This is a genomic window from Nocardioides sp. J54 (genome assembly GCF_000519005.1).
In the GTDB taxonomy this organism is placed as follows: Bacteria; Actinomycetota; Actinomycetes; order Propionibacteriales; family Nocardioidaceae; genus Nocardioides.
Map to the genome: position 1 here is coordinate 55,926 of NZ_JAER01000007.1, position 109,800 is coordinate 165,725.

Annotated in this window: 106 protein-coding genes, 1 tRNA gene, 1 rRNA gene, 2 pseudogenes and 1 riboswitch (1 of these 111 cut by a window edge); of the genes and pseudogenes, 39 read left to right on the forward strand and 71 right to left on the reverse strand. The window is 73.0% G+C overall.

The annotated features are described in order from the left end of the window. Positions 1-1,500, reverse strand: the 5' portion of a protein-coding gene (locus tag NOCJ54_RS0107015) for a helix-turn-helix domain-containing protein (RefSeq protein ID WP_028654933.1). The gene continues 42 nt to the left of window position 1, outside the view; the window shows 1,500 of its 1,542 coding nt (coding positions 1-1,500); it begins with the start codon at positions 1,498-1,500; its stop codon lies off the left edge, out of view. An 87-nt stretch (positions 1,501-1,587) separates the two neighbouring features. On the opposite strand from NOCJ54_RS0107015, the gene NOCJ54_RS0107020 reads away from it, so the two are divergent. Continuing rightward, the gene (locus tag NOCJ54_RS0107020; RefSeq protein WP_028654934.1) at positions 1,588-2,604 is read left to right on the forward strand and encodes a zinc-dependent alcohol dehydrogenase family protein; all 1,017 of its coding nucleotides are present in this window, start codon (positions 1,588-1,590) and stop codon (positions 2,602-2,604) included. 57 nt (positions 2,605-2,661) lie between these two features. After that, positions 2,662-3,465 (forward strand): maleylpyruvate isomerase family mycothiol-dependent enzyme, encoded by an 804-nt coding sequence (locus NOCJ54_RS28105; RefSeq protein ID WP_028654935.1) that lies wholly within the window; start codon positions 2,662-2,664, stop codon positions 3,463-3,465. A gap of 30 nt (positions 3,466-3,495) precedes the next feature. Here the strand turns inward: NOCJ54_RS28105 and NOCJ54_RS0107030 are convergent, their stop codons facing one another. Next, on the reverse strand, positions 3,496-4,866 hold the full coding sequence (locus tag NOCJ54_RS0107030) for an L-serine ammonia-lyase (protein ID WP_028654936.1): 1,371 nt from the start codon (positions 4,864-4,866) through the stop codon (positions 3,496-3,498). Between the two features lie 72 nt (positions 4,867-4,938). Here NOCJ54_RS0107030 and NOCJ54_RS0107035 point away from each other — a divergent pair, with 72 nt between their 5' ends. Genes NOCJ54_RS0107035 through NOCJ54_RS0107045 form a run of 3 tightly spaced genes read left to right on the forward strand, consistent with a single transcriptional unit; the run spans position 4,939 to position 8,252 of the window. Then, on the forward strand, positions 4,939-5,439 hold the full coding sequence (locus NOCJ54_RS0107035; protein ID WP_028654937.1) for a helix-turn-helix transcriptional regulator: 501 nt from the start codon (positions 4,939-4,941) through the stop codon (positions 5,437-5,439). A gap of 5 nt (positions 5,440-5,444) precedes the next feature. Then, entirely contained in the window at positions 5,445-5,852 is a 408-nt protein-coding gene (locus NOCJ54_RS0107040) for a VOC family protein (RefSeq protein WP_186449675.1), read from the forward strand. Positions 5,853-5,888: 36 nt separating this feature from the next. Then, positions 5,889-8,252, forward strand: a complete 2,364-nt coding sequence (locus NOCJ54_RS0107045; RefSeq protein WP_028654939.1) for an ATP-binding cassette domain-containing protein — start codon at positions 5,889-5,891, stop codon at positions 8,250-8,252. Between the two features lie 9 nt (positions 8,253-8,261). Here NOCJ54_RS0107045 and NOCJ54_RS0107050 read toward each other — a convergent pair whose 3' ends face one another. Then, positions 8,262-9,503 (reverse strand): NADH:flavin oxidoreductase/NADH oxidase family protein, encoded by a 1,242-nt coding sequence (locus tag NOCJ54_RS0107050; RefSeq protein WP_028654940.1) that lies wholly within the window; start codon positions 9,501-9,503, stop codon positions 8,262-8,264. Positions 9,504-9,549: 46 nt separating this feature from the next. Between NOCJ54_RS0107050 and NOCJ54_RS0107055 the strand changes: the two genes are divergently transcribed. Next, the gene (locus NOCJ54_RS0107055; RefSeq protein WP_028654941.1) at positions 9,550-10,011 is read left to right on the forward strand and encodes a VOC family protein; all 462 of its coding nucleotides are present in this window, start codon (positions 9,550-9,552) and stop codon (positions 10,009-10,011) included. Positions 10,012-10,027: 16 nt separating this feature from the next. Here the strand turns inward: NOCJ54_RS0107055 and NOCJ54_RS0107060 are convergent, their stop codons facing one another. The 3 genes from NOCJ54_RS0107060 to NOCJ54_RS0107070 all read right to left on the reverse strand — a co-directional run bounded on the left by NOCJ54_RS0107060 (position 10,028) and on the right by NOCJ54_RS0107070 (position 14,688). Further along, positions 10,028-11,704 carry an AMP-dependent synthetase/ligase gene (locus NOCJ54_RS0107060; RefSeq protein WP_028654942.1) on the reverse strand — a complete coding sequence of 559 codons (1,677 nt, stop codon included), beginning with the start codon at positions 11,702-11,704 and terminating at the stop codon, positions 10,028-10,030. A gap of 27 nt (positions 11,705-11,731) precedes the next feature. Continuing rightward, positions 11,732-13,891, reverse strand: coding sequence for an RNA polymerase recycling motor ATPase HelR (helR, locus tag NOCJ54_RS0107065; RefSeq protein WP_028654943.1), 2,160 nt, complete (start codon positions 13,889-13,891; stop codon positions 11,732-11,734). Positions 13,892-14,004: 113 nt separating this feature from the next. Further along, positions 14,005-14,688 (reverse strand): HD domain-containing protein, encoded by a 684-nt coding sequence (locus NOCJ54_RS0107070; RefSeq protein WP_051485559.1) that lies wholly within the window; start codon positions 14,686-14,688, stop codon positions 14,005-14,007. Positions 14,689-14,920: 232 nt separating this feature from the next. On the opposite strand from NOCJ54_RS0107070, the gene NOCJ54_RS0107075 reads away from it, so the two are divergent. From NOCJ54_RS0107075 to NOCJ54_RS0107085, 4 genes are all read left to right on the forward strand, one after another. Further along, complete coding sequence (locus NOCJ54_RS0107075; protein WP_028654945.1) at positions 14,921-15,625, forward strand: GNAT family N-acetyltransferase; 705 nt, start codon at positions 14,921-14,923, stop codon at positions 15,623-15,625. An 11-nt stretch (positions 15,626-15,636) separates the two neighbouring features. Then, a complete protein-coding gene (locus tag NOCJ54_RS0107080; protein ID WP_028654946.1) occupies positions 15,637-16,692 on the forward strand; it encodes a hypothetical protein in 1,056 nt (351 codons plus the stop codon). 718 nt (positions 16,693-17,410) lie between these two features. Then, positions 17,411-18,301 (forward strand): hypothetical protein, encoded by an 891-nt coding sequence (locus NOCJ54_RS29370; RefSeq protein ID WP_157514816.1) that lies wholly within the window; start codon positions 17,411-17,413, stop codon positions 18,299-18,301. A gap of 40 nt (positions 18,302-18,341) precedes the next feature. Further along, positions 18,342-18,800 (forward strand): hypothetical protein, encoded by a 459-nt coding sequence (locus NOCJ54_RS0107085; RefSeq protein ID WP_145723911.1) that lies wholly within the window; start codon positions 18,342-18,344, stop codon positions 18,798-18,800. A 695-nt stretch (positions 18,801-19,495) separates the two neighbouring features. Here NOCJ54_RS0107085 and NOCJ54_RS0107095 read toward each other — a convergent pair. Next, complete coding sequence (locus NOCJ54_RS0107095; protein WP_028654949.1) at positions 19,496-19,990, reverse strand: hypothetical protein; 495 nt, start codon at positions 19,988-19,990, stop codon at positions 19,496-19,498. Positions 19,991-20,006: 16 nt separating this feature from the next. Here NOCJ54_RS0107095 and NOCJ54_RS0107100 point away from each other — a divergent pair, with 16 nt between their 5' ends. Further along, a complete protein-coding gene (locus NOCJ54_RS0107100) occupies positions 20,007-20,441 on the forward strand; it encodes a hypothetical protein (RefSeq protein WP_145723907.1) in 435 nt (144 codons plus the stop codon). Between the two features lie 39 nt (positions 20,442-20,480). On the opposite strand, the gene NOCJ54_RS0107105 is transcribed toward NOCJ54_RS0107100, so the two are convergent. The 3 genes from NOCJ54_RS0107105 to NOCJ54_RS0107115 are packed head-to-tail and all read right to left on the reverse strand — an operon-like array spanning position 20,481 to position 21,612. Beyond that, positions 20,481-20,765, reverse strand: a complete 285-nt coding sequence (locus NOCJ54_RS0107105; protein ID WP_036517161.1) for a type II toxin-antitoxin system RelE family toxin — start codon at positions 20,763-20,765, stop codon at positions 20,481-20,483. Beyond that, complete coding sequence (locus NOCJ54_RS0107110; protein ID WP_028654952.1) at positions 20,762-21,322, reverse strand: hypothetical protein; 561 nt, start codon at positions 21,320-21,322, stop codon at positions 20,762-20,764. Before NOCJ54_RS0107110 ends, NOCJ54_RS0107105 begins: the two co-directional genes overlap by 4 nt. Continuing rightward, positions 21,319-21,612: a type II toxin-antitoxin system Phd/YefM family antitoxin gene (locus tag NOCJ54_RS0107115; protein WP_028654953.1), complete on the reverse strand. Its 294-nt coding sequence runs from the start codon at positions 21,610-21,612 to the stop codon at positions 21,319-21,321. The genes NOCJ54_RS0107110 and NOCJ54_RS0107115 overlap by 4 nt, the downstream gene beginning before the upstream one ends. 251 nt (positions 21,613-21,863) lie before the next feature. Here NOCJ54_RS0107115 and NOCJ54_RS0107120 point away from each other — a divergent pair, with 251 nt between their 5' ends. After that, a complete protein-coding gene (locus NOCJ54_RS0107120) occupies positions 21,864-22,073 on the forward strand; it encodes a hypothetical protein (protein WP_028654954.1) in 210 nt (69 codons plus the stop codon). A gap of 339 nt (positions 22,074-22,412) precedes the next feature. Continuing rightward, positions 22,413-23,198, forward strand: a complete 786-nt coding sequence (locus tag NOCJ54_RS0107130; protein ID WP_028654956.1) for an SDR family oxidoreductase — start codon at positions 22,413-22,415, stop codon at positions 23,196-23,198. Positions 23,199-23,202: 4 nt separating this feature from the next. Here NOCJ54_RS0107130 and NOCJ54_RS0107135 read toward each other — a convergent pair whose 3' ends face one another. Then, positions 23,203-23,592, reverse strand: a complete 390-nt coding sequence (locus NOCJ54_RS0107135) for a hypothetical protein (protein ID WP_028654957.1) — start codon at positions 23,590-23,592, stop codon at positions 23,203-23,205. Positions 23,593-23,636: 44 nt separating this feature from the next. Between NOCJ54_RS0107135 and NOCJ54_RS0107140 the strand changes: the two genes are divergently transcribed. Then, positions 23,637-24,197 (forward strand): GAD-like domain-containing protein, encoded by a 561-nt coding sequence (locus NOCJ54_RS0107140; protein ID WP_028654958.1) that lies wholly within the window; start codon positions 23,637-23,639, stop codon positions 24,195-24,197. Positions 24,198-24,267: 70 nt separating this feature from the next. Then, complete coding sequence (locus NOCJ54_RS0107145) at positions 24,268-24,651, forward strand: VOC family protein (protein WP_028654959.1); 384 nt, start codon at positions 24,268-24,270, stop codon at positions 24,649-24,651. A gap of 16 nt (positions 24,652-24,667) precedes the next feature. Here the strand turns inward: NOCJ54_RS0107145 and NOCJ54_RS0107150 are convergent, their stop codons facing one another. Then, on the reverse strand, positions 24,668-25,537 hold the full coding sequence (locus tag NOCJ54_RS0107150; protein ID WP_028654960.1) for an LLM class F420-dependent oxidoreductase: 870 nt from the start codon (positions 25,535-25,537) through the stop codon (positions 24,668-24,670). 52 nt (positions 25,538-25,589) lie between these two features. Here NOCJ54_RS0107150 and NOCJ54_RS0107155 point away from each other — a divergent pair, with 52 nt between their 5' ends. Further along, positions 25,590-26,297 (forward strand): peptidylprolyl isomerase, encoded by a 708-nt coding sequence (locus NOCJ54_RS0107155; RefSeq protein ID WP_084254976.1) that lies wholly within the window; start codon positions 25,590-25,592, stop codon positions 26,295-26,297. 18 nt (positions 26,298-26,315) lie between these two features. Here the strand turns inward: NOCJ54_RS0107155 and NOCJ54_RS0107160 are convergent, their stop codons facing one another. Next, the gene (locus tag NOCJ54_RS0107160; protein WP_028654962.1) at positions 26,316-27,221 is read right to left on the reverse strand and encodes an oxidoreductase; all 906 of its coding nucleotides are present in this window, start codon (positions 27,219-27,221) and stop codon (positions 26,316-26,318) included. Positions 27,222-27,243: 22 nt separating this feature from the next. Between NOCJ54_RS0107160 and pepN the strand changes: the two genes are divergently transcribed. Further along, positions 27,244-29,694: an aminopeptidase N gene (pepN, locus tag NOCJ54_RS0107165; RefSeq protein ID WP_028654963.1), complete on the forward strand. Its 2,451-nt coding sequence runs from the start codon at positions 27,244-27,246 to the stop codon at positions 29,692-29,694. 101 nt (positions 29,695-29,795) lie between these two features. Then, a complete protein-coding gene (rmuC, locus tag NOCJ54_RS24330) occupies positions 29,796-31,265 on the forward strand; it encodes a DNA recombination protein RmuC (protein ID WP_051485561.1) in 1,470 nt (489 codons plus the stop codon). Positions 31,266-31,285: 20 nt separating this feature from the next. On the opposite strand, the gene NOCJ54_RS24335 is transcribed toward rmuC, so the two are convergent. From NOCJ54_RS24335 to NOCJ54_RS30495, 16 genes are all read right to left on the reverse strand, one after another. Continuing rightward, entirely contained in the window at positions 31,286-32,125 is an 840-nt protein-coding gene (locus tag NOCJ54_RS24335; protein ID WP_036517163.1) for an acyl-CoA thioesterase domain-containing protein, read from the reverse strand. Between the two features lie 7 nt (positions 32,126-32,132). Beyond that, on the reverse strand, positions 32,133-33,437 hold the full coding sequence (locus NOCJ54_RS0107180; protein WP_232221700.1) for a serine hydrolase domain-containing protein: 1,305 nt from the start codon (positions 33,435-33,437) through the stop codon (positions 32,133-32,135). Positions 33,438-33,439: 2 nt separating this feature from the next. Next, positions 33,440-36,298, reverse strand: a complete 2,859-nt coding sequence (gene gcvP, locus NOCJ54_RS0107185; protein WP_036517164.1) for an aminomethyl-transferring glycine dehydrogenase — start codon at positions 36,296-36,298, stop codon at positions 33,440-33,442. 80 nt (positions 36,299-36,378) lie between these two features. After that, positions 36,379-36,480, reverse strand: a riboswitch (glycine riboswitch). Positions 36,481-36,522: 42 nt separating this feature from the next. Continuing rightward, entirely contained in the window at positions 36,523-37,155 is a 633-nt protein-coding gene (locus NOCJ54_RS0107190; protein ID WP_084254971.1) for a MerR family transcriptional regulator, read from the reverse strand. Between the two features lie 139 nt (positions 37,156-37,294). After that, complete coding sequence (locus NOCJ54_RS0107195) at positions 37,295-37,765, reverse strand: bifunctional nuclease family protein (RefSeq protein ID WP_028654967.1); 471 nt, start codon at positions 37,763-37,765, stop codon at positions 37,295-37,297. Positions 37,766-37,807: 42 nt separating this feature from the next. Beyond that, positions 37,808-38,539 (reverse strand): transcriptional regulator FtsR, encoded by a 732-nt coding sequence (gene ftsR, locus NOCJ54_RS0107200; RefSeq protein WP_051485562.1) that lies wholly within the window; start codon positions 38,537-38,539, stop codon positions 37,808-37,810. A gap of 2 nt (positions 38,540-38,541) precedes the next feature. After that, positions 38,542-39,057, reverse strand: coding sequence for an FHA domain-containing protein (locus NOCJ54_RS0107205; RefSeq protein ID WP_028654969.1), 516 nt, complete (start codon positions 39,055-39,057; stop codon positions 38,542-38,544). Positions 39,058-39,102: 45 nt separating this feature from the next. Further along, positions 39,103-39,492, reverse strand: a complete 390-nt coding sequence (gcvH, locus tag NOCJ54_RS0107210; RefSeq protein WP_028654970.1) for a glycine cleavage system protein GcvH — start codon at positions 39,490-39,492, stop codon at positions 39,103-39,105. Positions 39,493-39,502: 10 nt separating this feature from the next. Continuing rightward, positions 39,503-40,228 (reverse strand): DUF881 domain-containing protein, encoded by a 726-nt coding sequence (locus tag NOCJ54_RS0107215; protein ID WP_028654971.1) that lies wholly within the window; start codon positions 40,226-40,228, stop codon positions 39,503-39,505. Continuing rightward, positions 40,221-40,553, reverse strand: coding sequence for a small basic family protein (locus NOCJ54_RS0107220; RefSeq protein ID WP_028654972.1), 333 nt, complete (start codon positions 40,551-40,553; stop codon positions 40,221-40,223). The genes NOCJ54_RS0107215 and NOCJ54_RS0107220 overlap by 8 nt, the downstream gene beginning before the upstream one ends. Next, positions 40,550-41,395 carry a DUF881 domain-containing protein gene (locus tag NOCJ54_RS0107225; RefSeq protein ID WP_028654973.1) on the reverse strand — a complete coding sequence of 282 codons (846 nt, stop codon included), beginning with the start codon at positions 41,393-41,395 and terminating at the stop codon, positions 40,550-40,552. Before NOCJ54_RS0107225 ends, NOCJ54_RS0107220 begins: the two co-directional genes overlap by 4 nt. Then, entirely contained in the window at positions 41,392-42,033 is a 642-nt protein-coding gene (locus NOCJ54_RS0107230) for a CDP-alcohol phosphatidyltransferase family protein (protein ID WP_396954775.1), read from the reverse strand. Before NOCJ54_RS0107230 ends, NOCJ54_RS0107225 begins: the two co-directional genes overlap by 4 nt. A 22-nt stretch (positions 42,034-42,055) precedes the next feature. Continuing rightward, entirely contained in the window at positions 42,056-43,123 is a 1,068-nt protein-coding gene (locus tag NOCJ54_RS0107235; protein WP_028654975.1) for a hemolysin family protein, read from the reverse strand. Next, positions 43,116-44,474, reverse strand: a complete 1,359-nt coding sequence (locus NOCJ54_RS24340) for a hemolysin family protein (protein ID WP_036517166.1) — start codon at positions 44,472-44,474, stop codon at positions 43,116-43,118. Before NOCJ54_RS24340 ends, NOCJ54_RS0107235 begins: the two co-directional genes overlap by 8 nt. Next, positions 44,471-46,360 carry an acetoacetate--CoA ligase gene (locus NOCJ54_RS24345; RefSeq protein WP_051485563.1) on the reverse strand — a complete coding sequence of 630 codons (1,890 nt, stop codon included), beginning with the start codon at positions 46,358-46,360 and terminating at the stop codon, positions 44,471-44,473. The genes NOCJ54_RS24340 and NOCJ54_RS24345 overlap by 4 nt, the downstream gene beginning before the upstream one ends. 6 nt (positions 46,361-46,366) lie before the next feature. Continuing rightward, a complete protein-coding gene (locus NOCJ54_RS30495) occupies positions 46,367-47,035 on the reverse strand; it encodes an acyltransferase (protein ID WP_028654976.1) in 669 nt (222 codons plus the stop codon). Between the two features lie 80 nt (positions 47,036-47,115). On the opposite strand from NOCJ54_RS30495, the gene NOCJ54_RS24350 reads away from it, so the two are divergent. Then, positions 47,116-48,267, forward strand: coding sequence for a CDP-glycerol glycerophosphotransferase family protein (locus NOCJ54_RS24350; protein ID WP_051485565.1), 1,152 nt, complete (start codon positions 47,116-47,118; stop codon positions 48,265-48,267). Between the two features lie 19 nt (positions 48,268-48,286). Here the strand turns inward: NOCJ54_RS24350 and NOCJ54_RS0107260 are convergent, their stop codons facing one another. Next, positions 48,287-48,985: a hypothetical protein gene (locus NOCJ54_RS0107260; protein ID WP_157514817.1), complete on the reverse strand. Its 699-nt coding sequence runs from the start codon at positions 48,983-48,985 to the stop codon at positions 48,287-48,289. Positions 48,986-49,124: 139 nt separating this feature from the next. On the opposite strand from NOCJ54_RS0107260, the gene NOCJ54_RS28110 reads away from it, so the two are divergent. The 3 genes from NOCJ54_RS28110 (at position 49,125) to NOCJ54_RS24360 (ending at position 51,893) form a co-directional block, all read left to right on the forward strand. Then, positions 49,125-50,462: a TIGR04338 family metallohydrolase gene (locus tag NOCJ54_RS28110; RefSeq protein WP_051485566.1), complete on the forward strand. Its 1,338-nt coding sequence runs from the start codon at positions 49,125-49,127 to the stop codon at positions 50,460-50,462. A gap of 101 nt (positions 50,463-50,563) precedes the next feature. Then, positions 50,564-50,968 (forward strand): pyridoxamine 5'-phosphate oxidase family protein, encoded by a 405-nt coding sequence (locus tag NOCJ54_RS29810; RefSeq protein ID WP_051485567.1) that lies wholly within the window; start codon positions 50,564-50,566, stop codon positions 50,966-50,968. A gap of 88 nt (positions 50,969-51,056) precedes the next feature. Continuing rightward, complete coding sequence (locus tag NOCJ54_RS24360; protein ID WP_198020139.1) at positions 51,057-51,893, forward strand: bifunctional metallophosphatase/5'-nucleotidase; 837 nt, start codon at positions 51,057-51,059, stop codon at positions 51,891-51,893. Positions 51,894-51,915: 22 nt separating this feature from the next. Here the strand turns inward: NOCJ54_RS24360 and NOCJ54_RS0107280 are convergent, their stop codons facing one another. Both NOCJ54_RS0107280 and NOCJ54_RS0107285 read right to left on the reverse strand, forming a co-directional pair. Then, a complete protein-coding gene (locus NOCJ54_RS0107280) occupies positions 51,916-52,572 on the reverse strand; it encodes a response regulator (protein WP_028654979.1) in 657 nt (218 codons plus the stop codon). Next, the gene (locus NOCJ54_RS0107285; protein WP_028654980.1) at positions 52,569-53,699 is read right to left on the reverse strand and encodes a sensor histidine kinase; all 1,131 of its coding nucleotides are present in this window, start codon (positions 53,697-53,699) and stop codon (positions 52,569-52,571) included. The genes NOCJ54_RS0107280 and NOCJ54_RS0107285 overlap by 4 nt, the downstream gene beginning before the upstream one ends. Before the next feature lie 132 nt (positions 53,700-53,831). Between NOCJ54_RS0107285 and NOCJ54_RS0107290 the strand changes: the two genes are divergently transcribed. From NOCJ54_RS0107290 to NOCJ54_RS0107305, 4 genes are all read left to right on the forward strand, one after another. After that, positions 53,832-55,967: an MMPL family transporter gene (locus NOCJ54_RS0107290; protein ID WP_028654981.1), complete on the forward strand. Its 2,136-nt coding sequence runs from the start codon at positions 53,832-53,834 to the stop codon at positions 55,965-55,967. A gap of 20 nt (positions 55,968-55,987) precedes the next feature. Beyond that, positions 55,988-56,497, forward strand: coding sequence for a metallophosphoesterase family protein (locus NOCJ54_RS0107295; RefSeq protein WP_028654982.1), 510 nt, complete (start codon positions 55,988-55,990; stop codon positions 56,495-56,497). 362 nt (positions 56,498-56,859) lie between these two features. Beyond that, complete coding sequence (locus tag NOCJ54_RS0107300; protein WP_028654983.1) at positions 56,860-57,495, forward strand: GNAT family N-acetyltransferase; 636 nt, start codon at positions 56,860-56,862, stop codon at positions 57,493-57,495. A gap of 357 nt (positions 57,496-57,852) precedes the next feature. Next, positions 57,853-59,127, forward strand: a complete 1,275-nt coding sequence (locus tag NOCJ54_RS0107305; protein WP_084254973.1) for an HNH endonuclease signature motif containing protein — start codon at positions 57,853-57,855, stop codon at positions 59,125-59,127. A gap of 30 nt (positions 59,128-59,157) precedes the next feature. Here the strand turns inward: NOCJ54_RS0107305 and NOCJ54_RS0107310 are convergent, their stop codons facing one another. From NOCJ54_RS0107310 to NOCJ54_RS0107320, 3 genes are all read right to left on the reverse strand, one after another. Continuing rightward, positions 59,158-59,964, reverse strand: a complete 807-nt coding sequence (locus NOCJ54_RS0107310) for a siderophore-interacting protein (protein WP_028654985.1) — start codon at positions 59,962-59,964, stop codon at positions 59,158-59,160. 69 nt (positions 59,965-60,033) lie between these two features. Then, positions 60,034-60,606, reverse strand: a complete 573-nt coding sequence (locus tag NOCJ54_RS0107315; RefSeq protein ID WP_028654986.1) for a dihydrofolate reductase family protein — start codon at positions 60,604-60,606, stop codon at positions 60,034-60,036. 21 nt (positions 60,607-60,627) lie between these two features. Further along, positions 60,628-61,566 (reverse strand): aldo/keto reductase, encoded by a 939-nt coding sequence (locus NOCJ54_RS0107320; protein WP_232221701.1) that lies wholly within the window; start codon positions 61,564-61,566, stop codon positions 60,628-60,630. A 96-nt stretch (positions 61,567-61,662) separates the two neighbouring features. Between NOCJ54_RS0107320 and NOCJ54_RS0107325 the strand changes: the two genes are divergently transcribed. The 3 genes from NOCJ54_RS0107325 to NOCJ54_RS24365 all read left to right on the forward strand — a co-directional run bounded on the left by NOCJ54_RS0107325 (position 61,663) and on the right by NOCJ54_RS24365 (position 63,954). After that, the gene (locus NOCJ54_RS0107325; protein ID WP_028654988.1) at positions 61,663-62,328 is read left to right on the forward strand and encodes a response regulator transcription factor; all 666 of its coding nucleotides are present in this window, start codon (positions 61,663-61,665) and stop codon (positions 62,326-62,328) included. Between the two features lie 13 nt (positions 62,329-62,341). After that, positions 62,342-63,052, forward strand: a complete 711-nt coding sequence (locus tag NOCJ54_RS0107330; protein ID WP_051485569.1) for a sortase domain-containing protein — start codon at positions 62,342-62,344, stop codon at positions 63,050-63,052. 71 nt (positions 63,053-63,123) lie between these two features. After that, on the forward strand, positions 63,124-63,954 hold the full coding sequence (locus NOCJ54_RS24365) for a universal stress protein (protein ID WP_051485570.1): 831 nt from the start codon (positions 63,124-63,126) through the stop codon (positions 63,952-63,954). A gap of 17 nt (positions 63,955-63,971) precedes the next feature. On the opposite strand, the gene NOCJ54_RS24370 is transcribed toward NOCJ54_RS24365, so the two are convergent. The 3 genes from NOCJ54_RS24370 to NOCJ54_RS0107350 form a co-directional block, all read right to left on the reverse strand. Continuing rightward, positions 63,972-64,424: a pyridoxamine 5'-phosphate oxidase family protein gene (locus NOCJ54_RS24370; RefSeq protein WP_051485571.1), complete on the reverse strand. Its 453-nt coding sequence runs from the start codon at positions 64,422-64,424 to the stop codon at positions 63,972-63,974. Continuing rightward, the gene (locus NOCJ54_RS24375; RefSeq protein ID WP_051485572.1) at positions 64,421-64,846 is read right to left on the reverse strand and encodes a CBS domain-containing protein; all 426 of its coding nucleotides are present in this window, start codon (positions 64,844-64,846) and stop codon (positions 64,421-64,423) included. The genes NOCJ54_RS24370 and NOCJ54_RS24375 overlap by 4 nt, the downstream gene beginning before the upstream one ends. A gap of 95 nt (positions 64,847-64,941) precedes the next feature. Next, entirely contained in the window at positions 64,942-66,123 is a 1,182-nt protein-coding gene (locus NOCJ54_RS0107350; protein WP_028654990.1) for a zinc-dependent alcohol dehydrogenase, read from the reverse strand. 156 nt (positions 66,124-66,279) lie between these two features. Between NOCJ54_RS0107350 and NOCJ54_RS0107355 the strand changes: the two genes are divergently transcribed. Both NOCJ54_RS0107355 and NOCJ54_RS0107360 read left to right on the forward strand, forming a co-directional pair. Continuing rightward, positions 66,280-69,621: a hypothetical protein gene (locus NOCJ54_RS0107355; RefSeq protein ID WP_028654991.1), complete on the forward strand. Its 3,342-nt coding sequence runs from the start codon at positions 66,280-66,282 to the stop codon at positions 69,619-69,621. Positions 69,622-70,083: 462 nt separating this feature from the next. After that, positions 70,084-70,296, forward strand: coding sequence for a hypothetical protein (locus tag NOCJ54_RS0107360; protein ID WP_028654992.1), 213 nt, complete (start codon positions 70,084-70,086; stop codon positions 70,294-70,296). A 168-nt stretch (positions 70,297-70,464) separates the two neighbouring features. On the opposite strand, the gene NOCJ54_RS0107365 is transcribed toward NOCJ54_RS0107360, so the two are convergent. Both NOCJ54_RS0107365 and NOCJ54_RS0107370 read right to left on the reverse strand, forming a co-directional pair. Then, a tRNA-Pro gene (locus tag NOCJ54_RS0107365) sits at positions 70,465-70,538 on the reverse strand. An 81-nt stretch (positions 70,539-70,619) separates the two neighbouring features. Then, positions 70,620-73,925 carry an error-prone DNA polymerase gene (locus NOCJ54_RS0107370; protein ID WP_028654993.1) on the reverse strand — a complete coding sequence of 1,102 codons (3,306 nt, stop codon included), beginning with the start codon at positions 73,923-73,925 and terminating at the stop codon, positions 70,620-70,622. A gap of 122 nt (positions 73,926-74,047) precedes the next feature. On the opposite strand from NOCJ54_RS0107370, the gene serA reads away from it, so the two are divergent. After that, positions 74,048-75,241 carry a phosphoglycerate dehydrogenase gene (serA, locus tag NOCJ54_RS0107375; protein ID WP_028654994.1) on the forward strand — a complete coding sequence of 398 codons (1,194 nt, stop codon included), beginning with the start codon at positions 74,048-74,050 and terminating at the stop codon, positions 75,239-75,241. Positions 75,242-75,321: 80 nt separating this feature from the next. Then, positions 75,322-75,540: a hypothetical protein gene (locus NOCJ54_RS24380; RefSeq protein WP_036517168.1), complete on the forward strand. Its 219-nt coding sequence runs from the start codon at positions 75,322-75,324 to the stop codon at positions 75,538-75,540. Here NOCJ54_RS24380 and NOCJ54_RS0107385 read toward each other — a convergent pair. Then, complete coding sequence (locus NOCJ54_RS0107385; protein ID WP_028654995.1) at positions 75,519-76,133, reverse strand: GyrI-like domain-containing protein; 615 nt, start codon at positions 76,131-76,133, stop codon at positions 75,519-75,521. The two genes, NOCJ54_RS24380 and NOCJ54_RS0107385, sit on opposite strands and share 22 nt — an antisense overlap. Positions 76,134-76,396: 263 nt before the next feature. Here NOCJ54_RS0107385 and NOCJ54_RS0107390 point away from each other — a divergent pair, with 263 nt between their 5' ends. Beyond that, entirely contained in the window at positions 76,397-77,398 is a 1,002-nt protein-coding gene (locus NOCJ54_RS0107390) for a hypothetical protein (RefSeq protein WP_028654996.1), read from the forward strand. 13 nt (positions 77,399-77,411) lie between these two features. Here NOCJ54_RS0107390 and NOCJ54_RS0107395 read toward each other — a convergent pair whose 3' ends face one another. The 4 genes and pseudogenes from NOCJ54_RS0107395 to NOCJ54_RS0107405 all read right to left on the reverse strand — a co-directional run bounded on the left by NOCJ54_RS0107395 (position 77,412) and on the right by NOCJ54_RS0107405 (position 81,096). Then, complete coding sequence (locus NOCJ54_RS0107395; protein ID WP_028654997.1) at positions 77,412-77,909, reverse strand: hypothetical protein; 498 nt, start codon at positions 77,907-77,909, stop codon at positions 77,412-77,414. Positions 77,910-77,952: 43 nt separating this feature from the next. Continuing rightward, positions 77,953-79,194, reverse strand: a complete 1,242-nt coding sequence (locus NOCJ54_RS30500; protein ID WP_051485573.1) for a PKD domain-containing protein — start codon at positions 79,192-79,194, stop codon at positions 77,953-77,955. 34 nt (positions 79,195-79,228) lie between these two features. Beyond that, positions 79,229-80,044 (reverse strand): annotated as a pseudogene (locus tag NOCJ54_RS30675) (RCC1 domain-containing protein); the annotation flags it as partial. An 86-nt stretch (positions 80,045-80,130) separates the two neighbouring features. Further along, positions 80,131-81,096, reverse strand: coding sequence for a LuxR C-terminal-related transcriptional regulator (locus tag NOCJ54_RS0107405; RefSeq protein WP_028654998.1), 966 nt, complete (start codon positions 81,094-81,096; stop codon positions 80,131-80,133). 238 nt (positions 81,097-81,334) lie between these two features. Here NOCJ54_RS0107405 and NOCJ54_RS24395 point away from each other — a divergent pair, with 238 nt between their 5' ends. The 4 genes and pseudogenes from NOCJ54_RS24395 (at position 81,335) to NOCJ54_RS30235 (ending at position 84,476) form a co-directional block, all read left to right on the forward strand. Further along, complete coding sequence (locus tag NOCJ54_RS24395) at positions 81,335-82,543, forward strand: class I SAM-dependent methyltransferase (protein WP_232221702.1); 1,209 nt, start codon at positions 81,335-81,337, stop codon at positions 82,541-82,543. A gap of 47 nt (positions 82,544-82,590) precedes the next feature. Beyond that, positions 82,591-83,679, forward strand: a complete 1,089-nt coding sequence (locus NOCJ54_RS30225) for an alpha/beta fold hydrolase (protein WP_232221703.1) — start codon at positions 82,591-82,593, stop codon at positions 83,677-83,679. Next, positions 83,597-84,244 (forward strand): annotated as a pseudogene (locus tag NOCJ54_RS30230) (hypothetical protein); the annotation flags it as partial. The gene NOCJ54_RS30225 and the pseudogene NOCJ54_RS30230, both read left to right, overlap by 83 nt. Positions 84,245-84,338: 94 nt before the next feature. Further along, positions 84,339-84,476, forward strand: a complete 138-nt coding sequence (locus NOCJ54_RS30235) for a hypothetical protein (RefSeq protein ID WP_232221704.1) — start codon at positions 84,339-84,341, stop codon at positions 84,474-84,476. A gap of 12 nt (positions 84,477-84,488) precedes the next feature. Here NOCJ54_RS30235 and NOCJ54_RS0107420 read toward each other — a convergent pair whose 3' ends face one another. From NOCJ54_RS0107420 to NOCJ54_RS0107535, 24 genes are all read right to left on the reverse strand, one after another. Then, the gene (locus NOCJ54_RS0107420; RefSeq protein WP_028654999.1) at positions 84,489-86,099 is read right to left on the reverse strand and encodes a DNA polymerase Y family protein; all 1,611 of its coding nucleotides are present in this window, start codon (positions 86,097-86,099) and stop codon (positions 84,489-84,491) included. Next, entirely contained in the window at positions 86,099-86,722 is a 624-nt protein-coding gene (locus tag NOCJ54_RS24405; RefSeq protein ID WP_051485574.1) for a hypothetical protein, read from the reverse strand. The genes NOCJ54_RS0107420 and NOCJ54_RS24405 overlap by 1 nt, the downstream gene beginning before the upstream one ends. A gap of 54 nt (positions 86,723-86,776) precedes the next feature. Continuing rightward, on the reverse strand, positions 86,777-86,950 hold the full coding sequence (locus NOCJ54_RS29380; protein WP_157514819.1) for a hypothetical protein: 174 nt from the start codon (positions 86,948-86,950) through the stop codon (positions 86,777-86,779). A gap of 106 nt (positions 86,951-87,056) precedes the next feature. Then, positions 87,057-88,397, reverse strand: coding sequence for a ribosome biogenesis GTPase Der (gene der, locus NOCJ54_RS0107435; protein WP_028655000.1), 1,341 nt, complete (start codon positions 88,395-88,397; stop codon positions 87,057-87,059). After that, a complete protein-coding gene (locus NOCJ54_RS0107440; protein ID WP_028655001.1) occupies positions 88,390-89,106 on the reverse strand; it encodes a lysophospholipid acyltransferase family protein in 717 nt (238 codons plus the stop codon). Before NOCJ54_RS0107440 ends, der begins: the two co-directional genes overlap by 8 nt. Beyond that, positions 89,103-89,780, reverse strand: a complete 678-nt coding sequence (gene cmk / locus NOCJ54_RS0107445; protein WP_315897785.1) for a (d)CMP kinase — start codon at positions 89,778-89,780, stop codon at positions 89,103-89,105. The genes NOCJ54_RS0107440 and cmk overlap by 4 nt, the downstream gene beginning before the upstream one ends. Positions 89,781-89,789: 9 nt before the next feature. Next, entirely contained in the window at positions 89,790-90,866 is a 1,077-nt protein-coding gene (locus tag NOCJ54_RS0107450) for a prephenate dehydrogenase (protein WP_232221705.1), read from the reverse strand. Between the two features lie 18 nt (positions 90,867-90,884). Beyond that, positions 90,885-91,349: a VOC family protein gene (locus NOCJ54_RS0107455; RefSeq protein ID WP_232221706.1), complete on the reverse strand. Its 465-nt coding sequence runs from the start codon at positions 91,347-91,349 to the stop codon at positions 90,885-90,887. Further along, positions 91,327-92,166 (reverse strand): helix-turn-helix domain-containing protein, encoded by an 840-nt coding sequence (locus NOCJ54_RS24410; protein WP_232221707.1) that lies wholly within the window; start codon positions 92,164-92,166, stop codon positions 91,327-91,329. Before NOCJ54_RS24410 ends, NOCJ54_RS0107455 begins: the two co-directional genes overlap by 23 nt. A gap of 16 nt (positions 92,167-92,182) precedes the next feature. Next, positions 92,183-92,935, reverse strand: coding sequence for a pseudouridine synthase (locus NOCJ54_RS0107465; RefSeq protein ID WP_028655005.1), 753 nt, complete (start codon positions 92,933-92,935; stop codon positions 92,183-92,185). After that, positions 92,925-93,602, reverse strand: a complete 678-nt coding sequence (gene scpB / locus NOCJ54_RS24415) for an SMC-Scp complex subunit ScpB (protein ID WP_051485575.1) — start codon at positions 93,600-93,602, stop codon at positions 92,925-92,927. Before scpB ends, NOCJ54_RS0107465 begins: the two co-directional genes overlap by 11 nt. Next, positions 93,595-94,470 carry a segregation and condensation protein A gene (locus tag NOCJ54_RS0107475; protein WP_028655006.1) on the reverse strand — a complete coding sequence of 292 codons (876 nt, stop codon included), beginning with the start codon at positions 94,468-94,470 and terminating at the stop codon, positions 93,595-93,597. Before NOCJ54_RS0107475 ends, scpB begins: the two co-directional genes overlap by 8 nt. Beyond that, complete coding sequence (locus tag NOCJ54_RS28910) at positions 94,467-94,802, reverse strand: hypothetical protein (RefSeq protein WP_028655007.1); 336 nt, start codon at positions 94,800-94,802, stop codon at positions 94,467-94,469. The genes NOCJ54_RS0107475 and NOCJ54_RS28910 overlap by 4 nt, the downstream gene beginning before the upstream one ends. Continuing rightward, the gene (locus NOCJ54_RS0107485) at positions 94,787-95,680 is read right to left on the reverse strand and encodes a ParA family protein (protein WP_051485583.1); all 894 of its coding nucleotides are present in this window, start codon (positions 95,678-95,680) and stop codon (positions 94,787-94,789) included. The genes NOCJ54_RS28910 and NOCJ54_RS0107485 overlap by 16 nt, the downstream gene beginning before the upstream one ends. A 236-nt stretch (positions 95,681-95,916) precedes the next feature. Next, positions 95,917-98,466 carry a DEAD/DEAH box helicase gene (locus NOCJ54_RS0107490; RefSeq protein ID WP_028655009.1) on the reverse strand — a complete coding sequence of 850 codons (2,550 nt, stop codon included), beginning with the start codon at positions 98,464-98,466 and terminating at the stop codon, positions 95,917-95,919. Then, positions 98,459-99,394: a site-specific tyrosine recombinase XerD gene (gene xerD, locus NOCJ54_RS0107495; RefSeq protein ID WP_028655010.1), complete on the reverse strand. Its 936-nt coding sequence runs from the start codon at positions 99,392-99,394 to the stop codon at positions 98,459-98,461. Before xerD ends, NOCJ54_RS0107490 begins: the two co-directional genes overlap by 8 nt. A 43-nt stretch (positions 99,395-99,437) precedes the next feature. Then, a complete protein-coding gene (gene ald, locus NOCJ54_RS0107500) occupies positions 99,438-100,553 on the reverse strand; it encodes an alanine dehydrogenase (protein ID WP_028655011.1) in 1,116 nt (371 codons plus the stop codon). An 85-nt stretch (positions 100,554-100,638) separates the two neighbouring features. Beyond that, positions 100,639-101,229 (reverse strand): NUDIX domain-containing protein, encoded by a 591-nt coding sequence (locus NOCJ54_RS0107505; protein ID WP_028655012.1) that lies wholly within the window; start codon positions 101,227-101,229, stop codon positions 100,639-100,641. 10 nt (positions 101,230-101,239) lie between these two features. Then, positions 101,240-102,940: a CTP synthase gene (locus NOCJ54_RS0107510; RefSeq protein ID WP_028655013.1), complete on the reverse strand. Its 1,701-nt coding sequence runs from the start codon at positions 102,938-102,940 to the stop codon at positions 101,240-101,242. A 32-nt stretch (positions 102,941-102,972) separates the two neighbouring features. Next, a complete protein-coding gene (recN, locus tag NOCJ54_RS0107515; RefSeq protein WP_028655014.1) occupies positions 102,973-104,721 on the reverse strand; it encodes a DNA repair protein RecN in 1,749 nt (582 codons plus the stop codon). Beyond that, on the reverse strand, positions 104,718-105,686 hold the full coding sequence (locus tag NOCJ54_RS0107520) for an NAD kinase (RefSeq protein ID WP_028655015.1): 969 nt from the start codon (positions 105,684-105,686) through the stop codon (positions 104,718-104,720). The genes recN and NOCJ54_RS0107520 overlap by 4 nt, the downstream gene beginning before the upstream one ends. Continuing rightward, positions 105,683-106,516, reverse strand: a complete 834-nt coding sequence (locus NOCJ54_RS0107525) for a TlyA family RNA methyltransferase (RefSeq protein ID WP_028655016.1) — start codon at positions 106,514-106,516, stop codon at positions 105,683-105,685. The genes NOCJ54_RS0107520 and NOCJ54_RS0107525 overlap by 4 nt, the downstream gene beginning before the upstream one ends. After that, positions 106,516-106,704, reverse strand: a complete 189-nt coding sequence (locus NOCJ54_RS0107530; protein WP_028655017.1) for a hypothetical protein — start codon at positions 106,702-106,704, stop codon at positions 106,516-106,518. The genes NOCJ54_RS0107525 and NOCJ54_RS0107530 overlap by 1 nt, the downstream gene beginning before the upstream one ends. Before the next feature lie 9 nt (positions 106,705-106,713). Continuing rightward, positions 106,714-107,745, reverse strand: a complete 1,032-nt coding sequence (locus NOCJ54_RS0107535; RefSeq protein WP_036517172.1) for an HAD-IIA family hydrolase — start codon at positions 107,743-107,745, stop codon at positions 106,714-106,716. A gap of 49 nt (positions 107,746-107,794) precedes the next feature. Between NOCJ54_RS0107535 and NOCJ54_RS24420 the strand changes: the two genes are divergently transcribed. Further along, the gene (locus tag NOCJ54_RS24420) at positions 107,795-108,946 is read left to right on the forward strand and encodes a DUF1015 family protein (RefSeq protein ID WP_051485577.1); all 1,152 of its coding nucleotides are present in this window, start codon (positions 107,795-107,797) and stop codon (positions 108,944-108,946) included. Here NOCJ54_RS24420 and NOCJ54_RS0107545 read toward each other — a convergent pair. Together NOCJ54_RS0107545 and rrf are read right to left on the reverse strand one after the other, a co-directional pair. Further along, positions 108,909-109,271, reverse strand: a complete 363-nt coding sequence (locus NOCJ54_RS0107545) for a single-stranded DNA-binding protein (protein ID WP_028655019.1) — start codon at positions 109,269-109,271, stop codon at positions 108,909-108,911. The genes NOCJ54_RS24420 and NOCJ54_RS0107545 overlap by 38 nt on opposite strands. A gap of 214 nt (positions 109,272-109,485) precedes the next feature. Continuing rightward, positions 109,486-109,602: ribosomal RNA gene (gene rrf / locus NOCJ54_RS0107550) — 5S ribosomal RNA — on the reverse strand. Positions 109,603-109,800 lie beyond the last annotated feature (198 nt).

A 109,800-nucleotide genomic window follows, 5' to 3' on the forward strand; every position in this document is an offset into this window, starting at 1 on the left:
CAGCCGCTCGGCGAGGTCCTCGTAGCCGCGGTGGATGACGTAGGTGCTGCGCAGCACCGACGTCCCCTTGCTGGCCAGCATCGCGAGCAGCACGACGACCGCGGGCCGCAGCGCCGGCGGGCAGACCAGCTCGGTGCCGGTCCACGACGTCGGGCCGTCGATCTGCACCCGGTGCGGGTCGAGCAGGGTGACCCGGCCGCCGAGCTTGTTGAGCTCGGTGAGGTAGATCGCGCGGTTGTCGTAGACCCAGTCGTTGAGGTACGTCGTGCCCTCGGCGACCGCCGCGATCACCGCGAAGAACGGCAGGTTGTCGATGTTGAGGCCCGGGAACGGCATCGGGTGGATCTTGTCGCGCGGAGCGACCAGGTCCGAGGCGCGGGTGGTGATGTCGACCAGGCGGGTGCGGCCGTTCGCGGCGAGGTACTCCTCGGAGCGGTCGTAGCGGAAGCCCATCTCCTCGAGCACGGCCAGCTCGATCTCGAGGAACTCGATCGGCGCGCGGCGGATGGTGATCTCCGATCGGGTCACGATCGCCGCGGCGAGCAGCGACATCGCCTCGATCGGGTCCTCGCTGGGGGAGTAGTCGACGTCCACGTCGATGGTCTCGCGGCCAGTGACGGTCAGCGTCGTCGTACCGATGCCCTGGACGTCCACGCCGAGGGCCTGCAGGTAGAAGCACAGGTCCTGGACCATGTAGTTCGACGAGGCGTTGCGGATGACCGTGGTCCCCGGGTGCAGGGCGGCGGCCATCAGGGCGTTCTCGGTGACGGTGTCGCCGCGCTCGGTGAGCACGATCGGGCGGCCGGGGACGATCGCCCGGTTGGCCTGGGCGTGGTACCACCCGTCGGTCGCCTTGACCTCGAGGCCGAACGGGCGCAGCGCGGACATGTGCGGCTCGACGGTGCGGGTGCCGAGGTTGCAGCCGCCGGCGTAGGGCAGCTCGAAGCTGTCCACGCGGTGCAGCAGCGGGCCGAGGAACATGATGACCGAGCGGGTGCGCCGCGCGGCCTCCTCGTCGATGCGGGTGAGGTCGAGCTCCCTGGGCGGGACGATCTCGAGGTCGTTCTCGTCGTTGATCCACCGCGTCTGCACGCCGAGGCTGTCGAGCACCTCGAGCAGGCGGTTGACCTCCTCGATCCGTGCGACCTTGCGCAGCGTGGTCCGGCCACGGTTGAGCAGCGAGGCGCACAACAGGGCGACCCCGGCGTTCTTCGACGTCTTCACGTCGATGCTGCCCGAGAGGGTCGTGGGTCCCTTGACCCGCAGGTGGGTCGGACCGGCGCCGAGCGCGACGATCTCGGAGTCCAGGGCCGCGCCGATGCGGGCCAGCATCTCCAGCGAGAGGTTCTGGTGGCCCTTCTCGATCCGGTTGATCGCGCTCTGGCTGGTGGCCAGCCGCTCCGCGAGCTGGGCCTGGGTGAGGCCGCGGTGCTTGCGGGCGTCGCGGATGAGGTTCCCGATCCGGCCCTTGTAGTCGTCGGTCGGTGCGTCCGTCGTCATGCCTACGACGGTAACTCACATGTGAGATAACACCAACGACAGGCGGCGGCGCGTCCCCGGGGCGGGGGAGTACGGCAGGATCGGACCATGCGCGCAACCACGATCCACGCTGCCGGCGACATCCGGGTCGAAGAGGTCCCGGACCCGGTCCTCAAGAAGCCCACCGACGCGATCATCCGGGTCACCGCCGGGTGCATCTGTGGCTCGGACCTGTGGCCCTACCGCGGGGAGAACCCGATCCGCCCTGGCTCGACGATCGGCCACGAGTGCATCGGCGTCGTGGAGGAGGTCGGCAGCGACGTCCGCGACTTCAAGGCCGGCGACCACGTCATCGTGCCGTTCTGCCACTGCGACAACACCTGCCCCCACTGCCTGGCCGGTGCCCACTCCGCCTGCGTGAACCTCAGCATGACCGCCAGCGGACAGGCGGAGTACGCCCGCGTGGGTCAGGCCGACGGCAGCCTCGTCTCCACCGGCGGCGCCCCTGACGAGGACCTGGTCGCCTCCGTGCTCGCACTGAGCGACGTGATGCCCACCGGCTGGCACGCCGCCGTCTCGGCCGGCGTCCGTGAGGGCGGCACCGCGGTCGTGGTCGGCGACGGTGCGGTCGGCCTGTGCGGTGTGCTCGCCGCCTCGGTGATGGGCGCCGAGAAGGTCGTCGCGATGTCGCGCCACGAGCCGCGCCAGGAGATCGCTCGCGCGTTCGGCGCCACCCACGTCGTCGCGTCGCGTGGCAAGGAGGGCATCGCCGAGGTCCTCGAGATCACCGGGGGGATCGGGGCCGACGCCGCACTGGAGTGCGTCGGCACCGACGAGGCCATGAGGACCGCGATCGGGGTGACCCGGCCAGGCGGCGGGGTCGGCTTCGTCGGCGTGCCGCACGGCGTGGAGCTGCCGATCCGCACCCTGTTCGAGAAGAACGTCGGGCTGCGCGGCGGCATCGCCCCGGTGCGGCGCTACCTGCCCGAGCTGCTCGCGCTCGTCCAGGACCGCCGCATCGACCCGGGCCGCGTCTTCGACCTCACCCTGCCGCTGGAGCAGTCGCCGGAGGGCTACCGGGCCATGGACGAGCGGCGCGCGATCAAGGTGCTGCTCGAGCCCTGAGTCGACCGGCGGAAAACCGGGTGCACGCTGTCGGTGGCCCGGCCTAGCGTCGTCGCCATGACCCGCCTCGACGACGCCACCTACCTCGAGCACATCCGCCGCGAGTCCGCGCGCTTCGCGCAGGTGCTCGCCGCGTGCCCGCCCGACGCGCGGGTGCCCTCGTGCCCGGAGTGGGACGCCACCGACCTGTGGTGGCACCTCGCCGGGGTGCAGGACTTCTGGCACCACGTCGTCAGCACGCGTCCGACCGTCCCCGAGGACTACGAGGACCCGCAGCGCCCGGAGGAGCGGGACGCCGTGCGGGCGTTCTTCGACGACGCGCACCGGCGCTTCGTGACCGCCCTCGCCGCTGCGGACCCGGCGGACCACGCGTGGTCCTGGTCGAGCCGCGACGCCGACCAGTGCGTCGGGTTCACCTTCCGCCGGCAGGCGCACGAGGCGCTGATCCACCGCCTCGACGCCGAGCTCGCCGCCGGCACGCCGACGCCGCTGCCGACCGAGCTCGCCGCCGACGGCGTGCACGAGGCGCTCGACACGATGTACGGCGAGCTGCCGGCCTGGGGGCGCTTCGACCCGGAGCCGCTGTTCGTCGAGTACCGGATCACCGACGTCGACCGCTCGGTCTGGGGCCAGCTCGGCACGTTCACCGGCACCGAGCCGGACGGCACCGAGCACGTCGCCATCCCCGACCAGCACGTCGTCGACGACCCGGGCCGACCCGCCGACCTCGTCGTGTCCGGCACGGCCGACCGCCTCGACGGCTGGCTGTGGCACCGCTACGACGACACCGGGATCACCGTCGAGGGCGACCCGCACGCCCGGGAACGCGCCTTCGCCGTGCTCGAGCAACCCATCGACTGACCGCCGCAAGCGGCTGCCCGGTGGGGCCGGTCAGCACTCGATCACGTTGACGGCCAGGCCGCCGCGCGAGGTCTCCTTGTACTTGGTGTGCATGTCGCGGCCGGTGTCGCGCATGGTATTGATCGCCCGGTCGAGGGAGACCGTGTGCCGGCCGGTGCCGGCCAGGGCGAGCCGGGCGGCGTTGATCGCCTTGACCGAGGCGATCGCGTTGCGCTCGATGCAGGGGATCTGGACCAGGCCGCCGACCGGGTCGCAGGTGAGGCCGAGGTTGTGCTCGATCCCGATCTCGGCGGCGTTCTCGACCTGCTCCGGCGACCCGCCGAGCACCTCGCAGAAGGCGCCGGCGGCCATCGAGCAGGCCGAGCCGACCTCGCCCTGGCAGCCGACCTCGGCCCCGGAGATCGAGGCGTTCTCCTTGAACAGCACGCCGATCGCGCCGGCGGTGAGCAGGAAGCGGACGATCCCGTCGTCGTCGGCGCCCGGGACGAAGCGCACGTAGTAGTGCAGCACCGCGGGGATGATCCCGGCGGCGCCGTTGGTCGGTGCGGTGACCATGCGGCCGCCCGCGGCGTTCTCCTCGTTGACGGCGAGCGCGAACAGGTTGACCCAGTCCATCGCGCGCAGCGGGTCATCGACGCCGCCCTCGGCGGTCAGCCGCGCGTGCAGCGCCGGCGCGCGCCGCGGCACCTTGAGACCACCCGGCAGCACGCCCTCGTGGGCGCACCCGTTGCGCACGCAGTCGGCCATCACCGACCAGATCTCCAGCAGCCCGGCGCGGACCTCCGCCTCGGTGCGCCACGACAGCTCGTTGGCGAGCATCACGTCGCTGATCCGCAGCCCGGTGTCGGCGCAGGCGGCCAGCAGCTCGGCCGCGGTGTGGAAGGGGTGGGCGACGGGGGTCTCGTCGGCGACCACCCGGTCGGCTCCGACGGCCGACTCGTCGACTACGAACCCGCCGCCCACCGAGTAATACACGCGGTCGCGCACGAGGGCGCCCCGGTCGTCGTACGCCTCGAAGCGCATGCCGTTGGGGTGGCCGGGCAGCGACTTGCGCCGGTGCATGACCAGGTCGTCCTCGCCCAGCGCGACCTCGCGACGGCCAGCGAGCCGCAGCCGCCCGCGGTCCCGGATCGCGGCTGCGCGGGCGTCGTAGGTGGTGATGTCGACGGTCGCCGGGTCCTCGCCCTCGAGGCCGAGCAGCACCGCCTTCTCCGAGCCGTGGCCGTGCCCGGTGGCGCCGAGGGAGCCGAAGAGCTCGGCCCGCACCCGCGCGACCTCGTCGAGCCGGCCGTCGGCGGCCAGGCCGTCGGCGAAGAGCCGCGCCGCCCGCATCGGACCGACCGTGTGCGAGGACGACGGACCGATGCCGACCGAGTAGAGGTCGAAGACGCTGAGTGCCACGTCACCGACACTACGGGTTGTCTGACAATGCAGCCTCATGCATGGGGCTCGACCCTTTGGCAGGATGGCGGCGTGGTGGACGCCGAACGCCTGCGGACCCTCACGCTGCTGCGCCGCGTGCGGGACCGGATCGACCGTGAGTACGCCCGCCCGCTCGACGTGGAGGCGCTGGCCCGCGACGTGCACATGTCGGCCGGCCACCTCAGCCGCGAGTTCCGTCGGGCGTACGGCGAGCCGCCGTACTCCTACCTGATGACGCGCCGCATCGAGCGGGCGATGGCGCTGCTGCGTCGCGGGGACCTGTCGGTCACCGACGTGTGCTTCGAGGTCGGCTTCTCCTCCCTCGGGACGTTCAGCACCCGGTTCACCGAGCTCGTCGGGGTGCCGCCGAGCACCTACCGCGAGGAGGTCGCCGCGGGCGCGGAGGGTGCGGCGGGCGCGAGCAGCGTCGTCGAGCCGCCGTCGTGCGAGACCAAGAAGGTCACCCGGCCGCTGCGCCGCGGCGGCGCGCAGACCAGCCCCGATCCGGTCAGGAATCGAGAAGCGCCACGGTTCCAGCCGCCATTAGCGTGAGCGGCATGGACATCAGCATTCAGCACAGCTTCCTCCCGCAGACCGACCCCGAGGCCTCGCTGGCGTTCTACCGCGACGTGCTCGGCTTCGAGGTCCTCAACGACGTCGGCTACGGCGACATGCGGTGGATCACCGTCGCCCCGAAGGGCCAGGCCGCGCCGTCGATCGTCCTCGCCCCGCCTGCCGCGGACCCCGGGATCACCGAGGACGAGAAGGCGACCATCGCCGAGATGATGGCGAAGGGCACCTACGCCACGATCGTGCTCAGCACCCCCGACCTCGACGGCGCCTTCGAGCGGATCCAGGCCACGGGCGCCGAGGTGATCCAGGAGCCGATCGACCAGCCGTACGGCGTGCGCGACTGCGCGTTCCGCGACCCGGCCGGCAACCACGTCCGCATCAACCAGGCCTGAGCCACCACCCCACACCCGAGAGGCACCACCGACCGCATGAGCGCCACCGCCCACCCGGCCGACACCCACGACCTGATCCGGGTCCAGGGGGCACGGGAGAACAACCTCAAGGACGTCGACGTCGAGATCCCCAAGCGCCGGCTGACGGTGTTCACGGGAGTCTCCGGGTCGGGCAAGAGCTCGCTGGTCTTCGCGACGATCGCCGCGGAGTCGCAGCGGATGATCAACGAGACCTACAGCACCTTCGTGCAGGGCTTCATGCCGTCCCTGGCCCGGCCCGAGGTCGACGTCCTCGAGGGGATCACCACCGCGATCGTCGTCGACCAGGAGCGGATGGGGGCCAACGTCCGATCGACGGTCGGCACCGCCACCGATGCGAACGCCATGCTGCGGGTGCTGTTCAGCCGGATCGGCGACCCGTACGTCGGCCCGCCGACCGCGTTCGCGTTCAACGTGCCCACCCGCCGCGCAGGCGGGGTGATGAGCACCGAGAAGGCCGGCGGCAAGGTCGAGAAGAAGGTCGTCAAGAACGCCGTCTACCTCGGCGGCATGTGCCCGGAGTGCGAGGGCCGGGGCACCGTCTCCGACCTCGACCTCACCCAGATCGTCGACGAGAGCAAGTCCCTGTCCGAGGGCGCCATCCTGGTCCCCGGCTACACCGCGGACGGCTGGATGGTCGCGGCGTTCAAGGCGGTCCTGCCCGCCGACAAGCCGATCTCGACGTTCACGAAGGCCGAGCGCGAGGACTTCCTCCACGCCGAGCCGCGCAAGGTGAAGGTCGAGAAGATCAACGTCACCTACGAGGGCCTGATCCCGAAGATCCGCAAGTCGATGTTCAGCAAGGACGTCGACTCGCTGCAGCCCCACATCAAGGCGTTCGTGGAGCGAGCCGCTGTCTTCGCCGACTGCCCTGCCTGCGGCGGCACCCGGCTCAACGAGGTCGCCCGGTCGGCGAAGATCAACGGCAGGAGCATCGCCGACGTGTGCGCCATGCAGATCACCGACGCCGCCGCGTGGGTGCGCGGCATCGACGACCAGTCCGTCGCCCCGCTCAAGGCCAGCCTGCTGCACCTGTTCGAGTCCTTCGTCGAGATCGGCCTGGGCTACCTCTCGCTCGACCGCCCCGCCGGCACCCTGTCCGGGGGAGAGGCCCAGCGCACGAAGATGATCCGCCACCTCGGCTCGGCGCTCACCGACGTCACCTACGTCTTCGACGAGCCGACGATCGGGTTGCACCCCCACGACATCCAGCGGATGAACAAGCTCCTCCTCGAGCTGCGCGACAAGGGCAACACCGTCCTGGTCGTCGAGCACAAGCCGGAGACGATCGCGATCGCCGACCACGTCGTCGACCTCGGTCCCGGCGCCGGCACCGCCGGCGGCACGGTCTGCTTCGAGGGCGACGTGGCCGGCCTGCAGGCCTCCGACACGCTCACCGGGCGCCACCTGTCCTACCGCGCGCCGCTCAAGGAGTCCGTGCGCGAGGCGACCGGGGCGATCGAGGTGCGCGGCGCCTCCACGCACAACCTGCGCGACGTCGACGTCGACATCCCGCTCGGGGTGCTGTGCGTCGTCACCGGCGTCGCGGGCTCGGGCAAGAGCTCGCTCATCCACGGGTCCGTCGCCGGGCACGAGGACGTGGTCGTCATCGACCAGGGGGCGATCAAGGGCTCGCGGCGCAGCAACCCGGCGACGTACACGGGGCTGCTGGAGCCGATCCGCAAGGCCTTCGCCAAGGCCAACGGCGTCAAGCCCGCCCTGTTCAGCGCCAACTCCGAGGGCGCCTGCGAGAGCTGCAACGGCAACGGGATGATCTACACCGAGCTCGGCTTCATGGACACCGTCGCCACCGTCTGCGACGAGTGCGAGGGCAGGCGCTTCCAGGCCTCCGTGCTCGAGCTGACCTTCGGCGGGCTGAACATCGCCGAGGTGCTCGACCTGCCCGTCGCCGACGCGCACGCCTTCTTCGCCGCGGGGGAGTCGAAGGTGCCTGCCGCCGCCACGATCCTGCAGCGCATGGAGGACGTCGGGCTCGGCTACCTCAAGCTCGGCCAGCCGCTCAACACGCTCTCCGGCGGCGAGCGCCAGCGGCTGAAGCTGGCGGTGCGGATGGGGGAGAAGGGTGGCGTCTACGTGCTCGACGAGCCGACGACGGGCCTCCACCTCGCCGACGTCGAGAACCTCCTCGGCCTGCTCGACCGCCTCGTCGACTCCGGCAAGTCGGTGATCGTGATCGAGCACCACCAGGCCGTGATGGCGCACGCCGACTGGATCATCGACATCGGCCCCGGCGCCGGCCACGACGGCGGCACCGTCGTCTTCGAGGGCACCCCGGCACAGCTGGTGGCCGGTGCGAGCACGCTGACCGGCCAGCACCTGGCGGAGTACGTCGCCGGCTGATCCCGCCGGTCAGAGGCCGCGGCGACCGACCCGGACGCTGTCGCGGCCGTGGCGGGCGAGGTACTGCGCGACGTTGAGGGCCGGGTGGCGCTGCGGCGCCGGCTCCTTGCCGTCGGCCATCCGCCACATCTGCACGGTGTACGCCGTCAGCTCGGTCAGGCTGTCGACCAGCCGGATGCCGCTGCGCCGCGGTCGGACGCGACTGCCGGACGTCGTACCGTCCAGGAGGCCGGCCGGGACGTCCGGCTCGACCGTGAGCGGGCGGCCGAGGCCGACGACGTCGACGGCCCCGCTCGCGACGGCGTCGGCCATGGCCTCGGCCGTGCGGAAGCCACCGGTGAGCATCAGCGGCAGGTCGGGGAGCTCGGCGCGCACCCGGAGGGCGTAGTCGAGGAAGTAGGCCTCGCGACGGCGCGTGCTCTCCTTCAGGGTCGGGTCGACGCCGAGCATGGCGGCAGAGGAGTAGGTGCCGCCGGAGACCTCGAGCAGGTCGATGCCCTCCTCGGCGAGCGCGTGCACGACCTCCAGGGACTCGTCCTCGCCGAAGCCGCCGCGCTGGAAGTCCGCGGAGTTGAGCTTGACCGCCATCGCCTTGTCGGGCCCGATCTCGGCGCGGACCGCGCGGGCGACCTCGATCAGGAACCGGCGCCGCTTCTCCGGCGTGCCGCCCCAGGCGTCGGTGCGCCGGTTGGCGAGCGGGGAGAGGAACTGGCTGACGAGGTAGCCGTGCGCGCCGTGCAGCTGCACGCCGTCGAAGCCGGCGCGGACGAGGTGGCCGGACGTGGTGGCGTAGCGGGCGATGACCTCCTCGATCTCGGCGGGGGTGAGCTCGCGCGGCGGCGCGAACATCCCGGCGCTGCCGTCGAGCGGGACCGCCGAGGGCGCGACCGGCTCCGGGGTCAGTGTGCGGGGCGCCTGTCGGCCGGGATGGTTGACCTGGGCCCACGCGGTGGCGCCGTCGGCCTTGATGATCTGCGCCCACTCGACGAGGTCGTCGTGGGAGCGGTCGTCCTCGACCACGACGTTGCCCGGCTCGCCGATCGCCCGGCGGTCGACCATCACGTTGCCGGTGATGACCAGGCCCGCCCCGTTGCCGGACCAGCGCCGGTAGAGCGTCTTGATCCGGGTGCCGGGGGTGTGGTCGCGGCGCGCGAGGCTCTCGCTCAGCGCTGCCTTGGCGATGCGGTTGGGGAGCACCGCTCCGTTGGGCAGCGTGAACGGCTGCTGGAGCGTGGTGGCCATCGGCGTCATGGCGGACACCCTGCACGATGTCGGTGGTCGGCACTACAACGGGACCATGAGTCGAACAGTCCAGGTCACCTTCGACGCGCACGACCCGCGGTCGCTGTCCCGCTTCTGGGCCGAGGTCCTCGGCTACGCCGTCCCCGGGCCACCCGGCGTCGAGCTCGCCGACGGCGCGAACCCGTTCGAGGCGTGGGAGGGCTTCCTCGCGGGCCTGGGCGTGCCCGAGCACCTGCGCGGCGCCCGGTCCGCGGCCGAGGACCCGGACGGCGACGGGCCCCGGCTGTTCTTCCAGCAGGTGCCCGAGGAAAAGGTCGCCAAGAATCGCGTGCACCTCGACGTGCGGGTCGCGCCCGGCCTGGCGGGGGAGGAGCGGATGGCGGCGCTGGAGGCCGAGTGCGAGCGACTGGTCGCCCTCGGCGCGCGGCGGATCGCACGCCACGACCCCGAGCCGCCCCTCGGGGCCGGCCACATCGTGATGGCCGACCCCGAGGGCAACGAGTTCTGCCTCGACTGAGCCGGGGTGCCCGGGCTCAGGCGTCGGGGTCGCCCTCGGCGTAGAGCTCCTCGATCACGTCGGCGTACTTCTCGGCGATCGGGCGGCGCTTGAGCTTCATGGTCGGGGTCAGCTCGGCGCCGCCGGGGAGCCAGTCGGTCGGGAGGATCCGGTAGCGCTTGACCTGCTCGACGCGGGAGAGGCGGGAGTTCGCCTCCTCGATCGCGGTCGCGACCTGCTCCTGGACCTTCTGGTCGACCGAGAGCGCGGCGGTCGAAGGGTCGGGGAGGCCGACCTGCTCGGCCCACGCCGCGCACACGTCGGGGTCGAGCACCAGCAGGGCGACGTTGTAGGGGCGGCGGTCGCCGAGGACGACGGCCTGGCCGATGAGCGGGTGGGAGGCCTTGAGGGTCTGCTCGATGTTCGACGGCGACATGTTCTTGCCCGCCGCGTTGATGATCAGCTCCTTCTTGCGGTCGACGATGGTGACGTAGCCGTCGTCGTCGATGGTCGCCACGTCGCCGGTGTGCAGCCAGCCGTCTGCGTCGATCGCCTCGGCGGTCTTGTCGGGCTGGTTGCGGTAGCCGCGCATCAGCTGGGGGCCGCGCACCAGCAGCTCGCCGTCGTCGGCGATGCGGACCTCAAGGCCGGGGAGCGGCTTGCCGACGGTGCCGATCCGGATGTCGTCGGGCGGGTTGATCGTGCCGCAGCAGGAGATCTCCGACATCCCCCACAGCTCGCAGATCGGGATGCCGAGGGCGGAGAAGAACTCCAGCACCTCGGGCGCGATCGGCGCCGCGCCGGAGACGGTGTGGCGCACGTCGTCGAGGCCGAGCAGCTGGCGCACGGCGGCGCGGTGGTCCTCCGGCAGGGCCGCGGGGTCGGTGACGCCCTTGGCCTCGAGCGCGGCCTTGATCTTCTCCCAGACCCGCGGCACGCCGCCCCACACGGTCGGCCGGACCTCCGGGAGGGCCGCGATGACCGCCTTCGGGTCGTCGACGTAGGTGGTGGTGCCGCCGAAGACCATGGGCGTGTAGTGCCCGGCCCAGCGGTCGGCGACGTGGGCTGACGGGAGGTACGACGTTGACCGCTCCCCGGGGTGCACCGGGATGATCGCCTGCACGCCGCGCAGCTGGGCGAGCATGCTGCCGTGGGTCAGCTCGACGCCCTTCGGGGGGCCGGTCGTGCCGGAGGTGTAGATGAGGGTGAGCACGTCCTCCGGGCCGACCGCGCGCCAGCACGCCTCGAAGTCGAAGCCGTCGACGGTGCGCGACGCCAGGTCCTCGAGGCTGGTCGTGCCCTCGCCTCCGTCGACGCTGACCACGACCTCGACGTCCGTCCCGGCGGCCAGCACCTGCGACAGGAACTGCTGCTCGGTGACGACCACCCGGTTGCCCGCGTTGCCGAACAGGTACGCGATCTGCTCGGGTGCCGAGGTGTTGTAGATGGAGAACGGCACGGCGCCCAGGTGCAGCGCGGCGGTGTCGACGAGGGCGAACTCCGGGCGGTTGGTGAGCATGATGCCGAGCGTGTCGCCGTGGCCGACCCCGAGCGCGGCCAGGCCCTCGGCGAGGCGGCGCACCCGCTCGCCGTACTCCTGCCAGGTGATCTCCTGGCCGCCGCCGGGGGTGCGCAGGGCGACCACGTCACCCGTCGCGGCCACGGTGTTCTGGAAGGCCTCGCAGAGGCTCGGGACGTCGAGGGGGTCGCTCATGGCCCGATGCTGGCAGTGTGACGGCGGTCACGCAACGGGCTCGCCGCGGAGGACGACGAGCTCGCGGGTCGCCCGGGTCATCGCGACGTAGCGGTCCACGGCACCTTGGATGCCGTCGCCGAGGGCGTCGGGGTCGACGAGCACGACGAGGTCGAACTCCAGGCCCTTGGCCGTCTCCGGGGTCAGCGAGCGGACGCGCCCGGTGGCGACGAAGGTGGGGTCGCCGATGACGCAGGCAGTGCCCTCGGGGTGCTCGTGCAGCCAGGCGTCGAGGACCTCGTCGCGTGCCGCGCGGGGGAGGTGACGGACGGGCAGGCCGGTGCTGCGCACCGACGTCGGCACGTTGGCGTCGGGGAGGGCGGCGCGGATGACGGGCTCGGCTGCCGCCATCACCTCCTCGGGGGTGCGGTAGTTCACCGTCAGCGACGCGACCCGGGTGCGGTCGATGCCGGCGCGGGCCAGTCGGTCGACCCAGCTGCCGGGGAAGCCGTGCCGGGCCTGGGCGCGGTCCCCGACGATGGTCAGGCTCCGCGACGGGCACCGGGCGAGCACCATCTGCCACTCGGCGTCGGTGAGCTCCTGCGCCTCGTCGACCACGACGTGCGCGAAGGGGCCGGCGAGCTGGCGGTGCCGGTCGGGAGGCGTGTCGTCGGGCGCCGCCAGCGCCCCCTGCAGGTCCGCGCCGCGCAGCATCGACATCAGCATCATCTCCGAGTCGTCGGTGGCGATGAGGTGGTCGACGACGCGGTCCATCTCCTCCTTCTCCGCGGCGCGCTCCGCCTCCGCGCGTCGCCGGCGCCGTGCTGCGTCTGGGTCGCCGAGGCGCCGGTGCGCGGCGTCGAGGAGGGGCAGGTCGGCCAGTGTCCAGCGCTGCGGGCCGTGCCGCCGCAGCAGCCGCACCTGGTCCTCGTCGAGCCACGGAGCGCACATCCGCAGGTAGGCCGGGACCTCCCACAGGTCGCCGACCAGGTCCTCGGGGTCGAGCAGCGGCCAGGCCTTGCCGAGGACCTCCCGCAAGGCTGCCGAGCCCAGCACGGCGCGTCGGACGACCGCGGGGGAGAGGGCCTCGTCGTCGGCGTACCTCTCGACGAGGAGGTCGACGAGCGCGTCGAGGACCTGCTCGCGGCCCTCGTTGTGCGGCGTGCCGGGCTCGACGGCCTCGAACGCCTCGGCCCACTCGGCCTCGCCGACCCACAGGTCCCGGTCAGGGGTCTCGACCTCGACCGCCTCGGCGGGCGGCTCCTCGTAGAGCCGCACGGCGGGCTCGATGGCGCCCACCATGCGGGCGTCCGCCTTGAGCGCCGCGACCGCGGGGTCGGGCTCCGGCCCGAGGTCGTGGCCGCCGGGCACGAGGTCGCGCAGGGTGCAGGTGCGCACGCCGTCCTCGCCGAGGCTGGGCAGGACGTCGGCCACGTAGTCGAGGTAGGGCTGGTGCGGCCCGACGACGAGCACGCCGCCGCGGCCGCTGGACAGGCGCGGGTCCTCGTAGAGCAGGTATGCCGCACGGTGCAGCGCGACGACGGTCTTGCCGGTCCCGGGGCCGCCGTCGACGACGAGCGCACCCCGTGACGGTGCCCGGATGATGGCGTCCTGGTCGGCCTGGATCGTGCTGAGCACGTCGCGCATGCGGGGCGAGCGGCTGGCTCCGAGGCTGGCGATGAAGGCGGACTGGTCGTCGAGCGCCGCGTGGCCCTCCAGCCCGTCGGGGGCGAAGACCTCGTCCCAGTAGTCGCTGACCCGGCCCAGGGCCCAGCGGTAGCGGCGCCGGCTGGCGAGGCCCATCGGATCGGCGTGGGTGGCGGCGAAGAACGGCTCGGCAGCGGGGGAGCGCCAGTCGACGAGGAGTCGCCGGCCGTCGGGATCGGTGAGGCCGAGCCGCCCGACGTAGACCGGCTCGGGGTCGTCCAGGCGCACGATCCGGCCCAGGCAGAGGTCGAGGCTGAACCGGCGCAGGGTGCGCAGCCGGTTGCTGAGCCGGTGCACCTCGAGGTCGCGGTCCATCGCGGCCTGGCCGTGGCCGCCGCCGCGGCGACGCTCGGCGTCGAGGCGCTCGGCCAGGTCGGCGATGGTCGTCTCGAGGGTGGCGGCGATCGCCGCGAAGTGGCGCTCGTCGTCGGCGATGAGCGCGGGGTCCGCCTTCGCGGAGAGGTGGTCGGGGAGGGAGAACGCCGTCGGCGCAGGGGTCACAGGGCAGCTCCGTTGGTCGGTCGGAGCGGCGATTGTGGGGCACGACGGGGGCCTTGCGGCAAGCCCCCCGTGCCGCTATACCTTGAGAGTGGAGGGGCCCGGCTGACCGGGCCTCACGCGTCTAGGTCGGGCGGCGCCGGGCGGATCCAGCCCCGCTGCAGCCCGTGGTCGACCATCGCGCTGGTCACCGCGCCGAGCCGCCGCGACCCCGCGACGACTCCTGCTTCCCGGGCCCGCACCGTCGCCTCGTTGGCGCCCGGCATCTGCCAGGTCCCGCCCTGGTTGACCCAGTTGAGGAGCATCGGCTGGAGCCGGTCGAGGGCCTTGCAGAAGCGGGCCTCCGGCGTCCGGCCCGCCTCGAACTCCTCCCACAGGTCGCGGATCCACCGGGCCTGGTCGTCGGGCAGCTGCGCGAACAGCACGTCGGCCGCCGCCTCCTCCCGCTCCTGCTGGTCGACGACCGCCGCAGGGTCGAAGACGGGGCTGTCGCCGGCGTGGATCTCGACGAGGTCGTGGATGACCACGAGCTGCATCGCGTGGCCGACGTCGATCGGCTCGTCGGCATGCTCGGCGAGCAGCATCACCATCAGCGCCAGGTGCCACGAGTGCTCGGCATCGTTCTCCCGCCGGTCCGCGGCGGCGAGCGGCGTGGCGCGCAGCACGGTCTTGAGCTTGTCGACCTCGGCCACGAACCCGAGCTGGGCGGCGAGGCGGTCGTCGACCTCCGGCGGCAGCGGGCTGCGGTCGATGAGCAGGTCGCTGGCTGCCGGACTGGAATCACTGCTGACGTCGTCCACCCGACCAGCGTCCCAGAGGCCGTCGAGCAGGCGGGGGAGACCTGTGGACGGGGCCGGTCGAGGGGTTGCGGTTTGGTCCCAAACCACAGGTTTTCTGTGGAGAACCCTGCAGTTCGTGACCAATCGGCGCGTTCGCGGCCACGTCGGGGGCGTGCTGGTTCGAGGGCGCTGGCCTGGCGCCCGGGCGGGAAAAGCGGTGTCGGTGGGCGCAGGACGCCGGAGAGAATCGAGCATGCTGACCCTCGAGGAGATCTTCCCGCCGTACGCCCTGCGTATCGCCTGCGGCCCGGTCGAGCTCCGGGTGCTGCGCGACGAGGACTTCCCCGAGCTCGTCGAGCTGGTGCGTGGCGGCGTCGAGGCTCCCGGCCTGCCGATGCCGTTCCTGCGCGCCTGGCACGACGAGCCGTTCGCGCCGGGCGCGCCGGACGGCTTCCCGACCTCGTCGCTGGCCTGGTGGTGGACCCAGCGGGCGACCTTCGCGCCGTCGGAGTGGCGCCTGGCCCTCGCGGTACGACGTGACGGCGTCCTCGTCGGCATGCAGGACCTGCACGCGCCGGACTTCCAGCAGACCCGCCAGGTGCTCACCGGGTCGTGGCTCGGAAGGGCACACCAGGGCCGGGGGACCGGGACGCTGATGCGCCGCCTCGTGGTCGGCCTCGCGCTCGACGAGCTCGGCGCGGAGAGCTGCGAGTCGGGCTACATCGTCGGCAACCACGCCTCGGCCGCGGTGAGCCGAAAGGTCGGGTACGTCGACAACGGCCGCCGCCGCGTCGTGCAGCACCTGCGCGACGGCAAGATCGGCGCCGACGAGCAGCGCGTCGTCGTGACGCCGGAGACCTTCGTCCGCCCGCAGGAGCCGGTGTCCGTCGAGGGCGCCGAGGCACTGCGCAGGTTCCTGGGGATCGGTCCACGGATGACCGGACCGTCGGACGGGTAGCGTCACCCGACATGGAGCGCGCGTCGTACGCACAGCGTGTCGAGATGGCCCACGCGGTGCTCGCGGCGGTGCACGAACGGCTGGAGACCGGCGGGTTCGGCGACCGCACCGCGGCCTTGCTGACGGCGGCGGAGCACCACCCGGCCGTGCTCGCCGAGGTGCTGGCGTCGGCGCTCACCGTGGCCTCCAGCGCCTCGACCGACGCCTACGGGCCGGACGTGCTCCGCGACTGCGCGGCGACGGCCGACGAGGCGCACCCCGGCGCCGGCGAGCTGATGCTGGCCGTGGCGGAGGCCGACGCGGCGGACGCCGCCTTCACGTCGTGGCTCACCCGCAGCCAGGCTGGATCGGTCCGCACCCTCGACGACCTGGCCCGCGCCGGCATCGTGGCGCTGGCGATGGTCTCGCGACAGTTCGCCCGCGCGACGACCGACGAGGTGGTCGCCTGGTGGCTCGGCGCCGACCCCGCGCTGGAGGGTGAGGACCCGGCGGGGGAGCAGCGCTGGGAGCCACTGGCCTCGGCGCTCCTGCGCGCCGTCACGGAGCAGTCCGGACCGCACGGCCACGTCCCGACGCCTGCCGCGCTCCTCACGGCGGCACGCGACCTGCTCGTCACCAGCAAGCCCGAGGCACTGCTCCAGGTCGTCCAGGACGCGCTGTTCACGACGGTGCAGAACGAGCAAATCGACCCGGACGACCTTGGCGACGTCACCCGCCGCCTCGACGACGCCTTTCCGCGCGCAGGCGAGCTCTGGATGGCCGTCGAGGAGGACGTCGCCCTCGTCCGCGGCTGGTACGACGAGCTCGTGGAGCGCTGCTCACCCGCGCCGATCGAGGTGGCCAGGCGGATGCCGGCACTGGCGCGCTGGCTGGGGGACCTGGGCCAGGAGGACGGCATCGCCGAGTACGTCGCCGCCGCGATCGCCGTGTTCTGCGTGGGACCCGTGGAGTCGACCCTGGACGACCTGCCCGACGGCGAGCTGCTGGAGCTGTGGGCGACGGGCGACGGAGCGACCGAGATCGTGCCGCGGCCGCGGAGGTGGCCACCCGCACCATCCAGGAACTGACATAACGTCGCGGTGGGATTCGGGGCGGTCGGGGGAGCCGGGGGAAACGCCGATTGGGCACGAACTGCAAGGCTCTCCACAGAATTGCTGTCGTTTGGTCCCAAACCGCAACGTTCTCCACAGCGGACAGCCCTGGCGGCACGGCCCGGCACGGCAGTCGGTCTCAGACACGCCGATTGGTCACGAACTGCAGGTTTCCGGGCCGATTTCCTGTGGTTTGGGACCAAACCGCAGAGCCAGCGAGTCGAGACGGCCGTCTGGCCAGGCGCAAACGGCGTTGTCACAGCAGCGTTGTCACAGCGGCGTTGTCACAGCGGCGTTGTCACGGAACAGCGCTGGAACAGGGACCGATCTCTCCGTACCAATACCGCCGATAACGGACATTATGTCATGCATCGGTCTGCGCGTTACACCAGATGAATCGCCCCGCCGCCCCCATTTGAGGCCGACCGGCCGCGTGATGTCAGCCGGAGGGCTCTGGTCGACAGGGGCGCACACGGCCAGCACCGTCCCCAGCGCCTGCCGATGGAACCCCTTCGGCGTCAGCGCCGTCGTAGTGACATGGGCCTTGGAGTTCGGCACTCGGAGGAAAGTGGCTGGATCATGTTCTTGGGGGGTACGCGAGGGGTAAAAATCTGTCGGGCGCGATTGCTGCCAGTAGCCGCCGACTGTAACCTGCTTGGAACGCTGCTGGACTCGGCCCGTTTTAGGAACATCTATGGATGATTCAGCCATCGGTTTCCTAGAGGCTGGAACGAGAAGCGGAGACAAATATATGTATATTCCGATGGGTCGCACTGAGTTCCAGACGCCGTCAGACCTTGCGCTTCGACACCGCGACAATTTCCCCGCTGGAAAAACTTCGGCGTTTCGTCGCCTTGGCCGAGGAAGGATATTTCTGGCAAGAGGCGTCACGTTGTGCCTAGTCATATCGGCGTTAGCAGTCGGAAACATCTTCCTCGCAGGGCCAGCGGCCGCGCATTGCCCCGATCCGGGGAACAACGGCCACAGATATGTATCCGGCGGAAATCAAGTCGTTCTCGCCGAGTCTGTTCGCTTCCGCGTCGAGTGGATGACGGCCGCGAACCAAGATGTGTGCAACTCGGGAGCGAGCTATTCAGCCTCGCTAACCCGCTCCTTGGGAACCTCAGATCCGGCCTGGCTCCAAGTAGGCTGGCGCTATTACGACTGGTACGTCCGACCCATGGGCTATTGCGAACGTCACCCTCGCTCGTCTGGCACCGGCAGTTACGCGCTGAGCGAATACAGCGTGACTCAACAGAAGCAAGTTTACGCATACCTCAAGAACGACAGCAGCCAATTTCTGTGTCGTATTGACGGGGAGACCCTTCGAACGACGCATGAAGATTTCGTGGGCTTCCGCACCGGCAACTGGATGCCGGTGCAGGCTGAAGCTCATGCGCGACATGTGCAACTTGGACGAGTTGCCCCGTCTTGGTTGAGATTAGACATCGCCTCGAGAGTACGAAATGGGGGCTCCGGTTGGGAGCAAATGAACGTCAACGGGGTTCATCGTGACGACACGGTCTACAATTTCACGCAGCCAGAGCCAGATGGATTTTGGGTGAATACAGATGCAAGCCACTAGAAGTCGAGCAAAGGCGCTGGTCGCGGGGACGATCGGAGCAGTGATGCTGGTAGGGGTCCTGTCGGCCTGCGGGACGGCACCATCGGGCGAGGCCAGCCCGAAGCCGTCGTCGTCATCCGCAGCTGTGCCGGCCGACCTTCTCACTGTCTTGGCCCGTGATGGTCTCGTCGTGAAGGAGACAAGTTTCGACGAGGCCTCGACGGACGCCAATGCGGCGTTGGAAGCGTTCGCCCGGGTCTACGATCCGAAACAGTTCCCGACCGCACCCCAGCCCTTCGCGGTCGAGGTCAGCAAGTCCGATGAGAGCCGACTGCCGCCCGGCACAACGGCGTGGATGCTTCATATCGGGGACGTTGAGCAAGACATCACTGGCCCGGCTCTCCCGGGCGGTGAGCGGAGGAGCGAGCCCAGGATCATCGAGACTGACATGTTCACCTTCATCGACTCGAAGACGGGCGACCACCTGGTCACCGTCTACATCGGCCCGGAGAAGAACTGACCCACTCGTGGCCGCCTCGCCGTGGCGGCGCACACCGGCGGCGTCTGCCGCGCCAGAGACCACGAGCAGGCCGCGATCCTGCTCGCTCTCGTGGGACCTTCACCTTAGCCGTGTGCGGCGAGGCCCCTGACGCACTGGGCGGGCCGACATCGGGACCTTGGCGGGGCCCCGAACGCCTCGACCGTGAACGTCATCGTCCGCGGCCCTGCTGCCGCTGTCGACCGGCGCCCTGGCCGCGGGTAGGCCGCGCCTTGGCGGACTTGGCCGGCTTCCTGGTCGCCTCCGTCGCGGGCTTGCCCTGGTACGAGTCGGCACGTATGCGCGCTTCCACCGCTCGGGGGTCGTCGAGGCGTTGCTCGAGATCTCGCGCGGTCGCCTCACGGCGCTCCGCGCTGTCCCATGCGACGTCGGCCTTCGAGTCCAGGCCGTCGCGGTCCGCTCGGCGGTCACCCGCCGAATCCTCGAGCCGGTCGACCTCGGCGGCCGCGTGCTCGGCCGAGTGTTTGTGCGGGTCGTCGTCGGGCCACTGCGCTGTCGCCTCATCGGGCGTCAGCTCACCGCTGAGGACGGCTTCACGGAGCCGCTCACGCTCGGCGGCCTGGCTTGAGCCGGCCGATGCTCGGGATCAGCACAAACAGAATGTCGTCGTAGGGCTTCCAGGCGTCGTGCTTGGGAGGGTTCGCGGGCATCGTCCGTCACACCCACTCCGGCACCTGGGACGGCACGTCCGCGAGCTTGTCGCGGGTCGCCCAGGTGAGGTCTGCGACATTGCGCCCGTCGACGGGCGGATGCAGCACGAGCCAGATCGGCGTGCCCGGCCCTCGTTCAGCCCGCTGCAGGACGAGGCCCGACTGGTGCGTGCTGCCGGTCCACAGCCACACATGGTGGCTTTCCGGCGTGATGGACGGGCCGCCGGAGTTGGGGTCGGGCGGGATCGCGCCGACGGCCCGCACGTCGGCCGCGGGCAGCTGCTCGACGACGGCAGCGCGCGGGGTTTCTGCGGGCGTAGGCCCGCCGTCGCGCAGACGGGCGACGAACGCCCACCACTCGCCCGCGTCGTCGCTGAGCCAGTTCAGCAGCAGTCCAGGGGCAGGGTGGCCGGGCGAGTAGTGCGGTCGGCACCAGATGTGACTACCCCGGGCGCGGCCACGCAGGCCCGGCTCCCAGAGGTAGCGAGACGGCGCCGGCATCCCAACAGATTAGAACATGTGTTCGATCAACGCACGGGCCGTGCCCGCGCCCGCGATGCGCGCGAGCAACTGGGGCTGCCCGGTGACCGTCAAAGACCGGAGTTACGCTGACCAGGTGGCCAGGATGACGCCAGCCGAAGCGGCAGCCGTGAACGTCCTCTACGGCTTCCTCGTGGGGATCGATCGACCGATCCCGGCCGAGGTGGCCAAGGCCATGTCGACGCTCGCCAGTCGGGCACACAACCGGCTGCAGGCGGGCGTTGACGAGCACGCTGTGCGAGCTCAGTGGCCCGCCGCGTTCCCCGCGGGCGGCTCGGAGCGGCTGGTCGACGAGGGACGGGCCTCACCGGCGGAGGGCCCCCACGGGAGCCTGCCGGCGCCCATCGCCGTCGACGGAGGCGGCACAGTCAGCGACCTGGTCGACCAGCAACGCAGCGACGAGCTGCCCTGAGCGCGATTCGCACCCCGCGACCCGTCGAGCGCCCTCCTATCAGCGATAGACCTCGCGGCGGTGCCCGAGAGCGAGGACGAGGACGAGGAGCACGTCGTCCTGGACTTCGTAGATGATCCGGTAGTCGCCGGTGCGAACTCGCAGCTCGCCGGCGCCCCCGACGAGCTGTTTCGCTCCCGGCGGACGTGGGGTGTCGGCCAGGAGTTCGATGGCGGCTTGGATTCGACGCTGCACGGGAGGGTCGAGCTTGCGCAGCTGCCGGGCAGCCGCCGGTGTCAGCTCGATGCGGTAGCGCTGGTCGTCGCTGCCAGCATCGGAACTCATCGCCCGGCCCGGCCGAGCGCCTCCGGCCGTTCGTCGGCCTTCGCCGCCAGGGCCTGCTGGCGGCCGTACTGGTCGACGCCTTCGGTCCAGAGCTGCTGGCGGTAGTGCCCCGGGCTCTCAGGCTCGGGCGTGGTGCCGACGAAGCCGGGGTCAACTCCAGCGTAGGTCGCCGAGATGCCGCGCATGCCGTTGACGACGGCGTCGAGCGAGAACGTGAGCGCCTGGGGGTGGTGGCGCCGTACCCAGGCCTCAGCGCGAGACCATGCGGCGTCGTATCCCTTCGGGTCGCCTCGACCATCGTTGGCCTCGACGGCGGCCCGGTAGTCCCGCCAGAGCTCGTAGGCTTCGCGGTTCTGGGCGATGTGGTCAAGGAGGATGGGGAGGCACCCGCACTCCTCGGACGTCTCGTGGTGGTGGCCGACGCATCGATCGTCGTCGCATCCGCACTCGTCGCCGCGCCAGAGCCCGTCGGTCCAGCCCGCTGCCCGTGCCCATTCCTCGTCCGTGTAGCCGGCCGCTCCGATGGTCTCGAGCGCGCGCACGCTCAGGTGCGTCATGACGTCGCGCCCGTCCCGGTCGTCGCATCGGCGAGACCGAGGTCGGCCTTGACCTGCTCCCAGGGGATGGGAGCAGCGCCGGACTCCTCGAGCTCGGCGCGGGCGGCCGCGGCCGCACGGATGTCGGCCAGGTCCTCGGCCGCCTCGACGAGCTGATCCAGCTTGTCCGCATCGACCACCGCGGCGATGCGGCGGCCACGGCGGGTCAGGAACACGGGCTCGTGAATGCGGGCCTCGTCGACGACGTCGGCCAGCCGCGCGCGGGCCTCGCTCACAGTCATCTCGGTCATGTGACGACCGTACACGAAACCGCCGAAACGTACAACTCGGGCGTTCCGTACAAAAGCGCCGGTAACGAACGTCATGTCAGATTGCAGCCGGAGCGGCCCCAGAGCCCTCCTCCCTGACAGCCCCCACCACTACCCCAGTGGAAACCACACCGGTGTCACCTAGGTTGGTCCCATGGACGGATCCGACGACGTCGACCTGCGCGTCGTCGGCGACGACGACGAGTGGTCGGTCCTGCGGTGGCTGTCCTGCGGTGGCTGTCCTGCGGTGGCTGTGGCAGGCGTACCGTGCCGACCTCGCGCCGGTCGTCCACGGCCTGCCGTACGCCGACGGTCGCTACCAGGCCCGGATGGTCGACGGCCTGCCGGATCCTGACGCCGCGGCGTACCTCGCGTGGCGGCCGCACCCGAACACCGGCGAGGCCGCGCCCGCTGGGAGGCCTGACCGGTGGACGAGCAGCTGAGCCGCGCGGTCGTCGCCTACCTCGGCAAGGGCCGCTCGGCGTTCCCCCCGACGCCGGTGCCGTCGCCCCGGACGCACCCGCCACGGAGCGCGACGCCCTGCTGGCCCGGGTCCGCAACGTCGTCGACGAGTGCCTGGCGATCGAGGTCGACTGGCACGACCGGTCCCTGGCCGCGGCCGGCCAGGTCGCCCGGGACACGATGGCCCGCCGCCACCCCGGGCTCTCCCCCGACGCCCTCGACGCGCTGCGCTGGTTGTTCACCTACACCTGGCGGTAGCCCCACGCGAGCTGGCAGACCCGCCGGGCGACGGCGAGCACGCCGCCGCGATACTCGGGCGCATGACCCAGCCGACCGTCGTCGTCACCGGTGCCGCCGCAGGCATCGGCCGCGCCATCGCCACCCGCTTCCACGCCGCCGGCCACCTCGTCGGTGCGTACGACGTCGATGAGGCCGGCCTCGAGCAGCTGGCCGCCGACCTGCCCGGTGTCGTGACGGGTCGCCTCGACGTCCGCGACGCCGACCAGTGGCGGGCCCGCCTGGCCGAGCTCGTGGAGCGCAGCGGCGGCCGGCTCGACGTGCTCGTCAACAACGCGGGCATCCTCGCCGGCGGCGCGTTCGCCGACATCGACCTCGCCACGCAGCAGCGGATGGTCGAGGTCAACGTCACCGGCGTCCTCAACGGCTGCCACGTCGCGCACCCGTACCTGCGCGACACCCCCGGCGCGCACGTGGTCAACCTGGCCTCGGCCAGCGCGATCTACGGCCAGCCGGAGCTGGCGACCTACTCGGCGACGAAGTTCGCCGTCCGTGGGCTCAGCGAGGCGCTCGACCTCGAGTGGGCCGGAGATGACATCACCGTGCACGCGGTGTGGCCGCTGTTCGTGCGCACCGCGATGACCGAGGGCCTCGACACCGCGTCCACGCGCTCGCTCGGCGTCCGCCTGACCCCCGAGGACGTCGCGGCCGAGGTCGTCGACCTCGTCCTGGGCAGCCCCTCGCGCCTGCGCCCCCGCTCGCCCCACCGCGCGGTCGGGAAGCAGGCGAAGGCGCTGATGGCGTCGGCCTCACTTGCGCCGACTTGGCTGATGCGCGCGATCAACAACCGCATCGCCGGACCTCGGTAGCCGGCTAGCCGGTGCCGGCCCAGGCGCCGGTGGCGACCATCGCGGCCACCCACACCGCGAACGCGGCCCACCAGCACCAGGTCGTCCACCGCCCGATGCCGCTCAGCCGTGCGCGCTGCCGCAGGTAGCACGGCGTGAAGATCGCGTACGTCGGCACGATCCCCAGCCACTCGACCCGGGGCGCCTCTCCCCTGCGCCGCAGGTCACGGACGTCCAGCGTGAGCAGGACCGCGGTGCCGCCGACCATGAGCACCAGGCTCGTCGCGAGCAGCGGCCACACGCCCCACGGGGCGCCCAGCGCACCGGCCAGCGGCAGCGCGGCAGCGACCGCCGGGCGTACGGCGGACACCGGCGCGGCGGCGAGGGCGGCGTCCTCCTGCGGAGTGGTCGGCACGGCAGGACCCTAGCGCTGCCGCCCACGTCGATAGGTTCGGGCGCATGGTCGAGATCACGGACTTCGTGCCGCACTCCCCTGTCCCGCCCGCGGTGGTCGAGGCCTACCGCGGAAGGGTGCCGGACGAGATCGTCGAGGTGTGGGAGCGCTACGGCTACGGCACCTTCGGCGAGGGCTTCGTCCGTGTCATCGACCCGGCGCTCTACGAGGAGCAGCTCGGCGACCGGATCGGCAAGACGCAGGGCGACGGCATCGCGATCCCGGTCATGACCACCGGGCTGGGCGACCTGATCACCTGGGAGCCGAGCATCGGCGCGCTGGTCCTGCTGATGTTCCGCTCGCACCGCGTCCGGGGCCTCGGCCGCGCGCACTCGTTCTTCACGCTGCTGCGCATGGACGGCGTCGAGCACCTCGAGGAGGACCTCGAGTGGGACCTGTTCCCGCAGGCCGTGGCCGCGCAGGGCCCGCCGGCGTACGACGAGTGCTTCGTCCACGTGCCGCTGCCGGTGATGGGCGGCCCGGGCACCGTGGACACCTTGAGGAAGCGGCAGACGCTCACCGCGATCCAGGTGATGGTCGAGCTGCAGGGCGCCATCGGCCACTGACGCCCCGCGGCACTGACGCTGGGCGCTGGGAGGCGTACCGTCGACAGGGTTCCCGACCCCGGAGGCTCCGATGACCGCTCCCGACGGACACGTGAGCGTGCGCTACCTGGTCGACGACGTCGACGCGGCGGTGGCGTTCTACACCACCCACCTGGGCTTCACCGTCGGCACGAACGTCGCGCCGGCCTTCGCCGAGGTGTTCCGCGGCGCGCTGCGGCTCCTGCTCAGCGGCGCAGCCAGCTCCGGCGCCCGGGCGACTCCCCCGGACCGTGCGGCCCAGCCGGGCCGCAACCGGGTCAACCTCCCGGTCGAGGACCTCGAGGCCGAGGTCGAGCGGCTCGGCGCGGCCGGCCTGGCCTTCGCCAGCGACCTGGTCTCCGGCCCGGGCGGCTCGCAGGTCCTGCTCGAGGACCCGTCGGGCAACCTCGTCGAGCTCTTCCAGCCCCGCGCGTGAGCGCCGCCCGGCGGTCCTAGAGCCCGGCGACGCGCGGCAGCACGCGGTCCACCAGCTCCGTGGTCCACGCGACCGGGTCGTCGGAGGCCGGCATCGCGGTCGCCAGGCTCACGCCGAGGCCGGCGTACTCCTCCATCTCGGCGACGAACCGCTCCGACTCCCCCACCGGGTCGCCGAACCAGAGGATGGTCTTGCGGATCGCGTCGTAGTCGCGGCCGAGGTCGTCGCAGTGGCGGCGCAGCACCTCGAGCTTGCGGGCGACGCCCGGCACACCGTCACCGGTGAAGAGGTTGCAGGCGTCGGCGTACTGGGCCACCATCCGCAACGTCTTGCGCTCCCCCTGCCCGCCGATCATCAGCGGCACGCGGCCCCGCACCGGCCGCGGCAGGCAGATCGTCTCCGCCAGCTGGTAGTGGGTGCCCTCGAACGGCCCGTCGTCGTCGCTCCACATCTGCTCGGTGATCCGGATGGTCTCCTCGAGCCGCTCGAAGCGCTCCGCGAGCGGCGGGAACGGTACGCCGAGGCCGGCGTGCTCACGCTCGTACCAGGCCGCGCCGATGCCGAGCCAGGCCCGGCCGCGCGAGAGGACGTCGAGCGAGGAGACGACCTTCGCCAGCACGCCCGGGTGGCGGTAGGTCACGCCGGTGACCAGCAGGCTGAGGTCGACCCGCTGGGTGCGGCCGGCGATGTAGCCGAGCGTCGTGTAGCCCTCGAGCATCGGCTCGAACGGGCCACCGAAGTCGACCATCTGGAAGTGGTGGTCCATCACCGTGACGAGGTCGATCCCGCCCTCGTCGGCGACCTGGACCGTGGCGTCGAGGCGGTCGGCCAGGGAGGTCTGCCAGTCGGGGTGGGTGAAGGTGGCGTAGTGGATGCCGAGGTCCATGGACGTCAACCTACGCCCGCTCGGCTCCGGCTGTCTGCGTACGATGCGGGCCATGCGTTCCCGCCTGCTCGCCGGTGTCCCGGCCCTGCTCCTGCTCGCCTCCCTGTCCGCCTGCAACGACGACGACCCGGAGGCCAGCGACGACACCGGCACCAGCAGCGAGGGCGGGACGTCGTGCGAGTACGTCGAGACCGGCGGCGCCGCCCGCGGCGTCGAGCTGCCGCCGGCCACCACCGACCTCAGCGGCGAGGTCCCGGCCGTGCTGCACACCTCGATCGGTGACCTGAAGATCACCCTCGACGCCGAGAAGGCGCCGTGCACCGTCGCGTCCTTCGCCTCGCTGGCCGAGCAGGGCTACTACGACGGCACGTCGTGCCACCGCCAGGGCAACGACCCCGGCTTCGAGTTCCTCCAGTGCGGCGACCCGTTCTACGACCCCGAGGCCGAGCAGCAGGACCCGGCCGTCGGCACCGGCAACCCCGGCTACAACATCCCCGACGAGATCGACGGCACCGAGACCTACGAGGCCGGCACCATCGCGATGGCCAACACCGGTGCCCCGAACTCGGGCGGTGGACAGTTCTTCATCGTCTTCGGCGACTCGCAGTTCCCGCCGAGCTACACGGTGTGGGCGCACCTCGACGCCGAGGCCGTCGAGCTGGTGAAGAAGGCCGCGGCCTCGGGCAACGACGGCAGCTCCCGCGCCGGTGGCGGCGTGCCGAACACCCCGGTCACCTTCGAGGGCATCGACGTCGGCTGAGCCGGCTCCGGCGCGGGCTCACCGCTCCTGCAGCGCCGGCAGGTCGACGCCGGTGAGCTCCACCGACCTCTCCCAGAGCCGGTGCGCCAGGACCTCGTCGTCGACCTTCGGCGACATCCGCGCGAGCGCGGGCCAGCCCCACAGCTCGGTCCGCCCGTGCGGGCCGATGTAGGTGCCACCCTCGACGTCGGTGGTGGCGGCGTAGACGGTGTTCAGCGCCCCGCGCCAGCCCGGCATCCCGACCAGGCGGTGCCCGTAGTGGCCGATCGCGGTCACGACCGGGTTGCCGGAGCCGCTGGTGATGCTGGTGGCGGTGGCGCCCGGGTGCGCACCGACTGCGCGCAGCTGCGAGCCACGCGCGCGCAGCCGCCGGTCGAGCTCGCGCATGAACAGCAGGCAGGCGAGCTTGGAGTCGCCGTACGCCTGGAACGGGCGGTACGGGCGGTGCAGCCACCCGAGGTCGTCGAGCTCGATGCGGCCCGAGCGGTGCTCGCGGGAGCTGACCACCACGACGCGGTCGGTGAGCAGCGGCAGCAGGCCGAGCGTGAGCGCGAAGTGGCCGAGGTGGTTGGTCGCGAAGTGCATCTCCACGCCCTCGGCCGACAGCGCGTACGGCACGCCGAGCACGCCGGCGTTGTTGACGAGCACGTCCACCGTGCGGCCGTCGGCCGACAGGTCCGCCACGAAGGAGCGCACCGACGACAGGTCGCTGACGTCGAGCCGGCGGACCTCCACCCGGCCCTTGTCGTGCCCGGGCACGGTCCGGGCGGCCGCCTCGGCCTTCTCGACGCTGCGGCAGGCCATGACCACCTCGGCACCGCGCGACCCGAGGATCCGCGCCGTCTCGAGGCCGAGGCCGCCGTTGGAGCCGGTGATGACGAAACGCCGTCCCTGCTGGGGAGGCACCTGGGTCCACGGACGCACACCGCATTATTACGCTGAGCCGATGACCAGCGACTCCGGGACCGCCAGCCTGACCCGCGCCGAGGCGGAGCACCGCGCGAGCGGCATCACCGTCACGTCGTACGACGTCGACCTCGACCTCTCCGTCGCCGAGGAGACGTTCTCCTCGCGCACCACGATCCGGTTCACCAGCAGCTCGTTGCGCACCTTCGTCGACGTGAAGCCGACCGCCCTGCACGCGGTCCTGCTCGACGGCGCTCCCCTCTCCCCCGACGCGCTCGACCGCGGCCGCCTGCCGCTGGACCTCACCAGCGGCGAGCACGAGCTCGTCGTCGAGGCGACGATGGGCTTCCGCAACGACGGCGAGGGCCTGCACCGCTCCGTCGACCCGGCCGACAGCCTCGCCTACGTCTACGGCATGTCGTTCATGGACGCGGCGCCGTCGATCTTCGCGTGCTTCGACCAGCCCGACCTCAAGGCGCCGTACACGATGCGGGTCACTGCGCCCGCCGACTGGGTGGTGCGCGGCAACGCACCGGCCCGCGAGGTCGGCTCCGAAGCGCGGGTCTGCCGCTGGGAGCTCGGTCCCACTCCCCCGCTCGCGACCTACTTCGTCACCCTGGTGGCCGGTCCCTACCACCTGCTGACCGACGAGCACGACGGCATCGGCCTGGGCCTCAGCTCGCGGCGCAGCCTCGCGACGGTGCTGGACCGCGAGGCCGACGAGCTGTTCACCCTGACCCGGCAGTCCTTCGACGAGCTGCACCGGCTGTTCGGGGTGCGCTACGCGTTCGGTGACTACCACCAGGCGTTCGTGCCGGAGTTCAACGCCGGCGCGATGGAGAACCCCGGCTGCGTCACGATCCGCGACCCGCTGCTCTTCGAGGGGGCCAGCACACGTGCGGACCGCTGCTTCCGCGCCAACCTGGTCGCCCACGAGATGGCGCACCAGTGGTTCGGCAACCTGGTCACCCCGCAGTGGTGGGACGACCTGTGGCTCAACGAGTCCTTCGCCGAGTACACCGGCCTGCGCGTGATCACCCATGCGACGGAGTACGACGACGCGCCAGTCCACGACTCCTACCTGCGCCGGGTCTGGGGCATCACCGCCGACTCCCGCCCGACCACCCACCCGGTCGCCGGCAACCCGGCGGAGGACGCCCTGGCGGCGCTGCAGAACTTCGACGGCATCTCCTACGCCCGCGGGGCCAACGTGCTGCGCCAGCTCGCCGCCCGGCTCGGCGACGACGCCTTCCTCGGCGGGGTGCGCGAGCACTTCGACCTGCACCGGTTCGGCAACGCCACCATGGGCGACCTCTTCGCCTGCTGGGAGCGGGCCGGCGGCGGGGCGGACCTGTCCGCCTTCGTGAAGGACTGGCTGCTGACCCCGGGCGCCGACCAGCTGAGCGTCGACCGTGAGGCCGGCGTCGTGCGCCGCAGCTCCCCGCCGGCGTACCCGGCCGAGCGCACGCACCTGCTCGACGTCGCCGTGCACCGCGACGGCTGGGAGGTCAGCCGGCACACGCTCACCGACGCCGAGACACCGCTCGACCTCGGCGACGCACCGGTGCTGCTCGACGCCACCGAGACCACCTGGGCGATCTGCCCGCCCGACGCGACCACCATGGCCGCACTCCCCCGGCTCGCCCCGACGCTGGAGGACGACCGGTTGCGCGCCACGATGTGGAACAGCGTGCGACTCGCGCTCTTCGACGGCGCGGTCACCCCGGCCCAGGTCGCCGACCTGCTCGTGGCCGCCCCGCCCGTCGAGGACGCCACCACCGCCCAGCGAGGCCTGCTCGTGTGGCTCCAGTCGACCGTCCTCCCGCTGGCACCGGAGGGCACGACCGCCCGCTACCACGCGGCCGTCCTCGAAGTGCTCGATCGAGCCACGCCCGGCACGGAGCTGCAGCTGTCCGCCTTCCGCCACGTGCTGGCGACGGCCACCGACGCCGAGCAGCTCCAGCGGTGGGCTGCCGGTGAGCGGCTGCCGGAGCAGGTGCGCCTCGACGTCGACCTGCGCTGGCGGGCGTTGCGCCGCCTCGCCGAGCTGGGCCTGACGGACCGTGCGACGCTCGATGCAGCGCTGGCGGCCGAGCCGAGCAGCACGGCGACGGTGCACCACGCCGGCGCCGTGTCGTCCCTGCCGACCGCCGAGGCCAAGGAGTTCGCATGGGTGCGGGCGACCGGCGAGGTCTCGGTGCCGAACTACGAGGTCGAGGCCGCCGGCCGCGGGATGTGGCGCACCGACCAGCGCGCGCTGACCCAGCCTTTCGCCGAGCGGTACTTCGCGGACTTCGACGCCATCACCTCCGCGCACCAGGGCTGGGTCCAGGCCACGGTCATGTCGTCGTACTTCCCGATCACGCACCTCGACGACACCACCGTCACGGCCGCGCGCCAGCTGCTGGCGCGCGACCTGCCCGGGGCCGTACGACGCCCGCTGGCCGACGCGCTCGACGAGCTCGAGCGGCGGCTGGCCCTGCTCGGCTGAACGGCTCGCGCTGCTCGGCTGAGCGGGCCGGCCGGGCGTGAGGTCGGCCTCGTCGGCGTGGCCCGCGGGGTTCCGTCGGGCGTCACTGTTTGACTGGTCCCATGGCCACGATCACCACCCTGCTGCTCGGTCTCCTGCTCGGTCTGCTCCTCGGGGCGGCCGGCGGCTGGCTGCTGCGCCGGGGCGAGGTGGCCCAGCGCGAGCACGACCACCAGCGCGAGCTGGAGGGCCTGCAGCGGGAGCTGGAGCAGCTCTCCCGCGACCACCAGCTCGAGGTGGAGCGCAGCGAGGCCCGCCACGAGAGCGCCCTGGCACAGCTGCGCCACGAGCTCGACCGGGTCGAGCTGCAGCACCAGGCCGCCGTCGAGGAGGTCCGGGTGCGCGAGGCCGAGGCCCGCGCCGAGGTCCGCTCCGAGCTGACCGCGGCCGCCGCCACCGTCGAGCAGCTGCGCGACGCCCTCGACCAGGCCCGCGCCCAGCACCGCACCCTGCTCGACCAGCAGCGCCAGGCGCAGGCCGAGCGCGAGCGGGCGGAGAACGGGCAGACCCAGGTGCTCAAGACCCTCACCCCGGTGGTGGAGCACCTGCGCTCGATGCAGCGCAAGGTCGACGACCTGGAGAAGGCCCGCGTCGAGCAGCACACCGAGCTCGCCGCGCAGATCCGGCACACCCAGAAGTCCGTCGAGGACTCCCGCAAGGCCGCCGACACGCTCGCCACCGTGCTCAAGGACAACGCCGTGCGCGGCGTGTGGGGCGAGACCCAGCTGCGCACGCTGGTCGAGACCGCCGGCCTGGTCAACCGCATCGACTTCGAGCTGCAGCACTCCCTCGAGGCCGACTCCGGCGCCCGCCGCCCCGACATGGTGATCAACCTGCCCGGCGGCAAGCAGATGGCGATCGACGCCAAGGTCCCCTACAACTCGTTCATGGACGCCCACCGCGACGGCCTCCAGCCCGAGCAGCGCCAGCGCCTGCTCGAGGACCACGCCAAGAAGGTGCGCGGCCACGTCGACACGCTCTCCCGCAAGGGCTACTGGACCGGCCTGCGCACCAGCCCGGAGTTCACCGTCGCGTTCATCCCCAACGAGCAGCTGCTCAACGCCGCGCTCGAGGTCGACCCGTCACTGATGGAGCACGCCTTCAAGCAGGGCGTCGTGCTGGCCACCCCCACCAACCTGTGGGGCATGCTCAAGACGGTCGCGTTCACCTGGAAGCAGGAGGCGCTCACCGAGGACGCCCAGGCGCTCTTCGAGATGGGCCAGGTCCTCTACCGCCGCATCCTCAAGCTCTCCGAGCACGTGGAGAAGCTGGGCCGCTCGCTGCAGCGCAGCGTCAAGGACTACAACGCCTTCACCGGTTCGCTCGAGCGCAGCGTGCTGCCGGCGGCGCGCAAGCTCAACGCCGCCGACCCGGTCTCGACGATCCCGGCGCCGAAGGAGATCGAGGAGGCGCCGCGGGCGCTGACCAGCAGCGAGTTCGCGGCGATCGCCGACCTCGAGCGCGAGGAGCTCACCTTCGACTTCGACGTCGCCGAGGGCGAGGTCGTCGAGGACGAGTCCCAGGCCGGCTGACCCAGCCGACCCCCGACCGCTCAGGCGCTGCCCTCGAGGGTCACTCCCCCGGACAGGTCGACGGTGCGCCGCGCGTTGGCCAGCGACGTGACCGTCGCGGTGCCGATGCTCCCGCTGCGGTCGAAGACCTCGGCCGTGCCGACCGCGACGCCGTCGGAGGCGACGTGGTCGCTCGCGCGGAGACCGACCGAGATGCCGTCCGGGCGGCGGCTGAGCGCGAGGTCGATGTCGACGTTGATGTACTCCACGCCACCGGATCCCCAGTTGGTCACCATGCTCGTGGCGTCCGCGATGGAGGCGACCGCCTGGAACGGCGTGGGTGGCTGGTCGAGCAGCACCGGCACGGCGATGTGCCAGGTGGCGTGGCGCCCGGCGTTCTGGTGCTCGCCGAAGTTGTCCGACCACGGCTCGTCGCTCTCGAAGAACGGCACGTGGTGGGGCAGGTCCGCCGGCACCAGCTCCAGCGAGGGCGGCTCCGGGCGGTCCTCGGCCGACCACACCTCACCGGGCGGGTTGGTGGACGGCTCGAGGAAGGTCGCGCTGGCTCGTGCGACGGGGCGGCCCGCCTGCTCGACGACGGCGTCGACGAGGACCAGCCGGGGCCCCTCGCGCACGATGGTGCCGCGAGCGGTGGTCGGCACCATCTTCGCCGGCCGGAACAGGTCGACGTGGTAGCGCGCCGGCACCAGGCAGCCCCGTCCGATCGCCTCCACCTCACGCTCCAGCGCCCACGCCAGCAGCGCGCTCACGGCGACGCCGTGCATCTGCTCCGACGACCAGAGGCTCTGCGCGTGCGGCTGCGGCACGAAGGCGTCACCGTCGAGGGCGTACCAGGAGAACTGGAACGTGTTCTCGTTCATCGTCCCATCATGCCGGATGGCCTCCGGGCACCGGCACGCGAGGGTCGTACGGCGTGCGGGTGTACACGAAGGTCGCGCACTCGAGGTAGCGCACCGCTCCCCCCGTCCCCGGCTCCCGGTGCACCACCAGCCGCTCCCCGCGGTGGTAGCCCTCGGAGCCGGTGAAGCCCTCCCCGGACCGGTCTCGGACGAAGCGCTCGTGCGGCTCGGCGGTGCGCAGGTCGCGAGCGACGACCTCGCCACCCGTCCACTCGAAGGCGAAGGCGGTGTTGCCCCAGAACCACAGCCCGAGCAGCTCGGCCACCTCGCCCGGCACCGGTCGCGGCGAGGGCTGCCACCGTCGTGCATCGGGCGGGGCGACCTCGCCGAGCAGGACGCCCGGCACCCGCTCGGGCTGCAGGCCGGTGGTGGCATTCGTGAGGGCGACGACCGCGTCGCGGGTCGAGCGGTCGACGAACAGCGAGGCCTGGAAGCCCGGCATCGACCCGGTGTGGCCGACCATCGTGCGTCCACCCACGTCGAGCAGGCGCAGGCCCAGGCCGTAGGCGTCGGCCCTCGGGGCCGGCTCGGCCATCTCCGCAAGCGTGGCCGGCGCGAGCACGTCCGGGTGGCCGGTGGCCAGGAAGTCCGCCCACCGCAGCAGGTCCTCGACCGTGCTCCAGAGCTGGCCGGCTGGCGCCATCGCGCCGGTGTCGGTGTGCGGCTCGGCCGTCAGGGTGTGGGCGAAGTGGTCGACGCTGCGGCCGGGGGCGTGCGCCGCCGGCGGGTGGTACGACGTCGCGCCCATGCCCAGCGGCACGAGCAGCCGCTCCCGGACGGCCGCCCACCACGACTGCCCCCGCAGCCGGGCGACGACCTCGCCGAGCAGCGCGTAACCGAGGTTGGAGTAGTGGTAGTACTCCCCCGCGGTGGCGACCCGACCGGAGCCGTCGTTGGCGGCCAGCAGCGCGCCGACGTCACCACCGTCGACGCGCTCCCACCACGGCCCGACCGGCTCGCTCTGCAGGCCGGCGGTGTGCGCCAGCAGGTCACGCAGCGTCGCGTCGCGGTAGCCGGTCTCCGGCACGAACCGGCCGACCGCGTCGTCGAGAGAGAGCGCCCCCTCGTCGCGCAGCTGCAGCACGAGCACCGCGGTCAGCGTCTTGGTGATCGAGCCGATCCGGTAGGCCGAGTCGACGTCCGGCTCGGCGTCGGGCAGCACCGAGAGGCAACCGCGCCAGGCCGGGTCACCGCCCAGGGCGACGGCGGCGCTCACCGACGGCAGCCGGCCTGCGCCCTGGAGCGCGGCCAGCCGGTCGTCGTACGTGGGCACGGTCAGTCGGCGTAGGCGTCGACGGGCGGGCAGGCGCAGACCAGGTTGCGGTCGCCGTAGGCCTGGTCGATCCGCGCCACCGGCGGCCAGTACTTGTCCGCGGTGATGCCGGCCGGGAACACACCGACCTCCCGGGAGTAGGGCCGGTCCCACTCGCCCACCAGCGCCCGCGCGGTGTGCGGCGCGTGGTGCAGCGGCGAGGCGTCCACCGGCCACTCGCCTGCCGCGACGCGGTCGATCTCGCCCTTGATGGCGATCATCGCGTCGCAGAAGCGGTCGAGCTCGGCGAGGTCCTCGGACTCGGTGGGCTCGACCATGAGCGTGCCGGCCACCGGGAAGGACATGGTCGGGGCGTGGAAGCCGTAGTCGACGAGCCGCTTGGCCACGTCGTCGACGGTGACGCCGGTCTGCTGCGTGATCGCCCGCAGGTCGAGGATGCACTCGTGCGCGACCAGGCCGGAGTCACCGCGGTAGAGCACCGGGAAGTGCTCACCGAGGCGCGCGGCGACGTAGTTGGCCGACAGCACCGCGACGGCGGTGGCGCGGGTCAGGCCCTCGGCGCCCATCATCCGCACGTAGGCCCACGAGATCGGCAGGATGCCGGCCGAGCCGAAGGGGGCGGCACTGATCGCGCCGGTGCCCTCGCGGCGCGCGGTGTCGGGGTGCAGCGGGTGGGTCGGCAGGTACGGCGCGAGGTGCTCGCGCACCGCGACCGGGCCGACACCGGGGCCACCGCCACCGTGCGGGATGCAGAAGGTCTTGTGCAGGTTGAGGTGCGAGACGTCGCCGCCGAACCTTCCGGGCTGGGCGTAGCCGAGGAGCGCGTTGAAGTTCGCGCCGTCGACGTAGACCTGGCCGCCGTGCTCGTGGACGACCTCGCACAGCTCGGTGATGGTCTCCTCGTAGACCCCGTGCGTCGACGGGTAGGTCACCATGATCGCGGCGAGCGACTCGGAGTGCTGCTCGCACTTGGCGCGCAGGTCGTCGAGGTCCACCGTGCCGTCGTCGGTCGCCTTGACGACGACGACCTTCATCCCGGCCATGACCGCCGAGGCGGGGTTGGTGCCGTGCGCGGACGACGGGATCAGGCAGATGTCGCGCTGCTCCTGGCCGTTGGCGCGGTGGTAGTTGCGGATCGCGAGCATGCCCGCGAACTCGCCCTGCGCGCCGGCGTTGGGCTGGATGGACACGCGGTCGTAGCCGGTGACCTCGGCGAGCCACCGCTCGAGCTGGTCGATCATCTGCCGGTAGCCGTCCGCGTCGGCCGCCGGGACGAACGGGTGGAGGCCGGCGAACCCGGCGAGGGAGATGGGCTCCATCTCGGTTGTCGCGTTGAGCTTCATCGTGCAGGACCCGAGCGGGATCATGCCGCGCTCGAGCGCGTAGTCGCGGTTCGACAACCGCGCGAGGTAGCGCAGCATCGACGTCTCGTTGTGGTGGGTGTTGAACACCGGGTGGGTGAGGAAGTCGGTCGTGCGAGCGAGCTCCTCGGGCAGCGCGGAGGTCGCGGACCAGCCGCTGACCTCGACCGGCTCGGCGCCGAACGCACCCAGCACCACGTCGAGCACGGGGCCCGAGGACTCCCCCACGCTGATGCCGACGTGGTCCTCGTCGACCTGGCGCAGGTGGACCCCGCCCTCGCGGGCGGCCCGGACGACCTCCGCGGCGCGCCCGGGCACGCGGGCCAGGACGGTGTCGAAGAAGGAGTCGTGGACGACCTCGACACCGGCCGCGCGGAGGCGGTCGGCGAGGAGCGAGGCCTGCGCGTGGATGCGCTGCGCGATCGCGGTCAGGCCCTTCGGGCCGTGGTAGACGGCGTACATGCCGGCGGTGACGGCGAGCAGCACCTGCGCGGTGCAGATGTTCGACGTCGCCTTGTCGCGGCGGATGTGCTGCTCGCGGGTCTGCAGCGCGAGGCGGTACGCCGGGCGACCCTCGGCGTCGACCGAGACGCCGACGAGGCGACCGGGCAGCTGGCGCTCGAGGCCCTCGCGGACGCTCATGAAGCCGGCGTGGGGTCCGCCGTAGAAGAGCGGGACACCGAAGCGCTGGGTCGAGCCGACCACGACGTCGGCGCCGAGGGTGCCGGGCGCCTCGAGGAGGGTCAGCGACAGCAGGTCGGCGGCGACGACCGCCAGGCCGCCGCGCTCGTGCACGGCGTCGATGACCGGCTTGATGTCGGCGACCCGGCCCGACGCACCGGGGTACTGCACGAGCACGCCGGCGACGTCACCGTCCGGCAGGCCCCCGCTGAGGTCCGCGACGACGACGTCGATGCCGATCCCCTCGGCGCGGGTGCGCACGACGTCGATCGTCTGCGGCAGCGCGTCAGCGTCGACGACGAAGGGCCCCGACGCCTTGCGGTTGGCGCGGAAGGCAAGCGCGACGGCCTCGGCGGCAGCCGTGCCCTCGTCGAGCAGCGAGGAGCCGGCGGTGGTCAGGCCGGTGAGGTCCGCGACCATCGTCTGGAAGTTGATGAGCGCCTCGAGCCGACCCTGCGAGATCTCCGGCTGGTAGGGCGTGTAGGCGGTGTACCAGCTCGGGTCCTCGAGCACGTTGCGGCGGATGACCGCCGGGGTGACCGTCGCGTGGTAGCCCAGCCCGATCATCGCCTCGCCCGGCTCGTTGGCGGCGGCCAGGGCGCGCAGCTCGGCGGCGGTGGCCTCCTCGTCGGCGGCATCGGGCAGCTGCAGCGCGGCGTCCGAGCGGATCGACTTCGGCACGGCGGCGTCCATCAGCGCCTCGAGCGTCGGGTAGCCCAGGCGGTCCAGCATGGACGCGACCTGGTCGCCGTCAGGACCGATGTGGCGACGTACGAACGGTGCGGGGTCGAACGGGGTGGCGTCGAAGGGGGTGGTCATCAGCAGGCAGGCTTTCCTCGGGTTCGAGACGGGTCCAGCCCTCCCCCTCTGTCAGCGCGTCCCTGCGCCTCCAGAGTTGCCTGCTCCGCACGGTCCGGGCGCCTGAGAGGTTCCGGGGAGGAATTGCCCCTTCGGCGCAGGCCTGCGCCGATGGCGCATCCTGACTCTCCCGTGCGGGATGAACAGCAGGGAACAGACTACCGCGAACGGGTCGCGGTCCCTGGTCAACCCGCGTTGCGGGCAGCGCGCCGTGCGGCGAGCTCGTCGCCGGCGACGTCGGCCGCCTGGTCCGCCTCGGTGTCGCTCGCGCTCTCGCTGGGGAGCTGGGCGAGCGTGCCCTCGATCTCGCGCCAGACGCCGCCGATGGCGATGCCGAAGACGCCCTGGCCGCCCTGGAGCAGGTCGATGACCTCGTCGTTGCTGGTGCACTCGTAGACCGAGGCGCCGTCGCTCATCAGGGTGACCTGGGTGAGGTCGTCGGTGCCGCGCTCGCGCAGGTGGCCCACGGCGGTGCGGATCTGCTGCAGCGAGATGCCGGCGTCGAGGAGGCGCTTGATGATCTTGAGGATCAGGATGTCGCGGAAGCTGTAGAGGCGCTGCGAGCCGGAGCCCTTGGCGCCGCGCACGCTCGGCTCGATGAGGCCGGTGCGGGCCCAGTAGTCGAGCTGGCGGTAGGTGATGCCCGCCGCGTTGCACGCGGTCGGACCCCGGTAGCCCAGGTCGCTGGGGAGCGGGGAGACGTCGTCGGTGAAGAGCAGCCCCTGCTCCTCGGCGACAGCGGCGGCCGCGGCCGTGTCCTGGCCGACCTTCTCGGGCTGCTGCTCGTTCACGGGGTCCTCCAAAGGCGGCTGCTGCATTGCACGGCTGTCATTCGACTCTTCAAGGTACGGCGCCGGTGTCGGGCCGGTCAAAGACGTCACCGGGCGTGTCGCCGAAAACTCTCAGGCTCAACTTGAGGTTGAGGGAGCTCCCGCTCCCCTGTCCCCCTCGCGGGCGTCACTGCCCGGACTCGAAGTCCTCCGGCGAGACGTGGTCGAGGAACTCGCGGAACGCCTCGACCTCGTCCTCCTCCTCGGCGGGGGCGGCGATGCCGGCCTCGGCCAGCACCTCCTCGGAGCAGTAGATCGTGGTGCCCGTGCGCAGGGCGAGCGCGATCGAGTCGGACGGGCGGGCGCTGACCTCGGCGCCCGAGGCGAGCACCAGGGTCGCGAAGAACACGCCGTCCTTGACGTCGGTGATCCGCACCTCGGTGAGCTCGGTGCCGGTGGCCGCGAGCAGGTCCTTCATCAGGTCGTGCGTGAGCGGCCGCGGCGGTACGACGCCCTGCTGGGCGAACGCGATCGCGGTGGCCTCGACGGCGCCGATCCAGATCGGGACGTACCGGTCGCCCACGGTCTCGCGCAGCAGCACGATGGGCTGGTTGGACGGCATCTCCACCCGGACTCCCAGGACATCCACCTCGCGCATGACTCCAGCCTACTCGTGGCCGGGTGGCGCGGGTGCGGCCCGTCAGATCCGGCGCAGGCCCGACTTCACCAGGGTGGCGTGCAGCCGCACGGAGAGGGCCGCGATCTCGCTGACCGCCTCCTCGGCGCGGGCTGCTGCGGCGGCGTCACGCCCCCGGCGCGGGGCGACGACCTGCTGGATCAGCCCGACCTCCCGGTCGGCGGCGGCGCGGAAGCCGCGCAGGTGGCGCGGCTCGATGCCGAAGTCGGCGAGCTCGCTGGCGGTCTGGGCGATCACCAGCGCGTCGGTGTCGTAGTGGCCGGTCGGCGACGGCGTGATCAGGGCGAACTCCTCGAGCTGTGCGAGCAGTGCCTCGTCGATCTCCGCCACCTTGATGAGCTCCTTGCGCGACAGGCGCAGCTTGTCGCTGCGGCGGAACGACTCGGGCGCCGGCATGCCGTCGGACCCGACGGCGACCTTCGGCACGGTCGGGACGACGGGCTCGGGCTCCGGCGGCTCGAGGCCACGGTCCATCGCGTCGAGGTGCTCGCCGATCACCTTCAGCGGCAGGTAGTGGTCGCGCTGCATCCGCAGGATGTAGCGCAGCCGCGTGATGTCGGCCTCGGAGAACTTGCGGTAGCCGGCCGGGGTCCGCTCGGGCTTGATCAGGCCCTCGGACTCGAGGAAGCGGATCTTCGGGATGCTGATGTCCTCGAAGTCCGAGCGCAGGCGCTCGAGCACCTGGCCGATGTTGAGCAGCGGCTCGCGCTCGCCGCGGACGACGGCTGCGCCCACGGTCAGTGGCTCTCGTGGCCCGCGAAGAAGACCAGGCGGTACTTGCCGACCTGGACCTCGTCGCTGTCCTTGAGCTGCGCCTTCTCGATCCGGTCACGGTTGACGTAGGTGCCGTTGAGGCTGCCCGCGTCCTCCACCGTGAAGGTGCTGCCGGAGCGGCGGAACACCGCGTGGCGGCGCGAGACCGTCACGTCGTCGAGGAAGATCCCGCTCTCCGGGTGCCGGCCAGCAGTCACCTCGTCGGAGTCGAGCAGGAAGCGGCTGCCGGCGCCGGGACCCTTCTGGACGACCAGCAGCGCGTGCCCCACGGGCAGCGCGTCCACGGCGGCGGCGTCGACCGCGCTCAGGGCGCGGTCGGAGGTCTCGACCCGGTCCGCGGGGAACACGGCCTGGATCGTGGCGGTCGAGTCGGTCGGGACCGGCGCGGCGGCTTCCGCCTCGACGAGACGCGTACCACACTGCGAGCAGAAGCGGGCGTCGTCAGGGTTCTGCCGGCCACAGGCGGTGCAGAACGGCATCTGGGAACTCCTTGGGTCCGGAACGGCTACGACGAACCTACCGGATCAACCCTCGAGCTGTGCCTCGTACGCGGCAGCGTCCAGGAGTCCGTCCAGGTCGCCGGCCGACGACGGCACGACCTCGAAGAGCCAGCCGGCGCCGTACGGGTCGTTGTTGACGAGCTCTGGAGTCGCGTCGAGAGCCTCGTTGACGGCGACGACCTCGCCGGACACCGGCGCGTAGACGTCGCTGACCGACTTGGTGGACTCGAGCTCGCCGCACGGCTCACCGGCGGTGATCGTAGCGCCGACCTCCGGCAGGGAGACGTAGACGATGTCGCCGAGGGCGTCCTGGGCGTAGTCGGTGATGCCCACCCGCACCGAGCCAGCCGCCTCGCCGGGCTCGCGCAGCCACTCGTGCTCGACGGTGTACTTCAGGTCAGCCGGGTTCGTCATGGGCCGAACGTTACTGCCCCTGCTCGGGCAACGCGTACTGCGGCTCGGCGCGTTGCGCGACGGCTTCGATGTCGACCGCCTTCAGCTCCTCGACCTCCATCGTCCCGCCGTCGTCCTCGACCTGCTTCTTGGGCCCGAGGGCGAAGGTCAGCGAGTCGGCGAGCACGCCGGGCTCGCCGATCGCGTCGATGACGTACGGCGCCTCGATCCGCTCGCCGTCCACGGTGAACCCGCCGTCGGTCTCCTCCAGCGAGGTCTGCGCGACCACGCGGACCGTGCCGTTGATCGCGATCGCCTCGGCGCCGACGGTGCGCAGGGCCTGGATGGTGTCGAGCATCGAGCCGAGCCGGATCCTGCCCTCCTGCTCGGTGATCGTGATCCGCACGCCCGGCCCGGTCACCGGGACCAGCCCGGCGAGGATCGTGAGCGTGTCGACCTCCGAGGACGCCTGGTCGAGCGCGGCCTGGCGCCGGGTCGTGTCGTCGCGCAGGTCCGCGGCGACGCCCTCGAGCCGATCGATCTCGGCCTCGGCGCGCTGGCGCGTGCCGGACAGCCCGTTGAGCAGGTCGATCAGCTCCTGCTCGCGCAGTCCGGCGTAGGACTCCTCGGTGCCGGCGACGCGGACCTGGGTGACGGCGGCGAACCCGAGCAGTGCCATGAGCAGCCCCGCGACGACCTGCTTGCGCGAGGGGCGCAGCAAGGCCTGCTTGAGGCGCTCGATCGGCTCGTCAGGCATGGAACACGTGCCTCCGGATGGCGGCGACGTTGGTGAAGATGCGGATCCCGAGGACGACGATGACGCCGGTCGACAGCTGCCCGCCGACGCCGAGGCGGTCGCCGAGGTAGACGATGCCGGCGGCGATCACCACGTTGCTCAGGAAGGACACGACGAAGACCTTGTCGTCGAAGATCCCGTCGAGGTAGGCCCGCAGCGCGCCGAACACCGCGTCGAGCGCGGCGACGACGGCGATCGGCAGGTAGGGCTCGAGGCCGATCGGCACGTCGGGCTGGAACACCAGGCCGAGCACGACGCCGACGAGCAGTCCGATCACCGCGATCACGGCGGTCCACCTCCATCGCCCTTGGGGTTGGTCTTCTCCGTGGCGTAGCGCAGCCGCTGCAGCGAGGCAGGGGCGGCGGGCAGCCTCAGGTCGTCCTCATTGTCCATGTCCCACGAGAAGCCGAACTGGTTGGCCGCCGCGACGAACTGCAGCGCGCTGCCCGAGTCGACGAACCGGGACGACAGCGTGCCCTGGTCGCCGATGGCCAGGATCGTGTACGGCGGCGCGATGCCGCGGAAGTTCACCTCGATCGCGTCGCCGGAGGTGCTGATGGCCCCCGTCGACGCCACCCGCTGCCCGTTGATCGCGACCGCCTCGGCGCCGGACTGCCACAGTGCGTTGACCACCAGCACGAGGTCGCTGGCCCGGATCTGGTCGCTGCTGGAGGCGAGTGGCGAGTTGTCGAGGGTGAGCCGGACGCCGTCCCCGCGCACGGCCTCGAACCCGGACAACGCGCCCAGCGTGGCGCCGCGGGCCTGGACGTCGCCGTACCGGGCGCCGAGGTCGCGCAGTCGGCCCTCGGCGTTGAGGTTGTCGGTGCGCAGCTGGGCGGCGGCCTCCTGGAGGTTCGCCACCGACGTGCGGCGGGACTCGATCCGGGAGATGAGCGCGCTGCGGCTCTGGTCGTCGACGTCGGAGTTCGCCTGCGTCTGCACCGCGGCGATCGTGACGAGCAGGGCGAAGGCCGCGACGACCACGACGACGCCCGCACGCAGCCCCCGGCTCGCCTGCTGCTCCGGTCCACGCCGCGACGCCGCCGCCTGGTAGTCGCGGTCCAGCGACTCCTGCGTGATGAGGGTCAGGAGCGGGGTCCGGGCGCGGTCCGTGGGCTCGGCGGTCATGGCTGTGCCGCGCCCCCGGTGCGTCCGCGTCGGGGCAGCCGCTCGGTCGTGGCCATCAGCTTGCGCACCTGCCAGGCGTAGAGGATCCCGGCCCACCAGTAGAGACCGATCCCCCACAGCGCCAGCGACCAGCCGAACACCTGGGCCAGGGTCGCGACGGTGCCGTCACCCTCCCCGAGCAGCAGCAGCGGGAAGGCGTAGAGCAGGTTGAAGGTCGCCGCCTTGCCGAGGAAGTGCACCGGCAGCGCGCTGTAGCCGCGGGTGCGCAGCAGGGGCACGAGACCCCACAGCAGCAGGTCGCGCAGCGGCAGGCACAGGGCGACCCACCACGGGATGACGTCGCGCAGGGCGAGGCCGACGACCACCGCCAGGATGTAGAGCCGGTCGGCGACGGGGTCGAGCAGCCGGCCGAGCTCGGAGGTCTGGTCGAGCTTGCGGGCCAGCCAGCCGTCGAGGAAGTCGGTGACCCCGGAGACCATGAGCACGACGAGCGCCCACACGTCCTCCTCGGGGCCGAGGACCAGCCAGAGGAAGAGGGGCACGCCCAGGAGCCGGGAGGCGCTGAGCAGGTTGGGGAGCGTCCACACCCGGTCGGACGCGCGCTCGTCCCGCGTCACCGCTTCACCCACACTCGACACCCTAGAGCGTGCCTCGCCGCCGTCATGCACCGGACACGTCGTCGGAGTGGGCGGCGTCGCGGATCTCGCCGACGAGCTCCTCGATGACGTCCTCGAGGGCGGCCACACCGAGCGTCGTACCGGCCTGGTCGACGACCCGGGCCATGTGGGCTCCGCGGCGCTGGAGCACCTCGAGGGCGTCGTGGAGCGGCGTCTCGGCCGTGACCGTCGCGAACGGGCGGATCCAGCGGTCGGCGACCGGGCGCTCGCGGCGCTCCTCGTCGGGCTCGAGCACGTCCTTGATGTGCAGGTAGCCGATCAGCTCGTCGGCGTGGCCGGGCGCGTCCGAGACGACGGGGAAGCGGCTGAAGCCGGTGACAGCACACAGCGCCTCGACCTCGGCGCCGGTCGACCCGCGGACGACCGTCGCGAGCGAGTCGGGCGTCATCATCACCTCGGCGACGGTCTTCTCGGTGAAGCCGAGCGCGCCCGACAGGCGGTCGTACTGGTGCTCGGCGAGCAGGCCCTCACCGTGGGACTCCTCCACCAGGGCCGCGACCTCCTCGCGGGTGTAGGTGCTGCCGAGCTCGTCCTTCGGCTCGATCCGCATCAACCGGAGGATGCCGTTGGCGATCGCGTTGATCGACACGATGATCGGGCGCAGCACCAGCACGATGCCGTACATGGGCGGGCCGAGGATCAGGGCGGCACGGTCGGGGCCGGCGATGGCGATGTTCTTGGGGACCATCTCGCCGAGCACCACGTGGAGGTAGACCACGATCGTCATCGCCAGCACGAACGCGACCGGGTGCAGCCAGTCGTCGGGCACGCCGAGCTCGTGGAAGGCGGGCTCGACGAGGTGGGCGAGCGCGGGCTCGCCGACCGCACCGAGCCCGAGCGAGCAGATGGTGATGCCGAGCTGGGCGCCCGCCATCATCTGCGAGACCTGCTCCATGGCGGTCAGGGTGATCCTGGCCATCCTCGAGCCGGCCTGCGCCTTCGGCTCGACCTGGCTGCGGCGTGCGGAGATCAGCGCGAACTCGGCGCCGACGAAGAACGCGTTGGCGGCGAGCAGGAAGACGGCGAGCAGGACGCCACCGAAGTCACCCATCGGTGGGCTCCTCGTCCTCGACGTCCTCGACGCGCAGGGACATCCGGTCGATGCGCAGGCCGTCCATGTGGTCGACGGTCAGCACCGCGCGGCGGGCGGGAGCGTCCTCCTCGTCGCCCTCCGGTGGGAGGGGTACGACGGCGGCGTCCCCCGTGACCGGGATGCGGCCGAGCACCTTGAGGACCAGCCCGGCGATCGTGTCGTAGTCCTCGCTCTCGGGCAGCTCGACCCCGGTGAGGTCCTCGACCTCGTCGGGCCGCAGCAGGCCGGACAGCGACCACGTGCCGTCGCGGCGCAGCCGGCCGCGGCTGCCGAGCCGGTCGTGCTCGTCGGAGATGTCGCCGACGATCTCCTCGATGACGTCCTCGAGGGTCACGATGCCCGCGTGGTCGCCGTACTCGTCGAGCACGATGGCCATCTGGAAGCTCTCGGCGCGCAGCAGCGCGAGCAGCGGGTCGAGGCGCAGCGAGTCGGGGACGACGATCGGCTTCGCCATCAGGTGCTTGACCTTGGTCGTGGCGCGCTCGTGCAGCGGCAGCGCCACGGCGTTCTTGACGTGGACCGTGCCGACCACGGCGTCGGTGTCGTCGAGCACCGGGAAGCGGGAGTTGCCGGACTCGCGGGCCAGCGCGATCACGGCGCTCGCCCGGTCGTTGACGTGGAGGCTGCGGGTGCGCACGCGCGGGGTCATGATCTCCCCCGCCGTCCGGGTGCCGAACTCCACCGAGCGCTCCATGAGCTCCGCCGTGTCGGCGTCGAGGGTGCCCTCGTCCGCGGAGCGCTGGATGAGCGAGGCCAGCTCGGTCACGCTGCGGGCCGAGCGCAGCTCCTCCTGCGGCTCGATGCCCAGCCGGCGCACGATCGCGTTCGCGCTGCCGTTGAGCAGGTGGATCGGCCCCCGCGCCGCAGCGGTGAACGCCCGCATCGGCGCCTGGGTGACCCGGGCCGTGGCGTACGGCAGCGAGATCGCGACGTTCTTCGGGACCAGCTCGCCGATCAGCATGGTCAGCAGGGTGCTGAGGGTGAGGCCGGCGGCGACCGCCACCGGGCTGACCGCACCCGCAGCGACCCCGGCGTCCTCCAGCGGACCGCGGAGCAGCTCCGCGATCGCCGGCTCGGCGAGGAAGCCGATCGCGAGGTTGGTGATGGTGATGCCGACCTGGGCGCCGGACAGCTGCGTCGACAGCGAGCGCAGCGCCTTCTGCAGGCCGACGGCGGAGGCGTCACCGGCGGCGGCCGCGCGCTCGACCTGGCCGCGGTCGACGGTGACGAAGGCGAACTCGGCTGCGACGAAGAGCCCGCAGGCGAGGATGAGGAGGATGGCGAGTCCCAGCAGCAGCCAGGGTGTCATCGGGTTCGGTGGCTCCTGCCCACGTCGCGGTACCAGTTGATGAGGTCTGGGTCGTCCACACTACCGGGGTCGTAGCCGACGCCGAGGTCCTGCCCCGCCAGCACCTTCTTGACCGGGACCTCCAGCTTCTTGCCGGTGCGGGTGTGCGGGACGCCGGGCGCCTGGATCACGTCGTCGGGCACGTGCCGCGGCGAGGCGTGGGTGCGGACCGCCTCCCGGATCCGGGCCTCGAGCCCGGCGTCCAGCTCGACCCCGTCGGCGAGCACCACGAACAGCGGCATCCAGTAGCCGCCGTCGGGCTCCTCCAGCCCGATCACCAAGGCCTCGCGGACCTCGGGCAGCGCCTCGACCGGCTCGTAGATGTCCGCGCTGCCCATCCGGACGCCGTTGCGGTTGAGGGTCGCGTCGGAGCGTCCGTGGATGACCACCGAGCCGTGGCCGGTGATGGTGATCCAGTCACCGTGGCGCCACACGCCGGGATAGGTGGAGAAGTAGGCGTCGCGGTAGCGGCTCCCGTCCGCGTCCCCCCAGAAGCAGACCGGCATCGACGGCATCGGCCGGGTCACCACCAGCTCGCCGACCTCGCCCCGCACGGACCTGCCCTGCTCGTCGAACGCCTCGAGCGCGACCCCCAGGCACGGGCGGGACAGCTCGCCCGGCCAGACCGGGAGGTGCGGCGCCGTGCCGACGAAGCCGCTGACGACGTCGGTGCCGCCGCTGATCGAGCACACCTGGACGCCCGGACCCAGCTCGGCGGCCAGCGCCTCGTGGCTGGACGCGGGGAAGGTCGACCCGGTGATGCCGACCCGCCGCAGGCGGGTGAGGTCGTGCCCCGCCGGGCCGACCCCCGCCTTCTGGCAGGCCGCCACGTAGCCCGGGCTCATCCCGGCCACGGTCACGCCGTGCCGGGCCGCGAGCGCCCACAGCGCGTCCGGCGCCGGGTGGGCCGGGCTGCCGTCGTACACGACGACGGAGGCGCCGGTGAGCAGGGCGCCGACGACGAAGTTCCACATCATCCAGGACGGCGTGGTGTACCAGGACAGGCGCTCCCCCGGGCCCAGGTCGAAGTGGTAGGCAGCCGCCTTGGCCTGCTCCAGCAGTGCCCCGCCGTGCCCGTGGACGATGCCCTTCGGCCGGCCGGTGGTGCCCGAGGAGAACAGCACCCACAGCGGGTGGTCGAAGGCCACCTCGACCGGCACCAGCTCGTCGTCGCCTCCGGTGGCCTCGGCCCACGCGTCGCTGCCGACGTCGAGGACGGCCTCGAGCGTGGGCAGCGCGGCGCGCAGGCCGGCGACGACGTCGCTGCGGTCGTGCACGCGGCCACCGTGGACGTAGGACGTCGCGTGGACCAGCACCTTCGGGTCGAGCTGCTCGAACCGGGCCCGGGCGGCGGTGGCGGCGTAGTCCATGCCGCAGACCGACCACACCGCCCCCAGGCTCGCGGCGGCGAGGAAGGCGACGATCGCGTCCGGGGTGTTCGGGAGGAAGCCGACCACGCGGTCGCCCTCGCCGACCCCGAGCCGGCGGTACGCCGCGGCGAGGCTGCCGACGCGGCGGCGCAGCTCGCCCCAGGTGACCTCGCTGGTCGCCGCCGGGTCCTCGCTGGCCGCGACGATCGCCACCTCGTCGGCAGGACGGCCGTCGAGGACGGCCGCGGCGTAGCTGACCCGGGCGTGCGGGAACCACACCGCGCCCGGCATCCGCTCCTCGGCGAGTGCCGGTCCGGGCAGGTCGAGGCCGAGGTGGCGGGCGACGAGGGTCCAGAAGGTGTCCGGGTCCTCGACCGACCAGGCCCACAGGTCGTCGTACTCCTCGACCGTGCTGGCGCCCAGCGGCCGGCCGGTGGCCTCCGCGGCGAAGCGGGCGAGGTCCTCGATCCTGGTCATCTCAGCTCACAGGGCGGGCGCCCCCGCGACCGCGCGGACGTCGCCTCCGGCGCGGGCGGACACCCAGCCGCGGCCGGGCTCGAGGCGGCGGATGGTGCGGGCCGGCACGCCACCCACCACGGCGTGGTCCTCCACCACCCCGCGGACGACGGACCCGGCAGCCACGACGACGTTCCGCCCGATCGTGGTGCCGGGCAGGATGATCGCGCCGTGGCCGATCCAGGAGCCGGAGCCGATGACGACCGGCTGGTGGGCGCCGAACTGGCGGCCGATCGGGACCTCGGGGTCCTGGTAGCCGTGGCTGGCGTCGGAGACGAACACGTCCTGGCCGAACCACACGTCGTCGCCGATGGTGATCGAGTCGTGCGCGGTGATGCAGGCGCGGGCCCCGATGACGCACCGTTCCCCGATCCGGAGGCCGTGCTCGGGCAGGACCGCCTGGGTGGGGCCGTAGCCGACCGAGAGCGTGGAGTACTTGCCGACCAGGGTGTCGCGGCCGACGTGGATCGCCTCGGGGTTCACCACCGTCGCCATCGGGAAGGCCAGGCACGCGCCCGGCCCGAAGTGGGCGAAGCGGTCGGCCAGGTCGGTCCCCGGGGCGACGTCCCCGAACCGCTCGAGCCACTGCCACGCAGCGAGGACGGAGCGGTTGACCAGGCGGCGCAAGGGAAGCACGCGGCGAGGTTACCGAAACGCAACACGGACGGGGCCTCTTCGGTTCGTCCGCGTGCCGACGCGACTCGTAAAATCCGGGGGTGCAGACCGTCCGTGACCCCCAGGTGATCGCCCACTTCGCCGACGACCCGACCCGGGTCTACCAGCTCCTCCAGTGGGTGCCGGTGCTCGAGCGGCTCGACGCGGTCCACCCGGTCATCATCGTGACCCGCGACCCGGCCACCCGGGACGTGGTCGTGGAGCGCACGACGCTGCCGGTGCACTGCGCCCCGGGCTTCAACGACCTCACCCAGCTGTACGACGACCTGCAGGCCGCCGTCGTCCTCTACTGCAACAACTCCATGCTCAACTTCAACTCGCTCATCGACGGCCGGATGCTGCACGTGCACATCAACCACGGCGAGAGCGACAAGCACAGCATGGTCAGCAACAACGCCAAGGCCTACGACCGCGTCTTCGTCGCCGGCGAGGCGGCCGTCCAGCGGCACCGGGCGGCGCTGATGGAGCTCGACGAGTGGCGCCTGGTCCGCGTCGGCCGGCCCCAGCTCGACCTGCGCCCCGCGCCCCTGCTGCCGGCCAGCGAGCGGCGCACGGTGCTCTACGCCCCGACGTGGGAGGGCGACGCCGACTACAACTGCTACACCTCGGTCGACGTCTTCGGCCCCGAGATCGTCCGGGAGGTGCTGTCCGTGCCGGACGTGCGGCTCGTCTACAAGCCGCACCCCAAGGTCACCACCAGCCAGGTCCCCGCGGTCCGCGAGGGCCACCAGGCGATCCTCGACCTGGTCGAGCGCGCCGCCGAGGCCGAGCCGGACGCCGGCCACGCCGCGATCTGGCAGGGCGACATCCTCGCGGTCTTCCCGGGCTGCGACGCGATGATCACCGACGTCTCCTCGGTCGGCCTGGACTGGCTCTACCTGATGACCGACAAGCCGATCCTCATCACCGACCGGCACCACGACGCCGAGAGGCTGCGCCAGGAGGTCCCGGTCAGCCGCTGTGCCGACGTCGTCGACGCCGACGTCCTCGCCCACCTCGGCGACCTGCTCGCCGCGCGCCTCGCGCACGACGAGCACCGGATGGCCCGGGCCGCGATGCGCCACCACTACTTCGACGACAACGGCGTCGGTGACAGCACCGTCCGCTTCGTCGAGGCCGTCGGGGAGCTCGTGGAATTGCGAAACCGGCTGCAGGGCGCGAGCCCCGCAGCCGGCTTCGTCGAGTCGGCCTGACCCTCGCGGGTCGCTCCGCTCAGCCGCGACGCGTGGTGATGAAGTACTTCGACGTGTTGCCGCCGAAGCCGTTGCTCGGGGCGATGTACGCGCGGTAGTGCGTCGTACGGCGCTGGACCGGGATCTTCACCTTCCAGTTGCTGGTGCGGTTCGTCTTGATGCTCTTGAGGCGGGTCCACTTGCACGACGCGGCGCGCGGCCGGGCGCAGGTCGACTTCTGGATGATGATCGGCCGGTTCTTGTAGGCCGGGGCGACCTTGCCGTAGAAGAGGCGGCCGGAACGGCGCCAGTTGTCGTTCAGCACGCGGCGGACGGTGACCTTGACGGCCGGCGAGGCGGACGGGGAGGCGAGGTCCTCGTAGCCCAGGAAGCGCAGGCGGTAGTAGGCCGACCGGTTCGGCTTCACCTTCCACGTCGGGGCAGGCACGCTCGCGCTGAGCGCACGGGTGGCGAGCGTCGTCCAGGAGCCGCCGCCGACCTTGCGCTGCAGCTGGACCTTGCCCGGGTAGCAGACCGAGCACTGGCCGGGCGCCGAGACCCAGCCGTCGAACGTGACGCGCTTGCCGTAGTTGACCGCGACGGCCTTCTTGCCGTTGACCGTGAGGTGCGACTTGGTTGCGACCGCCGCGTGGGCCGGCGCCGCCGAGACCGAGACCAGCGACAGCGTGCTGGCGACGAGCGCGATCGCCACCACGGCGACGCGTCGCATGAGCTTCACATGCATGGGTGTTGCCCCCGAAATTTCTGGTGAGAAGGATTGGCGACTTGTGCCGCAGCACTTCTCTTCCACCGCCGGCGCCGCCGCAAACCAGCCGCCGCGAACCACCGGTGTCGGACCCACCTGAGAGGCTGCCCCCATGACCGACGACACCTCCGCCGTGTACGCCGCCGAGGACCTGCTCGCCGGCTGGCTCGACGAGGCGCGCCGCCGGCCGGGCGACCCGCTGCGGATCACGGTCGGCGCCGAGGTCCTCGAGCTCGAGCCGGAGACCGAGCCCCGGTTCACCGACCCGGCGCACGTGCAGGACTACGTCGACCGGGTGCTGGCCCACCTGGTCTTCACCGGCAGCCGGTACGACGACGGCGCCGGCCTCGACCTGGCGGCGGTCCCCGTCGTGGTCCGCCCCCGCCGCGGAGCCCGGCAGGCGCACTACGAGCGCGGCGAGCTCCCGTTGCGCGGCGTCGTCGCGATCCCGCCGCGCGAGGTCGGCGGGGCGTGGTCGCTGCGGGCAGCCGTCGTGCTGCACGAGGTGGCGCACCACCTGGCCGGCGCCGACGGGCACGGACCGCGCTTCCGCACGACCTTCCTGCGGCTGCTGGAGGACATCGGGATGCCGGTCCTCGCCGAGCTGCTGCACACCGCCTACCGGCTGTCCGGCCTCGACACCGGTGTCGACGGGGAGGACCGCACGCTGCTGCGAATCGGCCGCCTGCTGCGACAGGCGGAGCGGACCAGCAACCCCGCGGAGCGCGACGCGTTCTTCGCCAAGGCACAGACCCTCGCCACCCGCCACCAGATCGCCCTCGCCGTCGCCCGCGCCAGCGCCCAGACGGAGGAGCAGCGCCAGGACCCGACCTGGGAGACCGTGCTCATCGGCGAGTCCGGCAAGCGGTCCCTGGCGCGCTACGTGCGGCTGGTGCTCGAGATCGCCCGCGCCAACGACGTCCGCGTGGCCATCTACACCAGCAACACCCGGGTGACGCTCTACGGCTTCCCCGGCGACATCGCCGTGGTCAAGGCCCTCTACGCCACGCTCGTCACCCAGATGGTCGCCGACGGCGACGCCCACCTGCGCTCCGGCGCCCACAAGGCCGACACCCGGCAGGTGTGGGACGCCCGCAAGCGTCGCTGGGTGGAGCGCCCGGTGCACGGCTCGACGGCACGGGCCGCGTTCTACGAGGCCTGGGCCGACCACGTCGGGGACCGGCTCGCGAAGGCGCGCGACGACGCCCGCGCCGCGGCGATCGCCGCCGAGCCCGCCGTGGACGACCGGCCGTCCTCCACCGAGGTCGCCCTGCGCGCCAAGGAGGTCGAGGTGGTCGACTACTTCAGCCACATGCAGCGCGAGCACGGCATCCGCGGCACGTGGAAGGGCACCGCCTCGGCCGCCCACGCCGCACCGGGCTCCCGGGACGCCGGCGTCCGCGCGGCCGCCCGCGCCCGGCTCGGCACCGAGCGCGCGATCACCGGCTGAACCACCGGTCGAACCTGCCGGAGGACCTTCGCCCCTCCCCCTCGGCCGCCGCGCACGGCAGGCTGTCCCTGAGCCGCAGAGTCGAGGGGAAGGATGGAGCCGTGCTGGAGCTGGAGGTCCTGAGCAGGGAGGAGTGCGACCGGCACCTGCGTGACAGCGCGGTCGCCCGGGTCGCGGTCTGCACGCCGGACGGCCCGCACGTCGTGCCGGTCAACTACGCGCTGGTGGACGACGCGGTCGTCGTACGGACGGTGGCGGCGAGCGTGCTCGGCACGCACGCGCCGGGCAACGTCGTGTGCCTGGAGGTCGACGACATCAGCCCGGTCCTGCACGCCGGCTGGAGCGTCCTGGTCCGCGGCCGCGCCGAGGCCCTGACGCCCGACGCCCTCGACGCTCCCCTGCGCACCTGGGTGCCGCGCGAGAGCGACGTCGTGCTGCGGCTGCGGCTCGCCGAGTGCGAGGTCTCGGGCCGCCTCCTGCCCGCCGGGGCGGGCCGCCGCTCCTAGCCCGGCTCAGGAGCCGGTCGCCGGCAGCGGCAGCGAGTCAGGTCCTCCGCCGGTGCCGTTCGGCCCCGGCGTGGGCGTGGGTGTGGGCGTGGGTGTCGGCGTGGGCGTGGGTGTCGGGCCCGGTGTGGGAGCGGTGACGACGGCGAAGTCCTCGTCGCCGAGGACCTCCCCGGCGTCGGTGATCTCCCAGGCCGACTTCAAGGTCGACCGCAAGAGCGGCGACATCATCCGCTCCACCGTGACCGTCGACAACCACGTCGTCACCCGGGACATCACCCCGGACCCGGCCACCGCGGCCTTCGTCCAGGACTGGCGGGACCGGGTCGCGGCCGTCGCGAACCAGCAGGTCGGCACCATCACCGCCGACCTCAACCGGGCGCAGACCGCCGTGGGCGAGAGCGTGCTCGGCAACGTCATCGCCGACGCCCAGCTCGAGGCGACGCGGACCGGCGGCGGTGCGCAGGTCGCGCTGATGAACCCGGGCGGGATCCGCGCCGACCTGGCGTTCGCGCCCGACGGCGTGGTGACGTACGGCGAGGCCTTCGCGGTCCAGCCGTTCAGCAACCTGATGCAGGTCGTCACGCTGACCGGCGCCCAGCTGGACGCCCTGCTGGAGCAGCAGTGGACGGCCGCACGCACCGCCGTCCTCTCGCCGTCGTCGACGCTGCGCTACACGGCGACCCTGTCCGCCCCGTTCGGCGACCGCGTCTCCGACATCACCATCGACGGTGTCCCGCTCGACCCGGCTGCCAGCTACCGGGTCGCCGCCAACAACTTCCTCGTCGGTGGCGGCGACGGCTTCTCGGAGTTCCTCAACGGCACCGACCTGTGGAGCGGCCCGATCGACCTCGACGCGTTCACGGCGTACCTGACGGCCCACAGCCCGATCTCCCCGCCCGCGCGGGACCGGATCACGGCGGGGTGACGAGCGGGACGGCGTCCGCGGCCTAGCCGCGGACCCGCCCGGTCTCGTAGGCCCACATCGCGACCTCGACGCGGTTGCGGGCGCCGAGCTTGGTCATCAGCGCGCCGACGTGCGTCTTCACGGTGCTGAGCGTGATGTGGAGCTCATCGGCGATCTCGGCGTTGGTGCGGCCGCGGGCGACGGTCAGCAGCACCTCCTCCTCGCGCTCGGTGAGCGGCTCGACGGGCTGCACCGGCCGGGCGCTCCGTTCCAGCCCGGCCAGGGTGGTGAGCAATCGGCGGGTGACGTCGGGCGAGATGAGCGCGTCGCCGTTCGCGGCGGCGTGGATCGCCTGGACGAGGAGCTCGGGACCGGCGCCCTTGAGCAGGAAGCCGCGGGCGCCGGCCTTGAGCGCCCCGTGGACGTACTCGTCGAGGTCGAAGGTCGTGATGACCACCACGGCGAGCGGGTCCTCGACTCCCCGACCAGCGAGCTGGCGGGTGGCCTCGACGCCGTCGATGCCCGGCATGCGGATGTCGAGGAGGCACACGTCCGGTCGCAGCTCGCGGGCGACGCGGACCGCCTCGTGACCGTCGGCCGCCTCGCCGACGACCTCGATCCCGGGCTGCGCGTCGAGGATCATCGTCAGGCCGGCACGGATCAGCCGCTGGTCGTCGGCGACCACCACCCGGATCGTCACTGTGGCACCGCCCGCGGGAGGGTCGCCTCGACGGTCCAGCCGCCGACGGGGTCGGGGCCGGCGTGGCAGGCGCCGCCGAGCAGCTTCGCCCGTTCCGCCATGCCGAGCAGGCCGTAGCCCAGGGCGGGCGCCGGACGGCTCGCCTCCCCGTCGTCGTGCACCCGCAGCCGGACGACGTCGGCCTCCCCCGTCACCCCGACGGTGACCGCCGTGGCGTTCCGGGCGTGCCGGATGGCGTTGGTGACGGACTCCTGGCAGATCCGGAAGACGGCGACCGCGACTGGCTGCGGCAGGCCGGTGAGGTCGCCGGTGCGGTGGACCCGGACCAGGGGACTCGTCCGGGCGAGGTCGTCGAGCTCGTCGATGCCGCGCGCCGGGGCGTAGTCGGCCGCGTCGGTGTCGCGCAGGACGCGGACCATCGACCGCATCTCGGCCAGCGTGCGCGCCGCCTCCGCCTCGATCTCCCTCAGCACCTCCGCCGCCGAAGCCGGGTCGGTCGCCGCGACCGCGCGCCCAGCCTGGGCCTGGATCGCGATGGCCGACACGTGGTGCGCGACGGTGTCGTGCAGGTCGCGGGCGAGCTCGCCGCGCTCGAGGGCCCGCACCTGCTGCACCTCCCGCTGGCGCGCGACGGCGCGGTAGCGCATCGCGGCCCCGAGGGCGAACGCGGCGACGAGCACCATGGCGCCACCCACCCGGTCACCGACCGCCTCGGTGGTCGCCAGGCCGATGCCTGCCGGCACCGCGACGACCGCCGTGCCGGCCAGCGCCTCCGGCCCGGAGGCCCAGCGGTACAGCGAGTAGGGCAGCAGCAGGACGCACACCATCGTCTCGAGCCCCACGTCGGCGGCTCCCTCGACGGCCGCAGCGACCTGCAGCACCATCGCCCCGCCGAAGCCGACCGCCGTCGCCACCAGCGGCTGGGTACGACGCCACAGCAGGGCCGGGACCACCACGAGGACGACCACGACGGCCACGGTCCGCGCCGGCAGGTCCGGTCGCAGGACCGCCTCGCCCACGGCCGTCGCCAGCAGGGCGCCGACCAGCGCCCAGTCCCACCACGCGCGCGGCGGCGGGTCCGGGACGCGCGGCTCGGCGAGCACCGAGCGCAGGAAGGCGGCGACCACGCGCCCAGACTAGGGATCGGCGGCCCTCGCCGTACCCGACTCGGGCACGAGTCCCCTCCCGTACTTTCGGCCGACCTGCGTGCCCGTCCTGTGCCCGATGTGCGCCGCCCGCCGCCGGGCCACGGTGGTGGCATGTCGAACCTCCTCCACCGGCTGGGCCGGTCTGCCGCGACCCACCCGTGGGTCACCATCGCCGCCTGGGTCGTCCTCGCCCTGGTCGTCGTCACCTCCTCCGTCGCCTTCGGGAGCGAGCTCGAGGAGAGCTTCGAGGCGCCTGGCCTCGACTCCCACCTGGCGAGCGAGCTGCTCGCCGAGGCCGGCGCCGACGAGGCGGGACTCACGGCCCACGTCGTGCTGGAGGCTGGGGATGCCGCAGTCCACGTCGCGCCGGCGGAGTCAGCCCTCGAGCAGCTCCCCCACGTGCTCGGCACGACCAGCACCGTCTCGCCGGACGGCACTGTCGCGCTGGTGCGCGTGCAGTACCCCGCCCTCGAGCAGCTCGACGCCGCCGACCTGGCCGCCCTCAAGGACGTGGTCGAGGACCTGCGTGACGAGACGTCCGCGACCGTGGAAGCCGGCGGAGACCTGTTCTTCGCCTTCGAGGAGGCGCCCACCGGGCTCGGCGAGGCCGCCGGGATGGTGGTCGCGATGGTCGTCCTCCTCATCGCGTTCGGCTCGGTCGTCGCCATGGGCCTGCCGATCGGCATCGCCCTGGCCGGCCTCGTCGTCGGCGCCACCTCGATGAGCCTGGTGACCCGGCTGGTCGACATCCCGGCGTGGGCTCCCCAGCTCGCCGCGATGGTGGGCATCGGGGTCGGCATCGACTACGCGCTCTTCGTCGTCACCCGCCACCGCGAGAACCTCGCCCTGGGGATGCCCGTCGCCGAGTCGGCAGGACTGGCCCTGGCGACCGCGGGCCAGGCAGTGGTGTTCGCCGGCGGCACGGTGGTCGTGGCGATCCTCGGGCTGCTCGTCGCCGGCATCCCGTTCGTGACCGGCGGCGGCGTCGCCATCTCGGCGATGGTGCTCGTGATGGTCCTCGCCTCGGTGACCCTGCTCCCGGCTCTCCTCGGGCTGGCCGGGCACCGGGTGGACGGCCGGCGGCGCAAGCCCCACCGCCCGGGCGTCGGGTGGTCGCGATGGGGGACCCACGTGACCTGCCACCCCATGGCGTACCTCCTCGGTGGTGCCGCCCTGGTGAGCGCCCTCGCCGCTCCCGTGCTCGCGCTCGAGCTGGGCTTCCCCGACGACGGCACCAAGCCGGTCTCGACGACCGAGCGCCGTGCCTACGACCTGGTCGCCGACGGGTTCGGCCCCGGCGCCAACGGCCCGCTGGTGATCGCGGTCGACATCTCCCGCGACGGCTCCGTCGTGGCACCGCTCACCGCCGCCATCGCGGCCGACCCGGGCATCACCGCGGTCGACGAACCAGGCGGCGTCGACGACGCCGGCGTGGCCGTCCTGGTCGCGCAGCCCACGACCTCACCCCAGGACGAGGCCACCCGCGCGACCGTGGACCGGCTGCGCAGCGAGGTCTTCCCTGCCGTGCTCGACGGCACGTTGGCCACCGCCCACGTCGGCGGCCAGACCGCCACCTTCGCCGACCTCGGCGACCGGGTGCAGGACCGGATGCCACGCTTCGTCGCGGCGGTGCTGGTGCTGTCGTTCGTGCTGCTGACGGTCCTGTTCCGCTCGGTGCTGGTGCCGCTGAAGGCGGTGGTCCTCAACCTGCTGAGCGTCTGCGCGGCGTACGGCGTGCTGGTGATGGTCTTCCAGTGGGGCTGGGCAGCCGATCTGATCGGCGTGGAGGCGCCGGTCCCGGTCGTCTCCTTCATCCCCCTGTTCATGTTCGCGATCCTCTTCGGCCTCTCCATGGACTACGAGGTGTTCCTGCTGTCGCGGGTGCGCGAGGAGTACCGCCGCCACGGCGACAACACCCGCGCGGTCGTCGCCGGGATCGCCGGCACCGGACGGACCATCAGCGCGGCTGCCCTGATCATGGTCGCGGTCTTCTCCGGCTTCGTCCTGGGCAGTGACCCGGCGATCAAGATGATGGGCGTGGGGCTGGCGACCGCGATCCTCCTCGACGCGACCGTCGTCCGGCTGGTCCTCGTCCCCGCGACCATGACGCTCCTCGGCCACGCGAACTGGTGGCTGCCGCGCTGGTTGCACCGGCTGCCGCACCTGGACGCCGAGCCGGTGCCGGGCTCGGCGGGCCGGGCGCCCACGGCAGTGCAGCAGCAGGAGCGCGAGCCCGGGCTGCGCTGAGGCCGTACCTTTGACGGGTCATGGCCACCCGACTGCTGATCCTCGCCGACACGCACGTGCCCAAGCGCGCCCGCGACCTGCCGGAGGAGGTGTGGCGGGCGGTCGAGGCGGCCGACCTCGTCGTCCACGCGGGCGACTGGGTCGACGTACGCCTCCTCGACGAGCTCGAGCAGCGCTCCGCCCGCCTCGTGGCGTGCTGGGGCAACAACGACCACGGCGAGCTGCGCGAGCGCCTGCCGGAGGTCGCCCGGGTCGAGCTGGAGGGCCTCCGCCTGGGCGTGGTCCACGAGACCGGGCAGGCGAAGGGGCGCGAGGAGCGGATGAGCGCCGAGTACCCCGACCTCGACGTGCTGGTCTTCGGACACAGCCACATCCCGTGGGACACCGTCACCTCCACCGGCCTGCGGCTGCTGAACCCGGGCTCCCCCACGGACCGCCGCTGCCAGCCGCACTGCACCTACCTGACTGCGACCGCCGCGGACGGCGGGCTCCGCGACGTCGTGCTGCACCGGCTGCCGCCCCGGAAGTGAGGCGACGACCCGCCCGAGATGAGTGCGGTGGCCGTCATCGCAGGTTCCGGCTGCTGTTCGCGCGGGGCCATGGGGTAACCACCGCGCGCCCACTGGGCAGCGCTCCGACCTGCTCTGGCCACCGCACTCGGTGACAGCTCCCTGGTTCTCCCTCCGGAGAGCTGCCAGTCCTGGGTGCTCGTGACGTGTGCGGGTGCTCCCTCCATCGGCGCCGAGGACACCGACTGATGGCAGGTTCGCACCGCTGGGGCGTCCGGGAATGCCCCAGATGGGGCAATTCCTCGGCCGTTCCCCGGACTTTGCCGGGACAGCCGTGGTGAGCCTTCACCAACAGTCCTCGCCGGTGGTCCAGACTGTCCACCGTGGACGAGGGAGGACTCGACGTCGGGCTGCGCCTGCGTGCCGCGACGGAACGAGACGTCGCCGACGTCGCCACCATCCTGGCCGACGCGTTCGACGACTACCCGTGGACCCGCTGGACGGTCGACGGGGATCGGCACGTCCAGCGACAGGAGGCGATCCAGCGCCTGTGCGTCGCGGAGCTGGCGCTGCCGTACGGCGAGGTCACGGTCGCCGAGGACGCGGGCTCGGTGTGCGGCGTGGCGATCTGGCTGGACGCCGCCGCGGTGCCGGGACGCGTGTGGGAGCGGGTCGGCCCCACGCTGACCGAGCTCCTCGGGAGCCGGGCCGCAGCCGCGGCCCGGGCCGACGAGCTGCTCGGTCCGCTGCGGCCGGACGGCCCGCACCTGACGCTGGAGAGCCTGGGTGTCGCCGGCAGCCACCAGCGGCGCGGGATCGGCGGGGCGCTGGTGACTCACGGACTACGGACGGCCGACGCCCGGTCGGTGCCGGTGCGGCTCGAGACCAGCACGGCGGACAACGTGAGGCTCTACGAACGACTGGGCTTCGTCACCACCGACGAGGTCACCCTGCCCGAGGGCGGACCAACGGTCTGGCTGATGAGCCGTGCACCCCAGCCGGTCCCCTCGGACCAGTGAGCAACGGCAGCCACCTCGTCGTCCTGGTCGTCGCGTGCGAGGTGGCCTTCTGGGCCATCCTCGCCGCAGGTCTGGGCACCAGGTACCTGCTGGGCTGGCGCCGCACCAGCACGGTCCTGCTGGCCTGCACGCCCGTGGTCGACGTGGTGCTGCTGGCCGCGTCGGTCCTCGACCTGCGCTCGGGCAGCACGGCAGGCACAGCGCACGGGCTGGCCGCGGCCTACGTCGGCCTCTCGGCCGGCTTCGGTCACCGAACCGTCACCCGGGCCCGACGCACGGTGGGTCCACCGGTTCGGTGGTGGTCCGGCGCCGCACCCGCGACCGCAGCACGGTCGCGAACGGACGAGGTACGAGTGGGTGTTGTGGCTGCACGCGCTCGTCGCATGGGCGGAGGACCGCAACGCTGCCCGGCTCCAGGCCGAGCGCGACATCCTCCGCGCCGCCTACCAGTGGGCGATCCTGCACAACCCCGACACACTCCCGCCCCACGACCAGCGCGGCCGCGACCGCGCACGTCCCGCCGGAGCCGAGGACACACCCAGGATCACCGAGTACGCCGCCGCCGCCTTTGGCGCCCGCATCCAGACCTCACCGTTCGGCGCCAAACGACTCATCGCCGACGCCGTCGACCTCCACCACCGACTCCCGAAGCTGCAGGCCGGCATCGACACCGGCACCATCCGCGTCCGACAAGCCCGCCACGTCGCCGAAGCCACCCGCGACCTCACCGCCGACGAAGCCGCCTGGGTCGACGACGAGATCCACGAGGTCGCCGACGGCAGGCTGCCCTGGGCACGGTTCGAGACCCTCGTCGAGGCCAAGGTCGCCGCCGCAGCCCCCGAACTAGCCAGAGCGAAGGAAGAAGCAGCCGAGAAGGACCGCTTCGTGCGCATGTCCCGCGTCAACCGCCACGGCATCGCCACCCTCACCATCCGCGACCACGCCACCACCATCCTCGCCGCCGACGCGGCGTTGAACGCCGTCGCCCGGCAGCTCGAAGAAGCAATGCCCGACGTCAGCAAGCCCGAACGCAAGCTCGCCGCCTTCGCACTCCTCATCAACCCCGACACCCACCCCGACCTCGCGGCCGGACCGGTGCGACCGAAGGTGCGCATCCACCTCCACCTCACCCCCGACTCCCCCATCGCCAGGTTCGAAGGCCACGGACCGGTCACCGTCGAGTGGGTGCGCAAGACGATCGCGCACCTCGCCGGCAAGGTGCAGGTGCAACCCGTCATCGACCTCAACCAGACCATGGCCGTCGACGCCTACGAGATCCCCCAGCGACTGCGCGAGATGGTCCACCTCATCCACCCCGCCGACGTCTTCCCCTACGCCGTCAACACCTCGCGCAACGTCGACATCGATCATCAACACCCCCACAGCGAGGGCGGGCCCACCAGCAGCGACAACCTCGCCCCACTCACCCGCACCCACCACCGCATCAAGACCCACGCCGGCTGGCAAGCCCGACAACCCTTCCCCGGGATCACCATCTGGCGCGATCCCCACGGGGCCTACTACCTGGTCGACCCGACCGGAACCAGACGAGTCACCCCCACCCAGGGCGACCAGACCCCCACGCCCATGGAGGTCCACGCAACCCGGCTGCTCCTCGACTGGTCAGCCTGAGGGACCTCGACGGGACCGGCCAGGGCGATGCTAGGAGCCGGCGGTCTCCGCTGCCGTCTCGCGCACGAACGCCGCCTTCACCGCACGCCAGGCCTCGTCGTCCATGCCGTGGCGCCAGTACGGCGAGCAGGACAGGTGCTCCTCCTCCACGATCCCCTCGCGGAGCAGCACCCGGCGCACGGCTCGCACCTCGACGGCCTCGCCGTGCACGAAGGCGCTGACCACGCCGGAAGGGCGCGGCAGTGCGGCGACGGCGTCGGCGAGCAGGTCGTCCACGCCGTCCTCGCGGCCCGCCCGGTGCACCCAGTGCACCTCGAGCTGGCCGGGCGACGTCAGCGGCAGCTCGTCAGCAGCGCTGTCGACCTCCACGACGGCCACCACGGGGCGGCCGGCGGGCACGGCCTCGGCGCACGCGGCAATGGCCGGCAGGGCGCTCTCGTCGCCGACGAACAGGTAGCTGTCGGCCTCGGGGTGCGGTGCGTAGCTCCCCGCAGGTCCGCGGAGCTGGAGGCGGTCACCGGCCCCGGCCTGCGAGGCCCAGCGGCCGGCGTACCCGACGTCGCCGTGGACCGCGACGTCGATGGTCAGCTCGCGGCGCGCGGGGTCCCAGGCACGGACCGTGATCCGGCGTGGGAACGGGCGCTGCTCCCGGGGCAGGTCGCGCACGGCCTCGTCCTCGAAGGGCACGCCGTACGGCGCGTCGTCGGGGAGGAAGAAGCAGTTGACGTACTGGTCGGCCGCAACACCTGGCACGTAGTCGGCCAGACCCGGACCCCCGAGGACGATCCTGACCATGTGCGGCGACAGCTGCTCCGTGCCGACGACCTCTCCGAACACCCGTGCCCCCTCGCTCGTACGCCGGCCCGGCCGGCTCCCGCGCCGAACCTAGCCGATCGTTGTTCGCCCTCAGGCCGTCGGTGTCGCAGGCCGGAAGGACAGCGCGAACGCGCCGGAGCGGAAGTCCCTGCGGTCCACGAGATCGAGCTGGATCCGCTCGCGCAGGCCGGCGAGCAGCGTGGGGCCGTGACCCGCCAGGACGGGGTGGACGACGAAGACGTACTCGTCGATCAGCCCGAGGTCGGCCAGCGCCAGGGGCAGAGTGACCCCACCGACCGCGAGGTGGCCCTCGCCGGGCTCGTCCTTGAGCTGCTGGACGGCCGCGCCGAGGTCGCCGCGCACGAGCGCGGCGTTCCAGGTGACCGCGTCGAGGGTGCTCGACACGACGTGCTTGCGAACGGCGTCGATCGCCTCGGCGAACGGGACCTCCCACTCCTCCATCCAGTCCGGCCACGGTCCGACGGTCGGCTTGCGCCAGGCCTCCTCCATCATCTGGTAGCTCACCCGACCCAACAGGACGGCGTCCGCGGCCTGCATGTCCTCGGTCCAGAAGCGCATGGACTCCTCGTCCGGCGGGAGCCCGGCCTCGTGGTGGCAGGAGCCGTCGAGGGTGACGTTGATGGAGTAGCGCAGCAGCCGCACCGTCCGACGGTACCGACGCTCCTAGACCGTGGCGAGGGCCGCGAGCTCTGCGTCGGTGAGGCGCAACCCGCCGGCGGCGACGTTCTCGACCAGGTGGGCGGGGTCCCCGGTGCCCTGGATGGTCAGCACGTGCTCGCCCTGGTGCAGCGTCCAGGCGAGGCGCACCTGGGCGGCCGTCGCGCCGTGCGCCTCGGCGACCGTCTCGACGACGTCCTGGCCCCGGAGGTCGGCGGGTCCGAACGGGTTGGCCCCCTCGATGCCGGCGGCCACCGAGAAGAAGGGGACGAAGGCGATGCCGCGCTCGGCGCACATCCGCAGCACCGGCTCGCTGGCCCGGTCGGTGAGGCCGTAGCGGTTCTGCACGCACACGACCGGGGCGACCTCGAGTGCCTCAGCGACCTGGTCGGCGGTCACGTTGGAGACACCGACGTGGCGCAGCAGTCCGGCGTCGCGCAGCTCGACGAGCGCCCCGACGTGCTCGGCCACCGAGCCCTCCTCGAGCTCGGGACCGGATCCCCAGCGCAGGTTGACCACGTCGAGGTGGTCCCGACCGAGCTGACGAAGGTTCTCCTCCACCTGGGCGCGCAGCTGGTCCGGGTGCGCGTACGGCTCGAACTCCCCGGAGCGGTCGCGGCTCGCGCCCACCTTCGTCACGACCACGAGGTCGTCGGCGTACGGCTGCAGGGCGGTGGAGATCAGCTCGTTCGTCGACTGGAAGGGGGTGAAGTAGAAGGCGGCGGTGTCGATGTGGTTGACGCCGAGCTCGACGGCGCGGCGCAGGACGGCGATCGCGGTCTCCCGGTCCCGGGGCGCGGTGGCGAACGGGCTCCCGATGAGCCGCATCGCGCCGAAGCCGACGCGGTTGACGGTGCGGTCGCCGAGCCGCCAGGTCCCGGCGGCGTCGGCAGCGGTGGTGGTCGTCGTGGTGGTCGTGGTGGTGGTCGTGGTTCCTGTCATCATGCCGACCAGCGTCGTCGTGGATCGCTGCGCACCCACGCGACTGGCAGGTTGTTGCCACCCCTCCCCCGCCCTTGCCGTCCGGAGGATGATCGAGGGGTGAGCACCCGGTCTGCAGAAGGCGTCGCCGTCGTCCATGGCGAGGACGAGCTCGTCGCCCGCACCGGCCACCTCATCGCTGCGGCCACCGACGTCGCGTTCGCCGCGACGACGCTCCACACGTGGCGTGCCGCCCGACGGGCGGGTGAGGCGACCGGGGTCGTGGCGTCGGAACCGCCCGACGGCGTACGGCTGCGCAAGATCTACCTGCCGAACGCGGCCCTCGACCCCGCGGCCGCGCGCGACCTGGCGCGCTTCTGCGAGTCGCACGGCGCCAGCATCCGGATCACCACCGACGACATCAACGACACGATGCTCATCGACCGACGGATCGCGATCCTGGGCGGCGACCCGCGAGCAGGGCGCCGTACCTACAGCGTCATCACCCAGCCCGACGTGGTCGCGGGGGTCGCTGCCCTCTTCGACGCCGTGTGGCGCAACGCGACCGACCTGAGTGACTTCGACGCGCAGGTCGCCGAGATCCGCGACATCGCCCCGCAGGTCCTCGACCTGCTCAGCCGCGGCGTGAAGGACGAGGCCGCGGCGCGCAGCCTCGGCCTCGGCGTGCGCACCTACCGGCGCCGCGTCGCCGAGCTGATGAGCGCGCTGGGCGCGGAGTCCCGTTTCCAGGCGGGCGTGCGGGCCCGCGAGCTGGGCCTCGTCTGACGAGGGGCGCGACATGCGCACGGCTTCCCTCCGCGCGTGCGGCGTCGGCGCGACCCTGACGCTGCTGCTGGGCTGCTCGCCTGCCGGCGACGACGCCCCGTCCGGAGGGGGCTCGCCGACCGGCAGCACCTCACCGACGGGCAGCACCTCACCGAGCGAGGCGGTGCCGGGCTCCCCGACGTCCAGCCCGACCACCGAGCCGCTCGCGTCCGACGGCCGACCGGTGCGCGCGGAGCTGACGATCCCCCGCATCGGGCTGCGCAGCCTCGTCGTCCTGCCCTACCGCGGTCGGACCGACGATGGTCCGGGCACGCGGATCCAGGACCGCGGCCGCGGCGCGAGCCCGCACGGGCCCCGCGGTGGCACCGGCCCCGGCGGCATCGGGAATTACCAGGTCACCGCCCACCGGCTGTCGTCGACGCAGGCGTTCCTGCGACTGCCGGAGCTGAGCCGGGGGGACCGGGTGGTGGTGCGGACCGCCAGGGCGACGTACGTCTACCGGATCACCGCGACCCGCCAGACGTCGTTCCGCTCCCCGCGCTCGTTGCGCGCGCAACGTGCCGCCGTGCCCGGCCGGCCCGGGGTCACCCCCACGCGCGCCATGATCACGCTGTCCACCTGCGCCACCCCGGAGGACCACGCGGCAGGCAACTACTGGGCCGACCGGTTCGACAACCCCGAGCACCGCATCGACAAGGTCGGCGTGCTGGTCGCGATCCGCTGAGGGACGAAGGTCCCGCAGGGCCGGGGCGTCGGCCCGTGTCCCGCGGGTCCCGACGGGCGGATCGTGGGGCCATGACCACCGCGATCCCGCACCACAGCATCGTCGTCGGCGTCGACGGCTCCACGCACGCCGATCGCGCCCTGCGCTGGGCCGCCGCCCAGGCCCGCCTCGAGCGGCGTCCGATGATCGTCGCGGCCGTCGGCACACGCCACGAGCAGCGCCTGCTCGACGCCGCCCTCGCGACGGCTCACGAGGTCGCCCCCGACGTGGCCGTGACCCCGGTCCCCGCCGAGGGTGACGCCGTCGAGGTGCTGGTCGACCTGTCCCGAAACGCCCACCTCGTGGTCGTCGGCTCGCACGGGCGCGGGCCGGTGCGCAGCGCCCTGCTCGGCTCGGTGAGCCGCGGCGTGGCCGGGCGCACCCACTGCCCCGTCGTCGTGTGCCGTCCGCGGGTCTCCGGCCACGGGGGGCGCGGGGTGCTCGTCGCCGTCGAGGCCGGCGCCGCGTCCGCCCCCGTGCTCGACTTCGCCTTCGCCCAGGCGTCGCTGCACCAGCAGCCGCTGACCGCACTGCACTGCGTCTGGGAGCCCGCAGCGGCTGCAGCCGGCCGACGCAGCACCACCCTCGTCTCGGACGACCGCGGAGCCGGGGACGACGCGCACCGCCGGCTGGCGGAGGCGCTGGCAGGACTCGCCGCGACCTGGCCCGACGTCGAGGTCGACCAGCGCGTCGCCCACGGCTTCGTCGAGGACGTGGTCGGGTGGCGCACCGCGGAGTGGGACCTCGTCGTCGTGGGCCGTCGGCCAGTCGACGACGCCCGACCGCACGTCGCCACCGCCGTCGTCGAGCGGGCGCAGGGTGTCGTCGCGGTGGTGCCGGTGAGCACCGGACCCGGCAGCTGATCAGCTGACCAGGAGGGTCAGCCCCAGACCCGTCGTACCGGCAGCCCCGCGGTCAGGTCCCAGGCCGTGCCGGTACGACGGCCGGTCAGCTCCTCCCAGCGCAGCTGGACCCAGACCTCGTCCTCGCGGCGCACCCAGCGCGGCGGGCCGGGGCGGCGCCGCTCCTCGTCGGTCCGCTCGTCCTCGGTCACCCGCTCGCCGTGGCCTCGGGCGACCACGGACCAGCCGTGCCCGCGCTCGTGGTCGACGTGGTCGACCTCGAGGACGAGCTCGGTCCCGTCGGCGTACCGGTCCAGGAGCGAACCGGGCGACGTGCGCACCCAGGCGGCGTCGCCGTGCGTCGTGTAGTTGACGGGCAGCACCTCGACGCGCCCCTCCGCGACCAGCCCGACCCGACCGAGCACCGCAGCACGCAGCAGCCGCTCGCACTCGTCGGGCGTCAGATCGTGCAGGCGGGGTGCGCCGCTCACTGCTCGACCGCCGGGCCGTCGCCGGCCTCGTGGCCCACGAGGTCACGCACGACGTCGCTGCGGCTGACCATCCCGACGACGTGGTCGGCCGCGTCGACGACGGGCACGCTCTTGACCACCGTGGTGCCGAGGATCCGGCGCAGCTCCGCCAGCTCGGTCTCCGGGTGCACCAGGGCGACGACCGTGCCCATCACCGCCATCGCCGGATCACCCATCCGGTCGTGCCGCAGGACGTCGGCCTCGCTGAGCACGCCGACCACACGGCCGTGGTCGTCGACGACCGGGACGGCGGTGATGGCGTGCCTGGCGAGCAGGCGGGCCACGGTCGCCAGCGGAGCGTCCGCGCGCACCGTGACCGGCTGCGGGCTCATGATGTCCCGCACCCGGACCGGCGCGGCGCTGGAGAGGTTCTCGGTGTCCACGTCCCGATGGTGCGTCGAGCGCGAGCGTTCCGCGAGGGTCGAAGGTCCCGTCCTGCGGGTCCCTCTGCGCGGCACGGGTGGCGGTCAGGTCGCGGTCAGGGGGTGAAGACCACCTTGACCATGCCGTCCTCCTTGGCACGGAACTTCGCGTACGCCTCCGGGGCCTGGTCGAGCGGGAGGCGGTGGGTGGCGAAGTCCTCGGTGCCGAGCGGGTCGGCGTCGTCCAGCACAAGCGGGAGGATCTCGTCCGACCAGTGCCGCACGTTGGCCTGGCCCATCCGGACCTGCACCTGCTTGTCGAACATCTGCATCAGCGGCATCGGGCTGGTCGCCCCGCCGTACACGCCGATGATCGAGACGGTGCCGCCGCGTCGTACGGCGTCGAAGGAGGTGTTGAGCGCGGCAAGCCGGTCGATGCCGACCTTCTTCATCATCGGCTCGGCGATCTTGTCGGGGAGCAGGCCGACGGCTTTGATGACCTTCTCCGCAACGGGGTTGCCGTGGGCCTCCATGCCGACTGCGTCGATGACCGCGTCGGCGCCGCGCCCGCCGGTGCGGTCGCGAACCTCGTCGCCGACGTCGTCGACGGCGTCGATGTTGATCGTCTCGGCGCCTCGGGAGGCGACGCGGGACAGCCGCTCGGGCACCCAGTCGGCGACGATGACGCGGCGTCCCTCGTTCATCGCGATCCGCGCGGCCATGTCGCCGATCGGGCCCGCGCCCATGACCAGCAGCACGTCGTCACCGGCCACGTCGGCGTACCGCACCGACTGGTAGGCGGTCGGCAGCACGTCGGAGAGGTAGACGAACCGGTCGTCGGACGGGCCCTCGGGGACCTTGATCGGGAGGAAGTCGGCGAACTGGACGCGGAGGTACTCCGCCTGCCCGCCCGGCTGCCCGCCGTAGAGCTTGCTGAACCCGAGCAGGCTCGCACCGGTGCCCTGGTCGCGGTTCTGGGTGGTCTCGCACTGGCTGTGCAGGCCCTGCCCGCACATGAAGCAGTCGCCGCAGCTGATGTTGAACGGTACGACGACCCGGTCGCCGACCTTCAGCTGCTGCACCCCCGGCCCCACCTCCTCGACGATGCCCATCGGCTCGTGGCCGACGATGTCGCCGGGCGTCATGAACGGCGCCAGCGGTTCGTACAGGTGGAGGTCGGAGCCGCAGAGCCCCGTGGTGGTGACGCGGATGATCGCGTCCGTGGGGTCGATGATCTTCGGGTCCGGCACCTCTTCGACGCGGATGTCTCGGACTCCCTGCCAGGTGACTGCTCGCATTGTGAGCGAGTACCCGGGTGGTGGAGGCGTATCCGGCGGTGGGGCCGGATGATCCCGCTGCCCCTACCGCATCGAAGGTAAAGACCGGCGTTCTCCTGCACCTGTCCCTGCCGAGGTCCACCATGCAAGGAGGGGGACCGGAAGGGAGCCGGTGCGATGGAGGAACACCTGGACCCAGCACCACCCCGGCCTGGTCCGGCGACCAGGCTCTGGCGGCTCTTCGTCGGCGAGCGGGTGACCCCGCCGGAGGCGACCCGCACCGTCCACCTGCGTCCCGAGCGCCGCAGGTACGGCGTCGGGGTCGTCCTGACACTCCTCGTGGCCGCTCTGCTGGCACTCAACGAGGTGAACGGGCTGTCCCGCGGCTTCGTGGCGGGCACCGAGGCAGCGATCGACTTCCGCCGGCTCTCCGGGCTCCCGACCGACGTGGTGCAGCAGTCCTGGACGCTCCCGATGGCCGGCGACGACCTCGTCGCGTGGAACCGGCTGCTGCGCTGCTTCCTCGTGGTCGACCTCGTGTTCATCGCGGTCTACGCCCGGCTGCTGGTCCTGGTGGTCCGCTCCACCTTCGTGCCACGCACGTGGCGTCCCGTGCTGCGCAACGTGGTCTGGGGGCTGTGTGTCGCGGACGTCGTCGAGAACCTGCTGTTGTGGGTGTCCGGCAACGGCCGCGTCGCCGCAGGGGCCCTTGGCGGCTACGACCCGACTCCCGCGCTGTGGGTGGCCACCGGCGTCAAGTGGGCGGCGGTCGCGGTGGTCGTCGCCCTGCTCGCCCTGTCGGTGGTCGTGCGGGACCGCGGCGAGGTGGTGGCGCCGTGGCGCCGGGCGCTGTGGATCCAGCGCTACTCCCTGCTCGCGTTCCTCCCTGTCTCAGCCCTCGCGTGCCTCCCGGTGCCGAAGGTCGGCGACCAGGTGCCGGACATCGAGCGCCGCTGGCTGGAGCACGGCGCCGAGGCCGGGCACATGGCCTCCGCAGCCGTGGCGGCGCTCGTCGTCGTGGCCGCGATCTTCTTCCTCGGCCGACTCCGGGCGGACTGCGCGTTCAAGCGCAGCCACGACGCGCGGACCGACGGGCACGCCTGGCCGTGGTACCACCCGGAGGGCCAGCCCCGCCATGCCCCGCTGTGGCACTGGCTGCTCGCGCCGGCCCTCGCCGTGCTGCTGCTCGTCCTGGCGCTGGCGAACGACTGGCCGGTCGACGGACGCCGGTTCGCGATCTTCTGCCTCATCACCGTGGCCGTCCCGGTCCTGTCCTGCCTCGCCCGCTGGCGCTTCCAGGTGGCCGGCAAGGACGGCGGTGGACAGAGCCCTGCTGCGCGGCCCGGCCGGCCGGTCGACCCGGCGAAGGTGATGGCCGTCGGCGACGTCCTCGCCATCGCGGCGGTGGCGGCCATGGGCCTGGGCATGATGCGCGCCTGGACCGGGGTGGTCACCGTCGGCGTCACGAAGGACGACGTCGACGTGCCGTGGGGCTGGTGGGTCGCCCTGCTGGTGGCGGTCGGCGCTGCCGTCGCGCCGTGGTGGGTGGCCAACCGGCTGCTGGCGACGCTCGATGCGGCCGTGCACCCGGACCGGACCACCGGGCTCGCGGCGTGGGCCACCCCCACGGCACCGCTCTGCGAGGTCGGCGGGACCACGTGCGTCACCGGGCGGACCAGCCACGGCCTCCGGGTCCTGCTCCTCGTCGCGTCCGGAGCCGTGCTTGGCTGGATGGCGTTCGACCCGATCGGCTGGGCCACCACCGTCGGCGTCGTCGCCGCCGTGACGCTCGCCCTCGGTGCGCTCATGGTGCTGCTCGGCGTCGTGGTCGCCTACTCCCAGGAGACCCGTCCGCCGGAGGCGCTGCTGGTCGTCCCGCGGCCGTGGCTGACGGCGACGCCGATCGTGCCGTTCGTCGTGGTCGGGCTGTTCCTCAACGCCCAGCTCGGCTCGTCCACCTTCGTCCACGGCATCGGCCAGGACGACCCGCCCCACCAGTTGGTCCCCGCGCGACCGACGCTCGCCGACGCGTTCCGGGCCTGGGTCGACGGCGCCACGGGCTGCGTCGTCCCCCACGTGGTGGGCGTGGTCGTCGACGGGGAGGCGCGGTCCTTCGACGTCCGGCCGATGCTGATGCTCGCCGCCGAGGGTGGCGGCATCCGGGCGACGTACTGGACGGCGCTCGGGCTGGAGGAGGTCGCGGACGCCGGCGGGAGCTGCGGGCAGGACCTGACCCTCTTCTCCACCGGCGCGAGTGGTGGCTCGCTCGGCCTCACCATCGGGCGGTACGACGACGAGCCGGTCACGGCGGTCGAGGCGGTCCGCGGCCCCGACTCCCTCGGGGCCGGTGCCGTCACCCTCGTCACCGGTGACCTCGTCGCGACCGCCACCGGCCTCCGGCTCGGCACGCCACCCGCCGACACCCACCCCGACGGGAGCGACCGGGCTGCCGTCATGCAGGAGGTCTGGCGGCGGGCCTGGGAGGACGCCGGCATCGACGACGGTGCCGCCGCGCACCGGTTCGTCGAGGAGGCCGACACGGCGCCTGCCTCGGTCACCGGGCACCTCGTCCTGACCTCCACCGACTCCTACGACGGCTGCCGTGCGCTGTGGAGCCAGGTCGACCTCTCCCCCGCCGAGCTCAGCGCCGCGCCGGAGATGACCGAGCGGAGCAACGCCCCTGGCTGCGGTGCGGGTGGGGCCGGCCCGAACAGCTACGACGTCCTCGGTGCCTTCGGTTCCCCCGAGGAGGGCACGGGCAGCGACGGCACTGACGACACTGACGACACTGACGACACTGACGACGCCCAGCGCTGCCTCGGCATCGTCAGCGCCCTCACCGCGGCGCTGGTCTCCGGCCGCTTCCCCTACGTCACGCCGTCCGCAGTGGTCGGCCCGTGCCGCGGCTTCGCGCAGACGCCACTCGTCGACGGCGGGCTCGCCGACAACACCGGCCTGGGCACCATCAACGACCTCGCCCCGCAGTGGGGCGCACTGGTCCGGGCGCACAACGACCAGGTGCTCGCCGACGGGACCGGCCCGCTGGTGGTGCCGATGGTGGTCTACCTCGACAACGGGCCGGCCACGAGCTTCGGCATCCGCCAGCGCGGCCGGACGGTCTCCGAGAGCCTGGTCCCGCTGTGGGCGATCGGCGCCGCCACCACCCGCCGCTCGTCGACCCAGGCCCTGCTCCAGCAGGCAGCCGACGCCGCCGAGGGCTTCCTGTGCTCCGCACCGAGCGTCCCTGGCACGGACCCGACCCCGTGCGAGCAGCTGCTCTCCGCGCAGGCGCCCCAGCCGCAGGTGTTCGTCGTGCACCAGGCCACCCAGCCCACGCTGTCGGCGCCGCTGGGCTGGGTGCTCTCCGACGCCAGCGTCAGCGACCTCGTCTCCGACGTCGCGGAGGCGCGGGCGACCGGGTGCGGGTCATCCACGCAGGCGGACCCGGTCTGCGTTGACGGCCACGGCACGCTGGGTGACCTCCGCGACCGGCTCGCGCCGCTGCGAAAGGGCAGCTGAGGGCGGGTACCCGTGGTTCGAGCGACCGGACCCCGGGTTTGTCGGCGGCCCACCCCGGTCTTTCTCGGTTCGCCCTACCCCCGGCGACGACGTACCTACGCTCGCCGGAGGAGGGAGACATCAGCAATCCGCGCGCTGGTCGCGCCTTCTCGATGGGATCCAAGTGATGCAGCTCCAACCAGCCGGCTCCGCAGGGCCGCCGTCCTCGCAGGCGTCGTCGTCCTCGGCAGCGTCGGCCTCGCTTCAGCCGATGTCACCACTGGCAACGCCGACGAGTTCACTGCGTGTGTCCACAAGACGAACGGAAAGGTCCGCATCATCGAGGGCGATGGCGGCGGATGCACCACTCAGGAGGTGCAGGTGACCTGGGGTGCGACCGGACCGCAGGGACCGGCAGGTCCCGTCCACCAGGTGACCGGAGTCATCCTTCCCAGCTGTGAGCTGCAGGTTCCGATTGCCGGGGTGAGCGTCACGACGAACGGCCCCAACGGATGCACGATCAGCTTCGACGGGTCGCTCTTCACCTTCGCTCCCCTGCTCATCCTGACGCCGATCGGCGGGGACAACCCGACGTCGATCACCGAGGGCGGCGACGCGGGAGGGTGGACGGCGAACTACTCCTTCGCGTCCTCCCCGCCGCTCGTCAACTTCATCGCCAGCCAGGCGAGCCAGTGAGGCGGTGAGCTGGTGACGGCGCGGGACCACCACGTCCCGCGCCGTCCGGGCTGACACGACCCCGGGACGGCTGGTGCCGCCGGGTCGCCGGGAAGCCCGGCGAATCGCCCTGAAATGCGGAACGGCCCTGGCCCCTGCGTCTCCGCAGGCCAGAGCCGGTTCCTTCGGTCGGGCTGACAGGATTTGAACCTGCGACCCCTTGACCCCCAGTCAAGTGCGCTACCAAGCTGCGCCACAGCCCGAAGCTCCAGCAGGATCGCCGCCGGAGCGAACGGAACACTACCGCAGCCGGATGGCCTGACCCGAATCGGCCTCCCGGCGCGTCACCGGAAGTCGCGGGAGGACTGGCGGGCCTGGAGGGCGTCGCCGGTGCCGGGCAGGACGGTGTCGAGGGTCTCGACGCGGTCGGCGACGAGGTTGGTGACGCCGTCCTGGCGCTCGACGACGCCGCGGATCACGACGGCGACCTTGTTGCGGGCGGCCTGGCGGTGGGCCTTCATCACGCCCGGGGAGCAGACGACGTTGAGCATCCCGGTCTCGTCCTCGAGGTTGAGGAAGGTGATGCCGCTGGCGGTGCCGGGGCGCTGGCGGTGGGTGACCAGCCCGGCGACGTGGACGCGGCGGCCGGCCTCGGTGGTGGACAGCTCCCCCACCGACCGGATCCCGGCCGCGGTGAGCTGCTCGCGGAAGTGCTCGACCGGATGGACGTCGGTGGAGATGCGGGTGGACCACAGGTCGGCGAGGGTCACCTCCATCGCGCTCATCCCGGGCAGCGACGGTGGCGCGGGGGCCGGGGTGCTGCCGGGCAGCTGCCCGTCGTGCTCGGCGTAGCCGGCCATCCAGATCGCCTGCCGGCGGTCAAGGCCGAGGGAGTCGAAGGCGCCGGCGGTCGCCAGCGCCTCCAGCTGGGCCGTGGTCAGCCCGGCCCGGCGGGAGAGGTCCGGCAGGTCGGCGTACGGCGCCGTGGCGCGCTCGGCCACGATCCGCTCGGCGAGCTCCTTGCCGATCCCCTTGACCGAGTCGAGGCCCAGGCGCACGGCCAGCCCGTCGTCGTAGCGGTGGCGGTCGGCGCCGTGCGGCGGGCACGGCTCGAGCCCGGCCTGGGCGCCGGAGCAGGCGATGTCGGGCGGCAGCACGCTCACCTGGTGCCGTCGGGCGTCGGCGACGAGGGACTGCGGGGAGTAGAAGCCCATCGGCTGGTTGCGCAGCAGGCCGGCGAGGAAGGCGGCCGGGTAGCGCAGCTTGAACCACGACGAGGCGTAGACCAGCAGGGCGAAGCTCAGCGCGTGCGACTCGGCGAAGCCGAAGCCGGCGAAGGAGAGGATCTTGACGTAGATCGCGTCCGCGCGGTCGCCGGTGATCCCCTTGCGGGCCATGCCCTCGTAGAGCCGGCCCTTGACCTTCTCGATCCGTTCGACGCCGCGCTTGGAGCCCATCGCGCGGCGCAGCAGGTCGGCGTCGTCGGCGGTGCAGTCGCCCAGCGCGACCGCCATCGCCATCAGCTGCTCCTGGAAGAGCGGGACGCCGAGGGTGCGCCCCAGGATCGGCTCGAGCAGCGGGTGGTCGTAGGTGACCGGCTCGCGGCCCATCGCGCGGCGGATGTAGGGGTGGACCGCCCCACCCTGGATCGGCCCCGGGCGGATCAGCGCGATCTCGATGGCCAGGTCGTAGAAGCGGCGCGGCTTGAGGCGCGGCAGCGTCCCGATCTGGGCGCGGGACTCGACCTGGAAGACGCCGATGGAGTCGGCGCGGCAGAGCATGTCGTAGACCTCGGGCTCCTCCTTCGGGATGGTCTCCAGGGTCCAGCGGCGTCCGGTGTGCTCCTCGATCAGCCGCATCATGTGGTCGAGGGCGCCGAGCATGCCGAGGCCGAGCAGGTCGAACTTCACCAGCCCCATCGACTCGCAACCGTCCTTGTCCCACTGCAGCACCGTGCGTCCGGGCATCCGGGCCTTCTCGATCGGGCACACCTCGCCGATCGGGCGCTCGGTGAGCACCATCCCGCCGGAGTGGATGCCGAGGTGGCGCGGGGCTCCCATCAGCTCCTCGGCGAGTCCGGCGACCTGGTCGGGGATGCCCAGGCCCTTCTCGACCTCGCTCCCCCACCCGTCGATCGACTTCGACCACGCGTCCTGCTGGCCGGGCGAGAAGCCCAGCGCCTTGGCCGCGTCGCGCACCGCCATCCGCGGCCGGTAGCTCACGACGTTGCACACCTGGGCGGCGTTGCGGCGGCCGTAGGTGTCGTAGACCCACTGGATGACCTCCTCGCGGCGGTCGGAGTCGAAGTCGATGTCGATGTCCGGCTCCTCCTCGCGGTGCTGGGAGATGAACCGCTCGAAGGGCAGGTCGAAGTAGACCGGGTCGATGGCGGTGATGCCGAGCGCGTAGCAGACCGCGGAGCTGGCCGCCGACCCCCGGCCCTGGCAGAGGATCCCCCTGCTGCGGGCGAAGGCGACGATGTCGTGGACGATGATGAAGTAGCCGGCGAAGTCCTTCTGCAGGATCACCTGCATCTCCGCATCAACCCGCTGCCGCGCCTTCGCCTCGAGGTCGCGGCCGGCGTAGCGCTGGGCGAAGCCCTGCTCGACCAGGTGGCGCAGGTGCTCGCCGGCGGTGCGGCCCTCGGGGATGCCCTGCTTGGGCAGACGCGGCGAGGCCTTGCGGAGGTCGAAGGCCAGCTCCCGCGCGAGGACGACGGACCGGCCGACCACGTCGGGACGGTGGCCGAAGCGCTCCAGCACCTCCGCCCCGCTGCGCAGGTGGGCGCCACCGGACAGGTCGAGCCAGCCCTCGAGCTCGGCGATGCTGCGCCGCGCCCGCACCGCCGCCATCGCCGCGGCCAGCCGCCGGCCGTCCGGGGTGGCGTGGTGCACGTTGCCGGTGGCGACCGCGGGCAGGCGCCGGTCGTCGGCGATCCGGGCCAGCAGCTCGTTGGTCTCGTCGGCGCCGGGCAGGTCGCTGGTGATCAGCTCCACGACGACGTGCTCGCGGCCGAAGCGCTCGACGAGCCGGTCGACCTCCTCGGCGGCGGCGCGCGGGCCGTGGGTGGCGAGCGTCTGGCGCACCGTGCCCTTGCGGCAGCCGGTGAGGACCAGCCAGTGCCCCCGGCCGCGCTCGGCGAGCTCGTCGAGGTCGTGCACGGGGCTGCCCTTCTCCGGTGCACGCAGCCCGGCCTCGGTGATCGCCCCGGACAGCCGGTGGTAGCCCTCGACCCCGCGGGCCAGCACCAGCAGGTGGCTGCCCTCGGGGTCGGGCACGCCGTTCTGGGTGCGGGTCAGGCCAAGGGACAGCTCGGCGCCGTAGACGGCCGGCAGGTCGTAGTCGCGCCCCGCCTCGGCGAACAGCGGCGCCCCGGCGAACCCGTCGTGGTCGGTCAGCGCGAGCGCGTCCAGCCCGAGCCGGGCGGCCTCGCGGACCAGGTCGACCGGGCTGCTCGCCCCGTCGAGGAAGCTGAAGTGGCTGTGGCAGTGCAGCTCGGCGTACGGCGTCGCGTCGGTCGGCCGGGCGATCTGCTCCGGCTCCTCGCGCGGTCGCTTGCGCCGGGACACGGGCGCCTCGAAGGCGGGCGCGCGCCCGGACAGCCGCCGCTCGATCTCCCGCCACGGGACGGGTGGGTTGTTCCATCCCATGGTCCGATCCTAGTCGAACACGTGTTCGACGAGAACCCGGCTGCGTGGCCTGCCCCACCGTGTGCGTATCACGCTGGGGGCCGTGGTTCGCCGAGACCTCGCCGCTCCCCTACGGTTGGACCGTGAAGGCGCTGCTGCTCGAGAACATCCACCCTGCTGCCGTCGAGTACCTGGAGGGCCGCGGCTACGACGTGGACCTCCGCGCGGGGTCGATGTCCGAGGACGAGCTGGTCGCCGCCCTGCCGGGCGTGCAGCTGCTCGGGATCCGCTCCAACACCAACGTCACGGCGAGGGTCCTCGACGCCGCGCCCGACCTGCTCGCGGTCGGCTGCTTCTGCATCGGCACCAACCAGGTCGACCTCACCGCGGCCGCCGAGCGCGGCATCGGGGTGTTCAACGCGCCGTACTCCAACACGCGCAGCGTGGTCGAGCTGGTCATCGCCGAGATCATCGCGCTGGCCCGCCGCCTGCCGGAGAAGACCCAGCGCATGCACGACGGCATCTGGGACAAGTCGGCCAAGGGCAGCCACGAGGTCCGCGGCCGCACCCTCGGCATCGTCGGCTACGGCAACATCGGCACCCAGCTGTCGACCGTCGCCGAGGCGATGGGCATGAACGTCGTCTTCTACGACACCGCCGACCGCCCCGCGCACGGCACCGCCCGCCGCCTGCGGTCCCTGGACGCGCTGCTCGCCGAGTCCGACGTGGTCAGCCTCCACGTCGACGGCCGCCCCGGCAACGCCGGCTTCTTCGGCGCCGCGGAGTTCGCCAAGATGAAGCCACGCGCGATGTTCATCAACGCCTCGCGCGGCATGGTCGTCGACTACGACGCGCTGCGGGAGAACGTGCTGTCCGGCCACATCGCCGGCGCCGCGGTCGACGTCTTCCCGGCCGAGCCGAAGAAGCAGGGCGACCCGTTCGACTCCGTGCTGCGCGGCCTCGACAACGTGATCCTCACCCCGCACATCGGTGGCTCCACCCAGGAGGCGCAGGAGGAGATCGGCGGGTTCGTGGCGGAGAAGCTGGCCCGCTTCGCGCTCGAGGGCAGCACCGCGCTGTCGGTCAACCTCCCCGAGGTGCAGCCGGGCGAGCTGACCCCGGGCCACCGGATCGGCTTCCTGCACCACAACGTCGCGGGCGTGCTGGCCGAGCTCAACGCCGCCTTCGCCGACGCGGGCGACAACGTCGTGGCGCAGCACCTCTCCACCCGTGATCGCCTCGGGTACGTCGTCACCGACGCCTCCGAGCCGCTGACGACCGAGGCCGTGGAGACCCTGCGCAGGTCCGAGCACTGCGTGTGGGTGCGCACCTGGTAGTCCCCCTGCCGCTGGACCTGCGGGACCCACTGGCCCCGCTGGGGTCGCATGGCGGGCCTGGGAGCGGGTAGCGCGTCCCCATGGGACGTGACGACGAGCGGATCAACGAGCGCGCCGAGCTCCTCCCCGAGGAGGTGGAGGCGGGCAGCGCGGACCCCGAGGCGCAGGCCGAGGCCATCCTGGCGGAGTCCGACGAGCGGGTCGACGACCCGGAGGGCACCCGCAGCGGGAGCAGCCAGACCCCCGGCCCGGACGGCGCCGCGGGCGAGGAGAACCGTCAGGCCGGCGCGACCGGCTGACGCAGGATGGTGCGCAGCCTCGCCGGCTCCACCCGGCGGGGATCGCTGAGGTAGACCTCGTGGTGGCGCCCGGTCATCCGCAGGCCCTGGCCGGGGATGAACTCGTCGTGCATGTGCGCGAGCACCGGGCCCTCGTCGTCGTAGGACCCCACGTGGAGGGTCTGCACGCAGGTGCCCTCCTCCAGCAGCTCGAGCCGGACCCGGTCCAGCGCCACGGGCGGGTCCTTGCGACCCACCTCGACCAGCGCGGCGTCGTACAGCTCCTGCGGGACGTGGTCGGGAACCATCAGCATCACCGTCCAGCTCCAGCGTGACTTGTCGCGCGCGGAGGTGAACACGGCCATGTCGTCGGCCCACCACAGCGCCTCCAGCGGCGGGACGACGTAGTCGTGGTCGAGCTGCTTCTTGCTGGCGAACTTCACCTTGTACGCCACCGGGTAGAGCGCGGCCAGGGCGTCGGCGTACGCCGGTGCGGTGTTCGGGTCGCCCTGCCCGTCGACCATCAGGTAGCGCAGCGGCGGCACCTCCAGGACGCGGAGCTCCCCGCGCCTGGCCCGGTAGCAGTCGAACTCCTTCTTCGGGTCGGTCTTCACTGTCGGACCCCTGGATGATCATGGACCAGCGCCGGACCTCCCGGCGCACACGGGACAACTGTGCCCGAACGAACCCTGAGGTGGCGACAGTGACCGACGGTGCCCGAGCCGCCGGTGGTGCACGCCGTCGGGCAGGCCAGGGCCGGTGGCTGGCGTGCTGGCGCGCCGGAGGCCGGGCAGTACCTCTAGCCGGACGCCGCCGTCGCTAGGATCCTGCCGCCTGCCGGCGGAGGTCCCGGCGTCGCCCTCCGGGAGGTTGCTCCATGTCCGCACGTCGTCCCTGCGCTGCCGGCAAGGTGGCGGGAGCCGCGCTCCTCGCCGCGGCGCTCGCCATCCAGCCCGTGCCGACGTCTGCCGCGACGCCCACCGTGACCGGGTCGTTCGACGCCGGCGGCTTCCTCTACCGCCACAGCAGTGCGACGTGCCCCGCGACGGCCGCGGGCGACACGACCACGGCCCCCGTCGCCCTGCCCGCCGACGGTGCGTGGCACACGACGACCGGGGGATCCGGCGTGCGTACCTACGCCGGCACCCGGTGGAGCCGGTCGGTGTCCACGACCGCGCGGATCACCCGGGACGCTCGCGGTGGCGTGCGCGTCGACGTGCGCGCCAACGCCGCGTCGTCGATCAGGCCCAACCCCACGGCCACCTGTGGCTTCGACGACGAGGTCGCAGGGACCGCCGAGGTCGAGGTGACGCTGCCGGTCGCGTCGTGGGTGGTGGCGCGGAGCCGCGTGCTGGACCAGGCCGGGAACGGGCAGGCCCACGGCCACGTCGGCGTCAGCAACTGGCCCGGCCCGCTCCGCCTCGACGTCACCACGGGCGGCACGACGAAGCCGAAGAGGTTCCCCGCCGGCACCTACGACGCCACCTTCTACAGCGGCGCCCGTACCTCGGTCTCGACCGGCACCACGGCCGCGAAGGCCCACGACGCCACGGTCCTCAGCTCGGCGACCTTCATGCCTGTCGGCACCCGCCGCACCCTCCGCGGCAACGGACGATCGCTCCTCGTCCCGGGCCACCGTCGGTGCGCGACCCACAGCGTCCGGGTCGCCTTCAGCGCGGCCCTGCGCGCCCGGGCCCGCGCGATCACGATCACCGTCGACGGCACCCGTCGCGTCCGGCTCACCGGGAAGGGGGTGGACCGGTCCGCGCTCGTGCTGCGCAAGGTCGCGCCGCGGACCGCGGGCGTCGTGCGCGCGAGCGTCGTGCTCCGGTCCGGGGCGCGCAGGACGATGACGACGACCTCCTGGCCCTGCACCTGATCCCTGCCGGGCCCTACCCGAGACGGCGGGCGATCTCGTCGAGGACGCCCTTGCGGCTCTTCCCGGCGACCTCCTGCTCGCGCAGCCGGCGCAGGTCGGCCGCGTCGAGCCCGTCCAGCTGCTCCTTCGCCTGCGCGACGGTCAGCGTCGACAGGTCGGGCAGCGCACGACCGGTCGACGCCCGACGCCCCGGCACCCGGATCGGGGCGCTGCGCACGGTCTGGGAGACCGTCTCGGCGATCCGCCCGGCGGTCGCGCGCACCGGCGCGGTCGCGGTGGCGGTGATGCCGTCGAGGACCTGCAGCAGCGTCTGCGAGTAGGCCCGGCTGGCGCTGAGCAGCTGGGACACGAGGTTGTCGGCCTCGGCGCGCGACAGCGACCCGCGGGCCACGAGGTCGTCGACGAGGTCGTGCAGCCGGCTGGTCTGCACGGTGACGCTCTGCTCGAGCGCACCGCGCAGCGCCTCGAGGTTCCGTGCGACCAGGTCCGCCGGGTTGCCGCTGCGCGCCATCAGGTCACCTCCGGTTGCGTGTCCTCGCAGGGTAGACCGGATCTCAGTCGGGGGCGACGACCACGGTCCAGGCGATCGCCTTGGCCGAGGACACGCTCGCGGTCGCCGAGCGGGCCGCCCGCGGACCAGCGGGCACCGGGCCGCCGTCCGCCACGACCGCGGACACCTGGCCGTTCCCGCTGCCGCCGCTGCTGGTCCGCCGCGCGGCGAGCCCGCCCGGGAGGGTCCACGTCGCCGTGGCGTTGATCTTGGTCGCCCACTGGTGGACGACGCGCGACCCGCTCGTCGCGACCGTCGTCGCCGGCGCGGCATGGCTGGTGCCGGAGCCGGTCTCGACCTGGGCGGTCGCGCTGGTGGCCGCGCCGCCGTCGTACACGACCAGGGTGGCGTCGACCTTGCTGGTGGCGTCGAACGTGACGCTCACCGTCGAGCCTGCAGTGCCGGCGACGGCGGTGCGGGTGTAGACCCACGAGCGCACGTCGGTGTCGCTGGCGGTGCCCAGCAGCGTCCAGCCGGCCGGGGTGGTGGCCGTGCCGAGCCGGTTGATGGTGACGAACAGGACGAGCACGTCGCCCACCTCCGTCGCCGCAGGTACGACGACCGGGGCCGTCGTGGAGTTGCGGTTCGTGCCGCTCGACGCCCGGTGGGTGACCGCCGTGCCGCCGGGGCTCGAGGTGGCGGTGACCTGGACGGTGGTCGCGGCGGTCGCGCCGTCGTCGTCGGTGACGGTCAGGCCGACGGTGTAGGTGCCTGCGGAGGCGTAGGTGTGGGTGGGGTTCGGGCCGGTGCCGGTGGTCCCGTCGCCGAAGGTCCACGACCAGCCGGTGACGGTGCCGTCGGTGTCGGTGGAGGTGGTGCCGGACAAGGAGCAGGCCAGCTGGTCGCACGACCCGGTGGCGCGGGCCACCGGCGGCTGGTTGGCCGGCGGCGTCCCGGTCGAGGAGATCGCGACGGAGAACTCGGCGCCGCCGCTGACCTTGCGGGCGTCGGCGAGCCCGGTCACGGTGACGGCGGACGCGCGGCTGGTCACGGTGCCGTCGCCCAGCTGTCCGGAGGTGTTGTGCCCCCACGCCCGCACGGTGCCGTCGGCGAGGGCGGCGAGGCCGTGGTCCCGCCCGGAGCCGATGCTGACCGCCCCGGTGACGCCCTGGACGAGGACCGGGCGGGTGCGCTGGGTCTTGGTGCCGTCGCCCAGCTCGTTGCGGTAGTTGCGCCCCCACGCGGCCACCTGCCCGTCCGCGCGCAGCGCGTAGGAGTGGTGCGCACCACCGGCGACCATCGTCATCCCGGTGGCCACCTGGACCGGCGTTGGTCCGGTCGGTGGTGGTGCCGTCGCCGAGCTGGCCGTAGGCGTTCCACCCCCAGGCCCACACCGAGCCGTCCGCCCGCAGTGCGAGGCCGTGGTCACGGCCGCCGGCGACCTGCACGACGTCGGTGAGGCTGCCGACCCGCACCGGGGTGGACCGGTTGGTGGTGGTGCCGTCGCCGAGCTGTCCGTCGCCGTTGAGGCCCCATGCCCACACGGATCCGTCAGTGCCGATGGCGTAGCTCATGTCGCGGCCGGCAGCGACGTACGCCCAGGTCCGGGTCCCGCCGATGCGGACGGGCCGGTTGCGCGTGGTGGTCGTGCCGTCGCCGAGCTGGCCGGCGTGGTTGTAGCCCCAGGTCCACAGTGACCCGTCGCTGCGCAGGGCGAGCGAGTGGTAGTGGCCGGTGGAGACCTGGACGACGTCTATGAGGCCGCTGACCGTCGCCGGCGTCGGGCTCCGGCCGCCGGTGGTACCGCCGCCCAGCTGGCCCATCTGGTTGCTGCCCCAGGTGACCACGGTGCCGCCGGCGCGCAGGGCGACGGCGTGCTCGCGGCCGGTGTGCACGTCGACCGCATCGGTCAGTCCGCTCACCGGCGCGGCGAGGCGGTGCGCCGTGGTGGTGCCGTCGCCGAGCTCGCCGAAGGCGTTGCCGCCCCACGCCCGGACCGTGCCCGGGGGCACCGGGGAGGGTGCGGACTCGGCCGCGGGGAGGGGGCCGGCGACGAGCGCCGCGACGAGGGCGACGAGGAGGCAGGTGACGCCGAGGACGAGGGTCAGCAACCGCGAGCGCTCCGGGTCGCGGCGACCCCACGGTGCCAGGTGCATGGCCGTTCCTCCCTCGTGCTCCCTGCCCCGAGGCTAGGAAGCCTGCGGACGCCCCGCGTCATCCAGATTGGGCACCTTCGAGGCGTTCAGGCGTCGGCCACCGCCGCCGCGAGCTCGGCCCGTGAGCGGACGCCGAGCTTCGTGTAGACCTTGCGCAGGTGGTACTCCACGGTCTTCGGGCTGAGGAAGAGGGCGGCCGCGGCCTCGCGGGTGGTGCGCCCGTCGGACAGCAGCAGCGCTACCTGCAGCTCCTGCGGGGTCAGCGCCGCGACCCCGCCCAGCGCGCGCTCGGGGACCCGCTCCCCGGTCAGGTCGAGCTCGGTCGCGGCGAGGTCGGCCCACGGCTCGGCGCCGAGGTCGGCGAAGCCCGCGAGGGCGGCGCGGAGGTGCTCGCGGGCGTCGACCCGGCGACCGGTCCGGCGCAGCCGCTCGCCGTACGCCAGCTCCGTGCGGGCCGCCTCGAACAGGTCCGGGGTGTCGCGGTGCAGCACCAGTGCCTCGGCGAACAGGTCGTCGAAGTCGTCGGCGACCATCGCGCTCGCGCGCCGGGCCCGGGCGGCCGCCCACGGCTGCCCCTTGGCGTCGGCCGCCGCGAGGTGCGGCGGCACCAGCAGCCCAGCCTCCTCGGCCCGCCCGAGGCGCACCAGCGCCGCCACCAGCTCCGGCACGGGCGAGATGTCCGGGTCGGCCATCTCGTGCTGCGACTGCAGCTCCTCCGCCTCCCGCAGCGACACCAGCGCGGCGCCGGGATCCGGCGCCGCGAGGGCCAGGTCGCCGAGCGCAAGCAGGCACCAGACCTCCGCTGCGCGGATGTCCCGGCTGCGGGCGAGGCGGCGCGCCTCCCCGGCGTGCGCCCGGCACTCCTCCGCGCGCCCGGTGCGCGCCTCCAGCCAGGCCAGGCCCGCCAGGCACATGGCGAGCTCCGCGGTCTGGCCGGTGTCGCGCGCCAGCCGGATCGCCTCGGTGTAGTCCGCCGCGGCACGGCGCCAGCCGTCGCTCGTCGCGCCGTCGCGAGAGACCTGGAAGAGCAGCCCCCGGCAGGGCGCCGACACCGGCCCGGTCCCGGGCCTCGGCGACCCGCTTGCGCAGCTCGTGCCCGGTGCCGACGTCGCGGATGAACAGCGGCGCGTACATCAACCACGAGGACCCGCGGGGGTCGACCGCGAGCCCCGGCTCCTCCGCGAGCAGGGGTACGGCGGCGCGCAGCTCCGCCATCCCGCCGGTCCCGGCGAGCACCCTGGCCACACCGAGCGCCAGGGTGCCCAGCGCCCGGGCCCGACGGGTGGTGGCGTGCGCCAGCGCGGCCGTCACCTCGTCCACCAGGCGCCGGCTGACGGCTCCGTCGCCGAGGAAGAAGTTGGCGTGCATGGCCTCGGCCAGGAGCAGCACCCGCTCGTCGACGTCGTCGACGGCGTCCGCGGCCTCCTCGAGCAGGGCGATCCCGTCCTGCAGGGAGCCGCTGCGCACCGCGATGGTCGCCCGCAGCGCCAGCACCCGGGGCTCCCCGGCGGCGCCGTCGAGCAGGGCCAGGGCCCGGCGCGGGAGCCCCGCGCTCCAGGCCGTCTCCGCCGCCGTCAGCAGGCGGGCGTCCCGGTCGCCGCCGCGAGTGCTGAGGAGCCCTACGCCCGCGAGTGGCTCAACGCCCAGGCCGCAGGCGGTTACGTCGCCTACGACCCCGCCACCACCACCTACACGCTGCCGCCGGAGCAGGCGGTCGCCCTCACCGTCGAGGACAGCCCCGCCTTCCTGCCGGGCTTCTTCCAGATCGCGCTCGGCACCGTGCACGACACCGCCGACGTCATCGAGGCGGCCCGCAGCGGCGCCGGAGTCGGGTGGCACGAGCACGACACCGACGTCCACGTCGGCTGCGAGCGGTTCTTCCGGCCGAGCTACCACGCGCACCTCGTCGCCGAGTGGTTGCCCGCGCTCGACGGTGTGGTCGACCGGCTCCAGCAGGGCACGACCGTCGCCGACGTCGGCTGCGGGCACGGCGCCTCGACCATCCTGATGGCGCAGGCCTTCCCCGCCTCGCGCTTCGTCGGCTCCGACTACCACCCCGAGTCGATCGCGGTCGCCCGGGAGCGGGCCGCCGCCGCAGGCGTCGCGGACCGGGTGAGCTTCGAGGTGGCTCCGGCCGACGGCTTCACCGGCGAGGGCTACGGACTGGTCACCATGTTCGACTGCCTGCACGACATGGGCGACCCCGTGGGCGCCGCCCGGCACGTGCGCAGCCGGCTGGCCGACGACGGCACCTGGATGGTGGTCGAGCCGATGGCCGGTGACCGCGTCGAGGACAACCTCAACCCGGTGGGCCGCGCCTACCACGGGTTCTCGACCCTGCTGTGCACGCCGTCCTCGCTCTCGCAGGACGTCGGGCTGGCCTTGGGCACCCAGGCCGGACCGGGACGGATCGCCGCAGTCACGACCGCGGGCGGCTTCACCCGGTTCTCGCGGGTGGCGACGACGCCGTTCAACCAGGTCTTCGAGGTCAGGCCCTGACGGCGGGCCCGGTCAGGAGCACACTGGACGACGAGGGAGGCGGACCCATGGCGAGCAACCAGCCGACAGGCCAGCAGGCGGGCGTGGCACGGCACCGCCCGTGCCCACCGGACCGCTCCGGCGTGGTCGTGCGTGACGGCGTGGAGATCGCCTGGGACGTGCACGACGGCCCCGACGGCCCAGACGGTGGTGCCGCCGGGAGCAGGTCGACGATCCTGCTGCTGCCGACGTGGACCATCGTCGACTCGCGGATCTGGAAGCTGCAGGTGCCCTGGCTGGCACGCCACCACCGGGTGGTGACCTTCGACGGGCGCGGGTCGGGCCGCTCGGGCAGCCCGACGGGCGTGGCGGCGTACACCGACGCGGCCTACGCCGCCGACGCCCTGGCCGTGCTCGACGCCACCGGCACCGAGCGGGCGCTGGTGGTGGGCTTCTCCTGCGGGGCCGCGTGGGCCGTCCACCTCGCGGCCGGCCACCCCGAGCGGGTGGCCGGCCTGGTCGCGATCGCACCGTCCTGTGGGCTGTCGGTGCCCAGCCCGGCCCGCGACAAGTTCGCCTTCGACGCGCGCCTCGACAGCAACCGCGGCTGGGCGAAGTACAACGAGCACCACTGGCTGGGCGGCGGGTACGACGACTTCGTCGACTTCTTCGCCCACCAGATGCACCACGAGCCGCACTCGACGAAGCAGCGCGAGGACTTCGTCGCCTGGGCCTCGGAGACCGACCCGGCGACCCTGGTCGACACGGTCGCCGGTCGGCTCGGCCTGCACGGCGCCGAGGCCACCCCGCTGGAGCCGCTGTGTGCCCGGGTGCAGTGCCCGGTCCTCGTGGTCCACGGCACCGACGACAAGGTGCGCCCGGCGGCCATCGGCCGCCGGCTGGCCGAGCTCACCGGCGGCTCGCTGGTCCTGATGGACGGCGTCGGGCACGCCCCGCCCGCACGGGAACCGGTCCGGGTCAACCACCTCATCGGCGAGCTCGCCGACCGGGTCTTCCCGCGCCCGGTGACGACGACCTGGACCCGCGCACGGGATCGGGGAGGACAGGTAGAGCATGCGCGGGCGACGAGGCGTGGGAGGTCGACCACTTCCTGCACGAGAACCCCGAGCTCAAGAGGTTCCCGTTCGCGTGGATGACCGACTTCGTCGGCTGGCTGCCGATGCCCGACGGTGGCGAGGCGGAAGCCGCGCTGACCGCCGACCACAACGCCGAGATGCTCGAGCAGCGCGAGCGCTACCGGCACCTGCGCGACCGGTCGGTCTTCGTCGGCAACCCCGGCGACGTCGTCGACGCCTCCTCGGCCCCGGCCTGCCGGGGATCCGGGAGTGGACGCAGGCGCACTTCGACTTCTGCGGCTACGTCCCCGGCTCCGCGCCGCCGACCGAGGAGGAGTCGGCCCGGCTGCGGTCCTCGCTCGGCTACGGCGAGGAGGACGTGGTCTGCCTGGTCACCGTCGGCGGGTCGGGCGTCGGCACGTCGCTGCTGCGACGGGTGCTCGACGCCGTCCCGCTGGCCCGGCGCCTGGTGCCGGGGCTGCACTTCCTCGTGGTCTGCGGACCGCGCATCGACCCGTCGTCGCTCCCCCGGCGCCGCGGGGTGCGGGTCCGGGGCTACCTGCCCGACCTGTACCGCCACCTCGCGGCCTGCGACCTCGCGGTCGTGCAGGGCGGCCTGACCACCTGCATGGAGCTGACCGCGAGCAGGCGGCCGTTCCTCTACGTCCCGCTGCGCCACCACTTCGAGCAGAACTTCCACGTGCGCCACCGCCTCGAGCAGTACGGCGCCCGGGCGGTGCGTGCCCTACGAGGACGCCAGCGACCCGGACCTGCTCGCCGAGGCGATCGCCAAGACGGTGCACGAACAGGTGCACTACCGCCCGGTCGAGACCGACGGCGCCGCCCGCGCGGCCGACCTGCTCGCGGCGCTGCTCTAGGCCTGCGCGGGCTCAGTCGTAGGCGCCCTCCACCTCCCAGCCGCCCGCGCTGCGCCAGCGCAGCAGCCACGCCCGGCCGTCCACCCCGACGACCTGGAAGCGGGCGGCCCGGCCGCCGCTGCCCGGCCCGAGCCACCAGGACTCGTCGACCGGCCACGGCCCCGCCCACGCCGCCACCGGGTGCCAGTGCACGCCGACCCGGAACCGCCACGGCTCGCCGGTCACCCGGCCCCGGTCGGTGACCGCGACGACCACCCCGGCCTCGTCGACGACCTCGGCCTCCGGAGCCTCGGCGAAGACCCGGCTCGGCGCCGGCCCGGGCAGCCGGCCCGGCCACGGCCGGTCGACCGGGCGCAGGCCGACCGGTCGCTCGCCCCACGGCACCAGCGCCTGCCGGTCGGCCGGGCCGCGACCGCCCTGCCGGACGGGGACCCGCACGGCGTCGTACCCGACCATGGCCTGGACCCGGGCCACCCCGCGCACGACCTGGTCGTCGGCGCCGCCGCCCCACAGGCCGTCGACGTGGGCGCCGGCCGGCTCGACGGTGTCGGGCAGGAACCGGACCAGGGTCACCGGGGAGGTGATCGTCTCCCCCGTCGACTTGCGGCTGCGCAGCCCGGAGCTCGCCATCCCTGCCTGCAGCTGCCAGTGCACCCGGTCGACGAGGTCGCGCGAGGTGAAGCAGCGCGGGTGCAACCAGGTGCGTGCCGAGACGCCGTCCTCGAACTCGGCCTCGATGCGCACCCCGGTCGCGACGAGCTGGCGCTCGGAGAGGCCGGCGACGAAGCGCTCCGCGGTGGTGCGCACGCTGAAGGTGACCGCCTCCGCGGAGTCGAGAGGAGGCTCGAAGGAGATCTCGCAGGCCAGCTCCGGCGGCGGGGTGCGCGAGGCCAGCCGGGTGACCTCCTCGCCCTGCACCCGGCGCCACACCTCGACGCCGTAGGCGCCGAACCGGTTGCTGACCGAGGCGGGCGAGAGCGCGGCGAAGTCGCCGAGCAGGACCAGGCCCAGCCGGCGCAGCAGGTCGGCCAGCTCGGCCCCCTCGGGGCCGTCGTCGGCGAGCACCGTCACCGGCAGCCCGCGCAGGAACTCCGCCGATCCGCCGGCCGGGACGACCAGGCACCCCTGGGGGTCGGCACGGCGCGCGGCCCGCTCGGCGGCGTACAGGTCGTCGGCGGCACCGAAGCGGCAGTCCCACACCCCGGCGTCGACGAGGTGCTCGGCCAGCACCGCAGCGGCCGCCTCCTCCCCGCCGACTCCCCCGCGCGCGAAGAACCGGCCAGGCGCCGGCAGCGCCATCAGCCCGGGACGCAGCGGCGCGACACCGGGACGCACCTCCTCCACCGCGGCGAGCACCGGCTCGAACCAGCGGGCGTCCCGGTCCGGGCTGGCCGGGAGCAGCACCACGTCGGGGCAGCGGGCCTGGGCGTCGCGGCGACGCTGGCCGCGGCGTACTCCCTCGGCCCGGGCGGTGGCGTTGCAGACGACCACCCGGTTGTTCGCCAGGACGACGGCCGGAGCGGCCACGTCGTGCGGCGGGTCGTCCTCGTCGCGGCCGTCGGCGAGCTCGAGCAGCCCCGCCGTCACCGACCAGTCGGGGCACCACACCACCATGGTCCGCATCAGGCGACCTCGCCGTCCCCGAGCACCACCTCGGCGCGTGCCGGCACCCGCCCGCCACCGCGGGCGACGAGCTCCACGTGGCGCTCGCGCAGCCGGCCGCGCCCGGCGCCGATGCCCAGCCACGTGCTCCGCTCGGCGCTCAGCCGCAGCTCGCAACGCGGCCAGTCGCCCTGGACGACGAGCACGCCGGCGCGAGCGCGCAGCCGGGCGTCGAGGATGCTCGCCGACTTGGCGTCGACCTGGCCGGGTGGGCGCAGCACGACCACCTTGAGCACGTCGACGAGGGCGGCGGTGACCTCCAGCCAGTGCTCCCCCGGCGCCGGCACCAGCACGGTGCGGGACAGGTCGATGCCCCACTGGTGGGCGGCCTCGACGCCGAAGTCGTCCCAGCCGGCGAAGCCGACCCACTCCCCGGCCCGGGAGGCGCCCGCGGCCAGGGCCATGCCGAGGCTGGCCGAGTCGACGGCGTAGACGCCGCCGGTGCGCAGCTGGACCAGGCCTTCGAGCACCGGGTGGGTGGGCACGGCGAGCCGGGTCGGGCCTCCCTGGAGCGCCTGGATCCGGCCGCGGAGGTGGTCGACCAGCTCCGCGGCGTCCAGGGACTCGAGGGGGTGGACGCTCACCGGTCCATGTTCGAACATTTGTTCGAACTGCGCAAGTGGACGGTGCCCCCGGCGCTACCTCCGGCGGGCGATCACCTCGACGAGGTCGACCACCCCCAGCACCACGAGCACGACGCCCAGCGGCTGGCCGCGGAACCACCCCCACTCGTGGTCGGGGAGGGTCAGGGCGAGCACCGCGCCGATGGTCACGAGCGCGATCCCGAGGAGGGTCTGCGTGACGGTGGACATGACTCCATCGTCACGCCCGCCACCGCACGGCACATCCGACCCGGGGCTGGACCTCGCGCGAGCGCCCCCGACGAAGGTCGGGGGTCCGCCAACGTCCCGGGGAGCGTCAGCGACGCCCGCGCTTCTCCCGCGGCTGCACCTTGATCTCGATCGGGGTGCCGACGAAGCCGAACTCCTCGCGCAGGCGCCGCTCGATGAACCGTTCGTAGCCCTGGTCGAGCTTGCCGGTGGTGAACAGCTTGAACACCGGCGGCGCGGTCGAGACCTGGCTGCCGAACAGGATGCGCGGCTGCTTGCCGCCACGCACCGGGTGCGGGTGCTCGGCGACGACACGCCCGAGGAAGGAGTTGAGGGCGCCGGTCGAGACCCGGGTCTCCCACCCCTCGATGGCGCGGTGCAGCGCCGGGACGATCCGGTCGATGTGCCACCCGGTGCGCGCGGTGATGTTGATCCGCGGCGCCCACTGGACCTGCACGAGGTCGCGCTCGATCTCGCGGTCGAGGTAGTAGCGGCGCTCGGCGTCGACGAGGTCCCACTTGTTGAAGGCGATGACGAGCGCCTTGCCGGCCTCGCGCACCTCCTGCAGGATCCGCAGGTCCTGCTCGGCGATGGACTCGTTGCCGGCGAGCACCAGCACGCACACCTCGGCCCGCTCGATGGCGGTGGAGGTGCGCAGCCAGGCGTAGTACTCGTGGCCCGAGGCCTCCTTGACCCGCTTGCGGATGCCGGCGGTGTCGATGAAGCGCCAGGTCTCGCCGCCGAGCTCGACGAGCTCGTCGACCGGGTCGACGGTGGTGCCGGCGACGTTGTCGACGACGACACGGTCCTCGCCGGCGAGCTGGTTGAGCAGCGAGGACTTGCCGACGTTCGGGCGTCCGACGATGGCGATCCGGCGGGGACCGCCGATCTCCTCCTCGGCCAGCTCCGGCGCCTCGGGCAGCACGGCGAGCACGGCGTCGAGCAGGTCGCCGGAGCCGCGCCCGTGCAGGGCGGAGACCGGGAACGGCTCGCCGAGGCCCAGGTTCCACAGGCCGAAGGCCTCGGCCTCGGCGCGCTCGTCGTCGACCTTGTTGGCGGCCAGCACGACCGGCTTCCCGGACTTGCGCAGCACCCGCACGACCGCCTCGTCGGCGTCGGTGATGCCGACGGCGGCGTCGACCACGAACAGCACGGCGTCGGCCAGGCCGACGGCGATCTCGGCCTGCGCCTTGATCATCGCGGCCATGCCGCGGGCGTCGGGGTCCCAGCCACCGGTGTCGACGACGGTGAACGCGCGACCGTTCCACTCCGCGTCGTACGACACCCGGTCACGGGTCACGCCGGGGACGTCCTCGACGACCGCCTCACGGCGGCCGAGGATGCGGTTGACCAGGGTCGACTTGCCGACGTTCGGCCGGCCGACGACGGCCAGGACCGGGACCACCCCGGTCGGGGCAGCTTCACTCATCACGATCTCCTTGCGGGAGCGGGCCCGGCAGGCTCCGCCCCGTCTCCTCGAGCGCGTCGGCGAGCCCGCTGCGCATGTGTGCGCGCAGGGCAGCCGACGTCAGGCGTACATGATCCCTCGTCCGGGGCCACGACACCGCATCGACGGGCATCGGGTGCCCCACCACGACGTCGAGGCGGGCGCCGCGCGGCGGCAGCGAGCTGCTCGTCCCGCCCGGTTCGCGGGTGCCGAGGAAGGTCAGCGGTACGACGGGCGCGCCGGTCACCAGCGCCAGGTAGGCCGCGCCGCTGCGGAAGGTCGTCAGGTCCCCCGGGCCGCGGGTGCCCTCGGGGAACACGCCGACCGCGCGGCCCTCCCGGAGCACCCGCACCGCGGTACGCACCGCCGCCGGGTCGGCGTTGGTCCGGTCGAGCGGGATCTGCCCGGAGCGGCGCAGGAACCAGCCGAGGGCGCCGTCGAACATCTCGAGCTTGGTCAGCGCGTGCACCGGTCGCGGGGCGAAGATCGCCATCAGCGGGCCGTCGACGAAGCCGACGTGGTTGCCGGCCACGACGACCGGCCCCTCGGCCGGGAACCGTTCGGGGTGGTGCACCCGCACGTCGTACCACCGCCGGATGAGCCAGCGGGCCGGCGGGCGACCACGCTCGAGCAGGCGGTGGGACGGTGCCGCGACCCGGTCCGAGCGCGGCGCCAGCAGGTGCGCGCTCACACGCGCTCCATCACCAGGCCCACCACCGTGTCGATGACCTCCTCGAGGGTCAGGTCGGTGGAGTCGACGTGCACGGCTCCCTCGACCATGGTCAGCGGCGCCACGGCGCGGCCGGAGTCGATCTGGTCGCGGGCGAGCAGCGAGGCCTCGGTGGCCGCGACGTCGGCGCCACCGTTCTCGAGCGCACGGCGGGCGGCGCGGGCGGCCGGGTCGGCGGTCAGGTAGACCTTGACCTCGGCGTCGGGGCAGACCACCGATCCGATGTCGCGGCCCTCGACCACGATGCCGCCGGCGCCGACGATCTCGCGCTGCAGCTCGACCAGCCGGGTGCGGACCTCCGGCACGGCACTGACCGGCGAGACCGCGCCGTTGACCTCGTCACTGCGGATCTCGACCGACACGTCGGTGCCGTCGACGGCGATAGTCGGGCCGGCCGGGTCGGTGCCGGACTCGATGACCGGGGCCTGGGCGTGCGCGGCGACGGCGGTCGCGTCGTGGACGTCGACGCCGTTGCGCAGCATCCACCACGTCATCGCGCGGTACTGCGCGCCGGTGTCGAGGTAGCGCAGGCCGAGCCGCTGGGCGACGCCGCGGCAGGTGCTCGACTTGCCGGAGCCGGAGGTCCCGTCGACGGCCACCACCACGTTCATCGGGACATCGCTGCGCTCGGTCACGGCCGAAGACTACCGGTGGGTCTCCCAGCCCCTCGACTCGAGCGCCGCCCGCAGCTGCTCGGCGTGGTCGGCGACCACGTCGAGCTCGACGAGGCCGACCGGACGGCCCGGGTCGTGGTCGATGCGCACGTCCTCGATGTTGACGCCGCTGGCGCCGGCGTCGGCGAACAGGCGGGCGAGCTCGCCCGGGTGGTCCGGCACGGAGACCCGCACGGCCTCCATCGGCTCCGGTGCCGCACCGTGCTTGCCGGGGATGGCACGGGTGCCGGCCTGGCCGTAGCCGAGCAGGGACTCGAGGCCGACCCGGTCACCGGCTGCGACGGCCTCGAGGACCAGGTCCAGCCGGGCGCGGACCTCGGTGAGCAGGGCCGCGACCTCGCGGGCGTTGCCGCCGATGATCTGGCTGTAGAGGCGCGGGTCGCCGCCCGCCACCCGGGTGACGTCGCGCACGCCGGTGCCGGAGAGCGCGAGGTGCTCCGGCGGTGCGGCGGCGAGCGTGCCGGCGACGAGCGAGGCCATCAGGTGCGGGACGTGGGACGTGCGCGCCACCGCGCGGTCGTGCTCGACCGGGTTGAGCTGCACCGGGACCGCGCCGCAGAGGCGCACGAGCGCGTCCACGACCCGGGTCGCCCGTGGGGAGGCACCGGGGCCGGGCGTGACCGCCCACGGGCGCCCGTCGAAGAGCGCGGCGCTGGCGGTCAGCGGGCCGGAGTACTCGGTGCCGGCCATCGGGTGGGAGCCGACGTAGCGGCTCACCGCCGGGTGGGCGGCCACGGCGTCGAGCGGGGGCGCCTTCACGCTGCCGACGTCGGTGACGACGGTGTCGGGGCCGGCGGAGTCGAGCGCGGCGGCGATCGCGGGGCCCAGCGCGTCGGGCGGTACGGCGACCACGACCAGCTGCGGCACGTCGTCCGGCGTGCGGGCGCGGCCGGCGCCGAGCCCGGTGGCGGTGCGCAGGTGGTCGGGCGCGGTGTCGGTCAGCAGCACCTCGAGTCCCGCGCGGCGGCAGGCCAGCGCGATCGACGTACCGATGAGGCCGGTGCCGACGATCTCGACCGGACCCGTCAGCACGCTCGACCCATCCACGCGGGCAAGGTTAGGCGATCACGATCCGGCCCCCGCGCCCGGCTGGTAGGAGCCGAACGACCAGTGGTTGCCCTCCAGGTCCCGCACGCTGCCGCCCCGGCCGCCGTAGTCCTGGTCGACCACGGGCCGCTCCACGGTGGCCCCCGCCGCGACGGCGGCGTCCACGACCGCGTCGGGGTCGTCGGTGACCACGTAGACCGCGCCCGAGCCCGGCGGCTGCAGCGGGCTGTCGTCACGGACCGATCCGAACATCAGCCCGCCCCCGCCGGGCCACAGCCACTCCGCGTGCACGACCGCGCCGGTCTCGTCGCGGTGGGTCGCGTGCTCGACGAACCCGACGGCGCACAGCCAGTCGAGCATCGCGGCGACGTCGCGGTACTGCACAGCCGGCCACATCCGGACCGCAGCGGCGAGGGTGCTGGTGTCGGTGCTGGTGTCAGTGCTGGTGTCAGTGCTGGTGTCAGGGGTGCTCGATGTGCTCATGCCCCGAGCCTGCCGCGCCGGCCTCCCCGCGGTCTTGGACGAACGGGAACTCCTCGCGCAGCCAGGTGGTCGGCGTGCACCCCGTCAGGGCTCGCCACTCCCGGGCGAGGTGCGCCTGGTCGGCGTACCCGCAGGTGGCGGCGACCTCAGCCAGCGGTCGGTGGCCCAGCAGGCCCCGGGTGTGCTGCAGCCGGGCCACCCGCTGGAAGTCCTTCGGCGCCAGCCCGGTCTCGGCGCGCACCAGCGTGCCGAGGCGGCGCCGGCTGTAGCCGACCTCGTCGGCCACCTCCGCCACCCGCCGGCCCGCGGTGAGCCGGGCCAGGGCGTGGGCGACCTCCGCGCGGGGCGCGGCGTCTCCCCCGCCGGCAGCGAGGTCGGCGAGGCAGCGGTCGACCAGCGCGACCCGCGTGCGCCAGTCGGGTACGGCGTGCAGCCGCTCCGGCAGGGCCCGCAGCGGTGCGGGGACGGCCGCCTCGTCGAGGTCGGTCAGCGCCCCGGCCAGGTCGGCCGCGGGGCGGCCGAGCAGGACGCGGGCGCCCTCGACGGTGAGGGCCAGCTGGACACCGCGCTGGCTGCCGCCGTGGTGCACCAGCGCCGGCCGGGCGTGCAACCCGGACAGGGACGAGGCCGCGCCGTGGAGGCTGTCCGGCTGCCCGGCCCACGCGACCCGCAGCGGCTCGTCGAGCGGCAGCACGAGGGTGAGGGTGGTCGAGGGCAGCCCGCGGTGCACGCCGGGCGCGCCGAACACGACGTCGTAGGGGACCCGCGCCGCGACGTGGCGTCGCAGCGCCGGCGGGACCGGCGGGACCGGGATCACCCGACCCACGGTAGGTCTAGAGGCCGACCAGCTCCAGCAGCTGGCCGAGCTCGTCGTCGCTGAGCTCGCGGAGCCTGCCGCTGCCGAGGGTGCCGAGCTCGACGGGACCGAACCTCGTGCGGCTGAGCCGGCGCACCGGGTGGCCGACCTGGTCGAGCAGCCGGCGCACGATGCGGTTGCGGCCCTCGTGGATGACCAGCTCGATGATCGACTTCTCCGCAGCGGTGTCGATCACCCGGGCGCGGCGCACCTCGACCGGGCCGTCCTCGAGGGTCACCCCGGCGAGCAGGTCGGCGACGGTGCCCTTCGCGATCCGGCCGGCGACCTCGGCGACGTAGGTCTTCTCCACCTCGAACGACGGGTGCGCCATCCGGTGGGCGAAGTCGCCGTCGTTGGTCAGCAGCAGCAGGCCGGAGGTGTCGGTGTCGAGCCGACCCACGTGGAAGAGCCGCTCGGGTCGGGCGCCCACGAGGTCGGTGAGGGTGCGCCGGCCCTGCGGGTCGGACATGGTCGAGACCACGCCGCGGGGCTTGTTGAGCACCAGGTAGACGTGCTCGGACACCGGCGGCAGCCGCTTGCCGGACACCTTGATCACGGCGGTGCGCGGGTCGACCTTGGTGCCGAGGCGGGTGACGACCTCGCCGTCCACCTCGACCTCGCCCTCGAGCATCAGCTCCTCGCAGCGGCGCCGCGAGGCGACGCCGGACTGGGCGAGCAGCTTCTGCAGCCGGATCAGGCCGTCGTCGTCGACGGCGATCTCACGCGCCATCGGCGGGCTCCCCGGTCTCGGTGCTGGCGGTGGGCCCGGTGCTGGCGGTGGGCTCGGGCGGCGCCGGGGGCGCGAGCTCCTCCTCGACCTCGGCGAGCTCGGGCAGGTGGGGCGCGAGGTCCGGCAGCTCGTCGAGGGAGACGATGCCGATCCGCTCGAGGAAGTACGACGTCGTGCGGTAGAGCGTCGCGCCGTGCTCGCCGTCCTGGCCGGCCTCCTCGACCAGGCCGCGGTTGATGAGGGTGCGCATCACGCCGTCGACGTTGACGCCACGCACCGCGGACACCCGGGCCCGCGACACCGGCTGCTGGTAGGCGACGACGGCGAGGGTCTCGAGCGCGGCCTGGGTGAGCCGGGCCTGCTGGCCCTCGAGCACGAAGCCCTCGACGACCGAGGCGTACTCGTCGCGGGTGTAGTAGCGCCAGCCGCCGGCGACGTTGCGCAGCTCGAAGCCGCGCCCCTGCTCGTCGTACTCGGCGGCGAGCGCGGCCAGCGCGTCGCGGACCTCCGGGGCGGGGTAGCCGACAGCCGTGGCCAGCGCGATCTCGTCGAGCGGCTGGTCGGCGACCATCAGCACCGCCTCGAGCGACGGGCGCAGCTCGGCGACCGGGACGGGCAGTGCCTCCTCGGTCGGCGCCTCCCCCGGCGGGGCGGTCTGCTCACTCATCGGTCTTCTCCTCAGCGGGCGCCTCGGCCGGCGCCCCGTCGAACTCGTCGGTGATCAGGTCGTCCACGTCGACCGCCTCGTCGCCGGTCCACCGCACGGTGAGCTCACCGAGCGGGGTGACCTGGTCGAACGCCACCGCCCCCTCCCGGAACAGCTCCAGCAGGGACAGGAAGCGGGCGACCGTGGTCAGGGTGTCGGGCGAGTCGCCGCACAGGGCCCGGAAGGTCATCGTCCCACTCCGGCGCAGCCGGTCCACCACGACCGCCGCCTGCTCGCGCACGCTGACGGTCGGGGCGTGGATGTGGTGCAGGGTCAGCTCGAGCTCCGGTTTGGGCTGCATCGCCCGCGCGGCGAGGGCCGCGAACTGGTCGAGCCCGATCCCGATCAGCACCTCCGGGAGCAGCCCGGCGAAGCGCTCCTCCAGGCCGACGGCGCGCGGGTAGCGGCGCGACTCGGCCTGCAGCCGCCGGTCCAGCTCGGCCGCGACCTGCTTGTAGGCCTTGTACTGCAGCAGCCGGGCGAAGAGCAGGTCGCGCGCCTCGAGCAGCGCGAGGTCCTCCTCGTCCTCCACGTCACCCTGAGGCAGCAGCCGCGCGGCCTTGAGGTCGAGCAGGGTCGCGGCGACGAGCAGGAAGCTCGTCGTCTCCTCGAGGTCGTCGGAGGCCTGCCCGGTGCGGGGCAGGTCCTTGACGTAGGCGATGAACTCGTCGGTGACCTTCGCCAGGGCGATCTCGGTGACGTCGAGCTTGTGCTTCGAGATCAGGCTCAGCAGCAGGTCGAAGGGGCCCTCGAAGTTCTCGAGGCGGACCGCGAAGCCCTTCGACCCACCGGCCTCCTCGTCGGGGAGGGTCCCGGCATCCTCACTCACGACTCACGCAGGCGCCTGACGAGGGCCGAGTCCTCCCCTTCCGCCTCCAGCTCGGCCAGCACCAGGTGCAGCGCCTCGCGGACCAGGCGGCCCCGGTCGACGGCGAGGCCGTACTCGCCGCGCAGGGTCAGGCGGGCCTGCTCGAGCTCCATCAGCTCCTGGGAGGTGATGTAGACCGTGATCTTCTCGTCGTGCCGGACCCGGCCGCTGGGCCCCTTCGGCTGCTGCTTCGGGGGGTCGTTCGGCGGGTCCGGGACGGCCCGGACGGCGGGCTCGGGGGCGGTGGGGCGGAAGAGGTCGTCGGCGGCGGGCAGGCTCACACGTCGAGACAACGGACCGCCACCTCCTTCGCGAGCTGGCGGTAGGCCTCGGCGCCGCTGGAGCCGGAGGCGTACGACGTGATCGGCTCGCCGGCCACCGTCGAGTCGGAGAACTTCACGGTGCGGCGGATGACCGTGTGGAAGACCTTGTCGCCCCAGGCCTGCACCAGCCGCTCGAGCACCTCGCGGCCGTGCAGGGTGCGGCCGTCGAACATGGTGCCGAGGACGCCGTCGACCTCCAGGCCGGGGTTGAGGCGCTGCTTGACCTTGTCGATGGTCGCCTTGAGCAGCGCGACGCCGCGCAGCGCGAAGTACTCGCACTCCAGCGGCACGATCACGCCGTGCGAGGCGGTCAGCGCGTTCACCGTCAGCAGGCCGAGCGAGGGCTGGCAGTCGATGAGGATGACGTCGTACTCGGCGATCGCCGGGGCGAGCACGCGCTGCAGCGTCTGCTCTCGAGCGACCTCGTGCACCAGCTGCACCTCGGCGGCGGACAGGTCGATGTTGGACGGCAGCAGGTCCATGCCGGGCACGCCGGAGGGCACGACGACCTCGTCGAGCGTGGTCTCCGGGTCCATCAGCAGGTTGTAGACCGTCATGTCCATGTCGTGCGGGTTGAGGCCCAGGCCGACGGACAGCGAGCCCTGCGGGTCGAAGTCGACGAGCAGCACCTTGCGGCCGTACTCGGCCAGCGCGGCGCCCAGGTTGATGGTGGTGGTGGTCTTGCCGACGCCACCCTTCTGGTTGCACATCGAGATCACGCGGGCGTTCCCGTGCGTGGCCACCGGCCGCGGCTCCGGCAGGAACGGCATCGGCCGTCCGGTCGGGCCGATCTCGGTCGAGGGCGTCTCGGGGACGCGGACCTCGGGAGTGGGGAACTGCAGCGTCATGGCGTCCTCCGTGCCGAGCGGCACCTCGACGTCCGCCTGCTGCTGCGGCGGCGCCGGGACGGGCGCGCGCGGCGGCATGTCGGGTGCACTGGAGCTTGCGTAGGTACCGACCATCGCCCTCACCTTGTCGTGGAAAGTTGCGGGCTCCTTCCCCAGAGCCCGGGACTCCTCCATCCAACAATGTCGACACGGCGACATTCGGGAGGCGCGCCGACGGGCGCTGGATCTCCCCCGGCTCAGCCCCCGAGGCGGCGCATCGCCTCGGTCCGCACGACGGCCTCGCCGGCCTCGTCGGACGCGGCCAGGTCGACCACGGCCTCGACGACCCAGTCGTGGTGCCCCTCGGGGTCGTGGAGGGTCTGCGCGACCCGCCACCGGCCCGCGGCGTGGGCCTTGTCGACGGCGAGGAGCGAGGGTCCCCGGGCGTCGGCGTCGGTGAGCAGCCGCTCGTGCTCGTCGTAGTAGTCCTCGAGCGCGGCGTCCCACGCCTGCTCGGTCATCTCCGAGCCCTCGGGCTCGAGGCCCGCGAGGGCGGGCACGTCGTCGCGGGCGATGAGCTCGACCCGGCGCCACATCGCGTTGCGCACCATGACGTCGAAGACCCGGCCCTGCTGGCTGAGCGGGCGCGGCGGGGGCGGCGGCTCGTGGTGGCTGACGGTACTCGGCGCGTGCGTGGGGTCGGCGAGCGCCTCCCACTCGTCGAGCAGCGAGGAGTCGACCTGGCGCACCGTCTCCCCCAGCCACTCGACGAGCAGCTCCAGCTCGTCGGTGCGGTACGACGCCGGCACGGTCTGCCGCAGCGCCCGGTAGGCGTCGGTGAGGTAGCGCAGCACGAGGCCCTCCGACCGGGCGACCTGGTAGCGGGAGACCAGGTCGGTGAACCCCATCCCCTGCTCCCACATCTCCCGCACCACCGACTTCGGCGCGAGTGCGTCGGGAGCGAGCCACGGGTGCCGCTCGCGGTAGGTCTCGAAGAGCGGCTCGAGCAGGTCGGCGAGCGGCTCGGGCCAGGTGATGTCCTCGACGAGGGCCATCCGCTCGTCGTACTCCACGCCGTCGGCCTTGAGCGCCGCGATCGCCTCGCCGCGGGCGGCGTGCCGCTGGGCGAGCAGGAGCGGCCGGGGCGCCTCGAGGGTGGCCTCGACGACCGAGACCACGTCGAGCACGAAGTCGGGGCTGTCGGGGTCGAGCACGTCGAGGACCGCGAGCGCGAAGTGGGACAACGGCTGGTTGAGCGCGAAGTCCTCCGGCAACGCCTCGGTGAGCACGTAGCGGCGGCCGAAGGCGTCCGGCTCGTCGAGCCGGGTGACCACCTCGGAGGCGACCAGGCTGCGCGCCAGGCGCACCGCACGCTTGGCCAGGCGCAGCTGCGAGCGGCGATCCTCGTGGTTGTCCGTCAGCAGCCGGCGCAGCACCGGGAACGCGTCCTCCTCGCGGGAGAGCACGTTGACGAGCATCGCGTTGTCGACCTTCATCTGCGACTTCAGCGCCTCGGGACGGCCCTCGACGAGCTTGGTGAAGGTCTGCTCGGTCCACACGACGGTGCCGGCGGGCGGCTTCTTCAGCTGCGCCTTCGACCCGCGCTTCGCCCGCTTCTCCTCGGACATCGCAGCGTTCTTCGCGGCGGCCTTGGCCTTGGCCTTCTCGTTCTCGATGACGTGCTCGGGCGCCTGGACGACGACGTAGCCGGCGGTGTCGAAGCCCGCCCGGCCGGCCCGTCCGGCGATCTGGAGGAACTCGCGGGTGCGCAGCACGCGCTGCCGGCTGCCGTCGTACTTGGCCAGCCCGGTGAAGAGCACGGTCCGGATCGGGACGTTGATGCCGACGCCGAGGGTGTCGGTGCCGCAGATGACGGTGAGCAGCCCGGCCTGGGCGAGCTGCTCCACCAGGCGGCGGTAGCGCGGCAGCATCCCGGCGTGGTGGACGCCGATCCCCTGCCGCAGCAGCTTGCTGAGGGTCTTGCCGAAGCCGGCAGCGAAGCGGACACCCGCGACCCGCTCGGCGATCTGCTCCTTGCGCTCCTTCGGCAGCCCGGCCTTGACGTCGAGCCGGTTCGGGCGGCTGAGCAGCGACACGGCGTGCTCGACGGCGGCGGCCTGGGTGAAGTGCACGACGTAGACCGGCCCCTGGCCGGTGGTGACGAGCTCCTCGAGCTTCTCCTGCAGCGGGTCCAGCGACCACGTGAAGTCGAGCGGCACCGGCCGCTCGGCCTGGTCGACGACCGTGGTGTCGCGTCCGTTGCGGCGGGTCAGGTCGGCGGCGAGGTCGGTGACGTCGCCCAGGGTGGCCGACATCAGCAGGAATTGCGCCTGCGGCAGCTCGATCAGCGGCACCTGCCACGCCCAGCCGCGCCCCGGCTCGCCGTAGAAGTGGAACTCGTCCATCACGACCATGCCGACGTCGGCGCTCGCACCCTCGCGCAGCGCGATGTTGGCGAGCACCTCGGCGGTGCAGCAGATGATCGGGGCGTCGGCGTTGACCGCGACGTCACCGGTCAGCATGCCGACGTCGGCGGCGCCGAAGACGTCGACGAGGTCGAAGAACTTCTCGCTCACCAGCGCCTTGATGGGCGCTGTGTAGAAGGTGACCCGGTCGTCGGCGAGCGCCGCCATCGCCGCCGCCATCGCGACCAGCGACTTGCCGGACCCGGTCGGCGTGGCGAGCACGACGTTGTCGCCGGCCAGCAGGGAGAGGATCGCCTCCTCCTGGTGGTCGTAGAGCGTCAGGCCGCGCTCCTCGGCGTACGCGAGGATCCGGTCGTACGCCTCGTCCTGGGCGTCAGGCATCGCGGGCCCTGGGGTGTGCGGTCGCGAAGACCTCGCGCAGGTTGTCGACGGTGACGAGGGTGTAGACCTGCGTCGTCGTCACCGACGCGTGGCCGAGCAGCTCCTGCACGACGCGGACGTCGGCGCCGCCGTCGAGCAGGTGGGTCGCGAACGAGTGGCGCAGGGTGTGCGGGGAGACGTCACGGGTGACCCCGGCCCGCTCGGCGGCCTTGACGAGGACCGCCCACGCGGACTGGCGCGAGAGCCGCCCGCCGCGGGAGTTGAGGAACAGCGCCGGCGTGGCCCTCGCGACCAGCGCAGGGCGGCCGCGGACGAGGTACGCCGACAGCGCCTCGCGGGCGAACGAGCCGACCGGGACCAGCCGCTCCTTGCCGCCCTTGCCGCGCAGCAGCACGGTGTGGTCGTCGTCGAGGCCGGACACGTCGTCGACGTCGAGGCCGACGGCCTCGGAGATGCGGGCGCCGGTGCCGTAGAGGACCTCGAGCAGGGCGCGGTCGCGCAGCGCCAGCGGGGTGCCGGCGGCGCCGGCGGCGTCGAGGATCGCCTCGACCTCGGAGAGCGGCAGCGCCTTGGGCAGCCGCTTGGCCGGGGTGGGCGGCTTGACCGCGGCGGCCGGGTCGAGGCGGGCGAGGCCGTCGGCGACGGCGAACTTGTGGAAGCCGCGGACCGCGACGACGGTGCGCGCGGCCGAGGACGCGCTGAGCGGCGGGTGGTCCGCGTCGCCCTCACGCAGCCGGACGAGGAAGTCGGTGACCGTCGCCTCGGTGACCCGGTCGAGGTCGTCGATGCCGGCCTGCGCGAGGTGCTCGCGGTAGCGGCGCAGGTCGCGCCGGTAGGAGCTCAGCGTGTTGGCCGCCAGGCCCTTCTCGACCGTCAGGTGGTCCAGGTAGGTCCGGACCGCGCGGTCCACCGCACCTGCACCACTCACGCCGTCAGGCTATCCCCCGGGCCCGACGCGGCCTCGGCTGGCGTCAGGCGAGCACCTCGTCGAGGGCGACGGCGTCGATGCCGACCGCCTCGCCCACCGGTGCGTTGGTGAGGCTGCCCGCGTGGGTGTTGAGGCCGAGGGCCAGGCTGGTGTCGGCGCGACAGGCCTCGAGCCAGCCGCGGTCGGCGAGCGCCGTGACGTAGGGCAGGGTGGCGTTGGTGAGCGCGTACGTCGAGGTGTTCGGCACCGCGCCGGGCATGTTCGCGACGCAGTAGAACGTCGAGCCGTGCACCTGGAAGGTCGGGTCCGCGTGCGTCGTGGGCCGGGTGTCCTCGAAGCAGCCGCCCTGGTCGACGGCGATGTCGACGAGCACGGACCCGGGCTTCATCTGCGCCACCAGGTCGTTGGTCACCAGCTTGGGTGCCGCCGCACCGGGGATCAGCACCGCGCCGATGACCAGGTCGGCCTCGGTGACCTGCTGCTGGATCGCGAGCCTCGAGCTGGCCAGGCCGTGCACCCGGTTGTTGTAGCGCCAGAACGACATCCGCAGCTTGTCGAGGTCGGTGTCGAGCAGGGTCACGTCAGCGCCCATGCCGAGCGCGATGTTGGCGGCGTTCTGGCCGGCGACCCCGGCGCCGATGATGACGACCTTGGCGTTGGCGACGCCGCCGACGCCGCCCATCAGCACGCCGCGGCCACCCTGGGCCTTCATCAGCGCGTGCGCGCCGACCTGCGGGGCGAGGCAACCGGCGACCTCCGACATCGGGTAGAGCAGCGGCAGCGCTCCGGAGGGCAGCTGGACGGTCTCGTAGGCGATCGCGGTCACCTTGCGCTGCAGCAGCTCCTCGGTCAGCGCCTTGTCGGCGGCCAGGTGGAGGTAGGTGAAGAGGGTCTGGCCCTCCCGCATCCGGTGGTACTCCTCGGCGACGGGCTCCTTGACCTTGAGCACCATCTCCGCGCACTCCCAGACCTCGTCGGCCGAGCCGAGGATCCGGGCACCCGCCTCGACGTAGTCGTCGTCGGTGATGGACGACCCGACGCCGGCACCGGCCTCGACGACGACCTCGTGGCCGTGGGCCACCAGCTCGTGCACGCCGATCGGCGTGATCGCCACCCGGTACTCGTGGTTCTTCACTTCCCTGGGGACTCCGACACGCATGGTGCATTGTCGAAGATCCTGTGGACGCCCCGCTAGGGGCGCGGGCGAATTTTCGGCGCCCTGCTCGTGCAGCGCGGTCGGGGCGTCAGCCGGCGTCGCGGTCCCGGCGCACACGGCAGGCGAGCACGGCCTGCACGACCGGGCCGTCGGCCACCCGGCCGTCGAGCACCGCGTCGACGAGCTCCTCGAAGGGCACCCAGACCTCCTCGAGGTCGGCCTCTTCGTGGCGGAGCACGAAGTCACCCCGGTCGGCCGGCGAGAGGCCCTCGGCGAGGTAGTAGTGGATCCGCTCGGCGGAGTAGCCGGGCGAGCTGAACGTCGAGAGCAGGTGGGTCCAGCGCTCGGCCTGGAGCGCGGCCTCCTCACGCAGCTCGCGGCGCGCGACCGCCTCCGGGTCCTCCCCGGGCTCGTCGATCACGCCGGCGGGCAGCTCGACCAGGCGCGCCTGCGCCGGGTGGCGGTACTGCTTGAGGCACAGCACGCGGTCCTGGTCGTCGACGGCCAGCACGACCGCGGCACCGGGGTGCTCGACCACGAGGCGGCGGAACGCCTCCTCGTCGTGGTCCCCCGGTCGTCGTACCTGGTCGGAGCGGAGGGCGAGCACCCAGCCGTCCCGGTGGAGGTCGGCCGAGGACTCGACCGGCCAGGACTCGGGGACGTCCGCGACGCCGCTCACCGCGGGCGCCTCACTCGTCGACGAACTCGGGGTGCAGGCCCGACTCGTCGATCTCGAGGCGGGTCTCCCGCTGCCGCGCGATGGCGGCACCGACCAGCCCGGCGAAGAGCGGGTGCGGGCGCGTCGGCCGCGAGCGCAGCTCGGGGTGCGCCTGGGTGCCGATGTAGTAGGGGTGCACCTCGCGCGGGAGCTCCACGAACTCGACGAGGTCGAGGTCGGGGTTGATGCCGGAGAAGACCAGGCCCGCCTTCTCGAGGCGGTCGCGGTAGGAGTTGTTGACCTCGTAGCGGTGCCGGTGCCGCTCCTCGATGAGGTCGGCGCCGTACACCTCGGCCGCGATCGAGCCGTCGGCGAGCTTGGCCGGGTAGAGGCCCAGGCGCATCGTGCCGCCCAGGTCGCCCTCGCCCTCGACGATGTCCTTCTGCTCCTCCATCGTGGCGATGACGGGCTCGGGGGTGTTCACGTCGAACTCGGTGGACCCGGCGCGGGCGAGCCCGAGCTCGGTGCGGGCGTACTCGATGACCATGCACTGCAGGCCCAGGCACAGGCCGAGCGTCGGGATGCCGTGGGTGCGGGTGTAGGTCAGCGCGCCGAGCTTGCCCTCGAGGCCGCGGATGCCGAAGCCGCCGGGCACGCACACGGCGTCGACGTCGGCGAGCTGCTTCGCGGCGCCGGCCGGGGTCTCGCAGTCGTCGGAGGCGACCCAGCGCAGGTTGACCTTGGCCTCGTGGGCGAAGCCGCCGGCGCGCAGCGCCTCGGCGACGGAGAGGTAGGCGTCGTGCAAGTCGATGTACTTGCCGACCAGCGCGATGGTCACCTCCTCCTTCGGGTGGTGCACCCGGCGGAGCAGGTCGTCCCAGATGCTCCAGTCGACGTCGCGGAAGGGCAGGTTGAGCCGGCGCACGACGTAGGCGTCGAGGCCCTCGCGGTGCAGCACCTTCGGGATGTCGTAGATCGAGGGCGCGTCGGCCGCGGTGACCACGGCCTCCTGGTCCACGTCGCACATCAGCGCGATCTTGCGCTTGATGCCCTCGGGCAGCTCGCGGTCGGCGCGGCACACGATCGCGTCGGGCTGGATGCCGACCTGGCGCAGCGCGGCGACGGAGTGCTGGGTGGGCTTGGTCTTCAGCTCGCCGGACGGCCCGATGTAGGGCACCAGCGAGACGTGCAGGAAGAAGCAGTTGTCGCGGCCGATGTCGTGGCGCACCTGGCGGGCGGCCTCGAGGAAGGGCAGCGACTCGATGTCGCCGACCGTGCCGCCGATCTCGGTGATCACGATGTCGACCGCGTCGGCACCGGTGCCGCGGCCCATGGCCAGGATCCGGTCCTTGATCTCGTCGGTGATGTGCGGGATCACCTGGACGGTGTCACCGAGGTACTCGCCCTTGCGCTCCTTGGCGATGACCGACGAGTAGACCTGCCCGGTCGTCACGTTGGCGATCTGGTTGAGGTCGGTGTCGAGGAAGCGCTCGTAGTGCCCGATGTCGAGGTCGGTCTCGGCGCCGTCGTTGGTGACGAAGACCTCGCCGTGCTGGAACGGGTTCATCGTGCCCGGGTCGACGTTCAGGTACGGGTCGAGCTTCTGCATCGTGACCCGGAGGCCGCGCGAGCGCAGCAGCCGGCCGAGGCTCGAGGCCGTCAGGCCCTTGCCGAGAGAGGAGGCGACGCCCCCGGTGACGAAGAGGTGTTTTGCCTGCTTACCGGGCGCCATGTTCACGGGATTCCATCCTACGTGGTGATTGCTCAGCCTGCACGCCGGCGCGCCACGTCGAGAAGCTCACGTGCGTGCGCGAGGGCGGTGTCGGACTCCGAGAGCCCGGCCAGCATCCGCGACAGCTCCCGCTCGCGGCCCGCGTCGTCGAGCGTGACCAGGCCGGACGTGGTGACGGTGCCGTCGCTGGCCTTCTCGACCAGGACGTGCCGGTCCGCGAAGGCCGCGACCTGCGGCAGGTGCGTGACGACCAGCACCTGGGCGTCCTCGGCCAGCTTCGCCAGCCGGCGGCCGATCTCGACCGCCGCCGCGCCGCCGACCCCCGAGTCGACCTCGTCGAAGACGAAGGTCGGGACGGGGCTGGTGCCGGCGAGGCAGACCTCCACGGCGAGCATCACCCGGGACAGCTCACCGCCCGAGGCGCCCTTGTGCAGCGGGCGTGGCTCGGAGCCGGTGTTGGCGGCGAGCAGGAACTCGACGTCGTCGAGGCCGCTGCGGCCGAACCGGATCCACCGGTCCCCCACCTGCACCACGTCGGCGGGAGGCCGGGTGGGGTCCGCGGGGGCGTCGACCGCGCGCGGGGTGACCCGGACGGTGACGGCGGCGTGCGGCATCGCGAGCAGGGTGAGCTCCTCGGTGACCGCGGCGGAGAGCTGCTCCGCGGCGGCGACCCGCGCCTTGCTGAGCGCGGCACCGGCGGTGGCGAGCTCCGTCCGCAGCCGGGCCGAGCGGTCGGTCAGCTCCTGGATCCGCTCGTCGGTCGAGTCGAGGTCGAGCAGCCGCTTGGACGCGGTCTCGGCCCAGGCGAGCACCTCGTCGACGGTCTCGCCGTACTTCCGGGTGAGCGCGATGAGCGCCGCGCGCCGCTCGGACACGGCGGCGAGGCGGGCCGGGTCGGTGTCGACGCCGGAGGCGTACGACGCCACGTCGGCCGCGACGTCGGTGAGGAGGTAGCTCACCTCGGCGACCCGGTCCGCGAGCGCCCCGGCCTCGGGGTCGTGGTCGCGAACGCCCTCCAGCAGCCCGCGGGCGGCCGCGACGGCCCCGAGCGCGTCGGGCGACCCGTGCTCGCTGGAGAGCGCCTCCCGGGCCTGCTCGGCAGCGCTGCGCAGCGTGTCGGCGTGGCCCAGGCGGGCCTCCTCGGCGGCGAGCTCGGCGTCCTCACCGGGCTGCGGGTTCACCGCCTCGACCTCGTCCACGCCGAAGCGCAGGACGTCGGCCTCCCGGGCGCGCTCCCGTGCACTCGCCGTGACGTCGGCGAGCTCCTGCTCGGTGGCGACCAGCTCGTCGTGGACGGCGAGGTACGCCCGGTGCAGCTCCTCGAGGGCGCCGAAGCGGTCGAGGGCGAGGCGCTGGGTCTGGGGCTTGAGCAGCCGGTGCTGGTCGGACTGGCCGTGCACGGCGACGAGCGGCTCGGCGATCGACGCCAGGGTCGACACCGGGACCGCCGCTCCCCCGGCGAAGGCCCGTGAGCGCCCCTCGGCGCTGACGTTGCGGGCGAGCACGATCGCGTCGTCCTCGACCTCACCGCCCGCCTCCTCGACCGCGGCCGCGAGGCCTGGCGCAGCGGAGGCGCTGATGAGGCCCTCGACCCGGGCCTGGCGGGCACCGGCGCGCACGGCGCCGCTGTCGGCCCGCCCGCCCAGCAGCAGGCCGAGCGCGGTCACGACCATGGTCTTGCCGGCACCGGTCTCACCGGTGATGACGGTCAGTCCCGGACCCAGCTCGAGCACCGAGGCGTCGATGACGCCCAGCTGGCTGATCCGCAGCTCCTCGATCACGGCAGCTCCCCCTGGGCGCGCGCCTGCCGGCGCAGCTCCGCCGCACCGCGCCACCCCTCGACGGACAGTCCGAACTTCGCCACCAGCCGGTCGGTGAACGGCGCCTCGTGCAGCCGGACCAGGCGGACCGGGCGCAGCCCGCGGCTGACCTCGATCCGGGCGCCGGGCGGCAGGTCGACACTGCGGCGCCCGTCGCACCACAGCACCCCCGAGCTCTCGGCTCCCTGCAGCACCTCGATCGCGATGACCGAGGACGGCGCCACGACCATCGGCCGGGCGAAGAGTGCGTGGGCGCTGAGCGGCACGATGCACAGCGCCTCGACCTGCGGCCACACGATGGGACCGCCGGCGCTGAAGTTGTAGGCCGTGGACCCGGTCGGGGTGGCGCAGACGACGCCGTCGCACCCCCAGCGCGACAGCGGGCGGCTGTCGACCTCGACGACCACCTCGAGCATCCGCTCGCGCGACGCCTTCTCGACGCTGGCCTCGTTGACGGCGAAGGTGCTGTAGACGAGCTCGCCGCCGACGAAGGCCCGCACGTCCAGGGTGAGCCGGTCCTCGGTGGTGTAGCGCTGGTGCACGATCGCGTCGATGGTCGCCGCGACGTCCTCATGCTCGGCCTCGGCGAGGAAGCCGACGTGGCCGAGGTTGACGCCGAGCACCGGGGTCAACCGGGTGTGGGTGACCTCGGCGGCGCGCAGGATGCTGCCGTCGCCGCCGATGACGACGGTCAGCTCGCAGCCACGGCTCGCGTCGGTCTCGGAGTCGGTGAGCTCGACGGCAGGGTCGAACGCCTGCGGGTCGAGCTCGAGGTCCTCGGCCTCGGAGCGCATCAGCCGCACGGCGATGCCGTGGCCGGTGAGCTCCTTGACGAACGCCCGGGCGACCTCGCGGGCCTCGGGCCGCCGGGTGTGGGCGAGCACCAGGACGCGGCGCGGCGTGTCCGTGGTCGCGGGGATCGTCATGGGCCCACCTTCTCATCCGGTCCCGACGTGCCCCGCCGGACGACCGCGGCGACGGCCTCGTCGTCCACAGCCGGGGGGCCGTGGCGCAGCCACAGGAAGAACTCCACGTTGCCGGACGGTCCGGGCAGGGGGCTCACCGTGACCGCCCGGGCTCCCCAGCCGCGCTCGGCGGCCGCGTGCGCCACGGTCAGCACCGTCTCCACCCACAGCTCGGGGTCGCGGACCACGCCGCCCTTGCCGAGCCGGTCCTTGCCGACCTCGAACTGCGGCTTGACCATCAGGGCGAGATCGCCGTCCTCGCGGGTGACGCCGAGCAGGGCGTCCAGGACGAGGGTGAGCGAGATGAAGGAGAGGTCGCCGACGACGAGGTCCACGGGGCCCCCGACCTGCTCGGCGGTCAGCGTGCGCACGTTCGTGCGGTCGTGGACCTGCACCCGTTCGTGCTGCTGCAGGGACCAGTCCAGCTGGCCGTAGCCGACGTCGACCGCGACCACCTCGCCCGCGCCGGCGCGCAGCAGCACGTCGGTGAAGCCGCCGGTGGACGCACCGGCGTCGAGGCAGCGTCGACCCTCGACGACGAGCCCTTGCGGGCCGAAGGCCGCGAGCGCACCGAGGAGCTTGTGCGCTCCCCGGGACACGTAGTCCGGGCCGTGCTCACCTTCGAGCACCACGATGGCGACGTCGGTGGTGACACCGGTGGCCGGCTTGGTCGCCACGACGCCGGACACCTTGACCCGGCGGTCGGCGATCAGCTGGGCGGCCTTCTCGCGGGACGGCGCGAGCCCGCGCCGCACCAGCTCGGCGTCCAGCCGCAGTCGGCGCGGGGGCACTAGGCCGGGGAGGCGTCGCCGGGGGACGGCGGGTTGTCGAGGGTGTGCCGGAGGCCGGCGTGGGCCTCCTCGAAGACCGCTGCGTGCTCCTCGAGGGGCCGGTCGTCCAGCCCCGCGACCAGGTCGAGCACACGGTCGACGGCCTCGATGCCGGTCGGTGTGGGCGCCGGAACGGGTACCTCGGTCATGCCGCGAGGCTACCGCGCCGCCGACGTCGGCGCGGGGAGCCCTGCCGCGGTGATGTCGACCACCGCGCCGGTGTCGTCGAGGTGCTGCCAGGCGGCCGCGGCGGCCACCCGCCACGCGTCGTCCGGGTCCTGCTCGGCACTGCCACCGTCGAGCGCCTCGACCTCGAGCCGGCCGTCCACGACCCGGGCGCGCCAGCCCCCGAGGCCCCAGTCCCGCCCGTCGGGCTCCGGTGCCGGGTGCGCCCGGTCGAGGCCGGCCAGGTCGCCCGCGAGGTAGCTCGGGCGCAGCGCCGGCGGCGCGGCGACCAGCTCGGCGAGCCCGGTCACCCCGGTGAGCACGAGCAGCGAGTCGAGCCCGGCGTTGCGGGCGCCCTCGATGTCGGTGTCCAGCCGGTCGCCCACCATCAGCGGACGCTCGCCGCCGACCCGGCGCACCGTCTCGTCCAGCAGCGGCCGAGCCGGCTTGCCGGCCACCACCGGCGTCACCCCCGTGAACCGGGACAGCATGTCGACCAGGACGCCGTGCCCCGGCGCGGTGCCGAAGGCAGTGGGGATGGTCTGGTCGGTGTTGCTCGCGATCCACGGGAGGCCGTCGCGCACCCGCACGGCGACCCGCATCACCTCCTTCCACGCGACGTCGGGGCCGTAGCCGGTGACCACACCGACGGCGTCGTCGTAGGCACCGACCGGCTCCAGCCCGGCCTCGACCAGCGAGCTGCGCAGGCCCTCGGCGCCCAGGCCGACGACCCGCGCGCCCTCACCCCACTGCTCCCGCGCCAGCCGGGAGGCGGCCTGCGCGCTGGTGACGACGTCACCGGCGTCCGCCTCGACCCCCAGCTCGACGAGGTGGTCCGCGACCACCCGGGGCGATCGCGACGCGTTGTTGGTGATGAAGGCGACCCGCATCCCGGCCTGCCGTGCCACGGCGATCGCCGCCGCCGCGCCCGGCACGGCTTCGCTGCCGATGTAGACGACGCCGTCGAGGTCGAGCATGGCGAGGTCGTAGGCGGCGGTCAGGGACTGCGACGAAGTGAGCAACACGGCTCCACCTTGCCAGCCCCTGCCTCGCACCGCTCCGTAGGATCTCCGGGTGGACGCAGCAGCACTGGTGACTCCCCCGTACGTCGCGGGTCCGCTGCGCCTCCTGCCCTTCCGCGGGCTCATGCTCAGCCCGGGTCGGGTCGGCAACCCGACCACGGGGCGCGCCTTCGCCCGGCCCTACAAGGACGTCTCGAACCGCCTGGTGCGCTGGCAGGCCCGCGGCTTCGTCGAGCGTGACGAGGAGCCGGCGCTCTACCTGCACGAGTACACCTCCGCCGGGATCACGGTGCGGGGGCTGGTCGGCGCGCTCGACGTCTCCCGCCGTGCGACCCGCCCCGAGGACCGCGCCGTGCTCCCCCACGAGGGCATCCACCCGGCCCAGGCCGACGACCTGGCCGACCGGATGGCCGAGATGGAGCTGAACCCGGCACCCATCCTGCTCGTGCACCGCGCGACGGAGCGGCTCCGCGACCTGCTGAGCGAGGTGACCCGGGGCGGGACCTTTCGCGAGTTCACCGACCGCGGTGAGCAGCAGCACCGGATCTGGGCGATCCGTGACGCCGCGAGCCTCGCTGTCGTGGCCGAGGAGCTCGCCGACAGCCAGGCCCTCATCGCCGACGGCCACCACCGCTACGCCGCCTACCTCCGCCTGCAGCGCCGGCGCGCTGGCGAGGGCGCCCAGCCGGCTGCCACCGACTACGGGCTCGCGATGCTCGTCGACCAGGACTCGACGCCCCTCTTCCTCGGACCGATCCACCGCACGCTGGTCGGCACCTCGCTGGAGGACCTCCGCGACGCCGTGCAGAGTGTCGGCCTCGGCTACGAGGAGCACCCGCAGGGCGAGGCGGTGGCCGCGCTCTGCGCGACCCGGCTGGCGGCCACCGACGGCGAGCGCTGGGCGGTCGTCGACCTCGGGGCCGACCCGCACCAGGCCGCGGTCGAGACCCTGCACCGGCGGATCGTGCCGGCGCTCCCACACGGACCGAGCTCACTGGCCTACCACCACAGCGTCGACGAGGCGCTGGCGTCGGCACGCCCCGACGCCGTGGCCGTGCTGATGCCCGCTCCGTCGGTGGACGTCGTGCTCGAGGTCGCAGCGGCGGACCGCCTGCTGCCGGAGAAGGCGACGTCCTTCCAGCCCAAGCCGAGCCTGGGCGTGCTGATCAGGTCGCTGCGCGACGAACCGTACGGCACGAGCTGACCTCCACCTCGACCCGCGACATCGTGCGCTCGCCCGCCCGGTAGAACCGGCGGCGCAGCGCTCCCTCCACCTCCACCTCGTCACCGGGGCGCCAGCGGGCCATCGTGCGGCGGGTCCGCGCGGACCACGCGGCGAGGTCCACCAGGTCCACCGAGGACGACCGCCGGCCCGACGGCAGCACCCGCACCTTGTCGCGCGCCACCGAGATCCGGCAGACGCACAGCTCGTCCCCGCTCGGCAGCGTCCGCTGCTCCGGGACTGCCGAGATCCTGCCGACCAGGCGCACCGAGTTCACGTCGGTCGCCTCCTCCACCTTCGTCTCCATCTGTTTCCTCCACTCGTTCGGGTGAGAACAGGCTCCGACGCAGCGCCGACACCACCGGCCGGCCGACGGGGACGCTGTGGACGACGAGCCGCGAGACGGCTCCTGTGGAGGGTGGGCGGACGAAATCGGTGCGCCCGGGACGCACATGCCGGCCAGAAATACCCCAAAAACACCGAAGGGCCAGCACGATGTGCTGGCCCTTCGGCGAATGTTTGTCCGGCGGCGTCCTACTCTCCCACATCCTCTCGGTTGCAGTACCATCGGCGCTGGCAGGCTTAACTTCCGGGTTCGGGATGGGACCGGGTGTTTCCCTGCCGCTATGGCCGCCGTAACTCTATGAACCCCTGTTCGGGCGTCGGACCGGTGCCGCCCAGGTTCCGATTGCTCGGGCTGGTGGTGGGTGGTCCGTCCCTGGTGGGGGTTGGATCTTGTTAGTGGACGCGTGCGGTGTGTTGCCCCTGTTTGGAATCCACGTGTCAGGCACGTGTTGTTGGTGTGTGTTGGGGGTTTGTTGTGGCAAGTCTTCGGC

What these genes read in the sequence shown, in the direction of transcription:
- NOCJ54_RS0107020 (WP_028654934.1), top strand. Translation starts at nt 1,588, where the DNA reads ATGCGCGCAACCACGATCCACGCTGCCGGCGACATCCGGGTCGAAGAG.
- NOCJ54_RS28105 (WP_028654935.1), top strand. Translation starts at nt 2,662, where the DNA reads ATGACCCGCCTCGACGACGCCACCTACCTCGAGCACATCCGCCGCGAG.
- NOCJ54_RS0107040 (WP_186449675.1), top strand. Translation starts at nt 5,445, where the DNA reads ATGGACATCAGCATTCAGCACAGCTTCCTCCCGCAGACCGACCCCGAG.
- NOCJ54_RS0107045 (WP_028654939.1), top strand. Translation starts at nt 5,889, where the DNA reads ATGAGCGCCACCGCCCACCCGGCCGACACCCACGACCTGATCCGGGTC.
- NOCJ54_RS0107050 (WP_028654940.1), bottom strand. Translation starts at nt 9,503, where the DNA reads ATGACGCCGATGGCCACCACGCTCCAGCAGCCGTTCACGCTGCCCAAC.
- NOCJ54_RS0107055 (WP_028654941.1), top strand. Translation starts at nt 9,550, where the DNA reads ATGAGTCGAACAGTCCAGGTCACCTTCGACGCGCACGACCCGCGGTCG.
- NOCJ54_RS0107060 (WP_028654942.1), bottom strand. Translation starts at nt 11,704, where the DNA reads ATGAGCGACCCCCTCGACGTCCCGAGCCTCTGCGAGGCCTTCCAGAAC.
- NOCJ54_RS0107075 (WP_028654945.1), top strand. Translation starts at nt 14,921, where the DNA reads ATGCTGACCCTCGAGGAGATCTTCCCGCCGTACGCCCTGCGTATCGCC.
- NOCJ54_RS0107080 (WP_028654946.1), top strand. Translation starts at nt 15,637, where the DNA reads ATGGAGCGCGCGTCGTACGCACAGCGTGTCGAGATGGCCCACGCGGTG.
- NOCJ54_RS29370 (WP_157514816.1), top strand. Translation starts at nt 17,411, where the DNA reads ATGGATGATTCAGCCATCGGTTTCCTAGAGGCTGGAACGAGAAGCGGA.
- NOCJ54_RS0107095 (WP_028654949.1), bottom strand. Translation starts at nt 19,990, where the DNA reads ATGCCGGCGCCGTCTCGCTACCTCTGGGAGCCGGGCCTGCGTGGCCGC.
- NOCJ54_RS0107100 (WP_145723907.1), top strand. Translation starts at nt 20,007, where the DNA reads ATGTGTTCGATCAACGCACGGGCCGTGCCCGCGCCCGCGATGCGCGCG.
- NOCJ54_RS0107105 (WP_036517161.1), bottom strand. Translation starts at nt 20,765, where the DNA reads ATGAGTTCCGATGCTGGCAGCGACGACCAGCGCTACCGCATCGAGCTG.
- NOCJ54_RS0107110 (WP_028654952.1), bottom strand. Translation starts at nt 21,322, where the DNA reads ATGACGCACCTGAGCGTGCGCGCGCTCGAGACCATCGGAGCGGCCGGC.
- NOCJ54_RS0107115 (WP_028654953.1), bottom strand. Translation starts at nt 21,612, where the DNA reads ATGACCGAGATGACTGTGAGCGAGGCCCGCGCGCGGCTGGCCGACGTC.
- NOCJ54_RS0107130 (WP_028654956.1), top strand. Translation starts at nt 22,413, where the DNA reads ATGACCCAGCCGACCGTCGTCGTCACCGGTGCCGCCGCAGGCATCGGC.
- NOCJ54_RS0107140 (WP_028654958.1), top strand. Translation starts at nt 23,637, where the DNA reads ATGGTCGAGATCACGGACTTCGTGCCGCACTCCCCTGTCCCGCCCGCG.
- NOCJ54_RS0107145 (WP_028654959.1), top strand. Translation starts at nt 24,268, where the DNA reads ATGACCGCTCCCGACGGACACGTGAGCGTGCGCTACCTGGTCGACGAC.
- NOCJ54_RS0107150 (WP_028654960.1), bottom strand. Translation starts at nt 25,537, where the DNA reads ATGGACCTCGGCATCCACTACGCCACCTTCACCCACCCCGACTGGCAG.
- NOCJ54_RS0107155 (WP_084254976.1), top strand. Translation starts at nt 25,590, where the DNA reads ATGCGTTCCCGCCTGCTCGCCGGTGTCCCGGCCCTGCTCCTGCTCGCC.
- pepN (WP_028654963.1), top strand. Translation starts at nt 27,244, where the DNA reads ATGACCAGCGACTCCGGGACCGCCAGCCTGACCCGCGCCGAGGCGGAG.
- rmuC (WP_051485561.1), top strand. Translation starts at nt 29,796, where the DNA reads ATGGCCACGATCACCACCCTGCTGCTCGGTCTCCTGCTCGGTCTGCTC.
- NOCJ54_RS24335 (WP_036517163.1), bottom strand. Translation starts at nt 32,125, where the DNA reads ATGAACGAGAACACGTTCCAGTTCTCCTGGTACGCCCTCGACGGTGAC.
- gcvP (WP_036517164.1), bottom strand. Translation starts at nt 36,298, where the DNA reads ATGACCACCCCCTTCGACGCCACCCCGTTCGACCCCGCACCGTTCGTA.
- NOCJ54_RS0107190 (WP_084254971.1), bottom strand. Translation starts at nt 37,155, where the DNA reads ATGCAGCAGCCGCCTTTGGAGGACCCCGTGAACGAGCAGCAGCCCGAG.
- NOCJ54_RS0107195 (WP_028654967.1), bottom strand. Translation starts at nt 37,765, where the DNA reads ATGCGCGAGGTGGATGTCCTGGGAGTCCGGGTGGAGATGCCGTCCAAC.
- NOCJ54_RS0107205 (WP_028654969.1), bottom strand. Translation starts at nt 39,057, where the DNA reads ATGCCGTTCTGCACCGCCTGTGGCCGGCAGAACCCTGACGACGCCCGC.
- gcvH (WP_028654970.1), bottom strand. Translation starts at nt 39,492, where the DNA reads ATGACGAACCCGGCTGACCTGAAGTACACCGTCGAGCACGAGTGGCTG.
- NOCJ54_RS0107215 (WP_028654971.1), bottom strand. Translation starts at nt 40,228, where the DNA reads ATGCCTGACGAGCCGATCGAGCGCCTCAAGCAGGCCTTGCTGCGCCCC.
- NOCJ54_RS0107225 (WP_028654973.1), bottom strand. Translation starts at nt 41,395, where the DNA reads ATGACCGCCGAGCCCACGGACCGCGCCCGGACCCCGCTCCTGACCCTC.
- NOCJ54_RS0107235 (WP_028654975.1), bottom strand. Translation starts at nt 43,123, where the DNA reads ATGGGTGACTTCGGTGGCGTCCTGCTCGCCGTCTTCCTGCTCGCCGCC.
- NOCJ54_RS24340 (WP_036517166.1), bottom strand. Translation starts at nt 44,474, where the DNA reads ATGACACCCTGGCTGCTGCTGGGACTCGCCATCCTCCTCATCCTCGCC.
- NOCJ54_RS24345 (WP_051485563.1), bottom strand. Translation starts at nt 46,360, where the DNA reads ATGACCAGGATCGAGGACCTCGCCCGCTTCGCCGCGGAGGCCACCGGC.
- NOCJ54_RS28110 (WP_051485566.1), top strand. Translation starts at nt 49,125, where the DNA reads ATGACCGACGACACCTCCGCCGTGTACGCCGCCGAGGACCTGCTCGCC.
- NOCJ54_RS0107290 (WP_028654981.1), top strand. Translation starts at nt 53,832, where the DNA reads ATGTCGAACCTCCTCCACCGGCTGGGCCGGTCTGCCGCGACCCACCCG.
- NOCJ54_RS0107295 (WP_028654982.1), top strand. Translation starts at nt 55,988, where the DNA reads ATGGCCACCCGACTGCTGATCCTCGCCGACACGCACGTGCCCAAGCGC.
- NOCJ54_RS0107320 (WP_232221701.1), bottom strand. Translation starts at nt 61,566, where the DNA reads ATGATGACAGGAACCACGACCACCACCACGACCACCACGACGACCACC.
- NOCJ54_RS0107330 (WP_051485569.1), top strand. Translation starts at nt 62,342, where the DNA reads ATGCGCACGGCTTCCCTCCGCGCGTGCGGCGTCGGCGCGACCCTGACG.
- NOCJ54_RS24365 (WP_051485570.1), top strand. Translation starts at nt 63,124, where the DNA reads ATGACCACCGCGATCCCGCACCACAGCATCGTCGTCGGCGTCGACGGC.
- NOCJ54_RS0107350 (WP_028654990.1), bottom strand. Translation starts at nt 66,123, where the DNA reads ATGCGAGCAGTCACCTGGCAGGGAGTCCGAGACATCCGCGTCGAAGAG.
- NOCJ54_RS0107355 (WP_028654991.1), top strand. Translation starts at nt 66,280, where the DNA reads ATGGAGGAACACCTGGACCCAGCACCACCCCGGCCTGGTCCGGCGACC.
- NOCJ54_RS0107370 (WP_028654993.1), bottom strand. Translation starts at nt 73,925, where the DNA reads ATGGGATGGAACAACCCACCCGTCCCGTGGCGGGAGATCGAGCGGCGG.
- NOCJ54_RS24380 (WP_036517168.1), top strand. Translation starts at nt 75,322, where the DNA reads ATGGGACGTGACGACGAGCGGATCAACGAGCGCGCCGAGCTCCTCCCC.
- NOCJ54_RS0107390 (WP_028654996.1), top strand. Translation starts at nt 76,397, where the DNA reads ATGTCCGCACGTCGTCCCTGCGCTGCCGGCAAGGTGGCGGGAGCCGCG.
- NOCJ54_RS0107395 (WP_028654997.1), bottom strand. Translation starts at nt 77,909, where the DNA reads ATGGCGCGCAGCGGCAACCCGGCGGACCTGGTCGCACGGAACCTCGAG.
- NOCJ54_RS30500 (WP_051485573.1), bottom strand. Translation starts at nt 79,194, where the DNA reads ATGACGATGGTCGCCGGTGGTGCGCACCACTCCTACGCGCTGCGCGCG.
- NOCJ54_RS30225 (WP_232221703.1), top strand. Translation starts at nt 82,591, where the DNA reads ATGGCGAGCAACCAGCCGACAGGCCAGCAGGCGGGCGTGGCACGGCAC.
- NOCJ54_RS0107420 (WP_028654999.1), bottom strand. Translation starts at nt 86,099, where the DNA reads ATGCGGACCATGGTGGTGTGGTGCCCCGACTGGTCGGTGACGGCGGGG.
- NOCJ54_RS29380 (WP_157514819.1), bottom strand. Translation starts at nt 86,950, where the DNA reads ATGTCCACCGTCACGCAGACCCTCCTCGGGATCGCGCTCGTGACCATC.
- der (WP_028655000.1), bottom strand. Translation starts at nt 88,397, where the DNA reads ATGAGTGAAGCTGCCCCGACCGGGGTGGTCCCGGTCCTGGCCGTCGTC.
- NOCJ54_RS0107455 (WP_232221706.1), bottom strand. Translation starts at nt 91,349, where the DNA reads ATGAGCACATCGAGCACCCCTGACACCAGCACTGACACCAGCACTGAC.
- NOCJ54_RS0107465 (WP_028655005.1), bottom strand. Translation starts at nt 92,935, where the DNA reads ATGGCGCGTGAGATCGCCGTCGACGACGACGGCCTGATCCGGCTGCAG.
- scpB (WP_051485575.1), bottom strand. Translation starts at nt 93,602, where the DNA reads ATGAGTGAGCAGACCGCCCCGCCGGGGGAGGCGCCGACCGAGGAGGCA.
- NOCJ54_RS0107485 (WP_051485583.1), bottom strand. Translation starts at nt 95,680, where the DNA reads ATGACGCTGCAGTTCCCCACTCCCGAGGTCCGCGTCCCCGAGACGCCC.
- NOCJ54_RS0107490 (WP_028655009.1), bottom strand. Translation starts at nt 98,466, where the DNA reads ATGCCTGACGCCCAGGACGAGGCGTACGACCGGATCCTCGCGTACGCC.
- ald (WP_028655011.1), bottom strand. Translation starts at nt 100,553, where the DNA reads ATGCGTGTCGGAGTCCCCAGGGAAGTGAAGAACCACGAGTACCGGGTG.
- NOCJ54_RS0107510 (WP_028655013.1), bottom strand. Translation starts at nt 102,940, where the DNA reads ATGGCGCCCGGTAAGCAGGCAAAACACCTCTTCGTCACCGGGGGCGTC.
- NOCJ54_RS0107520 (WP_028655015.1), bottom strand. Translation starts at nt 105,686, where the DNA reads ATGACGATCCCCGCGACCACGGACACGCCGCGCCGCGTCCTGGTGCTC.
- NOCJ54_RS0107530 (WP_028655017.1), bottom strand. Translation starts at nt 106,704, where the DNA reads ATGACCGAGGTACCCGTTCCGGCGCCCACACCGACCGGCATCGAGGCC.
- NOCJ54_RS0107545 (WP_028655019.1), bottom strand. Translation starts at nt 109,271, where the DNA reads ATGGAGACGAAGGTGGAGGAGGCGACCGACGTGAACTCGGTGCGCCTG.